Below are 112,748 nucleotides of genomic sequence, written 5' to 3'. Positions count from 1 at the left end.
TCGTCCTGGAGGTCGGCGAGCACCTCGGGCGCGCACTCCTTCAGGAAGATCTCTCTGCATCTGCCCTGCCAGCGCAGGTAGTTGACGTAGTAGACGTTGCCCACGAGGTTGGTCTCCTCGAAACCCACCGTGTGGCGATATTCGAAGTACTTCTCCATCGTCATGACCGCCCTTCGGTGAGAACGGCGACCACGACGGGGTCGTTCAGGCCCCGTACGGTGGTCGCCAGGGTCGCGATGCGTGCGCCCGCCGTGACCAGCACGACCCAGCCGTCGCCGGCGTCCGCGTGCAGCTCCGGCAGCTCGCCGGCGGGGAGCTCGGCGGTGCGAAGGCAGGCCAGCGCGGCGCGGACGCGGGCGGCGGCGACGTCGCCGCTCTCCCCCGCCTGCGCTGCGATCCGCTCGGCCAGCGACGCGTGTGCGGCTGCCTGCTCCTCCGGCTCCGCGTGCCCGGGCGCCTGCGCTCCGCCGCCGACCGGCGTGATAGCGCAGGCCACGGGCTGCGCGGCGGCGACGCAGAGCGTCAGGCCCGGCACGTGGGCGAGCGCGCTGTTGCCATGCGGCGTCCCGGCGGACGCGGTGGCGCCGTTCGGGGTGCCGGCGAGCGTGGTGGCGCCGTTCAGCGTGCCGGTGGGCGCGGCGCCGTTCGGGGTGGCGGTGGGGGCGGGTGGGGTGGTGTGCAGGCGGTCGTGGGCGAGGTCGGTGAGGTCGTCGCCGGGTTCGGCGACGACCGCGACATCGGCGCCGACCAGGTCGGCGAGGCGCCGTTCCACGTACGGGCCGAGCAGCGGTGCCGCCCACGGACCGCGGCCGTCCTGCTTGCGGACGGCCTGCAGACGCAGGCCCTCCCAGCGCTCGACGAGCTCGCCGGTCTTGGTGCGTACCGCGATGTCGTAGACGTAGGTGTCGCCGTCCCTGCTCCGCTCGGCGGCGCAGTAGCGCACCTCGTCCAGGTCGTCCAGGGTGCGGCCGCCGGGGCGCACCCGGTCGATGCCGGTCGGCAGCAGCGTGGCGTCGGGGACGCAGACCTGGTTGCCGTGCATCAGCGCGTCCCGCATGCCGGGGTCGCCGAGCAGCAGCTCGCCCGGCAGGTATCCGGCGAACCACGAGCCGTCCTGCTCCACCGCGAGGTCGGCGTCCACGTGGCGGGCCGCCGCCCGGTGGTAGCGGCGCAGGCGCTGGAAGCGGCTGCCCTGGAAGAGCACCTGGCCGTACAGGTCGGTGTCGGGCTCGAGTGCCACCGGGGGCAGGCCGTCCGGGATCTGGCCGGGCGGGCCCTCGGGGCAGGGTCCGGCGTCGAAGCGGAGTTCGGCGCTGAAGTGGTCGACCTCGAAGCCGGTCTCCGCGCTGCGGATCGTGACGGCGACCGTGTCGTCGCCGGTGGCTGCGGCGGCGATCCTGAGCGTGGTGCTCCCCTCCGGTGGCACGATGATCGGCCGGGAGAAGGCGGCCCGTTCGATGACGGGCGTCTCCTGGCGGCCGGTGGCGGCGCACGCCACCTGGCTCATGGCCTCCATGCCGATCACGGCGGGGAACAGGAGGTTGCCGTCGAGCAGGTGGTCAGCCAGGTAGAGGTCGGTGCCGGCGTTCAACTCGACCTCGCTGACCAGCTCCACCCCGTGGTAGCGGACGAGAGGGGTGCCGACGAAGCGCAGCAGCGGCAGCTCGGGTTCGTCGCGCCTGACGGTGGCGACGCCCTCGGTGCGCCCGCTGATCACCACGACACCCTCGGTGGCGGGGTCGGTGACGAGCCTGCGCATGATCTGCACGCCCTGCTCGACGGGGATGGGCGTGATGCCCTGCTCGGTGAGCCGGTCCACCACCGACAGCCGCTCGCCCATGCCGACGTCGGACCACACCGACCATTCCAGGCACAGGCTCCTGCAGCCGGGGTTGGCCGCGCCGGTCTCGGCGGTGAGGTCGGCCAGCCACTCGTTGGCGGTGGCGTAGTGCGCCTCGCCCTGCAGGCCCGCCCTGCCGATGATGCTGCCGAGGGTGACCAGCAGGCGCAGCCGGGCCGGGTCCACCGCGGCGAGGACGTTGCGCAGGCCGTCCACCTTGGGGGCGAACGTGCGGGCGAAGTCGTCCGGGCCGAGGCCGGCGATGCCGGCGGGGGCGTTGTAGCCGGCGCCGTGCAGGATCGCCGTCACCGGGCCGAGCACCCGCTCGGCCTCCTCGACGGCCTGCCGCACCTGGGCGGGGTCGGCGGCGTCGGCCCTGACGTAGTGGACGGTCAGGCCGGACTCGGTCATGCGGCGCAGGTTCGCGGCCAGCTCCTCGTCCTGGGCCGGGTCGGAACGGCCGAGCAGCGCCAGCTTGGCACCGCCCGGAGCACCGCCCGAGTCACCGCCTGCAGCGCTGCCCGCCGCGCCGCCCGGAGGAGAGCCGGCCATGGCGATCGCGCACTCGGCCGTGATCCCCTTGCCGCCGCCGGTCACCAGCAGCACGTCGTCCGGTGTGAGCGGGTGCTCCTCGCGTTCCTGGGCGGCGGGCATCGCCCGAAGGGTCGGGACGCGCCGGACGCCGCCGGCGTCGTAGTGCACCTCGGAGAAGTCCGAGGTGGCGGCCACCTCGGCAACGACCTTCCCGATCACCTCAGGCCCGATCACCTCGGGCGCCTGCGGTACCTGCACGACGGTAGTGCGCAGCCCGACGGCCTCCAGGTGGAGCGTCTTGGCCAGCCCGGCGGCGCCCCTGCCGTGCTGGACCAGGACGAACCGGGTGCCGGGCCCCGCCGAGAGCGCGGCCTTGGCGCCGAGCAGCGCCTGCTCCAGGTCCTCCATCGCGCAGTGCGGCGGTAGGCACACCAGCACACCTGAACCAACCTTCTCCTGTTCGAGCGCCTCCCGCAGCGGCTGCCCGAGGCCGGATCCCGCGGGCGCGAACAGCTCCCACCGGCCCTGCTGCTCCTTGGCCACCCGCCGGGGCACCGGCAGCTCGTCCAGGTCGACGGTGAACGGCCGCACCCACGTGGCCGCGGCGGCGACGCCGCGGGCCCGCTGGTCGCGCGGCTCGGCCGCGAGCCTGTCCAGCGCCTCGCCGAGCTCGCCCAGGGTGGCGGTGGCCACGTTGGGCAGCTGCACGGCGGGCATGCCGAGGTGCTGGGTGGCCTGGTCGAGGATGTGCATGACGGTGACGGAGCTGAGGTGCAGGCCGTCCAGCGGCTTGCTGTCGGCGGTGACCAGCTCCAGCGGGAGCTCCACGCGTTCGGCGGCCAGGCGGCGCAGCAGGTCCGTGGTGGACTCGCCGGTCCGCTCCGCGCTCTGCCGCGCCGGCTCGTCCTTGGCAACGGGCCGGGCGACGGGCGCCGCCTTGACGACGGGTTTCGGCGCGGACTCCGCGGGGCTGGCGAAGAACGAGAACTCCGTCCCGAGCTCCAGGGGGTGGACGAGGCGGCCGTGGAACAGCTCCTCGTGCTCGACGGCCACGCCGCTCACGTGGGCGGCGGCGACCACGCCGAGCAGCCCCGTCAGCGACTCGGAGTCGGTGTCCAGCGCGACCGCCGGCACGTCGGTGAGCTCTCCGGCCAGGCCGCTGAGCACCCGTCCCGGCCCCACCTCGACGAGCAGGTCGAGCCCGTCGGCGGCGACCCGTACGGCCTGGGAGAACAGCACGGGCGCGGTGATCTGGCGCAGCAGCAGCGCGGTGACGTCGGTGCCGCCGTTCAGCTCGGTGCCGGTGACCGTGGAGACCACGCGGCGGGCCGGCGGCGTGAACCGTTCGCCGTCCAGGGCCTCCTCCAGCGCCTGCGCGGCGGGGGCCACCAGCGGCGAGTGGAAGGCGTGCGAGACGTTGAGCCTGGTCCAGGTCAGGCCCTCGCGCGTGGCGGCCTGCCCGACCTGGTCGATCGCGTCCACGGGGCCTGCCACGACGGTCTGGCCGGGCGAGTTGTATCCGGCGATCACCACGGGCAGGTCGCCGATCAGCCGGCGCGCGATCTCGGGCCCGGCCCGCAGCCCGGCCATCGTGCCGGAGTCGCTGTGCCGTTCCATGGCCTTGCCGCGCTTGCCCGCCACGCGCAGCAGCGCGTGCTCGTCCATCGCGCCGGCCCAGCACAGGGCGGACAGCTCGCCCAGGCTGTGCCCGACGCCGACCTCGGCCTCGATGCCGAGCGCGGACAGGGCGCGGACGCCGGCGATGGAGCCGGTGGCGATGCGCGGCTGGGCGACCGAGGTGGCCACCATGTCGCCGGTGGCGGGCAGGGCGGCCGTCCGGTAGAGCTCGTCCACGCACGGCAGGCGCCTGCGCAGCGCGCCGCCGCCCGTCCCGCGTCCCGAGCCCTGGCCGGGGAAGAGGAAGCCCACGCGGGGCCTGGCCGCGGCGCGGCGCAGCCACGCCTTGCCGTCCGGCGTGAACAGCTCGCTCTCGCCCGAGTCGAGCGCCGTCAGCACCCGCCCGAGCTGCCGCTCGGCGTCCTCGGGCGAGGCGACGACCGCCGCCGCCCGGTACGGCAGGCCGCGCAGCCTGCCACGCAGCGTCCCGGCCAGGTCGCCGAGCTGGGCGTAGGAGACGGCGGGCACGAACGCGGCCGCCTCGGCCACCTGGCCGCGCAGCTCCTCCCAGGAGGCCGCGTCGAACAGGAACAGCTCCGCGTCCTGCTGGGCGGTGGCCAGCGCCCTGGTCCTGCTGGACATCCGCCGCCTGGGAGCCTCGGCCTCCAGGACGACGTGGGTGTTGATGCCGCCGAACCCCATGGCGGTGACGCCGGCGCGCAGCGGGCGGCCGTCGGGCCACGGCTCGGCCTGGCGCAGCACCCGCAGCGCGGCGGGCTCCTCGGACAGTACGGGGTGCGGGTCGACGCAGCCGATGGTCGGCGGCAGCACCTGCTCGTGCACGGCCATGGCGGCCTTGATGAGGCCGGCCACCCCCGCCGCCGCCTTGGCGTGGCCGATCATGCCCTTGATGGAGCCGACGGCCGCCGGCGGCGCCGCCGGGTCCGCGGCGGCCCTGGACTGCGACAGCGCGGTCAGCTCGGTCGCGTCGCCGATGGCCGTCCCCGTGCCGTGCCCCTCGAACAGGGACACGGTCTCGATGCCGAACCCGGCCCGCTCGTACGCGCGCTCCAGCGCCAGCCGGTACCCCTTGACCTCGGGCCGCGTCATGCCGCCCTTTCCGTCGGAGGAGATGCCCCACCCGGCGACCGTGGCGTAGACCCGGTGCCCGGCCGCCAGCGCGTCGGCCTCGCGCATCAGCACCACGATGCCGCAGCCCTCGCCGGGCCAGAACCCGTTGGAGTGCCGGTCGTAGAGCCGGAACTCGCCCTTGGCCAGCGCGCCGGTCTTGGCGAACCCGATCACCTCGAACGGGTCGATGGACAGATCGACGCCGCCGGCGACGGCCACGTCCAGCTCGCCGTCGCTGAGCGCCTTGGCCGAGGTGACGACCGACAGCAGCGAGGAGGAGCAGGCGCCGTCCACGATGTAGCCGCCGCCGTGCAGGTCGTAGTGGTTGCAGATGCGCCCGGCGATGGTGTTGGCCAGCCCGCCGGCGAGCGTGTCCTCGTCCACGGGCGGGAACGGGTCCTTGTAGACCTGCTCGTACCCGGCCAGGAACGTGGCCAGCCGGTCGTCGTCCCAGCCCTGCTCCTTGAGCGCGGCGGCGAGCGTGCGCCTGACGTACGGCCAGCGCAGCCGCATGACGTTGGCGCGGGTGAACTCGCCGGTCAGCGTGTTGCCGATGACGACGCCCGTGCGGGCCCGCGGCAGCCCGCCGCCCTCGGGGAAGCCGGCGTCGGCCAGGGCGCGGCCGGCCATGTCCAGCGCGAGCCAGTGGGTGAGGTCGGTGGAACGGTACGTGCTGCCGGCGATCCGGTGCCCCAGCCTGTCGAAGGTGTAGCCCTCGATGACCGCGGCCGTCCTGGCGTAGAAGGTGTCGGGCGCGGCCGGATCGGGGTTCCAGTAGTCCTCCAGCCGCATGCGGCTGTCGGGCAGCCGGCGGAAGGCCCTGCGCCCGGCGACGGCGTTCTCCCACAGCTCGCGCGGGGAGGCGGCGTCGGGGTAGCGGCAGGCCATGCCGACTATCGCGATCTTCGTCATGCCTTCGCGACCTCTCTCCCCGTGGCGGCGACCGCCTGCTCGGCGGCCGCGGTCACCCTGGCGGCGTCCAGCGCCCTGGCCTGCTCCACGATGTGCAGCGCCCAGAGGAAGCCGCCGCGGATCAGGCAGACGGCCGCGGTGGCGAAGAAGATCCCGTAGGGGATGTTCATGCCCATGAGCAGGCCGTACACGAGGGCGACGCCGCCGCCGAAGGCCACCTGGGACAGCGGCCTGGACGGCGTGGTGCCGGGGTCGGTGATCATGTAGTTGGTGAAGAGGATGAACGCGACCCCGGTCATCATGGACAGGCCGCCCAGGATCGAGATGTCGTCGATGAGGAGCCCGCGCACGATCGCCTGCAGCGCGTAGCCGCCCACCCAGGCGCCGATCAGCCACATGCGGTTGGTCAGCTTGCCGTTGAGCATGGTGCCGCCGACGATGATGACCGCCGGGATGATCCAGTCGATCGGGTTGTAGACGTTCTCGGTGAAGTGGTACGGCGGCGCGATGCTGGCCCACGGGAAGATGAGCAGGATCACCGCGATGCCGAGGTTGGAGGGGTTCATGAAGTGCCGCAGCCGGCCGCGGACGGGCGCCCTGAGCACCCACTTGGCCCCGACGGCCACGGTGACGCCGAACATCATGACCAGCACCTGGTCGTTGACGTAGGTCAGCATGTTGAGCGCGATCGAGGTGATGTGCGCGGGCAGGAGGAACTCCATGAGGCCGCGCGGGCCGTTGCCGAGGAACCTCGGCGCCCTGCCCTCGGCCCGGGCGCCGATGACCTCCAGCACGATCTCCACGGTGTAGCCCGTGGCCAGCGCCACGAAGGGCCAGGTCCACGGCTGCTCGAAGCCGAACCAGGTGTAGCCGAGGATGTTGAACACCGTGATGGAGATGGCGAACCTGCGCAGCGCGGTGATGACCTTCGGATCGTGACCCGGCTTCTTGGTGACCGCCTTGTCTGCCATGTCGTCACTTCTCCTTCGCGGACGTGCCGAGCTGGACGGCGTGCCAGCCGGGGGTGAGCTGGAGGTCCTGGCTGCGGGGCTGGCCGGTACGGTCGCGCCAGGTGAGGCGCACCTGCAGCGGCCCTGTCACGTTCTGGCCCAGGCCGAGGTGGATGGCGTGCGAGCGCTTGCCGGAGTGGCCGCTGCCGCCGTCCACGCGGCCGACGTGGGTGCGCCCGTCCGGGGTCGTGACGGTGGCCTGCGCGCCGATCGCCGGGGAGCCGGCCCCGGACGTGACGGACGGGTCCTCGTGGGTGAGCCGCAGCCCGAGGAAGGCGCCCTTGGAGGTGCTGGTGTTCTGGTAGAAGATCGGCGCGTCGAACTGCCGCGCCACGGCGAAGTCGAGCAGGCCGTCGCCGTTGGCGTCACCGGTCGCGATGCCGCGCGTGGGCACCGGCACGGCCAGCCCCAGCTCCTGCGACAGGTTGGCGTAGCGGCCGTTGCCGTCGGGGGCGAAGAACGCCAGGGTCTGGCTGCCGGCGATGTCGCCGCCCTCGGTGACGTTCGGCCACGACTTCGGGGTACGGGTCACCTGGTCGTTGGCGGCGGCCAGCTCCTGCAGCGGCGGCCAGCGGTTGACGTCGCCCTTGACGAAGCCGGTCGCCTGGACGATCTCCAGCTCGCCGTCGTTGTCGAAGTCCTCGATCTTGGGGTCCCAGCCCCAGCCGGACCAGGCGGTACGCAGCTCGGCGCTGAGGTCCTTCCAGGGGGCGGCGCCGCTCTTGAGCTGGGCCCGCAGGTCGTCCTTGCTCTTGGCCGTGGAGATGAACTGGAAGTTGCTCTCCTGGATGCCGTACGGGGTGGTGATGTTGCTGACGAAGAAGTCGAAGATGCCGTCGTGGTTGAAGTCGCCGGCGTCGGAGCCCATGCCCTTGAAGGAGTCGTCGCCGAGGACCTTGGACTTGGGCACGCCGGGGCCGCGCACGGCCTCGACCCGGGAGAAGGAGATCGTGCCGGGCTTGGAGGTGTTGTAGAGCAGGTGGTCGTGGCCGAAGTCGTTGTTCAGCATCAGCTCGGGCAGCGTGTCGCCGTCGAGGTCGACCGAGGTCGCGCCGAGCTCCCAGCCGGTGGACAGGTCCTTGGGCAGCACGTCGCCGAGCGTGGTGAAGCTCGCGGTGGGCCGGTCGCCCGAGGTGCCCGCCGTCCAGCGGAAGAAGTAGTTCCTGCCGCCGTTGACGGCGTTGGACAGCGAGTCGTTCATCTCGACGCCGCCGTCCTTGCCGCTGTCGAGCACGGGGCTGCCGTCGGGGAAGTAGTTGCCGACGAAGATGTCGGGCCTGCCGTCGCCGTCGAAGTCGGCCACCGTGGCCACGTTGCTGTTCCACAGCTGGCCGCGGTAGGCGCCGCCGCCGGAGGACGCGGGCACCAGCTCGGTGGCGTGGAAGGCGTCCGCGCCGAGCGTGGTCGCGGTCGAGCGCTGCAGGTACAGCGTCGGCGTGCGGCCCCACCAGTACACCAGCAGGTCCGTCCTGCCGTCCTGGTTGTAGTCGGCGGGGACCGCACCCATGGGGGCCATGGTGTCGTCCACCGGCAGGGAGCCGTGGCTCAGCTCGAACGGCTGGTACCTGGCGGTGCCCTGGCCGGGGGCCGGGGTGACGACCACCTGGTCGGTACGGGTGTCGACGATGACGAGGTCGTCGTCGCGGCCGTTGCCGTCGAGGTCGTTCATCGCGATCGCCGCGCCGACCGAGGAGATCCACGCGTCGATGTGCTTGTAGGCCTTGTTCACCTTGCGGATCGTCTGCTGGGGAGCCCCGCCCGGCATCGCGATGCTCATGGGCGCGAAGCCGTACGCGCCGGCCAGGTTCTCCCTGTCCGCCTGCGACGCGAAGGTCGGGCGGCCCACCAGGAACATGGCGATCATCAGGACCAGGGCGATGACGCCCGCGAGCTGCTTGCGCAGCCATGCGGCCACCACTGTCACGGGGTAACACCTCCATAGGAGTGAAGACTGTCGGCGATGCGGGCGCGCCACGTCTCGTACGCGGGCACGGCGCCTGGCACCGGGGAGGCGGGCACAGGGGAAGCGGGCACAGGGGAGGCAGGCGCAGGGGGGGCGGGCCGGGTCTCGCGGCAGAGCGTGGCCGCCCGCTGCGCGCTCGTCCCGCACAGCACGTGCGCGGCCAGCTCGTTGTGCGGGTTCAGCAGGCCGGCGCGGATCCTGGCCTCGGCGGCGAACGCGCTGCCCTGGGCGAGCTGGGGCGCGTGCTCGCCCGCCCGCCGGCGCAGCTCGCGCAGCTCGGGCTCGCCGGCGCCGCCGGCGTAGGTGGCCGCCAGGCCCGTTCCCGCGTACAGGTCGGGCCTGCGGGCCGCGGGGAAGCCGTCGATCAGGGAGGTGACCCTGTCCACGTCCGTGCCGCCGACGAACCACAGCGCACGTCCGATGCCCTGGTCGATCGCGCGGGCGGCGTAGCTCTCGTACCCGGGGGGCCAGGTGAAGCGCGGCTCCCGGTACTGCTCGTGCACGTACCGCCGGGTGTGGAAGTAGGCCTGGTGGAAGCCGTAGCCGTCGTGCACCAGCCACAGCAGCAGCGGGTCGAGCCGCCGGCTCGACGGCCACAGGAGGCGGGGCAGCCGCGCCATGGCCCACCCGATCCCGACGTAGATCATGTAGTTGTGCCTGTCGCCCGCGCCGCTCAGGAACTGCCGGGTCCTGCGCAGGTCGGAGAAGGCCAGGCAGTCCAGGACGGCCAGGCCCATGCCCGCGCCCTCGTAGGCGAAGCCCTTGAACCTCGCCGGCACCTGCTCTAGTCGCTGCTCGGCCTCGGAGAGGCTGCCCGCCTCCACGGCGTGGGCGTAGCCGGTGAGAAAGCTCTCCCCGACGGTCTCCAGCAATTCTTTGGCCGCCGCGTTCTTCACCGGGAAACCGCGCCTTTCGAGCGTGGTCTCCCGGATGTTCGGCGTCAGAATTTTCTGCCTCAATGACCGCAACACACTGGCCAAAATCGCCCTCCAACCTTGTGGTCAGATAAACTCCTACTAATTAGCCCATCCGGTCCGACAGTCGGACAACTCCGGATTTGCTCAGCTCAGAGGGTGTTTCAGCGCAGCATCGAGCCACGCGTCTGGCCAGGTGGAAATAATGCGGGTCAGCGGCCGGCTTTTTCCGTGGAGAAATGCGCGCGGATCCGGCCGCGCCAGATTTCGTAGTCGGCGTCCGCCGTGTCGTCCGCGAGCGCGACCGTGTCCGGCACGGAAAGGCCGGTGAGCACCGCGCCCGCCGCCTCGCTGTGCGCCGGCAGGAATCCCGCGTAATGGCGCGCCTTCACCGCGAACACCGACCCCTGGGCCAGGTGCGCCCGGTGCTCGCCCGCCTCCTCGCCCAGCGCGTCCAGCGCCTCGCCGTCGCAGCCGCCTGCGAACGTCGCGGCCAGGCCGACACCGCTCCACAGGTCGGGCTGCCGGTGCGAGGCGAAGGCCCGCACCGCGGCCGACACGTCACCGGTCCGCGCCCCGTGGATGAACCACAGCGCGCGCCCGATCCCCTGGTCTGCCGCGCGCGTGAAGTAGCCGGAATCGCCCAGCCACGGGTACGCCTCCGGCACCCGCTGCCCGTCCACCCACGTGCGGGTGTGGAAGTAGGCCAGGTCGAAGCCGTACCCGTCGACCGCCAGCCAGCTCATCGTCGGGTGGTACGGCGTGCCGGACAGGTCGGGCAGCACCTTCTTCCACAACGGCCTGGGCAGCCGCGCCATGGCGAAGCCGATGCCGATGTAGGCCAGGAAGATGTGCGGCTGCCCGGGGCCGAGCAGCAGGTCGCGGGTACGGCGGGCGCCGCCGCCCGGCATGACGTCGCGCACGGTGAACGCCATGGTCGCGCCCTCGTAGGCGAAGCCGCGCAGCTCGGCGTCCACCATGGCCAGCCTGCGCTCCACCTCCCACTGGTCGCGGGCGTCGATGCCCCATTCGAAGCCGCACACCACGGCCTGCGGGATGGCCTCCAGCCGGGCCGTCGCCGCCGAGGCCGCGCCCGGGAAGCCGCGCCGGGCGAACGTCACCTCTTCCAGGGCGGGGGCCAGGACGAGCCTGCGCAGCGAGCCGAGCAACGTGGGCATGGTGCCTCCTTCAGGACCACGGGGCTACGGGATACCAGGGGATGATCTCCCTGCGGGCCAGCAGCCGCAGGTCCCAGTACAGGAAGGTGAACACGCCGGCCACGATCAGGGTGGCCGCGGTCACCGCGGCGACGCGGCCCGGCCTGGCCTGCAGCCAGCGCCGCAGGCCGCCGCCGTACCTCGCCACGATCAGGAACAGCACCGCCATGAGCACGACGTTGCCCAGGGACTGCAGGGTGAAGGCGGCCGCGCCGTACAGGGGGTTGCCGCTCTCGGCGGCGTGCCTGAACAGGTGGCGGAACAGCGGGAAGGGACGGCCGATGAGGAAGCCGCCGATCAGCGCGCCCAGGAACACCAGGCGGGCGCGCGGCGCGCGGGCGAACGGGTCGGGCACCAGGCCGATCGCGGCCAGGCCCAGGTAGAGCATGGCCAGGCCGATGGCGCCGAAGACCACCATCGACTGGATGCTGCGCGGCGACAGGGCGCCGGCGACGTTCTGGGCGGTGGAGAACTGCGGCATCGCGACGCCGGCGGCGCCCACGACCGCGCCGTACAGCGCCGACACGGCGGTCATGCCCGCGCCCAGCCAGCCCAGCGGCGCCAGCAGCCGCCTGGTCTGCCCGCCCTCCGACACCATCGGCGCCACCGCGCCGAAGACCGCGATGTTGCAGGCGGTGAACGTGCCGGCCAGGCCGCTGACGAAGGCGAAGACGACACCGGCCGCGACGCCCGCCAGGGGCCGCTCCCCCGCGCCCTCGCCGAGCAGGGTGTCGGTCACGGTGCCGCCGATGGTGGTGTCGACGAAGCTCGCCGACCACACGACGGTGAGCAGGAACCCCGCCAGGCAGCTCACCGTCACCAGCAGCCATCTCCTGCGCGGCGCCTGCGCGCCCGCCTGCTGTGCCTCGGCCCTCGCCGTCTCACTCGCCGTCTCGCTCGCCGTCTCGCTCGCCGTCTCGCTCGCCGTCTCGCTCATCCGGACCTCCGCGGTCGCCGATCGTCGCCCTCAGGATGAGCCGGAAGATGATCGCGGGCAACGGCCCGGCGCTCGCCGATCACCACCGGTCGCGCCCGGCTGACCAGCCGCTCAGCCGCCATCCGTCGCTCCCGCCCGCGGGCAGCGGCCCGCGCGCCGGTCGTGCGGACGCGGCCCAGCGAGTGTCCCGGCCGTCGCCGTCCCGCGCCGCGTTCAGCGTCACGCACCGGGCGATGGCGGCGGCGATCGCCTCCAGCTCCTCGGGGGTCGCCCTGCCCCGCACCACGGTCAGCTCCATACCATCGACGATCACCCGCGCGGGCGGGCGGCGGCAACTTCCCGCATGCCCTGCCGTCAGAACGCTGCCGTCAGAACGCTGCCGTCAGGTGCGGGGCTGGTTGCCGAACTCCTGGATCAGGGGGAGGTCGGCGCGGCCGGTGATGTTGAGCTTGCGGTAGGTCCTCGTCAGGTGCTGCTCGACCGTGCTGACGGTGATGTACAGCTTGTCGGCGATCTCGTGGTTGGCGTATCCGGCGGCGGCCAGGGCCGCCACGCGCCGCTCGGCCCCGCTCAGCGTGCCGATCACGGCGCCGGACAGCGGCGCCGGCACGTCGTCCGACTCGGTCGCCCGGCTCAGCGCGCTGATCATCGGGGTGGCGTGGCACTCCTCCGCCGCCGCCAGGGCCCGGCCGGCGATGGTGCGGGAGCGCCTGCCGTCGCCCAGCGCGTCGTAGGCCTCCGCCAGGTCGGACAGGGCCCTGGCCAGCTCGTACTTGTCGCCTGCCAGTTGCAGGTACTCCGTGGCCTGCCTGAGCAGGGCGGGGCGGCGCTGCGGCTCGGCGCCCGCGGCCCGCAGCCGCAGGCCGATGCCCCTGGCGCGGTGCGCGGCGTGGTCGCAGGCGGCCAGGTGCCCCTCGATGAGGTGCATGGCCTCCTCCGCCTGGCCCACGCGCAGGCACGCCTCCCCCGCGTCCGCCCGCCACGGGATCATGGACGGGTTGTCCAGCCCCCAGGCCGTCATCAGGTCGCCGCAGCGCAGGAAGTCGTGGATGGCCAGCGTGAAGCTCTCGGCGGCCAGGTTGTAGCGGCCTCGGGCGTGCAGGTAGTGCAGGCCGTACCTGGTCTCGAACATCGCCTTCGGCACCGGGCGGTCCAGGTACTCGCGCACGGCGTCCTGGCGGCCCATCGCCGTGAGCGCGTTGATCATGCTGGCCAGCGGGCCACCGATGGCCACGCCCCAGCTGCTCATCGGGATCGTCTCCAGCGCGGTGCGGGCGTGCCGCTCGGCGGCGGGCAGGTCGCCCTGCCGGATCGAGATCTCGGCCCGGATCGCGGCCAGCCTGGCCTGCCTGCTGGGCGCCTGCCTGGCCGAGGCCTCCGCGCTGAACTGGTCGCACAGCGGGGCCGCGCGCCCGCAGCGGCCCGCGTAGGTGAGGGCGAGCAGCGAGTTCTCCACCACGTCCATGGACATCTCGTCCAGGTGGGTGTTCTCCAGGATGCGCTCGACGGTGCGCAGGCTCGCCTCGCGCGGGCCGCGGGTGACCACCTCGGCCAGGGCCAGCGTCGACTCCATCCGCCTGCTGACGGCTCCCGACACCATGCCGGCCAGCACGTCCGCCTTGCGCGGGTAGCGGGTGTGCGCGACGAGCGGCGGGTGGGTGGCGCGCAGCCAGAGCTGGGTGACCAGCAGCTCGGCGCGGGTCTCGTGGTCCGCCGCGTCCATCTCGGCGGTCAGCCGTTCCAGCACCTCGCGGGCGTCGTCGAAGCGGCCGTGCCACAGCAGGGCGCGGGCCAGCACGATCGCGTCGCTGCCGCGCAGGCTGCCCTTGGTCAGGGCCTCGGTGAGCAGGTCGAGGTGGCCCGCGGGGGCGGCGGGGTTGAGCCGCCACTGCGCGCGGACGAGCATCGTCATGATCTTGGCGCGGCGGGACTCGTCCGCGCACTCGCGCCAGGCCAGCTTCAGGTAGGAGATGGCCTCCTCGACCCGGCCCTCGCGCAGGGCGATCATGGCGGCCTCCTCCAGCGTGGGCACCACCCAGGAGGCGTTGATCGTGGTGGCGTGCAGCAGCAGGTCGGCGACCACGCACGGCGGCAGGCCCCTGGTGTAGGCGAGCTCGGCCGCGCCGCGATACAGCTCGCGCCGCCGGGCCAGCTCGGTGCCCGCCAGGACGGCCGACCTGACGGCCTCGTGGCGGAACGTGCCGGAGTCCAGCAGGCCGATCGCCGCCATCGCGTCCAGCTCCCTGCTGACGTCGAAGCCGGGCAGCCCGAGCAGCTCCTCCAGGCCCTCGCGCGCGCCGAGGATCGCCAGGCCCTGCGCCACCTGCGCCGTACGCGGGTGGCCGCGCCGCAGGCACTCGCGTACGGCCTGGTCGAACTGCTCGCCGACGACCAGCTCGGCGGGCGGCGTGTCGGCGGTGCGCAGGAACCTCCTGTAGTCCTCGGCCAGCGCGCCGGCCAGCAGGGGGTTGCCGCCGCTGAGCGCGTACCAGTCGTCGATGAAGCGGTCCACGGCGCCCAGGCCCACCCGGCCCGCCATCAGCGCGGCCACGCCGCGGCGCGACAGCGGCGGCAGGCGCAGCCGGCGGCAGTGCGGCAGGCGCAGCACGTCGGTGCCGAACATGTCGTCGTGCGGGAAGCCGTCGTTGCGCGCGAACACCGCCACGGCCTTCGCGCCCCTGACCCTGCGCGCCATGTAGGCCAGGCAGATGAGCGAGGCCCGGTCGGCGTGGTGCACGTCGTCGACGAGGATGACCAGCGGGTAGCGCTCCGACTGCTCCAGCAGCACCGTGATCAGCGCGTGCACGACCTGCTCCTCCAGCAGCAGCTCGCTGCCGGCGCGCTCGGTGGCGCTCCTGCGGCCCTCCTCGATCAGGCGGGCGGCGCGCTCGCGCTCGCCGCGCACGAGCGGCGCGTCCTGGATGAGCTGGCGCAGCACGCCGAGTTGCAGGCCCTGCTCCATCCGGGACGCGGTCGCCGTGATCGCCAGGGCGCCCACGTCGATCGCCCGCTCGGCCAGGGCGTCCAGCAGCGCGCTCTTGCCCATCGCCGGCGGGCCGCTGACGAGGGCGATCCTGCCCTCGCCCAGCGCCGCGCCGGCGATGAGCGTCTCGAGGCATGACAGCTCTTCCTGCCGCTCGATCAGTGCCATGACGGGATCCCGATCTCTATCGTTTCGCCATCACGCGTCTGAGCCTGGGCCGCCCGAGACGCCGGCGGTGTCCATCCCCGGCCCCATCCTCACCACCTGTGGGCGACCCTTCTCGCCGCGCCCTGACCACCGCGGAGCCGACGGCGGCCAGCGCGGCCGCGCACACGTCCGGCTCGATGCCCACTCCCCAGACCGGGTCGCCGTCCAGCTCGCACTCGGCGTACACGGTGATCTCCTCACCCCGCCGCACCGACGCCCCGTCCATGAGCCGCACCACCCGCGCCACCAGGCCGCGCCGTTCGAGCGCCGACCGCAGCGACGCGACCGTCCCCGCCCAGTCGGCGCCGTCGGGCTCGCCGTCGAGGTACAGGGTGGCCACCGCGCCCGGCGCCTCGAACGAGGGGACGCGGGGCACGACGTACTCGTCGGCGAACGCCTCCATGATCCGCTCCGGCGCCACCTCGCCGCCCGTGTCGTCGGCCAGCGCCTGGACGAGCCGGGCGAACTCGGCCTGCAGCCCTCTGGGCAGGTTCATCCCGTAGCGGGAGCTCATCACGTACGCGGCGCCGCCCTTGCCGGACTGGCTGTTCACCCGCACCACCGCCTCGTAGGTCCTGCCCACGTCCTGCGGGTCCACCAGCAGGTACGGCACCGCCCACGGCAGCTCGGACCGGTCACGCCCGGCGACCGCCGCCTGCGTGGCCATGGCGTCGAAGCCCTTCTTGATCGCGTCCTGGTGGCCGCCGGAGAAGGCCGTGTAGACCAGGTCGCCGCCGTAGGGGTGGCGCGGCGAGATGGCGAGGCCGGTGCACTCCTCGACGATGCGGCGCACGCCGTCCAGGTCGCCGAAGTCGATGCCGGGGTCGACGCCCTGGGCCGCCAGGTTCAGCCCCAGGGTGACCAGGCAGACGTTGCCTGCGCGCTCGCCGTTGCCGAACAGGCAGCCCTCGACGCGTTCCGCGCCCGCCAGCATGGCCAGCTCCGCCGCCGCCACGCCCGTGCCCCTGTCGTTGTGCGGGTGCACCGACAGGCAGCGGAAGGCGGGGTGGCTCAGATGGCGGTCCATCCACTCGATCTGGTCGGCGAACAGGTTCGGCGTCCAGCGTTCGACGGTGGTGGGGAAGTTGAGGGTGATCGGCCGGTCGGGGCCGGGCTGCCAGGCGTCCATGACGGCCTCGCAGACCTCGGCGGAGAAGTCCAGCTCGGTGTCGTTGAAGTGCTCGGGCGAGTACTGGAAGCGCACGTCGCACCCGTCGAGCAGGGAGTCGGCATATTTCATGACCAGGTGGGTGCCGTGGACGGCCAGGTCCTTGCACTCCTGGCGGTTCACGCCGAGCACCAGCCGCCTGACGGCCGGCGAGGTGGCGTTGTAGAGGTGCAGCGTGGCCCTGGAGGCGCCGCGCAGGCTCGCCATCGTGGCCTCGATGAGGTCCTCCCGCGCCGGCGTCAGCACCGAGATCACCACGTCGTCGGGGATCAGGTCGCGCTCGATGAGCAGGCGTACGAAGTCGTGCTCGTCCCGGCTCGCCGCGGGGAAGCCGATCTCGATCTCCTTGTAGCCCATGCCGACGAGCAGGTCGAACATGACCAGCTTGCGCTCGGGCGACATGGGCCTGGACAGCGCCTGGTTGCCGTCACGCAGGTCGGTCGAGAGCCATCGGGGCGGCGCGCTGAGGGTGGCGTCCGGCCAGGAGCGGCCGTCGAGCGGGATCCGCGGTGGCGAGCTGTACCTGGAGGCCTTCATGTCGATCAGATCCTCGAGCCGAAGTTGGTCGAATAGGAATAAGGCGAGAGCCAGACTTGAATCTTGTACACGCTCGCGTCCTGCTCTCCCAGGAGGCGAAAGACCACGCTTATCTCCGGATAAGCGGAGCTGAGCCCGAGCGCCCCGAAATAGCGCTCGCCGCTGAACACGACGCGGTAAAGGCCGCGGCTCAGATCGAGCGTCAGCCATTCCCGGACATGGCCCTCGTGGCCGATCTCGGATTTCCCGTCGAGTACCCAGCGGGTGTCGGCCATGCGTTCGAGGCGCACCTCCATGCCGGCGGCGGGGCGGCCGTACACCGCGTCCTGCGCCTCCACCGAGATTCCCATGTCACCACACCCATCAGGGCTAGAAACCAGCTCCCGCGGGCCGGTGGCCCGCGTGTACTCGTTCACCATGCAGAGCGCGGCTATCACGGTCCCTTTCGCGTTCTATCGAATCGCTATCGCCCGGCGATAGCGGCGCGAAGGGCGGCCGATGGCGCGCCATCGCAAAGCGATGGCGCACCGCGCTGACCAGTGCCGATACCACCCCGAAAGCCGCGCGATGCGAAGTGAATTGCGCCCTCCGTGAGCGTCATCGGCAACGCACCAACCGATGCGGATCACAACTCGGAGGTAGGTCGAAATGGCTACTCGCATCAGCAGGATCGCGGCCCTGGCTCTCGTCTCGATCATCGCGATCTTCGGCTCCATCGCCGGGCTGGCGTCCCCCGCCTCCGCCGACTCGCCCTGGGAGACCCCGTCCGCCGGCGACTCGCCCTGGGAGACCCCGTCCGCCGGCGACTCGCCGTGGGAACTGACCGGCGACTCGCCGTGGGAGCTGACCGGCGACTCCCCCTGGGAGTGAAGGTCAGGCCGTCAAGTAGGTGGTAACGCATCGCCCAGCGATGTACGATCCTCCACAAACCAAACCAGGGTCCGCCCAAGGCATACAGGTGTCACGCTGCGAGCAGTTGCTGCCGGATCGCCTCGGCCGCCCCGTTAGCGGGCGGCCGTACGGGGGGTGTGGGATCACTGGTCTTACATCTAGTGTGAGCTTTTCGGACCACGCACGTCAGAACGGCAACCGTTGCGGACAATCTCTTCGAGGAGATATGCGTGGAATTTCGTGTACTGGGGGCCCTCGAAGTATCCGCGAACGGCCGGCAACTCGGACCTGGCGGAGCCCGACAACAGATCGTGCTCGCAGTCCTGCTGCTCAACGCCAACCGCTCGGTCACCCTTGATCGCCTGGTAGAGGCGATCTACGACGACGAGCCGCCCGCGACCGCGCGCGCACAGGTGCAGATCTGCATTTCAGCGCTGCGCCGGCTGATCAACAAGGACGGTCACGCCGAGATGATCGTCACGACGCGGCAGGGGTACACCCTGCGCGCCCCGACGGAATCCATCGACGCGCACCGCTTCGACAATCTTGTCGGCAGGGCGCGCAAGGCGCGCGAGCAGAAGCACCTCGAAGAGGCGATCAGCCACTACCGCAGCGCGCTCGCGCTGTGGCGCGGGCCCGCCCTCGACGGCATCGAGAGCAGGTACGTGCAGGCACTGGCGAGCTGGCTCACCGAGCAGCGGATCACCGCCAACGAGGAGTGCGTGCAGCTGGAGCTGGACCTGGGCCGCCACCAGGAGCTGGTCGGCGAGCTCAGCCGGCTCGTCAAGGAGAACCCGCTGCGCGAAGGGCTGATCGCCCAGCTCATGACCGCGCTGTACCGCTCGGGCCGGCAGGCCGAGTCGCTCCAGGTCTACCGCGACGCCAGGCGCAGCATGGTCGACGAGCTGGGCATCGAGCCGAACGAGCGGCTCCAGCAGCTCGAAGCGGCCATCCTCGGCGCCGACGACAGCCTCGCCGCGCCCAGCCCGCCGCCGGTGACGGCCGCCGAGCCGGTCGCGGCCACGCCCATCCCCGCGGTGCCGCGCATGCTGCCCGCGGACATCGCCGACTTCGTCGGCAGGCACGACCAGATCGAGGACATCAGCAGGCGGCTGACCATGCCCCTGGACGGCGACGCGCGCTTCGCCGTGCCCATCGTCGCCATCGCGGGACGTCCGGGCATCGGCAAGACCACCATCGCGATCCACGCGGCGCACACCATCGCCGAGCACTTCCCCGACGGCCAGCTCTTCGCGAACCTGCACGGCGCGCTGGCCAGGCCGGTCAGCCCCATGCAGGTGCTCGACCGCTTCCTGCGCGCGTTCGGCGTGCGCGGCTCCGAGCTGCCCGAGACGCTGGTGGAGCGCGCGGAGATGTTCCGCATGCTGCTGGCCGACCGCAAGGTGCTGATCGTGCTCGACGACGCCGAGTCGGAGAGCCAGGTGCTGCCGCTGATGCCGGGCAACCCGCCGTCGGCGGTCATCGTGACCAGCCGGCACCGGCTCGGCGGCCTGGCCGGCACGACCCAGGTGAGCGTGGCCGAGTTCGACGTCTCGCACGCCGTCGAGCTGCTGTCGCACATCGCGGGCGCGGACCGGGTGCTGTCCGAGCCGGAGTCCGCCGCCGCGCTGGCCGAGCTGTGCTGCTGCCTGCCGCTGGCGCTGCGCATCGCGGGCGCGCGGCTGGCCGTCAGGATGCACTGGGGCCTGGACCATCTCGTGGACCGCCTGCGGGACGAGGCCCGCAGGCTCGACGAGCTCAGCCACGGCGACATGGGCATCAGGGCCAGCCTGTCGCTGACGTACGAGAACATCAGCGACCCGGCCCGCTGCCTGTTCAGGCGGCTGGCGCTGCTCGACTCGCCCGTCTTCTCCGCGTGGGCGGGCGCCGCGGTGCTCGCCGAGCCGCTGACCACCGCGCAGGACCTGTTCGACGACCTGGCCGACGCCCACCTCGTGGAGGTCATCGGCACCGGCGGCGCCTCCAGGGTGCAGTACCGCTTCCACGACCTCATCAGGGTGTACGCCCGCGAGCGGCTGGCAGCGGAGGAGGACCCGGCGGAGCGCAGCGCGGCGCTGACCCGGGTGCTGCACGCGCTGCACGCCCTGCTGATGGCGGCCCACGACCGCGAGTACGGCTCGTCCGACCAGACGCGCAAGCAGCGGACCCGGATCGACTCCTGGCTGCCCGACGCGCTGGTCGACAGGCTGGTGTCCAACCCGATCGCCTGGTTCGAGCGCGAGCGCCACCTGCTCGTCTCCGGCATCCGGCAGGCCGCCCAGGCCGGCCTGGTCGAGCTGTGCTGGCGCATGGCCAGGAACGCGGAGCCGTTCTTCGAGCTGCGCGGCTACCTCGACGACTGGCGCGAGACCCACGAGATCGCGCTGGACGCCGCCCGCCAGGGCCACGACGAGCGCGGCCAAGCGGAGATGCTGATCGTGCGCGCCTCGCTGGCCCAGACCGAGCAGCGCTTCGACGACGCCAGGCGCGACTTCGAGGCCGCCCTGGCCATCTTCGAGCGCATCGGCGACGTGCCCCTGGTCGCCAGGTCCACCCGCAACCTGGCCTTCCTCAAGCGGATCGACGGCCAGCTGCACGAGGCGATGCACCATCTGGAGCAGGCGCTGGCCATCTTCAACGACATCGGCGACCAGCTGGAGGCGGCGATCACGCTGCAGAACCTGGCGGCGATCAGGGCCGAGTGCGGCGACATCGACGAGGCCAAGATCCTGCTGGCCGAGGCGCTCGTCCGCGGGCGCGACGGCGGCAGCAGGCGCATCGTCTCGCAGGTGCTGCACCGGATGGGGCGCATCCACCTGCAGGCCAACGAGTTCGGCCTGGCGGCGGGCGCCTTCGAGGAGTCGCTGACCATCGTGCAGGAGATCGGCGACACCACGGGCGAGGCGTACGCCCTGCACGGGCTCGGCGTCGCCAACGTGCGGCGGGGCCGCCTGGCGGACGCCGACACCCTGCTGGACAAGGCGCTGACGCTGGCCAGGCGGTCGCGTCACAAGCTCGCCGAGGCGCACGCGCTGGCGGGGCTGGGCGAGCTGGCCCTGGCCACCGAGCGGCCCCGCGACGGCGTCGAGCACCTGCGCAAGGCCGCCCTGCTGTACCGCCAGACGCGGATCCCGCTGCTGGAGGCGCGCACGCTGATCAGGCTGAGCGACGCGCTCTGGTCGGTCGGCGACACGACCGCGTCCGACCGGGCCGTGACCCGCGTGATGGAGCTGGTCGAGCACGTGGACGACAGGACGGGCAAGCTGGTGCTGGAGCACCTGTCCTCGGTCAACAACCGGGCGGGGCCGGTGATGCTGCCGTCCACCGAGCCCACGCCCTGACCGTCACGCGACGAGGCGCCGCCCCGCGCGCGCGACCGAGTCCCTGATGATCCGGCAGACGGCCGCCACGTCGTCCGGCTCCACGGTGGGCCCGGTGGGCAGCGAGAGCACCCTGCTCGCCAGCGCCTCGGCGCGCGGCAGCGGCAGCGGGATGTGCCGTTCGGGCGCGGACCGGTACGGCTCGACCTGGTGGCAGATCGGCGAGAAGTAGCGCCGGGCGTGCACGTCGTACGTGAGCAGCTCCTCCAGCACGCTCTCGCGGGAGATCCCGGCCCGTGCCTCGTCCACCTCGATCACGAGGTACTGGTGGTTGGCGCGTTCGCCGGGCGCCTGCCCGCGCACCGTCACCCCCGGCACGCCGGCCAGGTGCTCCTCGTAGGCGGCGTGGTTGCGGCGGTTGGCCGCGACGATCGTGTCGATGGCGTCGAGCGAGGTCAGGCCCATGGCGGCGCAGAACTCGTTCATCCTGGCGACCGTGCCGGGCCCGGCGATCCGGCCGGCCGGGTCGATGCCCTGGTTGCGCAGGGCCCTGACCCGGGCCGCGTACGCGTCGTCGTCGGTGACGATCACGCCGCCCTCGACGCTGTTGACGAACTTGGTGGCGTGGAAGCTGAAGATCTCCGCCGTGCCGAACCCGCCGACCGGCTTGCCCCGGTAGGTGCAGCCGAGCGCGTGCGCGGCGTCGAAGAGCAGGACCAGGCCGTGCTCGTCCGCGAGCCGCGTCAGCGCGTCCACCTCGCACGGGCGGCCGAAGACGTGCACGGCCAGGATGCCGCGGGTCCTGGGCCCGATCAGCCGGGCGACGTGCTCGGGGTCGGCGTTGGCGGTGGCCTCGTCCACGTCGCAGAAGACCGGGACGATGCCGATCCACTCCAGCGCGTGGGCTGTGGCGACCCAGGTGAAGGAGGGGACGATGACCTCGTCGCCGGGCCTGATGCCGGCGGCCCTGGCGGCGATCTGGATGCCCGTGGTGGCGTTGCAGGTGGCCACGGCGTGCCGCGTGCCGGCCACGCGGGCGATGCGTTCCTCGAACTCGCGCACCAGCGGGCCGTTGTTGGTCAGCCAGAGCCGGTCGAGCACGCCGTCGAGCCGCCGCATCAGCCGCTCGCGCTCGCCCACGTTGGGCCGACCGACGACCAGGGTCTCCCAGGACGCCATCACGCCACCCCGTCGAGCATGCCGACGAAGAGCCCGGGGCTGTTGGGACGGCCGTTGGCGAGCCGGAAGCCCGGCAGGAACTCGGTGCGGCAGCCGGCCGCCTCGAAGGCCGCCGTGTACTGCTCGCGGGTGAACAGGCTGGAGTGCAGCACCTCGGAGAAGTCCTTGAAGCCGGAGGAGTCGGCGACCCTGAAGCGCACCTCCAGCCGGCTCTTGCCGCCCTCGCGGCGCGAGTGCGTCATCCGGGAGACGACGCGGTCCTCCTCCACCAGCAGGTGGCCGCCGACGTGGCCGTCGAGGAAGTTGTCGGGGAAGTACCACGGCTCGACGACCAGCACGCCGCCCGGCGCCAGGTGCGCGGCCATCGTGCCGATCGCCGCCCGCAGCTCCCCGGGCGAGCCCAGCTCGCCGACGGCGTTGCCCATGCAGGTGATGGCGTCGAAGACGCGGCCGAGGTCGAAGTCGCGCATGTCGCCGGGGTGCACGGGGACGCCGGGCAGCCGCCCCGCGGCCACCGCCCGCATGTCCGGGGACAGCTCCAGGCCCTCGACGCGGTCGAAGAGCTTGACGAACGTCTCCATGTGCGCGCCCGTGCCGCAGGCCACGTCCAGCAGGGACAGCGCGCGGGGCGTACGGGAGCGGATGATCTTGGCGAGGTCCTGGGCCTCGCTCTCGAAGTCCTTGCCGCGGCTGCGGAAGATGAGATCGTAGTACTCGGCGTGATCGGATCCGTACTCCATCGAGGCTCCTTCAGGCCACGGCGGCGGCGGGCTCTGCCGCGACGACTCTCGGCTGCGGGATGGGGATGATGAACCGCCCGCCCCGCCGCAGGAAGTCCTCCTCCTTCGACAGGATCTCCGCGGCGTAGTTCCACGCCAGCAGGAGGTAGTAGTCGGGCTCCTCGGCGCGCGCCTGCTCGGGGGAGCGCACCGGGATGTGGGTGCCCGGCAGCAGCTTGCCGTGCTTGAGGCTGGTCGTGTCGCTGCAGAACAGCAGCTCGGCGGGCCCGAGGCCGCAGAACTGCAGCAGCGTGGTGCCCTTGGACGGCGCGCCGTACCCGGCGACGACCTTGCCGTCGGCGGCCAGGCCGCGTACCAGGTCGCGTACCTGGGCGATCACGTCGTGGGCACGGGCGCCGAAGTCCAGGTAGACCTCGTCGTCCAGCAGGCCGAGCTGCCGCTCCAGCGAGTGGAGCTGCGCCACGGCCGGTGCTGGCTCGCGCCCGGCCTCGGCCCTGGCCGCGAAGACCACGACGGAGCCGCCGTGCACGGCGGCGCGCTCGACGTCGACCAGCCGCAGGCCGTGCGACTCGAACAGGCGGCCCAGCGTGTGGACCGAGTAGTACGACAGGTGCTCGTGGTAGATGGTGTCGAACTGGTTCTCCTGCAGCAGGTCCACCAGGTAGGGCACTTCGATGGCCAGCACGCCGTCCGGCGCCAGCACCGCGGTCGCCCCGTCGAGCACGTTGTGCACGTCGTCGATGTGCGCGAAGCACTGGCGGCCCAGGACCAGCTTGGCCTGGCCGAGCTCGGCCGCCACGCGCCTGCCCTGGTCGCCGCCGAAGAACTCGGGCAGCGTCCTGACGCCGCGGGCGTTGGCGATCTTGGCCAGGTTCTCGGCCGGGTCCACGCCCACCACCCGCTGCCCGCGCTCCTGGAACAGGGCGAGCTGGAGGCCGACGTTGCTGCCGAGCTCCACCACCAGGTCGCCGGGGGCGAGGCCGGCGCGGCGGTCGCACCACCCGACGATGCGGCGCATGTGGCCGGTCATCTGGTCGGACTCGGAGGTGACGTACACGTAGTGGCGGAACAGCACGTCGGGGCGGATCACATGTCTGATGGCCATGAGCCTGCAGCCGCGGCACACGATCACGTCCACCGGGTAGGCGGGCTCGTGGGCGGGCACGTCGGCGGGGTCGAGGAAGCCGTTGGCGAGCGGCACCGAGCCGAAGGAGGTGACCTCCAGCCAGTCGTCCCCGCCGCAGACCCGGCAGGTGTCGAGCCGTCGGACGATGTCCTGCATGACTACTCCTAGTGATCTTCAGCGGATGGCGGCCGCGAGCTCGCGGTGCTTCAGCGGCTCCCACCAGGACCGGTTGTTCCTGTACCACTCGACGGTCGCGGCCAGCCCGTCGGCGAACGCGACCGCGGGCGCGTAGCCCAGCTCCCGCTGGATCTTGGAGATGTCCAGGGAGTAGCGCAGGTCGTGGCCGGGGCGGTCGGGCACGTGCTGGACCAGGTCCCAGTCCGCGCCGCACGCGTCGAGCAGCAGGGCGGTCAGCTCCAGGTTGGTCAGCTCGCAGCCGCCGCCGATGTGGTAGACCTCGCCGGCGCGCCCGCGTTCGAGCACCAGGCGGATGGCGCGGCAGTGGTCGGAGACGTGCAGCCAGTCGCGCCGGTTGTCGCCGTCGCCGTACAGCGGCACCGGGCGGCCTTCCAGGAGGTTGGTGACGAACAGCGGGATCACTTTCTCCGGGAACTGGTACTGGCCGTAGTTGTTGGTGCACCTGGTGACCACCACGTCCAGGCCGAGCGTCCGGTGGAAGGCCAGCGCCAGCAGGTCGGAGCCCGCCTTGGAGGCCGCGTAGGGCACGTTGGGCGCCAGCGGCGACTCCTCGGTCCACGAGCCGCGCTCGATGGAGCCGTACACCTCGTCGGTCGAGACGTGCACGAACCGGCCGACGCCGTGCCGCAGCGCCGCCTCCAGCAGCGTCTGGGTGCCGAGCACGTTGGTGCGCACGAAGTCGGTGGCGCTGATGATCGACCTGTCGACGTGCGTCTCGGCGGCGAAGTGCACGATCGCGTCCTGCCCCGCCGTCACCTCGTCGACCACGAGCGGGTCGGCGGTGTCGCCGTGCACGAAGCGCAGGCCGGGGTGGCCGGCGACGGGGTCGAGGTTGGCCAGGTTGCCGGAGTAGGTGAGCTTGTCCAGGACGGTGACCCGGGTGCCCGGCGCGTCGCGCAGCGTCGCTCTGACGAACTCCGAGCCGATGAAACCGGCACCACCGGTGACCAGGATCCGCACTGTTGGTCTCCTCTGGGAAGGGGAAGTCGCGCTCACCTGGCGGCGGCGGTCAGCCGCTCCAGGCCGGCGACGATGTCGGTGGGGCTGGGCGTGGCCAGCCAGTCCTCGTGGATGCCCTGCGCGCCCTTCTGGAAGGAGGGGTCGCCGAGCACGCGCCGCAGCTCCTCGCGGATGTCCGAGGCGGACTGCGTCTGGTGGTTCAGTCGGACGCCCGCGCCGCGCTCGGTCACGTACCGGGACGTGCGGCCCGCCGTGAGCTGCTTCTGGCACTTCAGGTCCCAGTCGATCCCGCCCTCGACGGGCGTGCCGGTGATGCGGCTCGGCTCGTCGGTGTCGCAGATGAGCTGGGGCACCCCGGCGGCGGACGCCGCCACGAACGTGCCGATGGAGCCGTGATGGATGATCGCCGAGCAGGTCGGCAGGAGCTGGTCGAGCGGCACGTACTCCAGCACGCGCACGTTGTCCGGCGGCGGTTCGCGCAGGTCGAGGAGCTGGTTGGCGTCGAGCGTGGCGATCACCTCGATGTCCAGGCCGCCCACGGCCTCCATCAGCTTGGCCAGGCGGCCCCAGTCGCCCTTGAAGAACGAGCGCATGGACACGCCGAGCGACAGCGCGACCCGGGGCCTGGACGGTGGCCTGCGCAGCCAGTCCTCCATGAGGCCGCCGCCGGTGTAGGGCACGTACCTGACGGGGAGCCGTTCGACGCCGGTGGGCAGGCGCATGCCGGCCGGGAACGGGTCCACGGTCCAGTGGCCGAGCAGCAGTTCCTCGTCGACCTGCTGGCCGTACTGCCGCGCCAGCGGCTCGATGACCCCCACGAGAGGGTTGCGCTCGCCCGTTCCGGCGAACTTCGCGGTGGCCCAGGCGGTGTAGTCGGGCGAGTGCAGGACGCGGGCGTGCGCGGCGCCGCAGGCGCGGGCCGCCACCGCGCCGCAGGGGAACCACGGGTCCCACAGCACCAGGTCGGGCTGCCACTCGCGGGCGAACTCGACGACGGCCGTGATGTCCTGCCGCGGCACGGGCGGGTGGTAGTTGCGCATGGTGAGCAGCGCGAAGTGGTGGAAGACATCCCAGGGCGCGCGTTCCGCCTCGCTGATCCCGAGCGCGGCCACCAGCCGCTCGCTCTCCTCGATCGTGGGGATGAGGCCGGCGAAGCCCGGGTACCCGCGGTCGTGCACCGACAGCCGCTCGGGCTCGCCGCACGACACCGCCGTCAGCCCGGCGGCGGTGACCGCCCGGTGGAAGTCCGGCACGGCCACCCCCGTCGCGATGCCCGGCGGCGCGGCCACGCAGACCTGGTGCCCGGCCGCCTGCAGCGCCCACGCGTACGGCACGACGGGCAGGAAGTGGGCCGGCGCGGGGAAGACGGTGAACATCACGCGCATCGCGATCACTCCATCGGCGAGTCGGGCGCGGCGACGCCGTACCGGAGGATGCCGGACAGTTCCGCCACCATCGACATGATCGAGCTCTCGGTGAACAGGTTGCTGTTGTAGGCGAAGTTGCCGTAGATCTCGCCCGACGGGTCGATGTCGAACGTGAGCAGCGCGCCGTCGGGGATGTCGGTGCCGTTGGGCTGGGAGAACAGCCGCCCGCGCACCTCCTCGACCGCCAGGTCGCCGATCCGCTCGCCCTCCATGACGGTGGCGAACTGCCAGACCTGCAGTGCGCACAGCGCCCTGTCGTCCAGCGCCGCCTCGGCCATCAGCTCCGGCGACTCGGCGGCGATCTGCAGGAACGGGATCTCCCGCGCGTACGCCTCGACGCAGGTGCCCCTGGTCCTGTCGACCACCTGGCGGAAGGTCTCGCAGCCGGTGAGGTCGGTGCGCAGCGGCAGGAAGTTGAAGAACGGCCCGACGGTCTCGTGGAACTCCGGCTGCCCCCGGCCGGAGGTGATGGCCGGGACGACCAGGTCGGTGGCGCCGGTGAGGCGCTGCAGCAGCACGTTGTAGGCGGCCAGCAGCACCATGAAGGGGGAGCTGCGGTTGCGCTTGGCGAACGCCAGCGCCTCCTCCGACAGCTCCTTGGTCAGCGTGAACCGGTATACCGGGCAGACCTTGCCCAGCCCCTCCGACCTGGCGTGGTCGGTCCTGACCGACAGCATGCGCGCCCCGCGCAGCTTCTCGCGCCAGTAGCCGCGGGCGGCCACGGCGGCCTTGGAGCCGGCGTTCTCCTGCTGCCAGGCGGCGTACTCGTGGTACGGCCGCGCGACCGGCTGTTCGGGCACGTCGTGGCCGCGCAGGCGGGCGTAGCAGGTGACGATGTCGCGGATGAGCAGCTGCATGGACCAGCCGTCGCCCGCGGTGTGGTGCACGATCAGCGCGAGCACCGCGTCCTCGTCGTCGAAGCGGCCCAGGACCGCGCGCAGGTGCGGCAGCTCCTGGAGGCTGTAGGAGCCGGACTCGATCTCGGTCAGCAGCTCCTCGGCCTTGCGCCCCCGGTACTCCTGCGCCGCCCGCGGCAGGTCGACGACCAGCAGCCGGGCGGGCGAGGGCGGCTGGATCGTCTGGTGGGCCACGCCGTCGCCCCGGGTGATCGTGGCGTTGAGCGAGTCGTGCTTGGCGGCGACCTCGTTGATCGCCCGGTGCAGCGTCTCCACGTCGAGCCGGCCGCGGACCCGCCAGCCCACGACGATGTTGTAGCGGGCGCTGAAGGGCCCCTGGCCGTCACCCTGGTCGAACAGGCGCAGGAACTGCTGCGTGAACGACAGCGGGTGGTGGGTCGTGGGAGGTGCCGAGGTGGACAGGGAAGTGGTCATGCTGCCGCCTCCGTACGGGCGTCGCGGTGGTTGGCGCGCTGGAGCTCCACGGCCTGGTAGAGCGCGGCGATGTTGCCGCTGCCGAAGGAGCGGGCTCCCAGCCGCTCGATGAGCTCGAAGAAGAAGGTGCCGCGCGGGTGCGCGGAGCGGGCGAAGATCTGGTAGAGCTGGCCGTCGTGGTCCTCGTCCACGAGGATGCTGCGCCGCCGCAGCTCCCGCAGCGGGTACTTGACCCGCCCCACCCGGTCGGGGAGCAGGTCGTAGTAGGTGGCGGGGGTGGGCAGGAACTCCACTCCCCCGGCGCCGGTCGTGTCCACGGCGGCGGTGATGTCGACGGTGCTCATCGCCAGGTGCTGCACGCCCGCGCCGCCGTGGGCGGCGAGGAACTCGTCGATGTGGCCGGGCTCCTTGGAGGCGTCCGGCTCGATGAGCGTGAGCGTCACCGACCCGCTCTTGACGACCTCGGTCGTCATGGCCTGGTCGCCGACGGTGATGCGCTCGGAGAAGATGAGCTGGAAGTCCAGGACGTGCCGGTAGAAGTCCACGGTGGCGCCCAGCTCGCCGGACGGCACGCACACGGCCAGGTGGTCCACCTCGGCCAGGCCCGCGTCGAGCCCGCCCGCCGTCGCGGGTGTGGGTGTGAAGCCGGGCAGCGCCCGCTCGTCCAGGCCCTCGGGGCGCTGCACGAACGTGTGCGCCAGGTCGCCGACGCCCTGGACGGTGGCGGTGACGAAGCCGTCGCGGGCGCACGGCGGGGACACCGGGCGGGCGCCCCGGTTGACCGCGGCTCTGAAGGCGGCGGTCGCGTCCGCGACGCCGAGCGCGACGTCGGCCACGCCGTCGCCGTGAGTGCCGAGGTAGGCGGCGCCCGGGTGGTCCCCGGTAGTGGGCTGGGTGAGCACGAACCTGACCAGGCCGGCGCCCACGGCCACGGAGCGGCAGCCCCAGGCGGTGGACTCGGCGTAGGGTTCGAGGCCGTAGCCGCGGCGCAGCCGGTCCGCCTCCGCCGCCAGGTCGGTGACGTAGAAGGTGATGTGGTCCAGGCGCAGGTCGTCGCCGGTCATGGCCTAGCTCGCCTCCATCCGGGCGACGAGGCTGCGCGGGCGCAGGTCGGTCCAGTGCGCCGTGACGTACTCGACGCAGGTCTGGCGGCCCGCCGGGCCGTACGCGCTCTCCCAGCCGTCGGGCACGTCGGCGAACGCCGGCCACAGGCAGTGCTGGCCCTCGTGGTTGACCAGCACGCGGAAGGTCGTGTCCTGGTCGTCGAAAGGATTGTCCATCTCAGCTCTCTCACTGGCCGGTCACGGCGGACTCGAGCCATTCGTCCAGGCTGGCCACGGTGGGGGCGTCGAACAGGTCCCCGATGGTGAGCTCGACGTCCAGCGTCGTGGTGATGCGGTTGACCAGCCGCATCGCCAGCAGCGACTGCACGTCGAGGTCGAAGATGCTGTCGTCGATGCCGATCCGCTCGACGCCGAACACGTCGGCGAACACCGAGCACAGGACCTCCTGGCGGGCGTTGAGCGGCGGCCGGTAGGCGGTCTCGGTGTCCGGCTCGGGGTCGGGCAGCGACGCGCGGTCCACCTTGCCGTTGGCGGTCAGCGGCAGCGCGTCCAGCAGCACGAACGCCGCGGGCACCATGTAGTCGGGCAGCATCGTCTTGACGTGCGCGCGCAGCGTGCCCACGGCGGGCGGCTCGCCGGCCGGCACGACGTAGGCGACCAGGCGTTTCTCGCCCTCGCGCAGCTCGCGCGCGACCACGGCGGCGTGGGCGAGGCCGGGGAAGCTCGCGACCGCGGCCTCGACCTCGGCCAGCTCCACGCGGAAGCCCAGGATCTTCACCTGGTCGCCGGCCCGCCCGATGAACTCGAGCTGCCCGTCGCCGTTCCGCCTGACCAGGTCGCCGGTCCGGTACATGCGCCCGCCGGAGCCGGCGAACGGGTCGGCGACGAAGCGCTCCGCGGTCAGGTCGGCCCGGCCGAAGTAGCCGCGGGCCACGCCCCTGCCGCCGATGTAGAGCTCGCCCTCCAGGTCGCCGGGGACGGGGCTCAGGCGGTCGTCGAGGACGTACAGCCTGACCTCCTCCATCGGCCCGCCGACCGGCACGCTCGTGTCGAGCGGGGCGCCCGCGCGCAGCTCGGCGGTCGTGGAGAACAGGGTGGCCTCCGTGGCGCCGTACATGGCGCGGACCACCGTGTCCGGGCAGGCGGCGTGCACCTGCCTGACCGCCGACGGGACGATCACGTCGCCGCCGGTGAGCACCTCGCGCACGCCGGCCAGCCAGCCGGGGCCCTCCTCCGCCACGACGCGGAAGAGCCCGGCGGTCAGGTGCAGGGCGGTGATCTCCTCGCGGGTCACCAGCTCCTTCAGCCCGGCCAGCTCCAGCTCGCCGGGCGGCGCCACGACGATCCGGCCGCCGTGCAGCAGCGGCACCCACAGCTCGTACGTCGAGACGTTGAACGCGTACGGGGCGACCATGAGCACGCGCTCGTGGTTGCCGGTGTCCCAGCACGGGTCGAGCGCCAGGCCGAGCACGTCCCCGTGGGTGACGGCCACGCCCTTGGGGCGCCCGGTCGAGCCGGAGGTGTAGATGACGTAGGCCAGGTTGTCCGGCTCGGTGGTGCCGGCAGGCACCGAGGACGGCCGCGCGTCCGTCTCCGCCCGCTCGGCGGGCTCGTCCAGGACGAGCGTCCGGGGCGCGGACGGCAGGCCGGCGCCGGCCTTGGCGCGGTCGGCGAGCAGCACGGGCGTGCCCGACGAGTCGATGATCCACTGCTGCCGGTCGGGCGGGTAGGCGCTGTGCACGGGCAGGTAGCAGCCGCCCGCCTTGAGGATCCCGAGCAGCGCCACGACGAGCTCGGCCGAGCGCTCCATCAGGACCGCGACCGGCGTCTCCGGCCCCACGCCGAGGCCGCGCAGGCGGTGGGCCAGGCGGTTGGCCCGCTCGTCGAGCTCCCGGTAGGTCAGGGTGGCGGTGCCGTCGGACACGGCGATCGTGTCCGGCGTGCGGGCCGCCTGCTCGGCGAGGTGTCCATGAACAGATGTCGGCACCATCAGGCACTCCGTCAGTCGGTGTGGAAGATGTCGTGGACGCCCGAGACGCCGGAGAGCATCGTCGCGAAGTCGATCTTCCGCGGGCGCAGCCTGCGCGGGTCGAGCAGCTCCTGAGCCTTCTCCCAGTACTCCTCCTTGTGGCGGGTGCGGTCGTAGAAGAAGCGCACGAAGGCCAGCAGGGAGTTCAGGAAGGTGCGGTAGTCCTTCTCGTAGCGCGCCAGCACCTGCTCCTCGCAGGACGGGTCGCGCAGGGCGGCGTCCAGCGCGTTGGCCAGCCCGAGCGAGCCGCGCAGCGCCAGGCCGACGCCCGTGGACAGCAGCGGGTCGATGAAGGCCGCCGCGTCGCCCACCAGGGCCCAGCCGGGGCCGTGGAAGCTCTTGCAGGTGTAGGACCAGTCGCGGATGCTGCGGAAGGCGCTGGCCCGGGTGGCGCCCTCGGTCAGCGCCCTGACCTCCTCGGAGGCGGCCAGCTCCGAGGCGAACAGCTCCTCCAGGCTCTTGCCCGACTTCTTGTACTCGTCGATCGGGGTGACGTAGCCGACGCTCACCGTGCCGTCGTGCAGCGGGATGAACCAGAACCAGCCGTTCGGCCTGTTCTCGGTGACCGTGTCGCCGGCCCGGGTGCCGCCGTAGCGCTTGCAGCCCTGGAAGTAGGACCAGACGGCGATGTTGCGCAGGTCGTCGTGCCACTCGACCAGGTCGAAGTGGCGGGCCAGCACGTGCTGCTGCCCCGAGGCGTCCACCAGCACGCGGCAGCGTGCCGTACGCGGCTCCTGGTCGCCCTTGACCGTGTACGTGACGCCGCAGATGCGGTCGCCCTCGAACAGGAAGTGCTTGACGGTGGCCTCTTCCAGCACCGTCGCGCCCAGCTCCCTGGCCCTGGCCAGCAGGACGGCGTCGAAGTCGGCCCGCCGCACCTGGTAGGTGTGCTCATAGTTGGCCGCCTCGGCGAAACGGAAGTCCCAGGTGCCCTGGTTCTTGCCCCACAGCAGCGTGCCGCCGTACTTCTTGACGAAGCCCATCTGGTCGAGCCGCGAGCGCAGGCCCAGCTCCTCCAGCGTGGGCATGGACCCCGTGATCAGCGACTCGCCGATGTGGTAGCGGGGGAACTTCTCGCGTTCGAGCACCAGCACGCGATGGTTACGTTTGGCCAGCAGTCCGGCCGTGCTCGATCCGCCGGGGCCGCCACCGATCACGACAACATCGAACTCGTCATGGGTACTGATCACCGTGCTCCTCCATTCGCCGCCATGCGACTCGGAGCCAGGGTCACATCTCGCTGTTGGATCACTCATCCTCTGAATTGCTGTGTGGCCTCGCGAAACAGCGCACGTCACGAGATGTGCGGGCGCGGGCGCGTGTTCATGATGAGGCGATGACAACGGTCGTCAACGTCTGGCTCGCGGAGCATCCGCTGCCGGGCTACCTGGATCCGATCAAGAAGCTGGCCGCCGGTTTCGAGGCCGCCCACCCGGGCTACCGGATCGAGGTCACCGGGTACGGCTTCCGCGAGCTGCCCGCCGAGGTGGCCAGGGCCGCCGGGCAGGGCCGGCCCCCGGACCTCGCCGAGTACTACGCCACCGCGACCCGGCTCGCCCTGGACACGCGGGGGCCGTCGGGCGAGCCGCTGTTCGTGCCGATCGAGCGGGCCGTCGCCGGCCGCGGCGAGATCCTCGGCGAGCGCGTCGTCCTCGGCGACCTGGAGCCCGCCGTACGCGGCTACTACACCTACGCGGGCGAGCTGGCCGCCGCGCCGATGACCGCCACCACGGCGGTGCTGCTGGGCAACACCGCCATGCTGGAGGCCGCGGGCGTCACCGCGATGCCGCGGACCTGGGGCGAGCTGGAGTCGGCCTGCGCCGCCACCGGCTCGCCCGCCACCTGGGCCAACCACGGCTGGCTGATCCAGCAGGCCGTGGCCGGCCAGGGCGGGCTGCTGACCGACCACGACAACGGCAGGTCGGGGCGCGCGGAGAAGGTGACGCTCGACTCCGCGGAGCTGCTGGCCTACGCCACCTGGTGGCAGGGCCTGCACGAGCGGGGCCACTACCTGGACACGGGTACGCCGGAGGACTGGGGCGGCACGCTGCGGGCCTTCACCGAGCAGCGGGCGGCCTTCACCATCGCCTCCTCCGTCGTCGCCGGGATGGTCGCGCGGGCCTGTTCCGAGGCGGGCTTCGAGGCGGTGGCCTGCCCGCTGCCGTACAACGAGGCGGCGCCGCGCGCCGGGCACCTGGTCTCGGGCCAGGCGTTCTGGCTCACCGCCGGGCTGCCCCGCGACAGGGCGGACGGCGCGCTGGCGTTCCTGCAGTACCTGCTCGACGCCCGCAACGTGGCCGGATGGCACCGCGCCGCCGGGTTCCTGCCGGTCACCGGCGCCTCGGTCGAGCTGCTGGAGCGGGAGGGCTGGTACGACCGGCACCCGATCCACCGGGCGGCCACCGACCAGCTCCGCGCGGCCGACGGCTCGCCCGCCGCGCTCGGCGCGATCGCCGGCGACCTCGCCGGGATCCAGGACCGGCTGACGGACGCCATGGCCGGCGTCCTGCGCGGCGCCGACCCGGGCACGCGGCTGGCCGCGGCGACGGTCTCGGCGCAGCGCCTGCTCGACGCCCACAACGACGACTGCGCCCGCGGGCTGACGCCGCGCCGGCTGGCCGTCAAGTGAGCACTACGCGTCAAGTGAGCAATACGGAAGATGACCGCTCCGGGGTGCGATGCCACCCTCGGAGCTGGCGATAGGAGTTCAGCCATGTTGAGCCGACGGCGCTTACTCGTTCTCGGCGGGCTGACGGGAGGCGTCGCGCTGGCCCCGTTCGTCCAGTCCGGGGACACGCGGCGAACGCCGCAGCACCTCCACGTGCACGACCACGCGGGCCGGGTGCCCGCGGTCAGGTCGGGCCCGGCCGTCACCCCCTTCTCCGTCAAGATGCCGGTGCCCGCCACCCGCATCCCGTCGGTGCGCACCTCCGACACCGACATCTACCGGCTGGCCGTGCAGCCGGCGACGGCCCAGATCCTGCCGGGACTGAGCACGCCCGTGCTCACCTACGGCGGCTCCTTCTGCGGGCCCACCATCCGCGCCAGGCGCGGCCGCAGGACGCTGATCACCTTCGACAACAAGCTCGGCCACGAGACCAACGTGCACCTGCACGGCGGGCGCGTGGCCGCCGCGTACGACGGCTACCCGACGGACGTGATCACGCCGGGCTCGGGCAGGGCGTATCTGTACCCGAACGCCCAGCCGGGCGCGACCCTCTGGTACCACGACCACGCGCACCATCTGGAGGCCGAGAACGTCTACCGCGGCCTGCACGGGTTCTACCTCATCGACGACGAGGACGAGCGGCGGCTCGGCCTGCCGTCGGGCTCCTACGACGTGCCGATCATGCTGCGGGACGCGCTGTTCGACGACGCCGGGAACCTGGTCTTCGACCCCGCCGACCCCTACAACCGCCCGACGCTGCTGGCCAACGGCAAGCCGCAGCCCTACTTCGAGGTGGCCGCGCGCAAGTACCGCCTACGCCTGCTCAACGGCTCCACCCACCGCGTCTTCGAGCTGACGCTCGACGGCGCGCGGATGACGCAGATCGCCACCGACGCCGGTCTGCTGCCCGCGCCGGTCCCGGTGGACAGGCTGGTGCTGTCGTCGGGCGAGCGCGCCGACATCGTCGTCGACTTCGCCGGGGTCCCGCTGGGCGGCCACGTGACGCTCAACGACGTGGCGGGCGCGGTGCTGCGCTTCGACGTCGTACGCGCGGCGGCCGACCGCAGCCGGGTGCCCGCGCAGCTCCGCCCACTGGCCCCGATGCCGACGGCCGTCCAGGACCGCAAGCTCGTGCTCAGCCTGGACCCGGTCAACATCAGGGCGCTGATCAACGATCGGGTGTTCGACCCGGCCAGGGTGGACATGCAGGTCAAGCGGGGGACCACCGAGATCTGGGAGGTCACCAACAGCGACACGAACGTCGGCGGGTCCGGGTTCGGCGTCCCGCACAACTTCCACACCCACCTCTCGCACTTCCTGCTCCTGTCCCGGGACGGCAAGCCGCCGCTTCCGGGTGAGGGCGGCTGGAAGGACACCGTACTCATCCAGCCGGGCGAGACCGTTCGCCTACAGGTCGACATCGGCTCTCACCTGGGCCGATACGTGTATCACTGCCACATGCTGGAGCACTCCGCCCTCGGAATGATGGGCCAGATGGAGATCGTCAATTAGTTCTCAAGGAGGACTGGATGAGCACCACAGAAAGCATCACCGCGACGCCCAAGAAGACGGGCCGCGGCAAGAACATCGCCCTCTGGGTCGCCCAGGTTCTCCTGGCGTACCAGATCGGGCTGGGCGGCGTACTGAAGCTGATCGGCGAGCCCACGATGGTCGGCATGTTCGAGGCCATCGGCGCCGGTCAGTGGTTCAGGTACGTGGTCGCCGTCATCGAGATCGCCGGCGCGATCGGCCTGCTGATCCCGCGCCTGACCGGCGTCGCCGCCCTCGGCCTCGTCGGGCTGCTGGTGTGCGCGGCCGGCACCAACGCGTTCGTCCTCGGCGGCCCGCCGATCATCGAGGCCGTCCTGCTCGTCGTCGCCGGCCTGGTCGTCTGGGGCCGCTGGTCCCGCGTCAAGGCGTTCTTCGGCGCCAAGTGAGCTCGTGACGCCCGGTACGCGACGCGGCGTACCGGGCGTCGGCCTGTCCGACCCGAGATGTCTCTGGAGGAGACATGACCGAGACCGTCACCGAGAACCCGCAGAACCAGATCCCCACTCCCGACCCCGCGCTCAAGACCCTGGAGCCGCTCGTCGGCACCTGGGAGATGACCGGCAAGGACCTCAACTCCGGCGACCCCCTGGGCGGGCGGCTGGCCTTCGAGTGGATGGAGGGCGGCTTCTTCCTCGTCCAGCACCACGAGATGGACCACGGGCACGGCACGATGAAGGGCGTGGAGTACATCGGCTACGAGGCCGAGACCCAGGCGCTGCGCTCGCGGTACTTCGACAGCACGGGCAACGCCTTCACCTACACCTGGAAGCTCCAGGACGGCGACCTCAGCATCTGGTTCGGCGACGAGGGCTCCCCCGCCGGCTTCACCGGCGCGTTCAGCGCGGACGGCACCACCATCTCGGGCCGCTGGGCCTGGCCGGGCGGCGGCTACGAGGCCACGATGACCAAGGTGGGCTGATCGCACACGCGAGAAGTGGCGGCGGGCCGGGCCCGCCGCCACTTCCGTGTGCCACGCCCCCTAGGCGGGGACCTTCGGCCTGTCCTCCTGCACGGCCTGCCGGCGGCCGGAGGAGACCAGCCGCTCGCGCAGCCGCATCGCGGGCAGCTCGACCAGGTAGTAGCTGATCGTGGCGATGATCACGGTGCCCACCAGCACCACGGCGAGCAGCTCCCAGAAGCCGGCCTTGCCCATCACCGCCGGCATCGGCAGCGGCGCGGCGCCGAAGATGCTGCCGTTCTGCAGCCACAGGTACTGCAGGACGAAGTGCCACAGGTAGACGCCGTAGGAGATGCGCCCGAAGAAGCGCATCGGCCGGTTGGTGAGCACGGCGTCGATGAACGCCGAGCGCACGCCGGGGATGACGACCGGAGCGATGATCAGCAGCGCGAAGACGAGGAACAGCACCATCTCCGCCAGCGCCTCCGGCACCGTCGCGTAGTCGGCCATGCCGGGCTTGCCGAACGGCCTGATGCAGTTGATCACGTACACCACCAGCGCGCCGGCCCAGAACAGCAGCGGGCGGCGCTGAGCCGCGCGCCAGAGGCGCGGCGTGGTGCCGGTGGCCTCCGCGTACGCGGCCAGGATCGCCAGCCCCATGCCGATGGCCAGGAAGCCGGTGAAGCCGATCACCCAGAAGTACTCGTACGGGAACGGGCCCATGAACTCCAGGTGGGTGTAGACGGTCCAGGCCAGGCCCACGAGCACGAAGACGGCGAGCGGCACGATCAGGCGGCGGGCCTTGCCGCCGGGGGTCTCAGCCTTCCTGGCGTACCTGTCGAAGATCCAGGCCAGGATCGGCAGCGCCAGGTAGAAGGTGACCTCGGCGGGGACGGTCCAGGTGGGTTCGAGGCCCGCGTAGCCCAGCTCGGGGCCCGGCACGTAGTTGTGCATGAGCAGCAGCGGGCTCAGGACGTACCAGAGGCCGTCCACGCTCTTGGCGTTGAGCAGCAGCAGGGCGGCCACGGCCACCAGCCAGTAGGCCGGCAGGATGCGCAGCATGCGCTTGATGAGGTAGCTCCTGATGGCCGGGCGGGGCGTGCCGACGATGGTCGCTCTGGCGAACGGCCGGTACAGCAGCAGTCCGGACATCACGAAGAAGGGCGGCAGCAGCACGTTGAAGCCCTGGACCAGGACGGCCCAGATGGTGTCGGCGGGCTTGTCGTAGAAGCCGATGACGCCGGCGGCGAAGGCGACGTGCACGATGATCACGCCGAGCGCCAGATATCCGCGCAAGCCGTCGAGCCGTGGCGCGCGTTTTCCGCCGCCACCGCCATTGCTGATGATTTCCGGTGATGTCATGGCATGCTTCCTCGCAGTCCGTTCGTTGATGGGACCTGGCGCCATCGTCACGCCGCGCTCTTCACGGGCGCATCTCGTGGCGTGCTGAATTCGGGTGAATGGCAGGAAGCGGCCGATTCCGCGCAGGTAGCTGCTGCGCAGCGGCATGGTGCCGGAATTATCCGGGGCGCACCGTTATGCACATGACGGAAAAAACTGTTCTCACGTATTCCTCGTACTTGGCGCTCGACGAGATTCTCGGGGCGCAGCGGCCGGTTTCCGACAGCCACGACGAGACGTTGTTCATCGTCATCCACCAGGTGTACGAGCTGTGGTTCAAGCAGACGTTGCACGAGATGGCGGAGCTGCAGCTGGAGCTGGCGGGCGGGTTCACCGCGCACGCGATGCGGACCCTGCACCGGCTGCTGCGGATACTGAAGCTGGCGGCGGCCCAGATGGACGTGCTGGAGACGATGACGCCCGGCCAGTTCTCCACGTTCCGCGGCAAGCTCGGCACCAGCAGCGGCTTCCAGTCGGCGCAGTTCAGGGAGATCGAGGCGGTGCTCGGGCGGCGCGACGAGCGGGTCCTGGCCGGCCAGCCGGAGGGCAGCCCGGCGCACGGCAGGATCGCGGCCGCGATGGCCAGGCCCTCCCTGTACGACTCCCTGCTCACCTACCTCTACCTGCGCGGCTACGAGGTGCCGAAGGACAAGCTGCACAGGGACGTGACCGAGCAGCTGGAGCCGTCGCAGGACCTTCAGGAGCTGCTGCTGCGCGTCTACCAGGACGACACGGGCGCCGCGCAGCTCTGCGAGCGCATGGTGGACCTGGACGAGACCATCCAGGAGTGGCGTTACCGGCACCTGAAAATGGTGGAGCGGACGATCGGCGCCCGTCCCGGCACCGGCGGCTCCAGCGGCGGCCACTACCTCATGAGCTCGCTGGCCCCCTGCTTCCCCGACCTGTGGGCGATCAGGAGCGCGATGTGATGGACCAGTCCGCGCGGCTGGCGCCGCACTACTCCCGCTTCCGCGTCTCCGAGCGGCTGCTGCTCACCGGCCACTCCCACCAGGCCTGGCCGGACGTGGCGCTGGCCGGGCAGATCGACGCGTTCATGGACGCCGCCAGGGACGCCGACGGCAAGTGGCCGCTGGCGTTCAAGCAGGCCGACAGGGTCAGGGACGGGCTGCGCCGCTTCCTCGGCGACCCGCACGCGGAGCTGGCACTCGGCGCCAGCACGCACGACCTGGTGCTGCGCTTCCTGTCCGCGCTCGACCTGCGCCGCCGCCCCAGGCTGGTCACCACCGACGGGGAATTCCACACGCTGCGCAGGCAGCTCGCCCGGCTGGCCGAGGAGGGGGTGGAGGTGAGGGTGGTGCCCGCCCGGCCGGCCGACACGCTCGCCGGGCGGCTGGCCGGCGCGGTGGACGGCGGCACCGCGGCGGTGCTGGTGTCCGCGGTGCTGTTCGAGGACGCCCGGATCGTGCCCGGGCTGGACGTGCTGGCCGGGGCGTGCCTGCGCTCCGGTACGGAGCTGCTGGTGGACGCCTACCACGCGCTCGGCGTGGTGCCGTTCGGCACGGCGGGGATCGAGCAGGCCTGGGTGGTCGGCGGCGGGTACAAGTACCTGCAGCTCGGCGAGGGCAACTGTTTCCTGCGGCTGCCCGGCCACGCCGACCGGCTGCGGCCGGTGATCACCGGGTGGTTCTCGGAGTTCGGCGAGCTGGCGGGCGAGCAGCCTCCCGGCGTCACCTACCCCGCGGGCGCGCCCCGGTTCGCGGGCGCCACCTACGATCCGACCAGTCACTACCGGGCCGCGCGCGTCTTCGACTTCTTCGCCGGGCAGGGGCTGACGCCGGCGTTCCTGCGGGCGGTCTCGCTGCGCCAGGTGGGGCTGCTGGCCGCCCGGTTCGACGCGCTGGACGTGCCCGAGCACCTCGTGACCAGGGACAGGACGGGGCGGGCCGAGGACTTCGGCGGGTTCCTGGCGTTGCGGTCGCCGTACGCCGGGCGGCTGCGTGCCGGTCTCGCGGCGCGCGGCGTGCAGGCGGACAGCCGGGGCGGCTACCTGCGGCTCGGGCCCGCGCCCTACCTGTCGGACGAGCAGCTGGAGCGGGCCGCGGAGCTGCTGGCCGAGGAGATCCGCGACCTGATGCGCACTGTCCCGCGAGCGTGCGTCACGGGCGGAACCCACGCGGACCGAACCTACGCGGGCGGAACCCTCACGGGCGGAACCCTCACGGGCGGAACAGGGCGGCGTCCATGAGCGTGACGTCGCGGGCCCGCCTGACGGGGAAGCCGACGTGGGCGAGCACGTCGCGCTCGACGTCCACGCCCGGGGCGACCTCGGCCAGCACGAGCCCGTCCGCGGTGACGTCGAAGACCGCCCGCTCGGTGACCACCAGGGCCGACTGTCCCGCGGCGACCCCCTCGCGCAGCCGGTACGTCACGTGGTCCACCCGGGGCACGAACTTGGCCACCCGCCCCTCCTCCAGGATCCGCAGGCGGCCGCCCGTGCAGTCCGCCCGGAGCCCGCCGGTGGTCATGGTGCCGGCGAAGACCAGGCGGGCGGCGCCGTGCGCGATGTCGACGAAGCCGCCGGCGCCGGGGTTGGCCGCGCCGAAGCGGCTGACGTTCACCCGGCCGAGCGCGTCGAGCTGCGCGAAGGCCAGCGCGGCGAACGGGCAGCCGCCCCCGTCGATGAAGTCGAACTGGGCGGGCCCGTCGAGCAGCGCGCGCGGCGCGTAGTTCGCGGAGAACTGCCAGCCGCTCATCACGATGCCGCCGAACGAGCCGTGCTCGGTGGTGAACAGGTAGTCGTCGAGGCCGTCGCCGTCCAGCACGCCGTCCTCCGCCATGACGAGCACGGCGTCCGACGAGGCGCCGAACCCGAAGATGGAGGTCTCCCCCTTGCGCACCTCCCTGGCCACCCGGCGGGCGATGACCTTGTCGGGCCCGGCCGGCAGCCGGGGCACGCGCGCGGCCGCGCCGGGCACGTGGCCCAGGTAGCCGGGGTCGTCACGGACGCCGGTGCCGGTGGGCGCGCCGGGCACCACGACGACCCGGTCGACGAGCGCGCCGGGCACGCGGACCTCGCGCGCCGGCCGCTCCCCCGGCTCCACCAGCCGCGACACCTGCGCGATCACGGTGCCGCCGCCGGCCTTGACCGCCAGGGCGATCGCCAGCGCGCTGGACAGCAGCGGCTGGTCCTCGAACGACAGGTTGCCGTCCCGGTCGGCGCTGCCCGCGCGGATCAGGCCCACGTCCAGCGGCCAGGTCGGGTACCACAGGTACTCCTGGCCGCCCAGCTCGACCAGCTCGACCAGGTCGTCGGTGGCCAGGCGGGTGAACCTGCCGCCGCCGTGCCGCGGGTCGGCGTACGTGCCGAGGCCGACCCGCGTCAGGTAGCCGGGGCCGCGCCTGGCCACCTCGCGCAGCCAGTGCATGGTGGCGCCCATCGGCCAGGTGTAGGCCTCGACGAGATCGTTCTGGATCAGCTCCGTCAGCGCGGGCCGCTCGCCCGTCTCCGGGTGGCGCGGGTTGATGAACGAGCCCGACACGATGCGGCGCATCAGGCCCTTCACCGCCACGTGGTCCATGCCGCGGATGCCCACGCCGTCGCCGGTCGCGCAGGGGAAGTAGAACGTCAGGTCCCGCGGCTCGCCGCCGGCCCGGTAACGCTCGCCGAGCGCGGCGAGCAGGGCGTCGGGCGTGAGCCAGCCGATGACTCCCGTGCTCGCGACGGTCTGGCGGTCGCCGATGAGCGCCACCGCCTGCGCCGCGTCGCACACCTTTCCGATCATGGGGTGCCTCACACTGGTGTACGGAATCGTGCCAGGCTCCGCCGGGCGGCCTCGGAGCCGCAATCCGCGCCGAACATCCAGGCGGTACGCGCGTCCAGGGTCTCCGCGTGCTCGCCGGCGGCGTCGGCCAGGGCACGCTTGGCCGAGGTGACCGCGTGCGCGGGCAGCCGGGCCAGCCCGGCGGCCACCTCCAGGGCTCGGGCCAGGGCGTCCCCGGGGACGGTCAGCTCGTCGGCGGCGCCCAGCGCGTACAGCTCGCCGCCGGTGAGCGGGCGCTCGCCCCACACCAGGCGCCTGGCGGTCACGGGGCCCACCCTGGAGACCAGGCTCTGGACGCCCCACGGCGGCACCCAGCCGAGGCCGACCTCGGGCAGGTGCCAGCGCGCGTCCCCGGCCGTGACGACGAGGTCGCAGCTGGTGGCCAGCAGGAAGCCGCCGCCCATGGCGAAGCCCTCGACCGCGGCGATCACCGGGATGCCCAGGTGCCGGATGTCCCTGGCGAGCCGGCCGGTGGCGGCCTCGTGCCGCACCATGGCGTCGCCGTCCATGCGGGACAGCTCCTTCAGGTCGGAGCCCGCGCAGAACCCCGGCGGCGTGCCCGTCAGCACGGCCACGCGCACGCCGGGGTCGTCGTCCAGCTCGGCGAGCGCGGCGCCGAGCGAGTCCACCAGCTCGGCGCCGAGCGCGTTGCGCACGTGCGGCCGGTCCAGCCGCAACACGGCCACCCCGTCGGCGTGCTCCCGCCGCAGGCTCATGCGGCCGCCGGCTCCGGTGCCAGCCAGGCCACGTCCACGACGCCGGGGCGCTCGTGCGCCCAGGAGGCCACCGGGCGCCAGCCGTGCCCGGTCATGTGGGCGGCGATGCTGTCCAGCGTCGAGCCGCCGCTGTAGCGGGCCGACACGCTGCCCTCGATCACGGCCAGCCGCAGCCTGCTCAGGTCGGTGCCCGCCAGGACGTCCAGCTCGGCGCCCTGGGCGTCCACCACCAGCACGTTGCAGCCGTGCTGCACCTCGCTGACGGGGACGACCGGCACGCTCACCTGGCGCACGACGGCCATCGGCTGCAACGGCGGCAGCATGCTGGACTGCTTGTCATAGGGGGTGATGTTCAGCGTGGCCCTGCCGCGCGTGCGGCCCGCCGCGGCGGCCACCACCACGCGGGGCAGGTGGCCGTCCGCGGGCTCAGGCAGCCCCGCGGCCAGATGGTGCACGCGCAACTGCTCGCGCAGCGCCGACAGGTGGTCGAGGTTCGGCTCCATCATGACCAGGCGGCGGAACCTGCACGCCGTGAACGCCGCCACCTCCTGCCCCCGGTGCGCACCCACCTGCACCACGCCCTGGGCCGGCACCCCCACCTGTCCGAGCAGTCCGGGCAGGTGGTCCTCCCACCGGGCGGTCACCTGCTCCCGCACGATCACCTGGTTGCGCATCTGGTCGTCTCCTCCCGGTGAATGGCTCAGGCCAGTGTCATCGTCGATCACGCCCGGATCCCGCCGCATCTTGCGTATTGCGCGGTACGGGCAGCATTCCGCGAGATGCGGCCGGGCTCCTCACCCGCGCACGATGGAAGCACTCGACCGAGGGAGGAGCCATGCGGCGACCCCATGACCGTGACCTGAACACGTACCTGGACCGGCTGGAGATCCGCGACCCCGGCGAGCCGTCGCTCGACGCGCTGCGCGCGCTGCATCGGGCGCACGTCGAGCGGGTGCCGTACGAGACGCTGGAAGTGCAGCTCGGCCGCAGGATCACGCTGGATCCGCGCGAGTCGATCGACCGGATCCTGCGCGGGCGCGGCGGCTACTGCGTCCAGCTCAACGGCGCGTTCGCCACGCTGCTGACCGCCCTGGGGTACGACGTCACCTGGCATCGCGCCGGCGTCCAGGCAAGCAGGCGGGCCCCGGCGAGCGGCGTCTCCTTCGCGCCGCACCTGGCGCTGAGCGTCACCCTGGACGGGCAGTCGTGGCTCGTCGACATCGGGCTCGGTGACGGGCTGCTGGAGCCGCTGCCGCTGCGCGAGGGCGCCTACCGGCAGGGGCCGTTCGAGTTCCGGCTGTCGGCGTCGGTCGTGGAGCCCGGCGGGTGGCGGTTCGACCACGATCCGCGCGGGTCCATCGCCGGGCTCGACATGGAGACCGAGCCGGCCACGGCGGTGGACTTCGTGGAGTGGCATCCGTACCTGTGCACCTCGCCCGAGTCGCGGCTGGTGCGTGCCGCCGTCGTGCTGCGGCGCGACGCCACCGGAGCGGACGCGCTGGTCGGCTGCATGTTGCGGCGGGTGAGCGGTGAGGGGACGAGCGAGGTGGAGCTCGCCACCCGGGCCGACTGGTACGACGCGCTCGCCTCGGTGTTCGGGCTGCACCTGGGGGATGTCAACGCCAAGGACCGGGCCGCGCTGTGGGCGAAGGTGCGCGGGGCGCACGAGGCCTGGCAGGAGCGCAAGGCGGCGGTGGCGATGGCCTCCTGAGCGGAGTTCTCCCGAGCCCGCCCCCTTGTAAGGGGCGGGCTCGTTGCTGACGGCGGGATCAGGAGACGGTGATCAGGAAGCGGCGCAGGCCGCGGCCGACCCAGCGGTCCCGGTGGTCGGGCGGCTCGGCGGCGGCCAGCGCGGGGAACCTGCGCAGCAGCAGCGGCAGCGCGATCCTGGCCTCCATGCGCGACAGCGGCGCCCCCAGGCAGAAGTGCGGCCCGGCGCCGAAGCTGAGCGGCTGGATGTCCGGCCGGTCGGGGTCGAAGCGGGTGGGGTCAGGGAAGCGGCGCGGGTCCCGGTTGCCGGCGCCCAGCATGAGCACCACCTTCGTCCCGCCCTCCAGCGGCGTGCCCAGGAGCTCCATGCCCGTCTCCGCCCACCTGCTGGTGGCCTGGACGGGCGTCTCGAAGCGCAGGACCTCCTCGACGTACGCGGTGGCGCGGCCGGGGTCGTCGCGCAGGAGCGCGGCCTGGCTCGGGTGCTCGAAGGCCAGCCTGAGGCCGTGCCCGAGCAGGAAGCTGGTGGTCTCGAAGCCGGCGGTCAGCAGCAGCATCAGGTTGCCGACCAGCTCGTCGTGGGTGAGCCCGGCGCCGCCGTCGTCGTGCGCGCGTACCAGGGCGGTCAGCATGTCGCCGGCGGGGTGGCGGCGGCGGTGCTCGATGAGGTCGCCGAAGTAGCCGGCCAGCTCGTCCATCGCCTGGTCGGCCGTGCCGAGCCTGCCGAGGTTGGTGATCCCTTCCAGGGCGATCGTCAGGTCGGAGGCCATCCCGCGGAACCACTGCTGGTCGTCCTCGGCGACGCCGATCAGGGCGCTGATGACCGCGATCGGCAGCCTGGAGGCGAACTCGGCGACGTAGTCCACCGGGGCGCCGCCCGCGCCGAGGTCCGCCAGCCTGTCCAGCAGCCGGTGCACCATCCGCTCGACCGACTCGCGCATGGCCGACACGCGCGCGGGCGTGAATCCGCTGCTGACCAGCCGGCGCATGCGGGCGTGGTCGGGCGGGTTGCGGTAGAGCATGGAGTCGGTGTAGCCGCGCAGCGACGAGTGCGAGCGCCAGCGCGGGTAGATGACGTCGTAGCTGGCGGCGTCCTGGACGCGGAGCCGGTTGTCCCGCAGGGCGCGGGAGATCTCGGCGTACCCGACGACGACGGTGAGGCCCGGTCGTACCGGGATCACGGAGCCGTGGGCGCGCAGCGCCTCGTACAGCGGGTACGGATCGCGGCGGCCCGCACGCGACACCAGCGCCGCCACCGCCTCCGCCGGCGCCACTCCTGTGCTCGTGGTCGTCTGCTCGATCGTGCTCATGGGCGGGCCACCAGCCGCACGATCTTCAGCGTGTCCGCGGGATGCACCGAGGCGACCTCCAGGCCGGCGTCGTGGGCCAGCGGGCGCAGGTCGGCGATGCCGCGTTCCCTGCCGCCGTAGTACACGAGCATGCGCAGGTCCATCCCGGTACGCGGTGACTCCCCGTCGGGGCCGAAGTCCTCGACCACGAACACCGAGCCGCCCGGCCGCACCGCCTGGGCGCAACGCCGCAGGATGGCGCGGGCGTCGTCGTCGTTCCAGTCGTGCAGGATCCACGACAGCAGGTAGCCGTCGGCGCCCGGCGGCAGCGGGTCGAAGAAGCTGCCTCCCACGGCCCGGCCGCGCTCCGCCAGGCCGGCCGACTCCAGCGCCGCCCGCGCGGCGGCGGCGGTCTCCGGCTGGTCGAGCACGGTGCCGCGAAGGGCGGGGAACGCGGTGAGCAGGGCGATGAGCAGCGACCCGTCGCCGCCGCCGACGTCGACGAGGTGGCCGAGCGTGCCCCAGTCGTAGCCGGCCACGATGGCCGGCGCCCTGGCGGGCATCTCGGCGGCCATGCGCGCGTCGAAGGCGGCCGAGCGGGCCGGGTCGGCGGCCAGGTCGTCCCAGAAGGAGCGGCCGAACTGGCGGGGGTAGGCCGCCTCACCCGTGCGTACGCTGTGCAGCAGGTGCGCGAACGACAGCTCGGCCCGCCCCTCCCAGCCTTCGAGGTCGAGCATGGCCCGCATGCCGGCCGGATGGTCCTCGCGCAGCTCCTCGCCCAGGGGGGTCAGCGTGTACGTCCCTGAGGGGTCCCTGCGGAACACGCCCCTGGCGGCCAGGTACCGCATGAGCCGTTCCAGCGCGCCGGGGTCCGCGCCCACCGCGCCGGCCAGTTCCTTGCCGGTGCCCGGCGCCTTGGCCAGCCGGTCGGCGATCCTCAGCGTCGCGGCCACCCGGAGGGCCATCGGAGTTCCCAGATGGGCCAGCGCCCACAGCCGTTGCTCGCTCACGCGGCCATCGTCACACCGGCGCGTGCGGGGCGGCACCTCCCAGAGTGCCGGAACAGCGCACGCCGTGAGACGCCCGGGCAGGGCCCGGATGCCAGGCTGGAGGGGCGAAAACGCCGCCTGGAGCAGGGAGATGCCGATGCCCGCGACGCGCCCGATGACCGGCAGCGAGTACGTCGAGAGCCTGCGTGACGCCCGCGAGATCTACCTCTACGGCGACCGGGTCAAGGACGTCACCGAGCACCCGGCGTTCCACAACCCGGTGCGGATGACGGCCAGGCTCTACGACGCCCTGCACGACCCGGCGACCAGGGACGAGCTCACCTGCCCCACCGACAGCGGCGGCGAAGGCTACACGCATCGCTTCTTCACCACGCCTCGCAGCGTGGAGGACCTGGTGGCCGACCAGCGCGCGATCGCGGCCTGGGCCAGGATGAGCTACGGCTGGATGGGCCGCAGCCCCGACTACAAGGCCTCCTTCCTGGGCACGCTGGGCGCCAACGCCGACTTCTACGCGCCGTTCGCGGACAACGCGCGCCGCTGGTACCGCGAGTCGCAGGAGAAGGTCCTGTACTGGAACCACGCGATCGTGCACCCGCCGGTGGACCGCAACCTGCCGCCCGACCAGGTCGGCGACGTGTACGTGCACGTCGAGCGCGAGACGGACGCCGGGCTGGTGGTCAGCGGCGCCAAGGTGGTCGCCACGGGCTCCGCGCTGACCCACTACAACTTCCTGGCCCACTACGGCCTGCCGGTCAAGAAGCGCGAGTTCGCCCTGGTGGCCACGGTCCCGATGGACGCTCCCGGCCTCAAGCTGATCTGCCGCCCCTCCTACACGGCGGCGGCCGCGCTGACGGGCAGCCCGTTCGACTACCCGCTCTCCTCCCGGCTGGACGAGAACGACAGCATCCTCGTGCTGGACCAGGTGCTCATCCCCTGGGAGAACGTCTTCATCTACGGCGACCTGGGCAAGGTCCAGCTGTTCACCGGCCGCTCCGGTTTCATCGAGCGGTTCACCTTCCAGGGCTGCACGCGGCTGGCGGTCAAGCTGGAGTTCCTCGCGGGCCTGCTGCTGCGCGCCCTGGAGATCACCGGCACCAAGGACTTCCGCGGCGTGCAGACCCGGGTGGGCGAGGTGCTGGCCTGGCGCAACCTGTTCTGGGCGCTGTCGGACGCCGCCGCCCGCAACCCCGTGCCGTGGAAGAACGGCGCGCTGCTGCCCAACCCGCAGTACGGCATGGCCTACCGCTGGTTCACGCAGATCGGCTACCCGCGAATCAGGGAGATCATCCTCCAGGACGTCGCCAGCGGCCTCATCTACGTCAACTCGGGCGCGGCCGACTTCAAGAACCCCGACATCCGCCCCTACCTGGACAAGTACCTGCGGGGCTCGGACGGTTCGGGGGCCGAGGAGCGGGTCAAGGTGATGAAGCTGCTGTGGGACGCGGTCGGCTCGGAGTTCGGCGGCCGGCACGAGCTGTACGAGCGCAACTACGCGGGCAACCACGAGAACACCAGGATCGAGCTGCTGTTCGGGCAGATGGCCTCCGGCCAGCTCGAACAGTACGCCGCCCTCGCCGAGCAGTGCCTCAGCGAGTACGACCTGGACGGCTGGACGGTGCCCGACCTGTCCTCGTTCGCCGGGTTACGACAGACAGAGTCCCTCTGAGAAAGGGCGGAAGCATGAGGCCGTTCCGTATCGAGATCCCCGACGGCGACCTGCGTGACCTGCATCGCAGGATCGACGACACCCGCTGGCCCGACGAGCTGCCCGGCACCGGCTGGGAGCGCGGCGTGCCGCTGACCTACCTCAAGGAGCTGGCCACCTACTGGCGGCACGACTTCGACTGGCGCGCCGCGGAGGCGGAGCTCAACGGCCATCCCCAGTTCGTCGACGAGATCGACGGCGCCACCGTGCACTTCCTGCACGTCAGGTCGCCGCGGCCGGACGCCGTCCCGCTGCTGCTCACCCACGGCTGGCCGGGCTCGGTGGCGGAGTTCCTGGACGTCATCGGGCCGCTGACCGAGCCCGGCGGCCAGGAGCCCGCCTTCCACCTGGTGATCCCGTCCATTCCCGGCTTCGGCTTCTCCGGTCACACCCGGGAGGCCGGGTGGCACCCGTACCGGGTGGCGCTGGCCTGGGCGGAGCTGATGCGGCGGCTGGGCTACGAGCGCTACCTGGTGCAGGGCGGCGACGCCGGCGCGGTGATCTCCCTGGAGCTGGCCAGGCTGGCCCCGGAGGCCGTCATCGGTGCGCACGTCAACATGCTCATGGCCTTCCCCTCCGGCGACCCCGCCGAGCTGGCGGGCCTGTCGCCGTCGGACCAGGGGCGGCTGGCCGGGCTCGCCCGCTTCGACCAGGAGCTGTCCGGCTACATGAAGCTGCAGTCCACCCGCCCGCAGACGCTGGCCTACGCGCTGACGGACTCGCCGGTCGGGCAGCTCGCCTGGATCGTGGAGAAGTTCCGCGACTGGACGGACTCCGGCCAGGTGCCGGAGGACGCCGTCGCCAGGGACCGCATGCTGACGAACGTGTCGATCTACTGGCTGACCGCGACCGCCGGCTCGTCGGCCCGGTTCTACTACGAGGGCGCGGCGGGGCTGCGGCAGGCCGCCGAGGGGCACCGGCCGCCGCCGATCACCGTGCCCGTCGGGGTGGCGGTCTTCCCCCGGGACATCTTCGTCCCCGTCCGCAGGCTCGCCGACCGGGACCTCCCGACGATCACGCACTGGACCGAGTTCGACCGCGGCGGGCACTTCGCCGCGCTGGAGCAGCCGGACCTGCTGGTCGGCGACGTCAGGGCCTTCGCACGCTCGCTCGCGTGACACGCGTAAGGCGCCGGCGGTTCTCACCGCCGGCGCCTTTCGTGTGTCCCCGTCAGCCCCGCAGCACCGGGAGGGGCTGGACGGTCTCCTCGCCGGTCGCGGGCTTGCCGTTGGCCAGGACGCGCAGCATCAGCCCGGGACGCATGAGCGCCTGCGGCGGATCGACGAGCCCGGCCACCCGCATGAACGCGGCGGTGACCGCGCCGTCGCGGGCCGCCGCGGCGTGCAGCCGGCCCATGTAGGCGTTGGCGAGCCGGACCTTCAGCGTGCGCGGCCCCTGCACGCCGGGGAAGGCCAGGTCGGCGCCCGCGGAGATCTCCCAGGGCACGTCGATGACGCGGGAGATGTCCTTGAAGAACGGGCGCCACCGGGGCTCCGTGCCCTGGCGCAGGTGCTGCCGCAGGATGATCGACTCCATGGCGGCCACGGTCATGCCCTGGCCGTACACGGGGTTGAAGCTGCACGCGCCGTCGCCGAGCACCAGCAGGCCGTCGGGGAAGCCGGCCAGCCGCTCGTAGCGGCGCCGCACGCTGGCGGGGAAGGTGAAGGTGACACCGTCGTCCAGCGGCTCGGCGTCCCTGATCGCCTCGTAGACGTCCGGGACGGGCAGCGACTTGGCGAACGCCAGGAAGCCGTCGAGCTCGGCGGGCGGGTGGTCGCCGAGGATGCCGGTGAGCGAGAGCATGCTCATGTCGCCGGGCAGCTTGGGGAAGAACGCGCCGCGCGGGTTGGCAGGGGAGGCCACCGGGTTGATCGACAGGTCGTCGCCGTACGGGTCGGAGCGCAGCCGGAAGTGGCGGGTGGTGTAGGCCAGGCCGACCTTCACCCGGTCCTCCTCCGGCCGCTCGTAGCCGAGCGCCTGCAGCCACGCGGGCGTGCGCGAGCCCCGGCCGGTCGCGTCGATCAGCAGGTCGGAGGCCAGGTGCTGCTCCTCGCCCGCGCTGTTCCGCACCCGCACGCCGGTGACGCGGGCGCCCGAGGTGGTGGGGCCGAGGATGTCGGTACGCTCCAGGAAGCGCACGTTGTCCAGGGCCGCCACCCTGATCCTGACCTGCTCCTCCAGGACGGGTCTCGTGGCCGACACGCTGACCAGCCCGCTGGGCGCCTGCCGCAGCCTGCGGCCGTTGAAGTACCAGCGCAGCCGGGTGGCCATGTCGCCCGCGGGCACGCCGGCCTCGATGAGCTGCCCGGTCAGGCCCGGGAACAGCTCGTCGAGAATCTGCTGGCCGCGGGCCAGCAGGGCGTGCGCGTGGCAGCCGTGGGGGACTCCCTTGCGCGGGCCGCTCGCCCCCGTCAGGGTGTCCCTGTCGATCACCAGGACCTCGGTGTAGAACTCGGACAGCACGCGGGCCGACAGCAGGCCTGCCATGCCGCCGCCGAGCACCACCGCGCGGTCCCCGACGTGGCCGGCCATCTCAGTCACGCGGGCTGTTCTGGTAGGCGGCCAGCCGCCACTGACCGTCCTGACGGACGACGAGCCAGGACGCGCGGATGGCCCGCTCGGCCGGGACCTCGGTCTCGCCGGGGGCGAGCACGCCGCCCTGGGTGATCAGGACGCCGCAGTCGTCGTTGAAGAAGCGCACGTCGATGGGCGTCCCGGTGACCCTGGTGCCCTGGTAGGGGCCGGCGAAGGCGGCGGTCATGAACGCGCGGATCTCCTCGCGTCCCTTGCGGTACTGGCCCGGGAGGATCATCGTCCCGTCCTCGGTGAAGACGGCGGCGAAGGCATCGGCGTCGTGCGCGGCCCAGGCCTCGATCACGCGCTGCGGCAGCGCGGCCACTGCTGCCTGGTCGGGGGCGTGTGCGGGTGCGGTGGTCATGGTGTCTCCTCCAGGCGGGTTCAGATGTACAGCGTGTCGGGCTCGAGGCCGCACAGGATGCGCCCGTACAGCTCGGTGTTGGTGTTCGGGTGCATGAGCGCGTGCTGGTTGACCGCGTGCACGTCGCGCGCGATCCGCTGGATCGGGACGTCGCTGTAGATGGACGAGCCGCCGCTGGCGGTGGCCAGGATGTCCACGGCCTCCTTGCCGAGCCTGCACACGGCGCCCAGGTCGGCGCGGGCGCGTACCCGCTCCTCGACGCTCCACGCGGCGCCCTGCTCGCCCTTGTCGTCGACGGTCGTGGCCAGGCGGCCGGCGTGGAAACCGGCCTGGTCGATCTTGAAGGTGGACTCGGCGACCTGAAGGTGGGTCAGTGGCGCGGCGCTCTGGCTCTCGTACCCGGTGTAGGTGATCTTCCGCTGGGGCAGCCGCTCGAAGAAGGCCTCCCTGGCGGCCTCGGCCAGGCCGAGCACGGTGCCGACCGAGGAGGCGGAGGCCACGGGGAGCAGCGGCTGCCGGTAGATCGGCGAGCCGGCGTTGGCCCCGTCGGCGTGCACGCCCTCCACGATCGCGCCGAGCGGCATGACGCGCTCGGCGGGGACGAACAGGTCCTGCGCCACGGTGCTGACGCTGCCCGTACCGCGCAGGCCGGAGGTGTGCCAGTCGTCGACGACGATCAGGTCCGACATCGGGACCAGCGCCATGATCGGCTCCGGTGGCGCGTCCTCGCTGACGATGACGGCCACGATCTCCTGCCAGTGGCTGTGGTGCGCGCCGCTGACGAACCCCCACTTGCCGTTGACGACGATGCCGCCGTCCGTACGGGCGGCCATGGCGGTCGGGCTGAGCGTGCCGCAGATGCGCACGTCCGGCGTGGCGAACACCTCGTCCTGGACCGCCTCGGGGAAGTGGCAGGCCATCCAGGTCGGGATCCAGTAGACGGAGGCGACCCAGGCGGTGGAGCCGTCCGCCCTGCCCAGCGCGGTGGCCACGTCGACCAGCGTCCGGGTGTCGGCCTCGTGGCCGCCGTAGCGGCGGGGCGTCCTCAGCCTGAACACGCCCGCGTCGGCCATTGCTGCTATCGACTCCTCGTGGAGCCTGCGGTTCTCCTCCGCCCATGCCGCGTGCCCGCGCAGGACGGGCACGATCTCCGAGGCGCGGTGAACCAGGTCTTCCCGCGCCGGAGCATCGGTCACCAACACGATGTCCTCCCAGACGTCAGTCGAGGAACTGCCCACCTGAACGTCCCATTTGGACGTTGACGTGCGCATCTCCTGACGTGCGTGATTGCGTGGCACGCCAGGAGATGCGGGACCGGCGGAACGGGGGCGACGCTGGGGAAAAACCCGAGACGAAGGGTTCGCGCAGCATGACAGCCGTCACTCATGCCCCCGGAGCTCCGCCCGAGCCCGCTCTCACCCCCGACCTGGTCGTCGCGCGCGCGCAGGCCATGGTGCCCGCCCTGGCCGAGCGCCAGGCCGAGACCGAACAGCGCACCTTCTACGCGCCCGACACCCACGAGGCCTTCGCGGAGGCCGGCTTCTACCGCATCCTGGTGCCGCGCCGCTTCGGCGGCTACGAGTTCGGCGTGGAGACGTTCCTGCGGGTGTCGATGACGCTGGCGCGGGGCTGCCCCTCGACCGGATGGATGTACTCGCTCGGAACGGCGCACGCGCTGGCGGTCGCCACCCTGTTCGGCGAGCGGGCGCAGGCCGAGCTGTTCGCCACCGGCGACTTCGTCTGCCCCGCCACCGTGGCGCCCAGCGGCACCGCGACGCGCGGCCAGGACGGCCAGTGGATCCTCGACGGGACCTGGAACTACTGCTCGGGCGCCCCCTACGCCACCCACTTCATGGGGCACGTGGTGGTGGACGGCGCGCCCATGCTGTTCGTGGCGCCGCGCGACCGGTGGCGCCGCCTGGACGACTGGGGCAACCAGCTCGGCCTCAAGGGCAGCGGCTCGCACAGCGTCGTCTTCGAGCAGGCCTCGATCCCCGGGCACTACACGCTGCCCCTGCACCTGAGCCAGACGTCGGTGGCCGGCGGCACTCCCGGCCTGTCCCTGCACGGCAACCCCGAGTACGGCGGCGGCCCGCTCAGCTTCATGCTGCTGGACAGCGCCACCGTCATGCTGGGCATGGCCCAGGGCGCGCTGGACGCCTACGAGGACCTGATGCGGGTCAGGACGACCGTGTTCCCGCCGTTCTCGCTGCGGGCCGAGGACCCGGACTACCAGTTCTGGTACGGCGAGGCCGCCGGCCTCCTCGCCACCGCGGAGGCCGCCTGGTCGGACGCCGTCAGGCAATGGCAGCGGGCCTGCGCCGAGGGCTCGTTCACCAGGGAGCGCGACCTGCGGATCGCCACGATCAGCAGGGAGATCGCCCGGCTGTCGTGGCGCGCGGTGGAGCGCTGCCTCTTCCCCACCGCCGGGTCCAGCGCGGTGCGGAACGGGGAGCGGATCGAGCGGATCTGGCGGGACATGTCCACGTTGCACAGCCACGCCGGGTTCGCCGTCTTCCTGTCCACGGTCGCCAACCGGGAGCTGGCCCGCGCCCACTTCGGCCTCGGCTGACGGCACGACCCGCGGAATGGACCCGCGGAAAGAGGGGGTCCGCCCTGCGGGGCGGGCCCCCTTCTCCTGCTCCGGTCACTCGCCTCGGCCGGTCACTTGGCGAGCGCGGCCTCCTGGCCCTGCTCCGGCTGAGGCTCCGGCTCCGGGTGGTGGTGGCCCGCGAAGGGCGCCAGGTGGCGGAGCTGGGTCAGGGCCAGCAGCGCGAGCCCGGCGAACAGGACGGCGTTGACCGCGCCGACCACGTTCAGACCCGTGGTGAAGGCCGCGCGGGCGGCGTCCAGCAGCTCCGTGGCCTGGGCGGCGGGCAGCCCGGAGGCCGCGCCGACGGCGCCGTTGATGCTGTCACCGGCCACCGCCGGCGCACCGGCCGGCAGGACCAGCTCGCTGCGGTAGACGGCGGTGCCGAGCGTGCCCAGCGTCGCGATGCCCAGCGCCACGCCGAACTCGCCGCCCGTGGCCACCATGGACGCGGCCGAGCCCGCCTTCTCCGGCGGGCTGCTGGCCATGGCGACCTGGTTGACGAGCCCGCCCACGGGGCCGACGCCGAAGTAGCACACGGACAGGAAGACGATCAGCAGCACCACGGCGCCGACCGCGACCTGGGTGATCAGGAGCTGGCCGAGCACGGCGATGAGCATGCCGCCGCCCAGCACGTACGCCGGCCGTACCTTGGCGGCCACCCGCGGCGTGAGGTTGATGGAGACGATCAGCACGAGCGAGGGGATCAGCAGCCACAGCCCGGCGACCAGCGGCGACAGCCCCTCCACGGTCTGCAGGAACAGCGCGACCTCCATCCCCGTACCGGTCTGCAGCGAGCCGCACAACATCCCGATCAGGACCGCGGCGGTGAAGGCGCGATGGCGGAACAGGCGCAGGTCGAACAGCGGATGCTCAAGCGCCCGCTGCCTGCGCACGAACACCACGCCCACGACCAGCCCGGCGGCGATCGCCACGAGCGGTCCCGCCGCCCAGCCGTCCCGCGCCACGGCCTTGAGCCCGTAGATCAGCGGCAGGATCGCTCCCAGCGACAGCACGACGCTGAGCAGGTCCAGCCGCCCGCCGTCCGGATCGCGGAACTCCGGCAGCAGCGGCAGCGCCGCGATCAGCAGCAACATCACCGGCACGCCCATCACGAAGACCGAGCCCCACCAGAAGCGTTCGAGCAGCGCGCCGCCGACGGCGGGGCCGAGCGCGATGCCGACCATGAACGCGGTCCCCCACACGGCCATGGCCTGACCGAACTGCTTGGGGTCGCGGAACATGACGCCGATCAGCGACAGCGTCGACGGCAGCAGCGTCGCCCCGGCGATGCCGAGCAGCGCCCTGCACACGATCAGCATCTCGGGGCTGGTGGACATGGCCGCCACCAGGGAGACGAGGCCGAAGGCCGCCCCGCCGACCAGCAGCAGCCTGCGCCTGCCGATCCTGTCGCCCAGCGAGCCCATGGTGACCAGGAAGCCCGCGGTCATGAAGCCGTAGATGTCGGTGATCCAGAGCTGCTGCGTGGCGTTCGCGCCCAGGTCGACGCTCAGGTGCGGCAACGCCAGGAACAGCACGCTGATGTCCAGCGACACGAGCATGGTGGGCAGGGCCAGCGCGGCCAGCCCCATCCATTCCTTCCGCCCCGCGCGCGGGGCGCCGTCGTCGGTCACGTCCTCACTCCTCATCTCTTGCCGGTCAGGTGGTCAGCTCGATCCGGGTGTGGTCGCCCACCACCAGCCGGTGGTGCGCCTGTCCAGGCGCCACGGTGGTGAAGCGTCCGATGAGCGAGCCGCGCAGGCTGGCCTCCTCGATCGAGGCGCCGTGGAGCACGATGGAGTCGGCGATGCGGGTGGCGCGTACCACGCAGCCCGTGCCGATGGAGGTGTTGGGGCCGACGTGGCTGTCCACGATGAGGGTGTCCGCGCCGATGATCGCCGGCCCCTCGATCGTGGAGGCGACGATGCGCGCGCCGGGCTCGATGACCACCTCGCCGCGCACGTCGCTGATCCCGTCGAGCTGGCCGGCGATGCCGCGGGCCTGCGTGGCCAGCATCCTGCGGTTGCAGTCGAGGACGTCGTCCACCCGGCCGGCGTCGGTCCAGTACCCGTCGTACACGCTCGCCCGCACCTCGAGTTGGTGGTCGACCATCCACTGGACGGCGTCGGTGATCTCCAGCTCGCCGCGCCGTCCCGGCGTGATGTGCTCGACGGCCTCGTGGACGGCGGCGGTGAAGAAGTAGACGCCGACCATCACCAGGTCGCTGGCGGGCCGTTCGGGCTTCTCCGTCACGCGCAGGACGGCGCCCGCCGCGTCGAGCTCCGCCACGCCGAACGCCCGGGGGTCGGCCACCCGGCGCACCACGAGCTGCGCGGCGGGGCGCAGGGCGCGGAACTCCTCGGCGATCGGCCCGATCCCGCCGGCCAGCACGCAGTCCCCGAGGTACATGACGAAGTCGTCGTCGCCGAGGAAGCGGCGGGCCAGCTTGACGCAGTGGGCCAGCCCCAGCGGCCTGGGCTGGCTGATGTAGGTGACGTGCGCCCCGAACCTCGAGCCGTCGCCGACGACCTCGGCGATCTGCGCCCGCCTGTCGCCGACGACGAGACCGATCTCGGTCACGCCCAGCTCGCGCAGGCTCTCCAGCACATGCTCAAGGACCGGCTTGTTCGCGATCGGGATGAGCTGCTTGGGCATGGAGTGGCTCAGGGGGCGCATGCGGGTGCCTGACCCGCCGGACAGCACCAGAGCCTTCATGCTGGCCAGAATCCCAACGGCGGGGTCCCGGCAGCATCTCTGACCGTGCTGGATGACAGGCGGTGGCGTCCTTCACCAGGTCAGACCGTCATCCGGCGGCTCGCCCCTGTCCTCGCCCGGTCAGCCAGCCGCGCCGGCGTTCCGGCCGGCCAGTTCGGCGGCGAGGACGGGGCCGATGACGCTGAGGGGGCCGGGCCGCATCATGTCCACGTGCCGGCAGTCGACGCGGCGCACGTCGAGCCGGCCGTCGATGTGGCGGGCCCAGGCGTGCGGCGTCAGGGTGCCCCTGCTCTCCCTGGCCGCCTCCAGGTGGAGCACGTCGCCGCGGAAGGTGCCGGGCAGTGCCCGCCGTACGGCGGCGCGGGTGGCGAGCGCGGTCTCCACGAGCTCCGACAGCAGCCGCTCGCTCAGGCCCCTGTCACGGGCCAGGCGCCGCAGCACGGGCGCGGCCTCGTCCTCCGGGCCGCCGGGGTGGTGGCGGGCGCCGAGGTCGCTCGCGATCGTACGGGCGAGGTCGAGCCTGTCACGCGCGGGATCCGCCGGGGGCGGGTGCTCCCCCGTGCTCGGGAAGGAGTCGAGCAGCGCGAGGAAGCCGACGTCCGCCCCCTCCCGCTGCAGCCCGCACGCCACCGCGTGCGCGATGCTGCCGCCCGCCGACCAGCCCATGAGCTGGTACGGCCCGTCCGGCTGCACCTCGCGGATCGAGGCGAGGTGGCCGGCCACCATCGCGGGCAGGTCGCACGCGGGTGGCCGCCGCGCCTGAAGGCAGTACACGGGGCGCCGGCCCAGGTAGGGCAGCAGGCCCGCGTAGCACCAGCCGAGCCCCGACAGCGGATGAACGCAGAACAGCGGCACGCCGGCGCCGGTCGTCCGCAGCGGCAGCAGCACCTCCGTGTCCGGGAGCACCGCAGCCTGTCCGCCGGTCATGCGTCCTCATGCGTACGCCGCCGCTCCCCCGCCGCCCCGGGCACGGTGGTGGCGCCGTCCGCGATCCTGGCCAGCAGGTCCGCCAGCGGGCCCGGCGTGGAGATCATCGGCCAGTGCCCGGTGTGCAGGGTCTCGAAGTCCCAGCCGGGCGCCATGCGCATGGCGTCCACGTCAGGAGAGAGCCGGCCGCGCACGTGCTCCATGGAGCAGACGACGTACGTGGCACGCTGGTCGGCGAGCGGCCGGTTCAGCTTGGCGGGGTCGGACAGGGTGCGCCCGGGGTGGCCCACGAAACGCCGCGCCAGCGAGTGCGCCTGCCGCGCGGTCAGCCCCTGCCCGTCCCCCACCACGGAGGCGTCCGGCGCCGGCCACCGCCCGGAGTTGCCGGCGATCTGCCGCAACTCGCTGCCACGCACCCGCTCGGGAAAGACGTGCAACATCGACCTGCCGTCATGCGGCAGGAACCCCTCGATGAACACCGTGTGCGCCACCCGGTCCGGCACCCGGTCGGCGACCTGGCCGACCACGAGGCCCGCATAACTGTGCCCGGCCAGCACCACGTCACGCAGGTCCCGCTCCTCCAGCAACGCCATGACGGCCTCCACGTGGGTCTCCAGGCCCACGTGCGAGACGTCCTCCCTGGCGCTGGCCAGCCCGGGCAAGGTGATGGCCTGCGCGTCGTGGCCGTGCCCGCGCAGGCGCTCCTGCACCGCCTCCCAGCACCAGGCTCCCATCCACGGGCCGGGCACGAGGACGATCTGTCTCTTCATGGCGCTCTCCATTCACCAACCGCGTTCAGGTCACGTCAATGCCTGTCCTCTCACTGTCGGGCCGGCCGGGGCGGCGCTCCATGGAGGCGCGTGGCAGGAAGGTGCAACGCGCCTGCAGCTTGCTGACTCCGTTTTATCTGGTTTGCCGGCCGCCGGGATCGCAAAGTTGGAAGTGCAAGCGAGAACGGCCCGAAAAACAAATGACTGAGAAAGAGGCAGTGAAATGACGAACTCGATTCTTTCCCCGCGGGTTTCCGGCAGGATTGTCAAGCTCGCGGCGGCGGTTGCGACCTTCGGTGCGGCTTTCGGATTGGGCGCCGGCGCGCTGGACCTGGTTGCGGACCGGGCGGCCGACTCGGTGCTGGCCGACCCGAACACCTGGCCGGTCCCCGCCGTTGACCCCGCCAACACCTGGCCCAAGACGCTCGCGGCTCCCGACCCCAACACCTGGCCGATCCCGGCTTCCGACCCCGACAACACCTGGCCGTCCGCCTAGAAGGGAGAGCCCGGACAATTGTGCCGCCCTTGACGATGAAGGGAGCGATATAAAACGAACACCACGAAAAGACCCCCGCGGAGGCCGCGGGGGTCTTCGTTTTGTTGTGCGCGGGCTGCCGCCCGGGGCGATTCTTCGTTTTCCCGCACACCGCTGAGCGGCCGCCGTGATCGGCGACCGCTCCGCGTCTCGTGGCGTCACCCCTCCTGGCCGGTCACGCCGACGGCTGCTTCTCCCACGCCCGGTAGGCCGTCTCGCGAAGCTCCTCGTCGGCGGTCCGCTCGACCTTGGCCATGGCCAGCCGCAGGATGGGCGGCGCCATGACCGAGGTCACGACGGCCACCAGGATGATCATGGTGTAGACCTCGACGCTCAGGATGCCGAGCCGCAGCCCCACCATCGCCACCACGACCTCGATGACCCCGCGCGCGTTGAGCCCGGCCCCGAGGGCGAGCGCCTCCCACCGGTTGAGCCTGCTCAGCTTGGCGCCCGCGTACACGCCGAGGAACTTGCCCACGACGGCGACGGCCAGGATCGCCAGCCCGGCCAGCAGCACCGGCGGCTCGCCCAGCGCGGTCAGGTCCATGCGCAGGCCCGCCGTGGCGAAGAAGACGGGGGCGAGCGCGCCCAGCACCACCGTGCGCAGCGGCGCGAGCTTGGCGGCGTCGACCTTGCCGGCGCTGCCGATGAGGATGCCCATCACGAACGCGCCGAAGACGGCCTCCAGCCCCAGCGCGTGCGTGGCCGCGCCGGCGAGCACGATGAGCACGACCGTGGTGGCCACCGTGGGCCCGGCCCCCTCCGACCTGGCGGCGAGCCTGAGCGAGCCGCGCACCAGCGGCCTGCCGACGGTGAGCGCGAACACGACGATCGCCACGAGGCAGGCCAGGGACGTCAGCACGGTGCCCGCCGACACCGCGTGCACGGCCATGGCGCTGACGATCGACAGCATGAACCAGCCGAACGCGTCGTCGATCATGCCCGCGGTGAGCGAGAGCTGGCCGACGTTGCGGTGGATGAGTTTCATGTCCATCAGCGTCTTGGCCAGCACGGGGATGGCGCTGACGCACATGGCCACCCCGAGGAACAGCGCGAACACCGTGGTGTCGGCCCCGTCGGGGATCAGGGCTCCGGGAACGAGGAACCCGGCCGCCACGCCGAACCCGAGCGGCACCACGAGCCCGCCCACGCTGACTCCCGCCGCCGTCCCCGCGCGCCTCCGGACCAGCCCCATGTCCAGGTGCATGCCGGTCAGCCCGACGAGCAGCATGACACCGAGCTGCCCGACCGCGTCCAGCAGGTGGAACTGGCCGGCCTGCGCGGGGAACAGCCACTGCTGGAGGTCCGGCGCGAGATGCGCCAGCAGCGACGGCCCCACCAGCACGCCGGCGAGCAGCTCGCCGACCACGGAGGGCAGTTTCAACCGGGTCGCGAGCGAGCCCAGCGCGAGCGCCAGGAGCAGCAGCAGGCCGACCTGGAGCAGGAAGATCATTAACTGGTGGGCGCCGATGGGGGCAACGGGAGCCATGTCTTCTCCTCAGCAATACAGGTGGGGAAAGGCGGCGCCGCGGGTGCGCGGCGCCCGAGGGAACGGTCAGGCGGCGATGCGCTTGCGGTCGACCTTGCCGGTGGACGTGCGCGGGAACGGGTGCTCGACCAGCCGGATGGCCGACGGGATGGCCGCCCGCGGCAGCCGGGTCGCGCAGTGCGCGCGCAGGCGCAGGCCGGACAGCCCGCTGGTGTGCGCCCTGCGGACGAACGCGGTGAGCCGGACCTCGTCCCCGTCGCGGGCCGGGACGACGACGGCCTCGACGACGTCGTCGTGCTCCAGCAGGACGCGCTCGATCTGCTCGGGATTGACCCGGACGCCGCGCACCTTGAGCTGGAAGTCGTCCCGGCCGACGAGGAACAGCCGGCCGTCGGGGTCGCGGCGGACCAGGTCGCCGGTGCGGAAGTAGGTGCGCCCGTCGGCGCCGGTGACGAACCGGGCGGCCGCCGTACCTGGATCGGAGGTCAGGTAACCGCTGGTCTGGAACGGCGTCCGGACCAGCAGCTCGGCGGCTCCCGCCCGCTGCGGGTCGGCCGAGTGCTCGTACACGGCGACGACCCCGGGCAGCGGCTCGCCGATCGGCAGGGGGCCGGGCGCGGCGGCCTCGGCCGCGTCGAACTCGTGCCAGAAGCTGTCGTTGGTCTCGGTACAGCCGTAGACGTTGTAGTAGCGGGCGTTCGGGAACCGCTTCGGCAGGGTGGCGCGGAGCGACGCCGGCGCGTGGTCGCCGGTGACGATGACGTGCCGTACGCGCGGGAACGCCCCCTCGTCCAGCAGCTGGTACAGCATGGGCACGCCCTGGACCACGGTCACCTGGGAGGCGGCGAAGAAGTCGCGCACGTGCCGCGGGTTGGCGGCCACCCCGGGGTCGACCAGGGCGGCGCAGCCGCCGTGCCGCAGCGTGGCCCAGATGTCGAGCAGGCACAGGTCGAAGTTGAGCGGCGCGTAGTTGAGCACCACCTCGCCCGGCCCCAGGCCGAAGGCGTCGCCCGCCCAGCCGGTGAAGCGGGTCACCGCGCCGGAGGAGAGCGGGACCAGTTTCGGGGTCCCGGTCGAGCCGGAGGTGGTGAGGACGAAGGCGGTGTGCGCGGCGGTGACGGGTGCGGGCTGGGGCAGCGGCGGGCCGTCAGTGCCGCCGGTGATGACCCGGGTGACCAGGTCCGGGTGCTCTTCGGCCTGCTCGGCGTCGGTGGCCAGGATCTGCGCGCAGCCGGCCCGTTCGCACAGCTCGCGGAGCGCGACCGGGCCCAGGTCGATCGGCGGGAGCAGCACCGGGCGGCCGGCGGCGAGGCAGGCCAGCACGAGCGCGATCGCCTGCGGTGACTTCTGGGCGAGCACCGCGACGGGGCCGGGGGGCAGGGTGGTCAGCTCGGCCTGGGCGTGCCCGGCCAGCGCGGCCAGCTCGCCGTAGGCGACCGTCCCGGTACGGGTCAGCAGGGCGGGCGCGGCGGGATCGTTCTTCGTCCGAGCGATGAATCCGGAAAGCAGGTCAGATGTCATGAAGGTCGCCCATCGGTAGTGGTGGATACCACGAGCCTCTTCGATGGGCGACCTCGGAACCAGGATGATCGGCGTCAGCTACGTGCCGGTGACCGGCAGGTTCCTGCCGTCAGGACCGTACGTCCTCCAGCTCCCTGGCCGGGGTGACCTCGCCCTCGGCGCGGGTGGCCAGAACGGACCCGGCCAGGATCAGCACGAAGGAGACGACGATCAGCGCGGTCAGCGGCTCCTGGAGGACGAGCACCCCGGCGGCGATCGCCACGGCCGGGTTGACGTACGTGGACACCAGCGCGCGCGACGGGCCGGCCTCCTTGATCAGCTCGACGTACACCACGAACGCCAGCCCCGTGCAGAGCACCCCCAGCCCGGCGAGCGCGACCAGCACCGAGCCGCTGGGCATGGCGGTGGGCCAGGTCCAGGCGGCGGCGGGGGCGTAGACGAGCGCGGCGAAGGCGAGGCAGGCCGCGGTCAGCGGGATGGTGGGCACGTCCCGCAGGTAGCGGTCGGCGATCAGCGGGGCGAGCGCGTAGGCGAGCACGGTCAGCAGCACCTCGGTGATCGACCAGGCGCTCCCGCCCTCCAGGTGCGGCCCGGCCAGGACGGCGGCGCCGACGAGGCCGAGCGCCATCCCGGCCCAGCGGGTCCTGCCGAGCCGTTCCTCGCCGCCGGTCATCCGGGCCAGCAGCACGCCGAGTATCGGCGCGGCGGCGATCAGCAGCCCGGCGGTGGAGCTGGACAGCGTCCGTTCGGCGTCGGACAGCAGCCACCAGGGCGCGAGGATCTCCAGGAAGGCGAACGCGATGACCGGCCGCCAGTGCCGCCGGAGCATCCCCAGCTGCCCGCCGCGCAGCGCCAGGGGCAGGAGCAGCGCGGCCCCGATGGCGGTGCGGGCGAAGACCAGCACGGGCACCGACACCTCGCTCACCGCGACCTTGATCAGCAGGTAGGGAATTCCCCACATGACAGAAATCAGGGCGAACAGCACCCAGCCACGGCGGCTCATATCGCGACTCCTTCCGGGAATTCACCCCGGCGGCGAATTCCTGCGTGCAGGCACTTCTTTCGAGTACTAGCACGCCCGCCCGTCGCGGGTCTTCTTCCAGCGTGCTCACTTTTCTCCGGACAACACCCTTGACTTTATTTGCCGAGAACGGTCAGGATCGGCATTGCGCATGTATTGGCGGCCATCCGGTGGCAGTGTACGATCTGGCCCGTGGCCCCTGCCACACCACGTCGTCAAAAACGGAGGAATGCGCAATGGCCGACAAAACCCCGAATCCCGCGATGCGGCAGCTCGACGTTCTCATCGGCACCTGGAAGGTGACGAATCTCGAGGACGGCAAGGAGACCGACCAGGGCACCGTCAGGTTCGAGTGGCTGGACGGCGGGTTCTACCTCGTCCAGCACGTCGACCTGGGCGTCAGCAAGTCGATCGAGTACATCGGCTACGACCCCGAGACCGGCACGCTCAAGTCGCACCTGTTCGGCCAGTCCCACGAGATCCTCAAGTACACCTGGGAGGTCGACGGCGACACCCTGACCATCTGGTACGGCGACCCGGGCTCGCCCGCCCGTTTCGTCGGCAAGTTCAACGAGGACCGCACGGCCAACACCGGGGCCTGGGAATGGCCCGGGGGCGGTTATCAGTCGACCATGGTCAGGGCCTAGTTCATTTTTCGTCCGTGGCCGGCGCGCGGTGCCGGGTGACCGTCCGGCACCGCGCACTCTGAAAGATGCGTCCGCCTGCGCGCAGAGGTGATGCTGCGATTCGTGGACATCACACAGGTGATTAGAGAATTCGTGGTGACCGAGTATCTTCCGGATACTCCGCCCGACGAGCTCGAGGTCGACTACGACCTTTTCCGCAACGGGGTGATCAACAGCCTCGATCTGCTGAGGCTCATTTCCTGGCTGAAGGATCATTTCGGTATCCCCGTCGACGAGCTCGACATCGTCCCGGAGAACTTCCGCACCGTGGCGGCCATCCGCGATTTCGTCGACTCAGCCCTGCCGGCACCAGCAGAACGGACACTCAAATGATCATTCGCAAGCTTTCCGAGGTGGAGCCGGTCGCGTGGGGGAACGGGCTCAGCCACCGGTTCCTGGTCGAGGACGACGGCATGGGGTACACGCTCACCGACACGACCGTCTGGGCCGGGACCAGCTCCCCCCTGGAGTACCGCAAGCACCTCGAGGCCTGCTACTGCATCAGCGGCACGGGCGCGGTGGTCGACTCCGACGGCCGTACGCACGACCTGGAGCCGGGCACCATGTACGCCCTCGACCAGAACGACCCGCACCACCTGATCGCGGCGCCCGGCGAGGACCTGCGCCTGATCTGCGTCTTCTCGCCCGCGCTGCGCGGCGACGAGCGCCACGCGCTCGACGAGGCCGCGTTCTCCTGCTACTGACGGATCTGATCTCGCATGTACGAGTGGAGCGAAGAGCATCGCGAGCTCAGAGCCGAGTTCGCGCACTGGTACGAGACGCTGGGCGAGGGCCACCTCGAAGCCGACAGGGACTCCGGGCTGCCGCCGCGCGCGTGGGAGCGGGTGCGCGCCTCGGGGCTGCTGCGGCTGCCGTTCCACGCCGAATGGGGCGGCCGCGGCCTCGACCTGCTCAGCACCATGTACGTTCTGGAGGGGCTGGGCGAGGGCTGCCGGGACGGCGGCCTGTGCTTCTCGATCTGCACGCAGATCGTCAGCGCCGGGATCCCGCTGCAGCGCTTCGGCAGCGCCGAGCTCAAGGCCCGCCACCTGCCGGGCATCTGCGACGGGGGCACGATCACCGCGCACGCGATCACCGACCCGAACGGCGGCTCCGACGTGCTGGGCATGGGCATGACGGCCAAGCCCGACGGCGACGACTGGATCCTCGACGGGGACAAGGTGTTCGTGACGAACGGCCCGGTGGCCGATCTGATCGTGGTGTACGCGCTGACCGACGCGAGCCTGGGCCCGTTCGGCCTGACCGCGTTCCTGGTGGAGCGCGGCACCGAGGGGGTGCTGGCCGGCGCTGACGTGCCGAAGATGGGCCTGCGCACCTCGCCGCTCGGCGAGCTGTCGCTGCGCGGCTGCCGCGTCCCGGCGGCGAACGTGCTGGGCCGGCCCGGCATGGGCTTCGCGGTGCTGGACCACGTGATGCGCTGGGAGATCCTGTGCTCGTTCATCGTCCAGGTCGGGGCGATGCAGCACCGGCTGGACCGGTGCGTCGAGCACGCCACGCGGCGCCGCCAGTTCGGCCGCCCGATCGGCTCGTTCCAGATGATCGCCGACCAGATCGTGGACATGAAGATCGGGGTGGAGACCTCGCGGCGCTGGCTGTACGACGCGGCGGAGGGGTTCGTCCGCGGCCGGGACGTCACCACGGACATCGCGATCGCGAAGGTGCTGGCCAGCGAGGCGAACGTCAAGTCGGCGCTGTCGGCCGTGCAGATCTTCGGCGGGCGCGGCTACCTGACCGAGACCGGCCTGGAGAAGGACCTGCGGGACGCGGTCGGCGGCACCATCTACTCCGGCACCTCGGAGATGCAACGGATCCGCATCGCGCGGATGCTCGGCCTCAAGGAGTCACAGACATGACCGCTGACCTGGCCGCCACCGCGTTCCTGGACGCCGGCCATCCCGTGGTGCGGGACTTCGCCACCCGCGCGACCGCCGGCGCCGCGACCCCCGCCGACCGGGCGGTACGGCTCTACTACGCGGTCCGGGACGACATCCTCTACGACGTCTACGACATCGACATGTCCCGCGACGGGCTGCGGGCCAGCACGGTCATCTCCCGCGGCAGCGGCTTCTGCCTGCACAAGTCGATCGTCTACGCCGCCGCCGCCCGGTCGCTGGGCATCCCGGCCAGGCTGGTCTTCGCCGACGTCCGCAACCACCTGGCCTCCGGGCGGCTCAAGGAGCTCGTCGGCGGCGACGTGTTCCGCTTCCACGGCCTGGTCTCGATCCGGCTGGACGGCCGCTGGGTGAAGGCGACCCCGGTGTTCAACAAGACCCTCTGCCGCCTGTACCGGCTCAAGCCGCTGGAGTTCGACGGCACCGCCGACAGCGTCTACCACCCGTTCGACGAGTCCGGGCGGCGGCACATGGAGTTCCTGCGATGGCACGGGGAGTTCGACGACTTCCCGTACGAGCTGGTCCTGGACGCGTTCAGGACGGAGCACCCCCGGCTGCTGGACGGCCACGACCAAACCGTGAAGGGCTCGCTGACAGCCGAGGCGAGTGCCCAGATCTCGATCGTGTGAGGTTCCCCTTGAACGAGCGCGTCAAATACACCCTGTCCGAGGACGACATCCCCCACTCCTGGCTCAACATCGCCGCGGACTTCGGGGCCGCGGCGCCCATCCTGGACCCCGCGACGGGCGAGCCGGTCAGCCTCGCGGAGCTCGCCAAGTCGATGGCGGAGCCGCTGATCGAGCAGGAGCTCAGCACCGAGCCGGAGTTCGAGATCCCCGGGCCCGTCCGCGACATCTACCGGCAGTGGCGGCCGACCCCGATGTACCGGGCCCGCAGGCTGGAGCGCGTGCTGGACACCCCGGCACGCATCTACTACAAGTACGAGGGCGTCGCGCCGAGCGGCAGCCTCAAGCCGAACTCGGCGGTCCCGCAGGCGTACTACAACAAGCAGGCCGGCCGGACCGGCCTGGTCACGGAGACCGGCGCGGGCCAGTGGGGCACCGCGATCGCGTCGGCCGCCGCGATGTTCGGGATGACCGCGAAGGTGTTCATGGTCGGGGTCAGCTTCCGGCAGAAGCCGTACCGGCGGGCGCTGATGGAGTCGTACGGCGCCGTCTGCTCCGCCAGCCCCAGCCCGGAGACGGCGGCCGGGCGGGCCATCCTGGCGGAGGACCCGGACCACCCGGGCAGCCTGGGCATCGCCAAGTCCGAGGCGATGGAGGTGGCGTGGAGCAACCCCGAGCTGGGCTACACCCGGGGCAGCTCGCTGAACCACGTGTGCGCGCACCAGACCGTCATCGGCCAGGAGGCGATCGCCCAGATGGCGCTCGCCGAGGACTACCCCGACATCGTGGTCGGCCCGTGCGGCGGCGGCAGCACGCTGGCCGGGATGTGCTTCCCGTTCCTGCGGGACAAGCTGCGCAACGGCCGCGACATCCGGCTCATCGCCGCGGAGCCGGTCGCCTGCCCCACCCTGACCAGGGGCAGGATCGCCTACGACCACTCCGACGCGGCGCGGCTCACCCCGCTGTCGCGGATGCACACGCTGGGCCACCGGTTCGTGCCGCCGCCGGTGCACGCCGGCGGCCTGCGGGCGCACGACAGCTCGCCGCTGATCAGCCAGGCCGTCGAGAACGGGCTGATGGAGGCGGTCGCGCTGCGGCAGGTGGCGGTCTTCGAGGCGGGGATCACGTTCGCCCGCGCCGAGGGCATCCTGCCGGCGCCCGAGTCCAGCCACGCGGTGAGGGCCGCCATCGACGAGGCGCTGCGGTGCCGCGAGGAGGGGCGTTCCAAGGCGATCCTCATCGCGCTGTCGGGGCACGGGCACTTCGACCTGGCGGCGTACGAGAAGTACCTGAACGGCACGCTGCCTGACGACGAGCCCAGCGAGGAGGTGTTCCAGCAGGGGCTGGACAGCATCCCGCAGCTCGCCACGTTGTAGACCACCACCCGATGGGGGGCTCCGGCCGGAGCCCCCCATCGGCATGCGGTCGCGGCGTCCGCCTGACCGGCGGCCTGGTCGGCGGCCCTGGTCGGCGGCCCTGGTCGGCGGCCCTGGTCGGCGGCCCTGGTCGGCGGCCCTGGTCGGCGGCCCTGGTCGGCGGCGCTGATCGTCTGCGGGGCGTGAGAGCCGGTGTGGGCGGCTCCCCCGCCCACACCATTGTCCGCCCGTGGCCGGCGGCGGCCGGACTCTGGCCGATCAAGTCTTGCTCAAGTATCTTTACGAACGGATTGACCGTGTCCCGCCAGACGGCTTCGAGGAGACCGTTCCATGCGCGTGGTCATCGCCGGCGCCGGCATCGCCGGGTTGACCGCCGCCCTGAGCCTGCACGCCGCCGGCATCTCCGACGTGACCGTCCACGAGGCGGTGGCGGAGCTCCACCCGCTCGGCGTCGGCATCAACATCCTCCCGCACGCCATCCGCGAGCTCATCGAGCTCGGCCTGGCCGACCGGCTGGCCGCGATCGGCGTCGCGACCGCGGACCTGACCTTCCTCACCTCGCGCGGGCAGCACATCTGGTCCGAGCCGCGCGGGCAGGCCGCGGGCTACCGGTGGCCGCAGTACTCGATCCACCGGGGCCGGCTGCAGATGATGCTGCTGGAGGCCGTACGCGAGCGCCTCGGCCCCGGCGCGGTGGTGCTGGGCTCCCCCGTCACCGGCCTCGACCACGACGCCGACCTGCTCGTGGGCGCCGACGGCATCCGCTCCACCGTCAGGCAGGCGCTCTTCCCCGGCGAGGGCGAGCCGCTGCCGGGCGGCGACGTGTTGTGGCGCGGCACCACGTACGCCAAGCCGTTCATGACCGGCAGGTCCATGCTCATGGTCGGCGACAGCACTCAGAAGCTCGTCATCTACCCCATCGCGCCGCCCGGTGACGACGGCACCCAGCTCATCAACTGGGCCATCCAGCGCGCCGCGCACGTCGAGGGCGTGCCCCGCGGCGACTGGAACCAGCGGGTCGGCGTGGAGAAGGTCCTGCCGCACGTGGAGGGCTGGCACTGCGACGAGCTGGACGTGCGCGCGCTGATCGCCGACGCGCACCAGGTCCTGGAGTACCCGCTCGTCGACCGCGACCCGCTGCCGTACTGGTCCACGGATCGGGTGACGCTGATGGGCGACGCCGCGCACCCGATGTACCCGACCGGCTCCAACGGCGGCACCCAGGCCGTGATCGACGCGCGGGTGCTGGCGTACGCGCTGGCGAACGGCCTGGGCCTGAAGTTCTACGAGGAGCAGCGCCGGCCGGTCACCGGCAACGTCGTGCTCGCCAACCGCGGTGACGGGCCCGAGGTCATCCTGCGGCTGACGCACGAGCGGGCGCCGCACGGGTTCGGCGACATCGAGGACGTCATGCCGCTGGCCGAGCGCGAGGAGATCGCGCTGCGCTACAAGAAGCTGGCCGGCTTCGAACCGGCCACGCTGAACGCCCGCCGCAGCTGGTCGGTCTCGAGCCGCCCGCACTGAACGCGGGCCGCGGCGGCCCCGGGCCGGCGGCCCGCGAGGTCCCGCGCCGCGCGGGCCGGGGAGAATGGACCGCATGGACGACCAGGTCATCGTGTTCTCGTACGGCACGCTGCGCCAGCGCGACGTGCAGCTCTCCGTGTTCGGGAGGGAGATCGCCGGCACGCCCGACCGGCTGCGCGGCTACCGGCTGGCCATGCTGGAGATCACCGACCCGCATGTGATCGCGATCAGCGGCGCCGCGCACCACCCGATCCTGACCGCCACGGGCGACCCCGGCGACCTGGTCGAGGGCACCGCGCTCCGCCTCACCCCCGCCGAGCTCGCCGCGGCCGACGCCTACGAGGTCGGCGACTACCGGCGCGCCCTGGTGCCGCTGGCGTCCGGGCTGAAGGCGTGGGTGTACGCGGCGGACCACGGCGCACGGGAGGATGACTCCTCGGCAGGATGAGAGCCGGCCGGCCTTTCCCCGGTGTTCATGCGGGGTAGGCGTGGGTCTCGGTGGCCTTGACGGACGCCCAGATCCGCTGGCCGGGGGTCAGGTCGAGGTCGGCCAGGGCGGCGGGGGTGATGTCGGCGAAGACGGTGACGGGCCCGTCGAGGTGGACGCGTACGTTGTCGCCGTGCCGTTCGATGCCGTCGACGCGGGCCTCCCACAGGTTGCGGGGGCTGCCGTCGGGGCGGGTGCGGTAGAGGGCGACGGCGGCGGGCGGGAACGCCACGAACGCGGCCCCTTCTAGGTGTTCCGAGGTGTGCAGCAGCAGCTCGCCGACCTTGACCCGGGCCCCGCCGGCCACGCCGCGATACAGGTTGAGTCCGACCAGGCGGGCGACGTAATCCGTGCGGGGGCGGCGGGCGACCTCGGCCGGCGGGCCCTCCTGCACGACGGCGCCCCGCTCGATGACGACCAGCCGGTCGGCCAGCACCATCGCGTCCAGCGGGTCGTGGGTGACCAGGACGGTGACGCCGTCGAAGTCGGCGAGGTGGCGGCGGAGCCGGGAGCGGATCTCCAGCCGGGTGTGCGCGTCGAGTGCGGCCAGCGGCTCGTCCAGCAGGAGCAGCTCGGGCCCGACGGCCAGCGCCCGCGCGAGCGCGACCCGCTGCGCCTGGCCGCCGGACAGCTGGCGTGGCCTGGCGGCGGCGCGGTCGGCGAGGCCGACGCGCTCCAGCAGCTCGGCGGCGGCGCGGCGGGACTCGGCCTTGGACACGCCCTGGCAGCGCGGCCCGAACGCGACGTTGTCCAGCACGCTCAGGTGCGGGAAGAGCAGGTAGTCCTGGAAGACCATGCCGATGGGGCGGCTCTCGGCGGGCAGCGTGTGCAGCGGCCTGCCGCGCAGCGTGATCTGCCCGCCGGACATGGCGGTCAGCCCGGCCAGGGCGCGCAGCGCGGTGGTCTTGCCCGCGCCGTTCGGGCCGAGCAGCGCCACCACCTCACCGGGGGCGACCTTCAGGGCGAGGTCGAGGGTGAAGGCGGGCCTGGTGACCACGAGCCTGGCGTCCAGCGTCATGGCGCGCTCACCCACCGGTCGCGCAGGCTGGCCAGGATGACCACCGACACGGCGAGCAGCACCAGGCTGAGCACGATCGCCGCCTCCGGGTCGGTCTCCAGGGCCAGGTAGACGGCCAGCGGCATCGTCCGCGTGGTGCCGGGGAAGTTGCCGGCGAACGTGATCGTCGCCCCGAACTCGCCAAGCGCCCGCGCCCAGCACAACACCGCCCCCGCCACCACACCCGGCATCACCATCGGCAGCGTCACCCGCCGGAACACCGTCCACCGCGAGGCCCCCAGCGTGGCGGCCGCCTCCTCGAACCGCTGGTCGGCGCCGCGCAACGCGCCCTCCACGCTGATCACCAGGAACGGCATCGCGACGAACGCCTCCGCGATGATCACACCCGCGGTCGTGAACGGCAGCGTGATCCCGAAACTCGACTCCAGCCACTGCCCGGCCAGCCCGCGCCGGCCCAGCACGAGCAGCAGCGCCACGCCGCCGACCACGGGCGGCAGCACCAGCGGCACCGTGACCAGGGCCCGCACCACCCGCCGCCCCGGGAACTCGACCCTGGCCAGCAGCCAGGCCAGCGGCACGCCGAGCAGCAGGCACGCGGCGGTCGCGACGGTGGCGGTCACCAGCGACAGCCGCAGCGCCTCCAGCACGTGCGGCTCGGCCAGCCGCTGCGGCAGCGTGGACCACGGCGCCCGTACCAGCAGCCCCGCCAGCGGCAGCACCAGGAACGCCAGCCCCGCCAGCGCGGGCACGACCAGGATCCACGGCAGCCGCGAGGACACCTCGCGGCGCGGCCGGGCCTGGCCCGGCTGTTCCTGCACGGGAGCGCTCATCCTGATCAGGGCACCTCGAAGCCGGCCTTGGTCAGCACGTCCCTGCCCTGCTGCGACAGCACCAGGTCCACGAACTGCCGGGCCGCCTCACCGGCCGGGGCCTCGGCCAGGGTGGCGATCGGGTAGTCGTTCACCGCCTGGTCGGCCTCCGGGAACGCGATGCCCCGCACCTTCCCGCCCGAGGCGATCACGTCGGTCCGGTAGACCAGCGCCGCGTCCACCTCGCCCAGCTCCACCTTCGTCAGCGTGGCCTTCACGTCCTGCTCCAGGGTGACAGGCGTGACCTTCAGCCCGGCCGCGCCCAGTGCCTTGGCCGCCGCCGCCCCGCACGGCACCTGCTCGGCGCAGAGCGCCACCTTCACCCCGGGTCCGGCCAGGTCCTTCAGCTCGTCCACCTTGGCAGGGTTGTCCGCGGGCACGGCGATCTGCAGCTTGTTGCGGGCAAACGAGGCCGGCGAGCCCGCCGGCGACGCGTCGGTGACCGTCTTCATCGTGGCCGGGCTCGCCGCCGCGAACACGTCCGCCGGCGCGCCCTGGACGATCTGCTGGGCCAGCGTGGCGCTGGAGCCGAAGTTGAACCGCACCGTCGTGCCCGGATGCGCGCTCTCGAAGACCTTGCCGAGCTCGGTGAACGTACCGGTCAGCGAGGCCGCCGCGAACACCGTCACCTCCTTCGCCCCCGCGCCGGCGGCCGACGTGGCCGTCGCACCCGAGCCGGTGCCGGAGCCGCAACCGGCCAGGCCCGCCACCATGAGTGCGACGGGCAGGGTGAGCACCCATCGGGAAAGACGCCTGAACACCAAGGGACGGCTCCTCACACCTGACCGGCCACGCGCTCGTGACCGGGGATCTCCACGACGACGTTGGTCGACTTGATCACGGCGACCGCCACCACCCCCGCCTCCAGGCCCAGCTCGTCGGCGGCCTGGCGGCTCATCAGCGACACCACCCTGAACGGCCCGGCGGCGATCTCCACCTGCGCCATCACCGCGTCGCGGACCACCTCGGTCACGATCCCCCTGAAGCGGTTGCGGGCCGAGGAGCGGCCGCCGTCGTCGTTCTCCTCGATCTGCGCGCGGGCGAACGCGGCCAGGTCGGCGCCGTCCACCCGCCGGTGGCCGTGCTCGTCGCGCTCGGCGGCCAGCCTGCCGGCGTCCACCCAGCGGCGGACGGTGTCGGAGCTGACGCCGAGCAGCGCCGCGGCCTCACTGATCCGAAACGTCGTCACAAGCCCACACTCTACCCGCCGCACTTTCCAGCCAGAAGGCCCCTGTGCCGCCGCAACCGCGTGTCGTTGCCCGGCTTAGGCCTGGCATCCACGAGAGGGCGAGCGGTCGGGCCACGTCCCGGCGGGTCATCCGGCCGGGTCGATGCCCTTGCGGATGGCGGCGGCGAGTCGCGCGGCGAGGCGGTCGCGCTCGGCGAGGCGGGCCGCGGCGCGCCAGGCGAGCCGGGAGATCCAGCGCAGGTTCTCCCCGACCGGCCCGGCCAGGAGCCCGCCCGCGTGCTCCACTGCGGCCCGGTAGTGGGCGGCGGCCTCGCGGTGGGCTCCCTGCCGGGCCGCGCCCGCCCCGGCGAGTTGCCCGTAGTGCAGGACGGCGGCCGAGTCCCCCGCGTTCAGCGCGTGGTGGACCAGCCGTCCGGGGTCGATGCCGGGCGCGTCCGCCAGAAGGGCGGGAACGCGGCGGTGCAGCGCGACCCGCCGGGCGGGCGACAGCGACTCCTCCACCGCGCCGCGCAACAGCTCGTGCCGGAACGCGACCCCGTCCCAGGCCGGCACCAGCACCCCGGCGTCGACACACGTCTCGACCAGCTCCGGCACTCCCGCCACGACGGCCGCGTCCGCGCGGGTCGGCATCGCGGACACCAGCCTGGCCAGATCCCTGGCGGGCTCGGGCAGTGACCGCAGCCGGTCGAGGATGAGGTCCTGTACGGTGCTCGGCACCGCCGCGCCGTCGCTGCCGAGCAGCTCGGTGACCAGCAACGGGTTCCCGCCGGTCAGCCGGTGGACCGTCGCCGGGTCCCGCCCGGCCCGGCGTACCAGCTCGGTCACGCAGGCGCCCGCGCGCCGCACCGCCGCGCGAACTCCCCGACCAGCACGGACTTGCCGATCCCTGCCTCGCCGGCCACCACCGCCACCCGCCCGCCCCGCGCGCTCTCGCTCAGCAGGCCGTCCAGGAGTTCCAGGGTCGCGGAACGCTCCCACAGCTCCACGACCCCGATCGTAGCCCGCGGCGGGCGAGCCGATCGGGGGATCAGGCGGCCTGCCCGGCCAGGTAGTCGCCGTGCTCCAGGTCGCGCGGCTCCAGGTGGGAGAACAGCTCCACGTCCCGGTCCACGTCCGGCTCCCGCGCGATCCGCCCGTCGATGCTCGCGATCGCCCCGGCCCGCGCCACGTGCGCTCCCCTGCCGGACGCCACTAGCCTGGCCTGCCATGACGCACGGCCCTCAGCAGCCCTTCCGCAACTCCCCCCATCCACCGCAGCAGCAGCCGTTCACGCCGCCGCCCGTGGTGATCGACGTCGGCGCGGACGCCAAGGTCAGGGCGCTGGCCGGTGGCTCGGTGGCGGGCGTGATCGGGTTGATCGCGATCGGTTCGGCGCTGACGGGGCAGACCACGGGCGGCGGGGGCACCGCGGTCGCCGTCGGGCTGGTGGGGCTGGTGTTCCTGGGCATCGGGCTGCTGCCCGTCGTCGCGTGGAAGAAGGTCGGCCGGCCGCGGCGGCTCGTGTTCGACTCCTTCGGCGTGCGCTGGGACGATCCGCAGGGCAGGCCGTGGGCAGTGGCCTGGGCGGAGCTGTCGGGGGTGGGCATCTCGCGCACGAGGCAGCGCCGGGTCAAGCCGGCCGACTACCTCATGCGCAAGACGATGGTCAGGCTCGACCTGTTCCCGGCCGACCAGGGGTTCCGGTCGCGGCACCAGGAGATGGAGCACCTGTGGGAGTTCCACACCGTCAAGAACGGCTACCGGCTGCCGCTCGGGTCCAGCCCCAAGTACATCCCGGTCATCGAGGGGGCGATGCGGCAGTACCGTCCGGGGGCGTACCTGGGGATCAAGGACGAGGGTTTCGTGGTCGGCCTGGTCTGAGCGGTCAGTCGCCGCCGGGCGTGACGAGGCCCGTCTCGTAGGCGACGACGACCGCCTGGGCGCGGTCGCGCAGCGCGAGCTTGGTGAAGATGCGGGCGACGTGCGTCTTCACCGTCGCCTCGCTGAGCGTCAGCGCGTACGCCAGCTCGGCGTTCGACAGGCCCTTGCCCATGAGCGTCAGCACCTCCAGCTCGCGCGGTGTCAGCGTGGCGAGGTCCGCGTGCGCGCCGGCGGGCGGCGGGCCGGGGACACGGTCGGCGGCGGCGAAGCGCTCGACGAGGCGGCGGGTGATCGAGGGGGCCAGGAGCGCGTCGCCGGTGCCGACCAGGCGGACGGAGGCGGCCAGGTGCTCGGGGGTGACGTCCTTGAGCAGGAAGCCGCTGGCGCCGATCGTCAGGGCGGCGTAGACGTACCGGTCGAGGTCGAACGTGGTCAGCATGATCACCCGGCAGTGCGGATCGTGGGCGAGCAGGCGGCGGGTCGCCTCCAGGCCGTCCATGACGGGCATGCGGATGTCCATCAGGACCACGTCGGGGCGCAGCCTGAGCGCCTCCGCCACCGCCTGCTCGCCGTCGGCGGCCTCGCCGGCCACGTCGATGCCGCGGGCGGTCAGTATGAGCCGGAACCCCACGCGGACCAGCTCCTGGTCGTCGGCGATGAGCACCCGGGGAGCCGCGTTCACGGGCGCTCCAGCGGGATCCTGGCCCGTACCCGGTAGCCGCCGCCGAGCCGGCGACGCGCGTCGAGGTCCCCGCCGTACACGGCGACCCGCTCACGCAACCCGATCAGCCCGCGCCCTGACCCACCCGCCGTCCGCTCACCGTCAGGACGGGGACGGCGGGTGGCGCCGGTGAGGACGCTGGGGCCGCTGTTCAGGACCTCCACCCGCAGGTACTGGTCGGTGTAGCGGACGCTCACCTCGGCCCTGGCCGCCTCCCCGTGCTTGAGCGCGTTCGTCAGCGCCTCCTGCACGATCCGGTACGCGGTCACGTCGATCCCGGCAGGAACCGGGCGCGGCTCGCCGGAGATCCGCACCTCCACCGGCAGCCCGGCGAACGCGATCCGGTCGGCCAGCGCACCGAGCTGCCCCAGCCCCGGCTGCGGCGCCAGCCCGGCCCCGTGACCGTCGTCGTCACCGTCGGGCGAGGGCGCCAGCAGCCCCAGCAGGTGACGCAGCTCGGTCATCGCGTCCCGCCCGGCCGCCTCGACGGCCCGCAGCGCGGTCTCCGCCTCGCCCGGCATCGTGGGCAGCACCTCCCTGGCGGCCCCGGCCTGCACCACCATGAGGCTCACGTTGTGGCTGACGATGTCGTGCAGCTCCGCCGCGATCCTGGCCCGCTCGGCGTCCACGGCCGCGCGGGCGGCGCCGTCCCGCTCGCGTTCCAGCAGCCGCCCCTGCTCGGCCAGCACGGCCCGGTAGCGCCGCCGCGTACGCACCAGGGCCGCCGCCAGCCACACCACCGCGCCGCAGGCGAGCGTCAGCGCGGCGACCAGCCATTCCCACACCCGATCATCTTCGCGCGGCACGCCGCGATCGGCATCCTCCTCCGGCCCTACATCCACGGGATGACGGCCGCCGCGGTTACATCCCCGGTGGGATGCGCCCCCGCCGCACCGCGATCTAGCTTCGTGCCATGAACACTCAGCGGCTCGTCGTGCGGCTCGGCGACGTCCACAAGAAGTACGGCCCGGCCACGGCCCTGAACGGCGTCTCGCTGGACGTCCACGCGGGGGACGCGGTCGCCGTGATGGGTCCGTCGGGCTGCGGCAAGTCCACGCTGCTCAACCTGATCGCGGGCCTGGACCGTCCGACGCGGGGCACGGTCGAGGTCGGCGGCCAGGACCTGGGGGCGATGAACGAGACGGAGCTGGCGCTGTTCCGCCGCCGCCAGATCGGCATGATCTTCCAGTTCTTCAACCTCATCGAGGACCTGCCCGCCCTGGACAACGCGGCGCTGGCCGCCCAGCTCACCGGCACCCCCGCCCGGCAGGCCAGGGACAGGGCGATGGAGCTGTTCGAGGAGCTGGGCATCGCCGGGCGCCGGGACGCCTACCCGGCGGCGCTGAGCGGCGGCGAACGCCAGCGGGTCGCCGTGGCCAGGGCGCTGATGAACCGCCCGGCCCTGCTGCTGGCCGACGAGCCGACGGGGGCGCTGGACAGCCGCTCGGGCGAGCAGGTGATGGACCTGCTCATCGACCTCAACCAGATCGGGCAGACGCTGGTGATCGTCACGCACGACCCCGGCCTGGCCGCCCGCTGCGCCAGCCGCACGGTCGAGCTCGCCGACGGCCGGGTGGTGGCCGACCACAGCCTGGAACGCACGCCGTGAGCCCGGACCTCGGCGCGCCGCCGTCGCGCGGATCCGCGGGGCAGGGGACCGGCGCCGTGCGGCGGGCGCACGGATCCGCGGGGCAGGGGGCCGGTGCCGTGTGGCGGGCGTCGCGGGCGGCGGTGCGGCGGCGCCGGGTGCAGACGTTCGTGCTCGGGATCGTCGTGTTCTGCTCGACGGTGGCGATCGTGGTGGCGCTCGGCCTGCTGGAGAGCCTGTCGGCGCCGTTCGAGCGGGCCTTCGAGGGGCAGCGCGGCGCGCACGTCGTGGCCTCGTACGATCCCGGCGAGGTCACGCCGGCGAGGCTCGCGGCCCTGCCACGCGGGGTGGAGGCGGCGGCGGGCCCGTTCGCGCAGGCCGTGATCACGATCCCGGAGACGTTCGAGCACCTGCCGCCGGGCCCGCTCACGGTCGTCGGCCGCCCCTCCCCCGGCGGCGCGGTGGACCGGCTGGACCTGTGGGCGGGCCGCTGGCCCGCCCGCCCCGGCGAGATCGTGCTGGACCGCCCCGCGAACGGGTTCTTCTCCTTCCTGCTGGGGGTGAAGTTCACGGTGCGCGAGGGGCAGGCGTTCACCGTCGTCGGCCTGGCCTCCAGCGTGAGCAGGAGCTCCGAGGCGTGGGTCACCCCGGGCCAGGCCGCCGCGCTGCGCCCGGCCGTGACGCAGATGCTCTACCGCCTGACCGCCGCCGGCACCGACGCGGAGGTCCGCGCGGGCACGGCCGCGATCGCGGCGGGCCTGCCGGCCGGGGCGCTGCTGGGCTCGCAGTCGTACCTGGTGGTCCAGCGCGACGCGGGCCGTGCGGCGGCGGCCTTCCTCCCGTTCCTGACCGTCTTCGGGGTGCTCGGCCTGGTGGTGGCGGTCCTCATCGTGGTGAACGTGGTCAGCGGCGCGGTCGTGGCGGGCTACCGGCACATCGGCCTGCTCAAGGCGCTCGGCTTCACCCCGAACCAGGTCGTGGCCGTCTACCTCACGATGGTCCTGGTCCCTGCGCTGGCGGGCGCCGCGCTCGGCACCGTGGCGGGCGCCGTGGCCGCCCGCCCGCTGCTGGACGACGTGGGGGCGGGCGTCTTCACCGTCTCGACGAGCCCCTGGGTGTACGCGGCCACGCTCGCCGGCATGCCGGCCGTGGCCGTGCTCGCCGCGCTGGCACCCGCGCTGCGCGCGCACCGGCTGACCGCCGCCCGGGCGATCAGCGCGGGCGCGCCTCCCGGGCGGGGGCGCGGGCTGCGGGTCCAGCGGCTGCTCGCGGGCGCGCCGCTGCCCCGCCCGGTCAGCCTCGGGCTGGGGCTGCCGTTCGGGCGGCCGGGGCGCGCCGCGCTCACGCTGGCGGCCGTGGTGCTCGGCGCGGCCACGGTGACGCTGGCCGCCGGCCTGTCCATGACGATGACCGCGTACGGCGCCGCCGCCCAGCGCGTCGGCCACGTGCACACGGTGGTCCACGCCGGCCAGGCCCGCAACCACCAGACGCCGCCCCGGCACGGCGACGCCGGGATCGAGGCGCTGCTGCGCGCCCTGCCCGGCACCCGGTACGTCACCGCCGACGCCTGGGTCAACCTCCACCTCGCGGGGCATCCGCAGCCGATCCAGGGCAGGTTCCTGCGCGGGGACTCGGGCACGCTGGGCGAGACGCTCGTCGAGGGCCGCTGGCTGCGCGGCGAGGGAGAGGTGGTGGCGCCCTCGGCGTTCCTGGACAAGCGCGGCCTCGCGGTCGGCGACCGGCTCACCCTCTCCCTGGGCGGCGGGCGGGCGGAGGCGACGGTCGTCGGCGCGACCATGGACGGCTCCGCGGACCTGATCCAGGCCGACTGGCGCACGCTGGCCGCGCTCGCGCCCGGCCAGCGGGCCACCCAGTACGAGGTCCGCCTCTCACCCGGCACCGACGTGGAGTCCTACCACGCGGCGGTCAGGGCGGCGGATCCCGGCCTGTACCCGGTCGCCAAGTCCGCGACCGACCCGACGACCGTGGCCGTCATCGGCTTCGCGTCCGTGCTGACGGTGCTGCTGGGCACGGTGTCCGCGCTGGGCGTGTTCAACACGGTCGTGCTCGACGCCAGGGAGCGGCGGCGCGACATCGGCGTGCTGAAGTCCATCGGGATGACGCCGCGCCAGGTCACGGCGATGATGGTGACGTCGATGGCGGCGCTCGGCGCGGCCGGCGGGCTGGCGGGCATCCCGATCGGGGTGGCCGCGCACCATCTGGTCGTCCCGGCCATGGCCGACGCGGCCGGGGTGGCGCTGCCGCCGTTCATGGTGGAGGTGTGGCGGGCTCCGCTGCTCGCGCTGCTCACGCTGGCGGGGGTGGTGATCGCGGTGCTGGGCGCGCTCGTCCCGGCCCGGTCGGCGGCGCGGCTGACCATCGCGACCGTGCTGCACAACGAGTGAACGGGGCTGGACGGCGGCCGCGGGGCGGTGGACGCTGATCGTACGTCCGGCGCGGGACGCCCTTCGATCCGCGCCCCCATCGCACATCGAGGAGGAAGCATGCCCGCGACACCCCATGCCGAGCACGTTGGCAGCCTCCTGCGCCCGCCCGGGCTGCTGCGAGCCCGGCAGGCGCGCGAGCGCGGCGAGCTGAGCGCCGAGGAGCTGGCCGAGCGGGAGGACGCCGCCGTGCTGGCCGCGATCGAGCTGCAGCGCCAGGCGGGGATCGAGGTGTTCACCGACGGGGAGATGCGGCGCCAGACCTGGCTCGCGGGGCTGCTGGAGTCGCTGGGCGGCGTGTCGCCCACCCCGCTGCCCTCCACCGAGTGGTGGCGCGGCGACGGCGAGCCGGTGCCGCCGGAGGAGACGTCCTGGGACCTGGTGGTGGCGACCGGCAAGCTCACCCAGAAGCGGAACCTGACGGCGACCGAGGCCGGCTTCCTGGCCCGGCACGCCCCCGGCCCCTACAAGATCACCATGGTGAGCTCGTCGATGGGGAGCCTCCTGTGGCGGCCCGACCTCAGCGCCGCCGCCTACCCCACCCCCGCCGACCTGTTCCGCGACCTCGTCGCGCTGCGGACCGAGGAGATCAGGGGCCTGCTGGCGCAGGGCGTGCGGTGGATCCAGCTCGACTCGCTGGCCTACGACTTCGTGATCGACGACGGCTTCCGCTCCCGCGTGCTCGGGCCGGCGGCGCCGGAACCGGAGGTGCTGCTCGACGCGGCGGTCGCCATCGACGCCCAGCAGGTGCGCGCGGCCAAGGAGCTGGACCCCGAGGTCACGGTCGCCCTGCACCTGTGCAGGGGCAACAACCGCAGCGCCTGGTCGGCCAAGGGGGGTTACGACCCGGTCGCGGAGCGGCTGTTCGGCGAGGTGCCGGTGGACCGGTTCCTGCTGGAGTACGACACGGAGCGGGCGGGCGGGTTCGAGCCGCTGCGGTTCGTCCCCGAGGGCACGACCGTGGTGCTCGGGCTCGTGTCGTCCAAGGTGCCGGCGCTGGAGTCGCAGGACGAGCTGCGCCGCCGCATCGACGAGGCGGCCAAGTACGTGCCGATGGAGAACCTCGCGATCAGCCCGCAGTGCGGCTTCGCCTCCACCGTCAGGGGCAACCTGCTCACCGTGGACGAGGAGCGGCGCAAGCTGGAGCTGGTGGTGGAGACGGCGCGGATGGTCTGGGGCTGAGCCCGCCACTCTCAGCTCTGGACACGCGACCACGAATGACGGGGCCGGCCGTCAGTCCGCCTGCCTGGCGGCGCGGCGGGCCGCGTCGATGGCCTCGGCGGGCGCCGAGCGGGCGGGCCTGGTCAGGATGCGGCGCACGACCTCGACCGGCAGCTTGGGCTCGCGCCCGGCGGTCAGCAGGCCGTTGGTCTCCTGCTCGGTGTCGGTGAGCTGGGTCCAGCAGAAGCCGGCCAGCTCGGGGCTGTCCAGCACGGCGTCCACGAACTGCCCGAACTGCTCGGCCAGCTCGCCGGTGGTGGTGACGGCGGCGTACCCGTGCCACGGCTCACCGGCCCCTGGCCGCAGGCTGAGGCCGCCGATCTCCGACAGCACCACCGGCTGGCCCCGCCTGACCGGGTCGCCCAGCAGGGCGACGCGCCGGGCGGGCGGGCGGTCGGTGAGGACGCGCTCGACCGCGTCCCGGTCGGCGTACCGTTCGCGGATGGACGCGCCGGTCGGCGCGTAGTCGTGCAGGCCCCAGATGTCGCTCTCGGTGTGCTCCCACCCGTCGTTGGAGATCACCGGGCGGGTGCCGTCGAGCGCCTTGGTGAGGTGGTAGAGCGCGGCGGTGGCGTGCCGCTGCTCCGACACGTCCGCGGCGTGCCAGACGCCCCAGCTCTCGTTGAACGGCACCCACGTCACCACGCACGGGTGGCTGCGGTCGCGGGCCACGACCTCCAGCCATTCGCGGGTCAGCCGCTCGACGGTCCTGGGCGCGTACTCGTAGGCGCTGGGCAGCTCGCTCCACACCATCAGGCCGAGCCGGTCGCACCAGGCCAGGAAGCGCGGGTCCTCGACCTTCTGGTGGACGCGCACGCCGTTGAACCCCAGCTCCCTGGCCAGCTCCACCTCCCTGCGCAGCGCGTCGGCGGGGGCGGCGAGGTGCGAGCCCGGCCAGTAGTTCTGGGCCAGGACCAGGCGGAGGAAGCGAGGCCGGCCGTTGAGGAGGAAGCGGCCGTCGCGGATGCCGGTGCTGCGCAGCCCGACGTACGAGGTGACCGCGTCGATCGGCTGCCCGCCCGCCGACAGCTCGACGCGGGCGTCCAGCAGGGTGGGGCTCTCCGGCGTCCACAGCAGCCTGGCCTGTTCGAGCTGGTGCCTGGCGGCCGGGATGGCGATCACCCACCGGCCGTCCCTCTGCCGGGTGCGGCAGGTCTGGTCGGCGAGCACCTCCTCCCCCAGGGTGAGGACGACGCGCACGTCCACGTCCCGCTCGGGCTTGCGGGACAGCTCGACCTCCACGGTGACGGCGGCGCCGGGCACGTCGGGCGTCCAGTGCAGCGTCCGGAGGTGCAGCGCGGGCACGACCTCGGCCCAGACGGGCTGCCAGATGCCGGTGGTGCGGTGGTACCAGATCTCGTGCGGCTCGGCCCGCCAGTCCTGCTTGCCGCGCGGCTGGGTGGCGTCGTCGCACTCGTCCTCGGCGCGGACCACGACGACCTGCTCCGCGCCGGGCACGAGCGCGTCGGTGACGTCGAACGTGAACGGGGTGTGCCCGCCCTCGTGCCCGCCGACGTGCACGCCGTTGACCCAGACCCGCGCGCGGTAGTCCACGGCGCCGAAGTGCAGCAGCAGCCGCTCCCCCGGGCCGGGCGCCCGGTCGGGGCGCAGCGTGCGGCGGTACCACACCACAGGGTGGGGGGCGGTGTCGCGCAGGCCGGACAGCTCGCTCTCCGGCGGGTACGGCACGGTGATCGTCCTTGTGTACGGGGCCGCGTCCTCGTGCCAGCCGAGCGCCAGGCCGCGGTCCTCGTCGTCGGTGGCGAAGCCCCAGGGGCCCGACAGGTCCTGCCAGTGCGGGCGTACCAGCAGGGGGCGGGGATGGTCGGTCACGTCGCTCCAGGTCGTCAGAGGGGCAGCGTCATCAGAGGGACAGCACGGTCACGGAGTGCGGCCCGACGGTCCACGTGCCGCCGCTCGACTCGACGTCGCCCAGGTCGCGTACGGCGATCGTGTCGGGCGCGCCGAGCGTGTTGACCGCGTCCAGGGCCGCCACGTCGGCGCCCAGGGTGCGGATCCTGGCCGTGGCGGGCGTGTTGGCCTGCGCGCCGTCGAGCACGATCCGCAGGCGCGCGGGAGCGTCGCGGTGCCGGTTGACGACGGCGATCCGCAGCGAGCCGTCGTCGGCGCGGGTGGCCGACACGTCCACGTCGGGGACGGTCATGGGAGCGGTGAGCAGCCGGCCGTCGGGGCCGCGGTTGTCGCCGAGGGTGACCGAGGTGGTGCGCGCCGGCCCGGTCACCTCGCAGGGCAGCACGGTGCGGCCGGTGTGGTGCCGGTACAGGTGCCAGACGTGGTAGATGGCCGAGCGGATCGCGCCGCCGGGGCGGGCGACGACCAGGCCGTTGGCGTTGACCAGGTTGACGGGGTTGGCCATGGAGACGGGTGCGGGCAGGCCGGCGGTGCGGTGGATGGCGTGGAAGACACCGGCGCAGAAGATCGCGTCGGCGACCGTCCTGGGGCTCCACCGGTTGACGCGCACCTTGAGCGGGTCGTCCACGGGCGTGAGGTCTCGCGGGGCGATGCCGCCGTCGTCGCCGGCCAGCGGCTGCGGCCACTCCTCGGGCTCCAGGTGGCGCATGGTCCACTCGTCCAGGGCGAGCGCGGGCGGGCGGTCCAGGCCGGCGTCGGCGGCCAGGGCGGTGACGAGCTGGGAGTAGGTGTGCATCTCCCGCTCGAAGTAGAGGGCCTGGGCGACGACGGCGTCGTAGTCGTCGCCGGTCCACAGGTGGGTGCCGGCGCCGTACAGGTGCAGGGACAGGTAGTCGAGCAGCGAGCCGGCCCGCTTGAGCAGCGGCCTGGTCCACTCCTCCTGCCGCCACGGGATGCCGACGCCGATCAGCTTGACGCCGGGATCGACCAGGCGCATGAACAGGGCATGCTCGCGGGCCGCGGCGGCGTACTCGCCGGCTGTGCGGTGCCCCATCTGCCAGGGGCCGTAGACCTCGTTGCCGACGCCCCAGTACCGCACGTTCCACGGCTCGGCCCTGCCGTTCTTGGCGCGGCGGGCGGTGAGGGTGGTGTCGCGGGCGGAGTTGGTGTACTCGATCCAGCGCACCGCCTCGTCCACGTCGCGGGCGGAGTGCACGAGGTACGGCTGCGCCCCGGCCGCCTCGCACCAGGCGAGGAACTCGTCGGTGCCGAACCGGTTGCTCTCCCGGCCGCCCCAGGCCAGCTCCAGCCTGCTGGGGCGGCCGTCGCGCGGGCCGATGCCGTCCTCCCAGTGGTAGGCGGAGGTGAAGTTGCCGCCCGGCCAGCGGATCGGCCCGGGGCCGAGCTCCCTGACGAGCTCCAGCACGTCGGCGCGCACGCCGCGCAGCAGGCCGGGCTCGTCGATCGACAGGGGCGAGCCCTCGTCGAACACGCCGCCGTCGATGTTGCCGAAGAACGCCGACTCCAGGAAGTGCCCGTAGACGTCGTCGTCGATGCGGCCGGCCGGCCGGCGGGTGTCGATGGTGACGAGCGCTTCCCGCATTCCGGTGGACTCCGTTTCCCTCATTGCTTCACCGCTCCCGCGATGCTGTCGACGAACTTGCGCTGGAGCGCCACGAACACGGCGATCACCGGGATCAGCGAGATCACGGCGGCGGCCGCCATGCCCGACCAGTCGGTGCCCCGCTCGCCCACGAAGACGGTCATGCCCACGGCCAGCGTCCGCAGATCGGGCTCGCTGAGCGTGAACACCAGGGGCAGCAGGTAGACGTTCCAGGCGAACAGGTAGGTGAGGATCACCACGGTGGCGGTGATCGGCCAGGCGAGCGGCAGCATCACCCGGAAGAAGACGGTGAGGGGCCCGGCGCCGTCGAGGCGCGCGGTCTCCTCCAGCTCCTTCGGCAGCCGCCGGAAGTAGCCGGCGTAGAGCAGGGTCGAGGCGATCTGCCCGCCGGCGCCCAGGCCGAGTATCACGCCGGTGTGCGTGTTGAGCAGCCTGAGCTGGTCGGTGAGCTGCGTGATCGGGATGATCGTGTAGCCCTCGGGGAGGAAGAACGTGACCAGGAACAGGCCGATGAGGAACTTCTTGCCGATGAAGTCGTAGCGGCCGAGCACGTACCCGGCCAGCGCGCTGCGCACCACCACGAGCAGCACCGTGCCGACCGTGATGACCAGCGTGTTGACGAAGTACGTGGCGAAGCCGACCTCGCTCCAGGCGCGGGCGTAGTTCTCCCAGACCGGCTCCTCGGGCAGCAGGCCGAGGCCGCTGCCGAAGATCTCCGAGGAGGTCTTCAGCGACGCCGACACCAGCCAGACGAACGGGTACACCCACAGCCCGCCCAGCACCAGCAGCAGGACCACCGTCACCACCTGCCGCACGCTCGGGCGGCGCAGCCGGAGTGTCACGACTCGCCCCTCCTGCCGCGCGCCCACCGCATGCCCAGCGCCTGGGCGACGGCGAGCACCATCGTCAGCAGCCCGAACAGCACGGCGGCCGCGGAGGCGTAGCCGAGCTGCGGGACGTTGGCCTGGAAGGCCGTGCGGAAGATGAAGATCTCGATCACCTCGGATGAGAAGGACGGTCCCCCGCCGGTCAGGGTCTGCATCAGGTCGAAGACGTTGAACGCGGCCACGGTGTCGATCAGCGTGATGATCACCAGGAACGGCACCAGCAGCGGCATCGTCACGTGCCGGAACTCCGCCCAGGCGCCCGCGCCGTCGATCATCGCGGCCTCGTGCACGCCCTGCGGGATCGTCTGCAGCGCGGCGAGCCAGTAGATCAGGGTGATGCCCAGCCACTTCCACACCCACACCGCGATCCCCGCGTACAGGGAGGTGCCGGCGTTGGCGGCGAAGTTCTCCGGCGAGTCGATCAGCCCGGACCAGACCAGCGACAGGCTGACCGGGCCGCTCGCGTCGAGCAGCAGCGTGAACACCACGCCCACGATCGCGCCCGTGGTGACGACGGGCAGGAAGAACAGGGTGCGGAAGAAGCCCTTGAACGGCGTCTTCCTCGCGTTGAGCACCAGCGCCAGCGCGAGGGCCAGGCCGACCCGCAGCGGCACCGCGATCACGAGGAACACCAGCGAGTTCCAGAACGCGTTCCAGAACAGGTCGTCGCCGATCAGCCGCTCGAAGTTCTCCAGCCCGATGAACGTGCCCGCGCCGGCGAAGCCCGGCCAGTCGAGGAAGGCGTACCACCAGGAGGCCAGCAGCGGATAGACGGTGTAGGCCCCGTACCCGAGCACGGTGGGGAGCAGGAACAGGTAGATCCACCAGTCCTGCCGCAGCCGCCGTGCCCGGCCCTTCGGCGGGGCTGCGGGAGCGGCGACGCTCTCGCGCCGTGAAGTCGTCGTCGTCATCTCAGCGCCCGGCGTAGTCCTGCTGGCCGTAGTCCTTCTTGCGGTCCCAGTTGCCGAACACCCAGGCCTTGAGGTCCACCTCGACGCCCTTCTCCTCGCGCACGACCTTCAGCGCGCGCTCCCGCTCGGCGCTGATCTGGTCGTTGAAGCGGCGGAGCTGGCCGCCGACGTCGGTGGAGGCGCCGGTCAGCACGGACTGGACGATGTCGCCGAGGTTGGGGTGGATGTCGCGCATCTCGGCCAGCACCTGCCAGACGCCGGGGTTGCCGACCTCGGGCACCGGGCCGATGCGCACGTCCTCCTGGAAGTTGGCCACGCACGTGCGGTACGCGTCGTGCACCTGGGCCTGGCCGATGACTTCGGCGGCCAGCGCGGGCGGCTGGTCCATGGCCTCGGCCAGGCTGGTCTGGAACTCCTTGGTGGTCATCTGCAGCATGAGCTCGGCGGCGGTCCCGGCCTGCTTGGACTGGTCGGACACCCAGAACGTGCCGGACGAGGGCGGGCTGTAGACGAAGTTCCTGGTGGTCTCGGGGCAGGGGATGTGCCAGGTGCCGACGCCGCGCTCGACCGCCTCGGGCTCGTCCACCCGCAGGCCGCCGATGAACCAGGCGCCCCACAGGTAGATGCCGGCCTGCCCGGCGGCCCAGCGGGCGCGGGCGTCGCGCGCGCCCATCGACGCCGAGGCCGGGTGCACGACCTTGTCCTTCTGCAGGCTGACCAGGAACTCGATGGCGTCGATGTACGGCTGGCTGTCGTAGACGTAGTCGCCGGTCGCCCAGTCGACGTTGCCGGGCCCCGGCGCGCCGGCGGCCATCGCCAGCCGTTCCACCAGCGCGCGCAGGTACTCCGTCTCCTTGCTCGGCACCACGATGCCGTAGGCGCCGCTGTCGTTGCCGGTCGTGACCTTGCGGGCGATCTCGCGGAGCTTGTCCCAGGTGCCCGGCTCCTCCTCGGGATCGACGCCCGCCTGCTTGAGCATCGCGGTGTTGACCCAGGGCACCGCCTCGTGCCAGCGGCCGGAGAACGGCGGGAAGGAGTAGACCTCGCCGTTGAAGCGGTGCAGGCCGTCGTACAGGAGCTCGCCGACCGGGCTGCCGGCGAAGTCGGCGAGCTTGCCGATCGGCTGGAACCAGCCCTCGCTCACCAGGGCCGCCGGGGAGACGCCGCCCAGGCCCGCCAGGGAGTGCACGTCGGGCATCTGGTTGCTGCGCCGGCCGACCTGCAGCGCCTGGCCGAGGTCGGGCGCGTCCATCTGGCGCCGTTCGACGGTGACGCCCGGGTGCGCCTTCATGAACGGGGCGAACAGGTCGTCCTGCAACATCTTGGTCAGCGGGCGGAACTGGTCCCACCACTGCAGGCCGCCACCGCCGCTGCCCGCGCTCGCGCTCTTCTCGGCGAGCTGGCCGCCGCCGGTGCAGCCGGCCAGCGCCGCGGCCAGGACGGCGGCGCCCGCGCCGCCGAAGAGGCGGCGCCGCGTGAGATCGCTCGGATTCGTTCGGCTCGGCCCGGCGCCTGTGGCGCCCGGGGTGGTGGTTCCAGAGATCCGGTGGTGATGCCGCCCCATGGCGACTCCTCAATGTCTATGTCTTCGACTGCCGTGTCTTCGACTCGGTCACCGACCTGGTCCGCTCACCCTGGCGAACCAGGACCCCCCGGAGCGGATCTATGTTTGCGCTAACTTAGGGCTGGCGCCTATCAGCGTCAAGAACGTGTTGGTGAGATCCACCCGCCGACGGGCCGATTCCGCGCCGGAATCGCACCGGGGTAGCCTGTCGGCGTTCCACCTCGCGGCAGCCCGCGTAACGTGCTGCCCTGACGAAGGGAGACAGCCGGGCGTGGTGCGATCACCGGGGACGAGGGCGTCCGGAGGGCCGTCCATGGCGGACGTCGCCAAGCTCGCCGGAGTGTCGGGCCAGACCGTGTCACGGGTCGTCAACGGCAACGACCGCGTGACCGCCGCGACGCGGCTCAGGGTCGAGGCGGCCATGCAGCAGCTCGGCTACCGCGCCAACATCGCCGCCAGGGCGCTGGCCACGGGCCGGTTCGGCACGATCGGCGTGGTCATGTTCAACCTCAGCGCCGTGCTCAACGTGCGCATCGTCGAGGCGGTCGTGACGGGCGCCCAGGCGCGCGGCTACTCCGTCAGCGTGGCCGTGGTGGACGGGCCCACCGAGAAGGACGTGCGCGCCGCCGTACGCGGGCTCACCGACCGGGCGGTGGACGGCGTGATCGTGATCGAGGCGCGCGTGCTCGACACCCCGCACCTGCGGCTGCCGGAGGAGGTGCCGCTCGTCATCGCCGACAGCAGGGCGGCGCACAAGCACCCGACGTTCGGCATGGACGAGGCCGCTGGGGCCCGCGCGGCCGTCGACCACCTGCTCGGGCTCGGCCACGCCACCGTGCACCACGTCGCCGGCCCGGCCGGCTCCAACCCGGCGCAGCGGCGGCGGGCGGCCTGGCAGCGGCAGCTCAAGCGCTCGGGGCGCGCGGTCCCGCCGCCCGTCGCCGGGGACTGGTCGCCGCGCTCCGGGTACGACGCCGCGCTGCGCCTGCTGGCCGATGACGACGTGACCGCCGTGTTCGCGGCCAACGACCAGATGGCCGTGGGCGTGCTGCGGGCGGCGGCGGAGCTGGGGCGGCGGGTGCCCGGCGACCTGAGCGTCGTGGGCTTCGACGACCTGGACTTCGCGCCGTTCCTGACGCCGCCGCTGACCACGGTCCGGCAGGATCTGGAGACGGTGGGGCGGCGCTGCGTGGAGCACCTGATCGCGCGGATCGAGGAGCCGCGCGGGACCGGCGCGCCCCAGCCGGCCAGCCGGTTCGTCCGCCCGGAGCTGATCGTCCGCGCCTCCACCGCCCCGCCACCCACCGCCCGCCACTGAACGCGCGGCCGCCTGCTCGCGGCCGCCGGCCACGCCCCCTCGCGTCCGCAGCCTCCAGGACCCCGCTGGACGTGCCCCGGCCCTCACAACCGACGATCGGCCGTTGACAGGCCGGTGAAGTTAGCGCAAACATGAAACCGCGTCGATGACGATCTCCCCCAACCCGTCAGAGAGCAGGCACCTTGCTTCGTCGACTGTCGATCGTCGCGATGACCGTGGCCCTTGTCACGGTCTCGCCCCTCACTCCCGCCGCCACCGCTCAGGGAGGCACCCCCGTGACCGAACAGCTCCCCGCCGCCCACGGCGCCCTCGGCGCGAACTTCAACCAGAACCTCGACGCCCTCGACTACCGCGAGCTGCGCGAGTCCGGCACCCGCTGGGTACGCGGCTTCTACCCGATGCCCGCCACCGACCAGGGCGACCCGGCCGGGCACTTCGCGATCAGCACGATCACCGAAGCGGGAAGCCGCGGCTACGACACCATCCTGAGCCTCAAGTGGCCCTACAACGCCGCCTCCTTCCCGCAGCCCGGCAGCGCCGCGATGGCCGCGGAGCTGGCGCGGCTCGACCGGGTGCTGCCCACGGTGCTGAACAAGGTGGACATCCTGGCTATCGGTAACGAGCCGTTCATCGAGAGCCTGCCCGCCGAGCGCGACGAGCGGCTCAACGTCTTCTACGAGACCGTCGCCCGGCACGTCATCGACCACCGCCGCGAGCACTGCGGCACGAACTGCCGCACCACCCTCTACATGGGCGCCCTCAACCGCCTCGACCTGGCCGACCGCCGCACCCCGGCCGCCGAGCGCTGGATGGCCTTCGTCCGCGAGACGCCCGAGATCCAGGGCGTCGACATCCACCCGCACATCCCGGCGCCGGAGAACGCGCAGGCGTTCCTCGACTTCATCCTGCCGAGGATGCGGCCCGACCAGACGTACCTCGTGACCGAGTTCTCGCTCGTGTGGTACTGGAAGCGGCACCTCCAGGACCCGGTGTCCGGGGAGTTCGCCGAGCGGTACGGGTTCGCCCCCGGCACCAAGGTCTGGGAGGTGATCAAGGCCGCCATCGACGAGCCGTTCAGCCGCAAGCAGTGGAACGACTTCCTGACCGGCAGCCCGTGGTTCATGGAGCAGGCCGGCTTCCTGCGCTCGCAACTGGCGCTGTACCGGGGGACGGGACGGCTGGCGGTGGCCACGTACGGGTTCAAGCAGGACGACCTGATGGTCGGGAACTTCGGGCCCAACAAGGATCCGTGGCTGCTGAACAGCGTGTTCGTGCCGTACACCGCCAAGAGCCCCGGCAACGGGACGTCGGCGCCCAACTACTGGCTGAAGGACTTCAAGGCCCTGCAGCGCTCATGACGGCACCTCGGTGGTGCCGAAGCGGGTCAGCTCCTGCCGCCCGTCCGTCACCACGATGGTGGAGTCGTCCCCTGTGATGAGCACGAGCTCGTCGTCACCGTCGCCGTCGTAGTCGCCCGCCGCCAGCGGCGCGGCCTCGGCCAGGCCGGCGACTCCGCCGCCCGGTGCGAGGCCGCCGGCGCCCCCCCAGAAGACCTTCGGCGCGGTGGCGCTCACGTCCCGGGTGGGAGCCGCACCGCCGAAGGCGAGGTCGTCGTCGCCGTCGCCGTCGAAGTCGCCCGCGACCGCGGCGCCGGCGGAGCCCTGGAAGGCCGCCTGCCGGCCGTTGCCGTAGTAGACGGTCAGCGTGCGGTGCACGGAGGGCGGCTCGGTCTCGTAGCCGGGCTCGTTGTTGCGGCTGCCGTCGTCGCCGACCGCGACGTCCCTGGCGCCGTCGCCGTCGAAGTCCCCGAACGCGGCCGCCATGCCCTGGTTGAGCTTCCTGCCGGACTTCGCCAGGCCGCCGGGGCCGGCGGCGAGCAGCCAGCCGCTGGTCTGCTCGCCGTCGTCGCCCTCGTGGACGAGCAGCGCGGTGGCCCGGCCGCGGCCGATCTCGTCCGCCGTCAGCCGCCAGAAGTCCCCGCCGGTCGGCGAGTCGCGGACGTCGCTCCTAGCGGGGACGCCCTTCCGGGTGAACGGCCCGTACAGGATGGTCAGGTCCTCGGCGAGGCCGCCCGACCTGGGCGGGGTGGCCATCGCCAGGTCCGCGGCGCCGTCGCCGTCGAAGTCGCCCGCGACCGCCCGGGAGTGGATCTGCCCTCCCGGCCCCGGGGGTCTGACGGGTGTGGGGCCCGTCCTCGCGGCGATGCCGTCCGGGCCGCCCCAGAAGACGTGCGGACCCTGCGGGCCGTCGTCCGGCCCTCCGTAGGCGAGCACGTCGCCGAAGCCGTCGCCGTCGAGATCGGCCCCGGCGCCCCCGGCGGCCGGCCACGAGGTGAACGTCTCGCGCGGCACGGCCACCGCCTCGGACGGGACGAGCCCTTCCGGCGAGCCGTGGACGACGCCCAGCCGCCTGCCGTCCGCCGGGCCGAACTCCGCCACCAGGTCCGCGTACCCGTCGCCGTTGACATCGCCGGCCTTCCCCCGCCCTCGCGAGGCCGTGACGGAGCGGGGGCCCGGCGACCCGGCGGAGGCGTCGGCGGAGGTGGGCGGCACCGGCGTGGTGGCCGGCGGCACGGCGGGCTCGGGGCGGGGCGTGGAGCCGGAGCCGGAGCCGCCGGGGCCCGGCCCGGCGCCGCAGCCCGCGAGCGCCACGGCTGCCATCAACACGATCATCGCCTTTCGCGGCACAGTCCCACAGCCTAGGCCAGCGCGCCGCCTTTCCTCATGCGGCGTTAAGAATGTCTGTTTAGCCTGTGCGGCTGTGCTGGTGCGAGAGGCTGTGGAGACGGAGCGGCGGGCAAGGCCCCGCCGGGTGTGGCGCAGGCGGGTGGCCGTCGGGGTGGCCGTGCTGTTCGCGGCGGGGACGGCCGTGCGGCTCGGCGGGCTGGAGGCGGGCGTCTTCCTGGTGCCGATGGTCTCCTTCACGCCCTACTTCGCCCTCGCCGCGCTGCTCGTGCTGGGGGTCGTGGCGCTGCTGCGCAGCCGGGCCGCGATCGCGATCATGCTGGCGGTGTGCGCCTGCCTGGCCTGGTGCGTGCTGCCGCGGGCGCTGGGCGGCGGCGACGCCTCCGCCGGCGGCCGGGCGCTGCGGGTGCTGACGGCCAACCTCAACGGCGGGCGCGGCGACGCGACGGTGATCGTCGATCTGGCCCGCAGGCTGAACGTGGACGTGCTGAGCATCCAGGAGCTGACGTACTCGGCCAGGGACCGGCTGGCGGCGGCCGGGCTGGCGGAGCTGCTGCCGTACCACGTGGGCAGGGCCGACTTCCGCGGCCCGGAGGGCAGCGGCGTCTACTCCCGCCATCCGATGACCGAGCGCACGGGGCTGTTCCGGCCGGTCGGGCACCACATGCCGGTGGTCGAGGTGTCGCTGCCCGGCGGTTCGGCCGTGGAGGTGGTGGTCGTGCACCCGGTCGCGCCCGTGCCCTCGACGGTGCCGGAGTGGGAGGCGGGGCTCTCCGCCCTGCCGCCGGCGCCGGCCTCCGGGCCGCCCAGGATCCTGGCGGGCGACTTCAACGCCACGCTCGACCACGCGGTCTTCCGCCGGCTGCTCGACACCGGCTACACGGACGCGGCGGCCTCCACCGGGCAGGGGCTGACCCCGACCTGGCCGCACGGGCGCTCGCTGCCGCCGCTGGTGGCCATCGACCACGTGCTGACGGACGGGCGGGGGTCGGCGGCGGGGGTTCAGGTGTTCGACGTGCCGGGTTCCGATCACCGCGCGCTCTTCGCGGACCTGCGGATCAAGGGCTGAGCGTACGAGAGAAATCCAATCCGGCCATGTCCCGTTTGTTCCGGTCATGACGCGAATATGAGACACCTGCAAAAAGTTGTTTAAGCAGGACCGGGAATTTATCGTCTACGTGCCGGCCGGCACTTTCACACCGAGGCCGGGGGTGGGCGGGAATTGTCGGTTTTGTTTCGTATGGGGGCTGCGCGAAAAATCGCGGCCGGCGTGGTCGTCGCATGGGTGGCCATCGCCGTCGCCGCCGTGCTCGCGAGCGGCCCGCTGGACGACGTCCGCGTCACCAGCGGCAGCTCCATGCTCGCCCGCGGCGCCGAGTCCGCCCGCGTCCTCGACCTGCTGGCCAAGCAGTCCGGCCGGGTGGTGCCCGCCCTCGTGGTCTACGAACGCCCCGGGCCGCTCCAGCGGGCCGATCTCCGGGCGGCCCGGCAGGACCTGCGGCAGTTCGCGAGCGTCCCCGGGGTGGTCGGCATGGCGTCCGACCCCCTGCCCAGCGCCGACGGGCACGCGCTCCAGGTCACCGTGCTGCTGTCCGGCAAGCCCGGCGTGCTCGTCAGCCCGCTGGTCGAGCGGCTGCGCCAGATCACCGCCGAGGGCAGCCCGCCGGGGCTGATCAGCCACGTGAGCGGCGCGGGCGGCGCCGCGGCCGACTACGTCGACTCCTTCCGCCGGGTCGACGGCACGCTGCTGGCGCTCAGCCTGGCCGTGGTGCTCCTGGTGCTGCTCGCCGTCTACCGCAGCCCCGTCCTGTGGGTGATCCCCATGCTGGCCGTGGTGGTGGCCTACCTGTGCTCCGCCGCCGCGATCTACGCGCTGGCCCGCTCGGGGCTGATGACGCTGCGGGCCGCCACCCCCGAGGTCTTCACCGTGCTGGTGTTCGGCGTCGCCACCGACTACGCGCTGCTGCTCGTCGCCCGCTACCGCGAACGGCTGCGCACCACCGCCGACGAGGCCGCGGCGCTCAAGGACGCGCTGTCGGGCGGCATCCGCACGGTCGTCGCCTCGGCCCTGACGGTGGCGGGCGGCGTCGGCTGCCTCGTGGTGGCCGACACGCACGCGCTGCGCTCCATCGGCGCGGCGGCCGCCGTCGGCATCCTGATCACGACGGCCGTGATGGTGACGCTGCTGCCCGCGCTGATGCTCCTGGGCGGGCGGCGCGCGTTCTGGCCGAGCACGCCGCGCCCCGGGGAGACGGCGCGCGACGGGCTGTGGCGGGGCGTGGCGGGCTTCGTCGGCCAGCGCCCCCGCCTCGCCTGGGCGGGCTCCGCCCTGCTGCTGACCATGCTCTGCCTGGGCCTGACCACGCTCGACGCCTCGGGCATCCCGCCGTCGTCCCTGTTCACGATGCGTACGGACTCCGTCGCCGGCTACGACGCCCTGCGCCGGCACTACCCCGCCAGCGCCCCCGTCGTGGTCCTGGCCAGGCAGGACAGGAGCGCCGCCGTGGAGCAGGCGGTGCACACGGCGGAGGGCGTGGTGGCGATGCGGCCGGGGCCGCCCGCCCCGTGGCGCACGTTCGACGTCGTGCTCGCCGCGGAGCCGAACACGCCGGAGGCCCAACGCCTGGTGGAAGACCTGCGCGGCGCCGTGCGGGCGGCGGCGGGAGGCGCGGCCCTGGTGGGCGGGTTCACCACCGAGCTGCTCGACGTGCAGGCCGCGCTCGTCGACGACGCGTTCCTCATCGTGCCGCTGATCCTGCTGGTCGTCGGGCTGATCCTGGTCGTCCTGCTGCGCTCGCTGGTCGCGCCGTTGCTGCTGATGGGCACGGTGGTGCTGTCGTTCGCGGCCACGCTGGGATTGTGCTCGGCGCTGTTCACCCAGTTCCTCGGCTATCCGGTCGTCGACGCGTCGTTCGCCCTGTACGCGTTCGTCTTCCTCATGGCCTTCGGCATCGACTACAACATCTTCCTGATGGCCCGCGTCCGTGAGGAGGCCGTCCGGCTCGACACCCGCGAGGCGACCCTGCACGCCCTGCGCGCGACCGGCGGCGTCATCACCGCGGCCGGGGTGGTGCTGGCGGCGGCGTTCTTCGTGCTGACCGTGCTGCCGCTGGTGCCGGTCGTACAGCTCGGGCTGCTGGTGGCGATCGGGGTCGTCATCGACACGGTGATCGTGCGGTCGTTCCTCGTGCCGGCGCTGGCCCACCACATGGGGCGGCGGATCTGGTGGCCGGCGCGTGCCGCTTCGTGACCTCCCGCCCGGCGCGGCCCGGGCCCGCCCGCCGCTGACGGCGAATCCGGAAATTCCGGCAGCCGAGATTTTCGGGCGGACATTCGGCCGGAGGGTGAAATTCCGCCCGGCTGAATGGCTCATGCTCGGCTATTTCGCCGTCATGGCGCTCATCGTGGCCGTATTCCGGAATCGCCTCGCGGACGGGGCGGAGCTGCTCGCCGGATATGCGCTCGCGGCTCTGTTCCTGCTCGTGCTGGCGGAGGCCGAGCGCCGCTTTCCCGGCCGCAAGGCGGTGCGGTTCGCCCGGTTCTCCGGGCCGTTCCTCCTGCTCCCCTTCGCGTACGGCGCCGCCGCCCGCACCTCCCGCGTCCTGCACGGGCGCTACCTCGACGTCGATTTGTACACCTGGGAGACGGCGCTGCTCGGCTTCGCGCCCAACACCGCCGTCACGGCGGCCATCGGCTCACCGCTGGTGACCGAGGTGCTGACCTTCTGCTACTTCTCGTTCTACGGCTGCTTCCTGATCCCGGCGATCCTGTACGCCCGGGGCCGCGTGCCGCTGGCGGAGCGTTACGTGTTCGCCGCGCTGGCCGTGTTCCTGCCCAGTTACCTGGGGTTCATCGCGATCCCGCTGACGGGCCCCGCACTGGCGCTGCCGGAGCTGCTCGCCGTGCACGGCCCCTCCGGGTACGCGGTCACCGCCGTGCAGGGCGAGATCATGGCCGCCTTCGACCCGCCCGGCGCGTGCTTCCCCTCGACGCACGTGGCCGGCGCCTGGATCACCCTGCTCTGCCTGCGCCGGCACGTCTCCAGGAACGTCCGCCTCGTGTTGTGCACGCTGACGGCGGGGCTGACGGTCGCCGTCGTGTACGCCTGGTACCACTACCTCTCCGACGCCGTCGCCGGGCTGGCGGTGGCGCTGGTCGTGCACGCCGTCACGGAGCGGTGCGCAGCGCGGCCTCGAACCCCTGGGTGAGCGTGGTGGCGGGGGCGAACCCCAGCTCGCGTACGGCGGCGTCCGGCACGCACGTCCAGTCGGCGTGGCCCATCTCCCTGGCCTTGTCCCGGTTCAGGGCCGGAACGGCACCCCGTGCGGCCAGCTCGGCCAGCGCGGCCACCGCGTGCACGGCCGGCATCGGCACCGGCAGCACGAGCGGGTCCCGGCAACCGGCCGCCCGGGCCAGGGCGCGGCAGATGTCGGAGAAGTCGTAGGCGTTGCCGTCGCTGATCGGGTAGAGACCGGGACCGGTGTCGGAGCGGGTGCCGCCGGATCGCGGGCCGGAGCCGCGTCCGGCCGGCTCCAGGACCGGGCCGCGTTCGGTAGCGGCGAGCAGGGCCGTGCACAGGTCGTCCACGTAGACCAGGCCGTACCGGCGAGGGCCGTAGCCCGCCTTGACGACGACGCCGAGCCGGATCATGGGCAGGAGCGCGGGCAGCAGCGCCTCCTCGCCTGGCCCGTACACGATGCCGGGGCGCACGATGACCACGGGCACCTGGCCCGCGTACTCCCTGGCGACCTGCTCCCCGGCCCGCTTGCTGGCGCCGTACAGGGAGATGGCCGGGCCCGCGGCGAGCGAGGAGCACAGCACGAGGCGCGCCGGGCGGCGCTGGGCGGCCAGCGCGCGCACCAGCCGGGCGACGCCGTCACGGTTGACCGTCCAGAACCCGGCGGGGCCGCGGGCCCGCAGGGCGGCGGCCAGGTGGATCACCCGGTCGGCTCCCCGCAACGCCTCCGTGAGCCCCCGGCCGGTGGTCAGGTCGCCGGTCACGACCTGAACGCCCAGCTCGCGCAGCGCCCTGGCGCGCGCGGAGGGCCGGGCCAGGGCCGTGACGGCGCCACCGCGCGCCAGGATCATGCGGGTCAGCCGCCTGCCGATGAACCCGGTGGCCCCGGTGACCAGGTAACGCGCTGCCGTCACAACTCCCGCCGGTAGATCCGGTACGCCTTGGTGCGGGTGCCGCCGAGCAGGGACAGGTAGCGGTTGATGGCCTGGTTGTCCTCCAGGGTCCAGCCGAGCTCCATGCCGCCGTGGTAGCCGCCGGACGTGATGGCCTCGTACGTGCGGGCGAGCAGGGCGGCCTCGACGCCGTGCCTGCGCAGCCGCGGGACGACGCCGAAGAGCATGCCGCGGACGCGGTCGATGCGCCGGGCCGCCAGGGACAGCCGTACCTGCCCGATCGGCAGCCCGAAGCGGCTGAGGCGGCCGCCCGCCGCGGCCAGCGCCTGGTTGAAGTCGGGCAGCACCAGCGCCACCGCGACCGGCTCGCCCGCCAGCTCGGCGAGCTGGACGAGCCTCGGGTCCATGACCTTGCGCAGCCGCTGCTTGGCCGCGGCGAACTCCGCGTCCGTCATCGGCGTGAAGCCCCAGTTGCCCTCCCAGGCCTGGTCGAAGACGGACTTCACCCGGTCGAGGTCGGCGTCGTAACGCGCCGGATCGAGCGGCCGCACGGTGAGCCGGTGGCGCCGCTCGGCCCGCTGGGCGATGCGCAGCAGCCGCTCGTGCGGCGCCCATCCCGTGCCGTCCCATGCCCACAGGTCCTTGGCCTTGACCATCCCGCAGGACTCCAGCAGCGCCGGGTAGTAGGCCGGGTTGTACGGCATCATCACGCTCGGCGGCGCGTCGATCCCTTCGACCAGCACCCCGCACTCGTCGTTCGTGGTGAAGTTGACCGGCCCCAGCATGGTCTCCAGCCCGCGCCCGCGCAGCCAGCGCGCCGCGGCGTCGAGCAGTTCCCGCGCGGCCGCCGGATCGTCGGCGCAGGCGAACTGCCCGAAGAACCCGTCGCGGGCCCGGTGGACCTCGTTGTGCCGGGGATTGTGCACGGCGGCGATCCGGCCGATGACCCGCCCGCCCCTGCGTACGGTGAACAGCTCGGCCTCGCCGTAGCGGAAGAACGGGTTGCGCCGCCGGTCGAGCAGGCGCCGGCAGTCGCCGCGCAGCGGCGGCACGAAGTGCCGGTCGCTGCCGTGCAGCACGTACGGCAGCTCGATGAACTCCGCGAGCCCGCGGCGCCCCCTGACGGGCTCGGCGGGATGCGGTGACAAGGACGGTGACGAGGACAAGACCGGCAAAGCGACCCCCTGCGCTGGAACGGCCGGCGTCAGCCGGCCCGGACCCCGGCGCGGACGAGGGTGGTCACGTCGGCGAGGGTGCGTACGTGCTGGGCGAGATCGAAGTCCACCAGGAGGTCGAACCGGTCGCCGCTGGCCACGGCCAGCTCGGCCATGTCGAGGCTGTCGGCCTCCAGCTCCTCGCGCAGGTCCGTCTCGGGGGTGATGAGCGCCGGATCCACCGCGAGGATCTCGGCGCACAGGCCGCGCAGCTGGTGGAAGATCTCGTCCTCTGTCATGCATCCGTCCTTGTCGGCTGTCGCCTGTCGGGGCCTGCGGGCTACCGGCTCGCTCCGCACCGGCAGCGATTACTCTACTATCACGATCAACCACTGTCAGCTACGATCGCCAGATGCGGAGTGAGTCGCCGGAATGCCTCGTACTCAGCCGGAAAGTGAGTGCCGCGCCGTGACGGACCCCTTCAGCAAGTGCCGGCTCCCGGAGGCCGAGGCGCTGGCCGCGTCCGGCCTCTACCCCTACTACCTGCCGGTGGAGGAGCGCCCGGGCGGCGGCGAGGTGGTGGTGGGCGGCCGGCGGGTGCTGATGGCCGGCTCCAACGACTACCTGGCGCTGGCGGACGATCCCCGGCTGAAGGAGGCGGGGGCCGAGGCGCTGCGCAGGCTGGGCGCGGGCAACTCGGGGTCGCGGGTGCTCAACGGCACGCTCGCCCTGCACGAGACGCTGGAGCGGGAGCTGGCCGCGTTCCTCGGGCACGAGGCGGCGATGGTGGTCTCCACCGGCTACCAGGCCAACCTCGCGCTGAGCGCGCTGTTCGGGCCGCGCGACGTGCTGTACGCCGACCGGCGCATCCACGCCTCGCTCATCGACGCCGCCCGGCTCGGCCAGGCCGCGCTGCGGCGCTTCCGGCACAACGACATGACGCAGCTCGCCGGCATGCTGGAGGCCGCCGATCCCGCCGCGGGCGCGATCGTGCTGACGGAGGGCATGTTCTCGGTGGGCGGTGATCTGTGCGACCTGCCCGGCATCACCAAGCTGGCGGCGCGGCACGGGGCGCGGGTCGTGCTCGACAGCGCGCACGACGCCGGGCTGCTGGGCGCCGGGGGGCGCGGGGCGGCCGAGCACCATGGGCTGCAGTCGGCCGTGGACGTGCAGACGGTGACGTTCTCCAAGTGTTTCGGCACGCTCGGCGGGGCCGTCGCCGGGCCGTACCACGTGGTGCACTACCTGCGGCACAGCGCGCGGTCCGCGCTGTTCTCGGCCTCGCTGCCGCCTGCCTGCACGGCGGCGGCGCTGGCCGCGCTCGGCATCGTCCGCACGGAGCCGGAGCGCCGCCGGGCCGTCATGTGCAACGCCGAACGGCTGCGCTCCGGGCTGGTGGCGCTCGGGTTCGGGATCGCGCCGGGCGGCACGCCCACGGTCTCGCTGCGGGTCGGCGACCGGCTGACCTGCTGCCGGTTCTGGGCCGGGCTGCTGGAGGAGGGGGTCCTGGCGAACGTCATGCTGCCGCCGGCCGTTCCCGAGGGCGAGGCGCTGATCCGGCTGAGCGTCACGGCTGCGCACACGGGCGGGCAGGTGGACCGGATCCTGGGCGCGGTGGCCTCCGTGGCCGGGCGTCTGGGCCTGCTCGCCGGCGCCTGATCCGTCGGGCCCGCACCTCCGGAGGTCAGCCGGGCATGGCGCCAGCCGTTGACGAGAAGGTTGTCCTGCAATTATTTTCTACCCGTTAGTTATTAAGGAGCGCCGACATGCCCACACCGGTGCAGGACGTCCGCAGACTGCACAGACGCCTCGTACTGCGCACCCTGCGCGACCACGGCCCGCAGCCCCGCGCGGACCTCGCCAGGCGGCTGGCCCTGTCCCCCACGACCATGACGAAGGTGGTGGCCCAACTCCTGGACGAGGGCCTGGTCCGCGAGGGTGCCACGGACGGCGCCGGCACCCGCGTCGGCCGCCCTTCGACGGAGGTCGGGCTGCACGCCGGCGCCCGGCACGTCATCGGCGTCCAGGTCGGCGCGGGACGGGTGCGGCTCGGGCTGTGCGACCTCAGGGCCCGCGCCGCGAACGTGCGCTCGTTCGGGTTCGACCTGGCGGGCGAGCCGCCCGCGCGGGTCGTGGCGCGGATCGCCGGGGCCGCCGCCGCGCTGGCGGAGGAGGCGGGCGACCGGCTGCTGGGCATCGGGGTCGCGGCCCCCGGCCCGGTGGATCCCGGGCAGCGCCGCAACGTGCTGTCCGTCAACCTGGGCTGGCGCGACGTGGATTTCGCCGATCCCCTGGAGCGGGCGCTGGGCGTGCCGGCGGTGGTCGATCACAACGTACGGGCGATGGCGCTGGCCGAGGCCCGCTACGGCGACACGGGCGGGGCCGATCCCCTCCTGTACGTGTACGTCCGCACCGGCGTGGGCGCGGGCCTGGTGATCGGCGGGCAGCCGTTCAGGTCCGGCACCCACGGGGTCACGGAGCTGGGGCACCTGAGGGTGGTGGAGCGGGGCAGGCCGTGCGCGTGCGGTGCGACCGGCTGCCTGGAGACCGTGGTGGCCGAGCCGTACCTGGCCGAGCGGGCCCGCGCCCTGCTGGGCCGCGACAGCGCGGACCCGCTCGCCGACCTGGCGTCGGCCGCAGCCGGCGGCGACGGGCGGGCCGGCGCCGCGCTGGACGAGGTGGTGGACCGGCTCGCCACCGGCCTGGCCAGCGCCGTGAACCTGCTCAATCCCGCGCTGATCCTGCTCGGCGGCGCCTTCCGCACGGCTCCCGAGCCGGTGCTCGACCAGGTCAGGGCGGCGTTGCGGGCCAGGGCGTTCCCCGTGCTGCGCGAGGCGGTGCAGGTGCGGCGGGCCACGCTCGGCCCGGACGCCGGCGTGGTGGGCAGCGCCGCCGTCGCTCTGGACCGGCTCTTCTACGACGTTTGAGAGGTAAGGACAACATGATGGAATTCGGCCCGCTTCCCGCGTTCGACCCGCTGGCGGGCACGGTGGTGCTCGCTCCGGAGAAGAACGAGGAGGGGTACTGGGTGGGCTGCCCCGGCGTGCTGCACGACGGGGAGCGGTTCTGGCTGACCTACCGGCGGCGGCGTCCCCGCGGCGCCGGGGCCGAGCGCGGCTGGCGTTGCGCGGTGGCTGTCAGCGACGACGGCGTGCGCTTCACCGACGTGTGGTCGGTGCACAAGGACGAGCTGGGCACGCCGTCCATGGAACGGTTCTGCCTGGCTCCCGCGGACGGGGGCGGGTTCGTGCTCTACCTGTCGTACGTGGACCCGGCCGACAACCGGTGGCGGATCGACGCGCTGGGCCCGGCGGCGCATCCGTCGGAGTTCGACGTGGCCTCGGCGCGGCCGGTGCTGACGGCGGCCTCGACCGGGACCGAGGGGGTCAAGGATCCGTACGTGCTGCGGGCCGGGCCGGTGACGTACCTGTTCGCCAGCTACGCCGAGGCGCTGGACGGCCTGGGCGGCGAGGCGCACGCCAGCGCCGACATCTACAACGTCGGCGCCACCACGCACCCCACGGGGCTGGCGACCAGCCTGGACGGCGGGGCGTCGTTCACCTGGCACGGGCAGGCCCTGGGGGTGGGCCAGGGATGGGACCGGTACCAGGCACGGCTGAACAGCGTGGTGCCCGTGCCCGGCGGGTACGTGGGGTTCTACGACGGGTCGGCCTCGCACGAGGAGAACTACGAGGAGCGCTGCGGGGTCGCGGTCTCCGGCGACCTGTTCGGCTGGCGGCGGCTGTCGGGCGAGCGGCCCTGGGTGACCTCGCCGCACCGCGGCGGCTCGGTCCGGTACCTGGACGCGCTGCTGCTGGAGGGGCGGTGGTGGCTGTACTACGAGCTGACCCGCGCGGACGGCGCGCACGAGCTGCGCATGATCCGGATCCCGTCCGAGTGACGCACACCCGGGGGTAGCCCGGGATCACGCGCGGTGGCGGGCGCGGTGGCGGGCGCGGTGGCGGGCGCGGTGGCGGGCGCGGTGGCGGGCGCGGTGGCGGGCGCGGTGGCGGGCGCGGGACGCGGGGTCAGGTGCGGCGGCGGGCGCGGTAGGCGCTGGCCTTGGCGCGGTTCTGGCACGGGAGGCCGCAGAACCGGCGGGAGGCGTTCCGGGTGACGTCGAAGAACACCAGGTCGCATCCCTCCGCCTCGCAGGACCGCAGCCGCCGCCCCTGCCCCACCCCGATCACCATGGCCAGGGCCGTGGCGGCGTCGGCGGCCCAGGCGTCCGCCAGGTCGGCGCCGGGGGCGTGGAAGGCGAGGACCGGCGGATCGCCGTGCAGGTTCGGGACGGCGGCGTGGCGTACCAGGGCCTGGTTGAGCGCGGTGAGGTCGCCGGAGAAGGCGGGGTGCAGCTCGGCGGCCACCTCCGCCAGGCGGTCGGCGTCCGCGTCCGTCAGCCGGGCGGCGTCCGCGTCCCTCAAGCGGTCGGCGTCCGCGTCCGTCAGGGCGGGCGTCAGGGCGGGCGGGCCGCCTGGAGCCCAGCTTTCGCGGGCGAACGCCTCCAGCAGGGCGGCGCGGCGGTCGGCCGGCGGTGTGACGGGCCGGCCGCGGGCCCGGGTGACGTGCAGTTCGTTCACCAGCAGGACGGCGAGCTCCGCCCACCTCCCAACATAACTGTCTATCTGTGATTGACCAGTGATGCGCCAAGCCTCTATCGTCACTGGCATATCTTATCTAGACAGTGAGAGGTTCGTCATGAGCGCACCGTCCAGGCTTGCCCGCCGCATGTGGCACCAGTTGGAGCCGATCCATGCCGTGCTGTACTTCTCGCCGCAGGGCTTCGGGCGGGCGGCGGCACTCGGGTACGACGTGGAGTCCCGCTGGCCGAGCTATTTCGCCTACCGCTCGGCGCCGCTGGGGCGGGCCGGGACGCGCCTGGCCACGGCCGTCTACTACAGCTTCAGCCCTCGGATGATCGCCGAGCAGGTTCCGGCCGTGTGGGAGGTGGCCTCGCCCGGGCAGGTGCTGCGGGCACGGCTGGAAGCGGTGGACGAGACCTATCGCCACCTGCTCGGCGACGGCCGGCTGGCGGGGCAGGACGTGGCCGAGGCGGCGGAGCTGGCCAGGCGGGCGGCCGAGAGCGTACGGGTGGAGGGGCGGCCGTTCGCGGCGGCCAACCTGGACCTGCCGTGGCCGGACGAGCCGCACCTGGTGTTGTGGCAGGCGGCCACCGTGCTGCGCGAGCACCGCGGCGACGGCCATCTCGCGGCGCTGGCCGCGGCCGGGCTGGACGGGTGCGAGGCGCTGGTGTCGTTCGCCGCGGTCGGGGCCGCGCCGGTCGAGAACTTCGCCGGGCGCGGGTGGAGCGAGCAGGAGTGGGCCGCCGCGCGGGAACGGCTGGCCGCCCGGGGCCTGGTGGAGGCCGGCGGGCAGGCCACCGAGCGCGGCAGGGCGCTGCGCGACCAGGTCGAGCGGATGACCGACGACCTGGCCTTCGAGCCCTGGCGGCTGCTCGGGGAGGAACGCGCCGGGCGGCTGGCCCAGCTCGCCGCGCCGTTCCTCGGGGCGGTCTTCGAGGCCGGGCTGCTGCCGATGACGAGCACGCTCGGCATCGCCACCATCCAAGTGGCCGACTGACCAGGAACGACCCCGCACCCGCCCCGGGTCACCGGCCGAACAGGCAGCAGCCTCGCGACCGGCCGGCGGGAGCAGCCGGGCGGCCGGACGAGTGCTCCGGGTGTGTCAGGCGAAGCCGGGGGCGGGCTGCCAGAGGCTGATCTCGGTGCCCTGGTCGTCGGTGCACGAGCAGCCGCGCCCCGACTTGCTCTCGTAGATCTCGCCGGTGCCCCCGCCGAGCTCGCGCACCCGCTCGACCGCCTTGTCGATGTCGTCCACGTGGTAATACAGGTTCGGCTGGGACGACGCGCCGCCCGCGACGAACCCCATCGCCACGGCGGTGCTGGTGACGTGCAGGTACGTCTCGTGCTCGCGCCTGAACTCCCAGCCGAACAACCCCCCGTAGAAGGCCGCCGCCCGATCCAGGTCCCGGACGGACAGGGTGTAGTAGCCGAGCTCGACAGCCATGCGCATGCCTCCGCGATAATAGTTGCCTACAGCGTTAACAGCCTAACGGAAGTAGGCAACAATTAACACCAACGTTAACGAAATTGACGCCACGCTGGCGGCACTGGCCGACCCGACCAGGCGCAAGGTGATCGACCTGCTGCGCGAGGGCCCGCGCCCGGCCGGTGAGCTGGCGCAGGCGGTCCAGATGAGCGCGCCGGCGCTCAGCAGGCACCTGCGCGTGCTGCGTGCGAGCGGGATCGTGCAAGCCGAGGCGGGCGGGGCCGACGCCCGGCTGCGCCTCTACACGCTGCGGCAGCAGCCCTTCACGGCGCTGCAGTCCTGGCTGGACCAGGTGCAGGCGTTCTGGGCAGAGCAGCTCGGCTCGTTCAAGGACCACGTGGAGCGCACCCGGTGAACTCGGTACGAGCCAGCGTCACGGTGCCGGTCGACCCGGACACCGCGTTCCGCGTCTTCACCGACGAGATCGACGCCTGGTACGTGCGGGGCCGCCACAGCTGGGTCGATCCGGCGCGCGCGGTCGGCATCCGGTTCGAGGACGGCTACCTGCGCGAGCTTTGGTCCGACGGCGGCCACGTCGACACCGGCAGGATCCTGGCCTGGGAGCCGCCGCGCCGCCTGGTCTGGGCCGACCTGCTCAACGACGGGGCGATGGAGATCGAGGTCGCCTTCAGCCCCGTCGAGGGCGGCACCGAGGTGCTCCTGGAGCACCGCGGCCTGGACACGCTGCCGCCGGACGTGGCGGGGCGCATCCGGCGCGGCTACTCGTGGAACATCGCGCTGGGCTGGTTCGCCGACAGGTGGAAGGGCTAGCGGCGGCCGTACTTCTTGTGCACCGCCTGCTTGCTCACGCCGATGGCGTCGGCGATCTGAGCCCAGGCCAGCCCGGCCACCCGGGCCCGCCGCACCTGGACCGCCTCCAGCCGCTCGATCTCGTGGCGCAGCGCGGTGGTGGCGTGCAGCGCCAGCAGCGGATCGTCGTCCTGCGCCTGCCTCATGAGGGTCGCCAGGTCGTTCGTCATGCCTTAAAGGTAATCCAGCAGCAACGCGTTGATCTCCTCCGGGCGTTCGAGCGCCGGCAGGTGCCCGGCCCAGGGCAGCTCGACCAGCCGCGCCTGCGGCAGCTCGCCGACCAGGTGGCGGGCGCTTTCGAGGAAGTACGGCAGGTCGTGCGCACCGGCGACGACCAGCGCCGGCACGTCGATCTCGGCCGGCCGCACCTCGCCCTCGAACTGCTCGGGCTCGGGATCGGCGGCGAGCTGCACCTCGAACGCGTGCCGCTGCATCGCCACCAGTCGCTGCCACGCCTCCTCGCCCGCCTCGGGCCCGAGCAGCGTGCGCGCGTTCAGCTCGGCGGCGCCCTGCACGTCGCCCGCCTCCAGCAGGCGGTTCTCCTCCGCCCAGTACGCCCGCAGGTCGGGCGTGGGCTCCAGCGTGGACAGGGGGTTGAGCAGCACCAGCCGCCCGGCCAGCCCGGCCGTGGCCAGCTCCAGCGCCACCCGGCCCGCACCCGAGGAGGCGACCACGGCGGGCCGGCTCACGCCCAGCGCCGCCAGCACCTCGGCGACGTCGCCGGCGTCGCTGTACGGCTCGTCGGCCTGGTACGGCGTCCGCCCGTACCCGCGGAAGTCCACCTTGATCACCCGGAACCGCTCGGCGAGAGCCGCCTCCTGGGCGTCCCACATGCCCGAGTCGGTCGCCGTCGAGTGCAGCAGCACCACCGGCTCGCCAGTGCCCCGTTCACCGTGCCAGATGGTCAACGCGACTCCACCACCATCCGTACACCCAGTCCGACGAGCACCACGCCGGAGATCTGCTCCAGCCGCCGCTTGACGGCCGGTCGCCCCAGCCATGCCTTGGCCCGGTCGACGGCCCAGATTAGCAGCCCGTACCAGAGCAGATCGACGAGCACCCAGACGACGGCCAGGGTCACGAGCGTCAGCGGCACGTCCTGCCCGGCGGGCACGAACTGCGGCAGGAACGACATGGCGAACACGGCCGCCTTCGGGTTGGCCAGGCAGGTGCCCACGCCGGCCAGGTACGGCCCGCGCCAGCCGGGCACGACCTGGCCGTCGGGCGCGGGCGGCGCGCCCCTGCGTGACTGCCACAGCGCCTGCGCGCCCATCACGACCAGCAGCACCGCGCCGGTCACGCGCATGATGTCGTAGGCCACCTGGGAGGCGATCAGCAGGGCCGACAGGCCGAACGCGGCGGCCAGCCCCCACAGCAGGATGCCGGTCTCGTTGCCGAGCGTGGCGGCCAGCCCGGAGCCCCGGCCGGCTCGGAGGGTCTGGCGCAGGATGATCGCGGTGCTGACCCCGGGCACCATGGCGACCAGGACGCACGCCCCGATGAATGCGATGAGATACATGCGGGGATGCTGACAGAAAGGCGGCGAGATCTCCCCTGGTTTTCAGCCGTAGAGCTTGGCCAGCTCGGCGACGGCCTCGGCCATCATGGTGCGCAGCTCGGGCGGCTCCAGCACCTCGACGTCGGCGCCCATGCGCAGCAGCAGCCAGCGCGCGTGCGCGATCGACTCGACCGGCAGGGTCAGCGTGAGCCAGCCCTCGGGGTCGGGCTCGGCGGCGGCCATCGCGGCCTCGACGACGTCGCGTCCCATCGTGTACGCCAGCAGGTCGCCGCGCCCGGGTGCGAGCTTGATGACGGCCTCGGCGGTGTACATGCGCTCGCGGAACTCCTGGGCGTACCGGTGCCAGAACTCGCTCAGGTCGAAGCCGTCCGGCCGGGCGAACCGCCCGGGCAGCGTCTCCAGCGTCAGGATCCGCGCCACCCGGTACGTGCGCGGCGTGCCGTCCGGCGGCGCGGCGACGAGGTACCAGGAGCCGCCCTTGAGCACCAGCCCGAGCGGGTGGATCACGCGGTCCACCTCCTGCTGCCCCCAGCGCCGGTAGGTCATGTGCAGGGGCCGCTGGTCCCACACCGCCTCGGCCACCTCGCTCAGGTGCGGCACGTCGTCGCCCGAGCGGTACCAGCCCGGCACGTCCAGCACGAACCGCTCCCGCATCCGGGAGGCGTGCGAGCGCGGCTCGGGCGGCAGCGCGGCCAGCAGCTTCAGCTCGGCGTTGGCCGCGACCTCCGCCAGCCCCAGCTCGGCGGCGGGCCCCGGCAGCCCGGCCAGGAACAGCGAGGACGCCTCCTCTGCCGTCAGCCCGTTGAGCCGGGTGCGGTAGCCGTCGAGGAGCTGGTAGCCGCCCGCCGGTCCGCGATCGGCGTAGACGGGCACGCCGGCCGCCGACAGGGCCTCCACATCGCGGTACACGGTGCGTACCGAGACCTCCAGCTCGGCCGCCAGCTCGGGCGCGGTCATGCGGCCGCGGGTCTGGAGGAGCAGGAGCAGGGAGAGCAGGCGGCTTGCGCGCATATTTCCATTGTATTGCGCACATCTGTCGTGTTTGTATGAACACATGGAACGTGTGCGAGCCATCATGAACACCTTGCGTACCCACGACAGCGTCTCCGTGGCCGAGCTGGCCGCCGAGCACGGCGTGTCCGAGATGACGATCAGGCGCGATCTGGACGAGCTGGCCCAGCAGGGGGTGGTGCGGCGGGTCAGGGGCGGCGCGCTGTCGCTGCTGCTGCGCGGCGAGGAGCCGCCATTCGGGGTGCGCGAGCGGGAGGCGGTGGAGGTCAAGCGGCGCATCGGCGAGGAGACCGCCGCGCTGATCGCCGACGGCGAGGCGGTGGTGCTGGACGGCGGCACGACCGCCCTGGAGGTGGCCCGCGCGCTGGCCGACCGGCGGCTGACGGTGCTGCCGCTGGCGCTGCAGCCGGTGATGCTGCTGGCCGCCGCGCCGCGCGTGCGCCTGGTGCTGCCCGGCGGCGAGGTACGCAAGGGCGAGCTGAACGTGATGGGCCCGCTCACCGAGAGCTCGATCGGGGCGCTGCGCTTCGACACGGCGGTGATCGGCTGCTGCGGCCTGTCCGCCGAGCACGGCCTGACCGCGCACGACCTGCCCGAGGTGGCGGTCAAGCAGGCGGCCATCGCCGCCGCGCGGCGGGTGATCGTGGTGTGCGACTCGGGCAAGTTCGCGCGGACGGCGTTCGGCGCGGTGTGCCCGATCGGCCGGCTCGACGTGGTGGTCACCGACCCCGGCATCCCGCCGGAGGAGCGCGACGCGCTGGCCGCGGCAGGAGTGATGGTCAGGGAGGCCGCGTGACGCGCGAGCGGGTGGCGGTCTACCTGCTGTTCTTCCTGTCGGGCACGGCCATCGGCACGTGGACGGCCCGCATCCCCGCCATCAAGGAGCGGCTGGGCCTGGGCGACGGCCAGCTCAGCCTCGCGCTGCTGGCCGTGGCGGCCGGGGCGGTCGTCGGCATGACGGCCGTGGGCCGCCTGGTCGACCGGTACGGCAGCAGCCGGGCCGTGGTCCCCGCGGCCCTGGCGCAGGGCGTGGTGCTGGTGCCGCCCGCGTACGCGCCGGACCTGCTCACGCTGTCGGCGACGCTGCTGGTGTTCGGGGTGGTGCACGGGATACTCGACGTGGCCATGAACGCCAACGCCGTCGAGGTGGAGCGGGCGCACGGGCGGCCGATCATGTCGTCGTTCCACGCCGTCTACAGCGTGGGCGGGTTCGCCGGGGCGACGGCGGGCGGGCTGTTCGCGCACCACGACCTGTCGGCGGCGGTCACGTTCTGGGCGGTGGGAGCGGGGATCGCGGCGCTGGCGGCGTGGGCGGCGCGCTGGGCGCTGCGCTCGGCGCCCGCCGGTGAGAGCGCCGCGCGGGGGGTTGCCGGGCGGCCGCGGGGCATCGTGTTCCTGGGCGTGCTGGCGTTCTGCTGCCTGGTGGGCGAGGGGGCCGCGGCCGACTGGAGCTCGGTCTACCTGCGCGAGGACCTGGCGGCCTCGCCGGGGATCGCCGCGGCCGGGTACGCGGCCTTCTCCCTGATGATGACGGCGGGCCGGCTGGCCGGGGACCGGCTGGCCGCCCGGTTCGGGCCCGTCGCGCTGGTGCGCTGCTGCGGGGTGCTGGCGGCGGTGGGGCTGGGGGTGGCGCTGCTGGGCGGGCACCAGGCGGCCGGGGTGGTCGGGTTCGGGTGCTTCGGGGCGGGGTTGTCGTGCATCGTGCCGCAGGTGTTCTCGGCCGCCGGGCACCGGGATCCCGCCTTCTCGGGGCGGGCGCTGGCGCGGGTCGCCTCGATCGGCTACCTGGGGATGTTGTCGGGGCCGGTGTTCATCGGGGCCGTCGCCGAGCTGACGGGGCTGCCCCGGGCGCTGGCCATCCCGGCCCTGCTCGCCGCCTTCGTCGCCCTCGCCGCGACGGCGCTGCGCGTACGGGCAGAGGAGCCGGCCGCGTAGCCGCGCCGTGCCTGCCGCGGCGGCGCGTGCGGGCCGGGGAGGCGGCCGGTTAGCCGAAGTGTTGCCAGCCGAGCCTGATCACCATCGCCACCACCACGACCAGCAGCACGATCCGGACGAAGGCGGCGCCCCGCTTGAGCGCCATCCGGGCGCCGAGCTGGGCACCCGCCACGTTGAACGCCGCCATGCCGAGGCCGAGCGCCCAGTTCACGTGCCCCTGCAGGCCGAAGACGAGGAGCGCCCCGACGTTCGTCCCGATGTTGATGATCTTCGCGGAGGCGGAGGCGGAGACGAAGTCGAGCCCGAGGATGGTGGTGAAGGCGATGATGAGGAACGTCCCGGTGCCCGGCCCCATGATGCCGTCGTAAAAGGCGATCACCACGCCCGCCGCCGCCACCGCCGCGAACACGCGGGGGCCGGTGCGCAGGTGCGGCACGGGCACCGCGCCCATCGACGGCCGCAGCGTCACGAACGCGGCCACGGCCAGCAGCACGACCATGACGGCCGGCCGCAGCACCTCGGCCGAGATCGACGCCGCCGCCCACGCGCCCAGCCCGGCGCAGAGCACGGCCAGCGCCGCGCCGGGGATCGCCACCTGCCGGTCCACCTTGGTGGAGCGGGCGTACGCGACGGCGGCGGACGTGGTGCCGAACACCGACGAGAACTTGTTGGTGGCCATCGCCTCGACCGTCGGGATTCCGGTCACGAGGAGGGCGGGCAGTTGCAGCAGCCCGCCGCCGCCCACGACGGCGTCCACCCACCCCGCTCCGGCCGCTGCGACCAGCAACACCAGGATCTGATCCAGCGGCACGCGCCACTCCCCCGACTTCCCCCGATAAAAACCGTCATGAGTGTATAAGTCAGGCATTGGTTGCTTTGTCGCGCCCTGTCCTCGGCTGCACAAATTCGTTTTCGCAGGACACAGGGGCTTCGGTAGGGTCGGGGCCATGTCGATCTTCGGCCCGCTCGTGGATGTCCGCCCCCTGTTCCCGCTCGAACGGCAGGCCATGCTCGGCCTGCTGCGCGGCCTGGAGCCGGCCGACTGGGCCAGGGCGACGGTCTGCCCGGGCTGGGACGTGCACGACGTCGTCGCGCACGTGCTCAACGACTACATGCGGCGCCTGTCCGGAGCCCGTGACGGGTACTCCGGCGCCGTCTTCGCCGACGACGAGACGCTGCCCGCCTTCCTCGCCCGTACCAACGAGGAGTTCGTCAGGGCGGCCCGCCAGCTCAGCCCGCGGCTGATGATCGAGCTGCTGGAGCAGCTCGGGCCGCAGCTCGACGCGGTCTGGGCGGCGCGCGACCTGGAGGCTCCCGCCGGGCTGAACGTGTCGTGGGCGGCCACCGACGTCGACAGCCCCTGCTGGCTCGACGTCGGCCGCGAGTACACCGAGTTCTGGGTGCACCAGCAGCAGGTACGCGACGCGGTCTCCCGGCCGGGGGCGACGGAGCCCGGGCTCATGGCGCCGGTGCTGGGCGTCTTCGCGCAGGCCCTGCCGTTCACGCTGCGCGCCCACGACCGGCCGGAGGGCACGGTCGCGGTCCTGGAGGTGCTGGGGCCGTCCGGCGGGCGGTGGAGCGCGGTCTGGCGTGCGGGACGGTGGCGGATGGCCTCTCAGGTGACGGGCGCCGGCGAGCCCGCCGCGCGGGTGTCGATGGATCAGGACACGTTCTGGCGGCTCGCGACCAGGGGCATCGGCGTCGAACAGGCCCGGGAGCGGGCCGAGGCGAGCGGCGACCCGGAGCTCACCGCCGCCATGACGACCCTGCTGGCCGTCGTCGCCTGAACCCCGGCGCGATGATTCACTTCCCGGCCATCCGCACGCCATCGCCGTTGCGCGAGAATTCCGAGCGCGGCAGCGGAGCGGACCCGGGGAGCAGCACTGTGACCACCGACCAGCGGCACCACGCCCCCGGAGGCGGCGGCCGGTTCCTGTGGGAGTTCATCAGGTCGCCCCTGCGCACGGCCGCCGTGCTGCCGAGCTCGCCGCGGCTGGCGGCGCAGATGGTGGTGGGCGTCCCCGAGCGCGGCGAGCCGGTGGTGGTCGAGCTCGGCGCGGGGACGGGCGCGTTCACCTCGGCCATCCAGCGGCGGCTGCGCGGCCGGGGCAGGCACGTCGTGATCGAGCTCAACGAGAGGTTCGCCGAAGAGATCGCCCGCACGTTCCCCTCGGTGGAGGTGGTGTGCGACGACGCCGTGCACCTGCCGCGGCTGCTCGGCGGGCTCGCCGCCGGGCCGGTGGACGTCGTGGTCAGCGGCCTGCCGTGGATCGCGTACGCCGGGCGGCCGCCGCTGATCGAGTCGGTGGCCCAGGTCCTGTCGCCGGCCGGGGTCTACACGCAGTTCGCCTACACCTGGACGCGCTGGGCCGCACCGGCCAGGCGGCTGTCCGGTGGCCTGCGGGCGGCGTTCGAGGAGGTCGTGACGAGTACGACGGTGTGGCGCAACCTGCCGCCGGCGGTCGTCTACGTGGCCCGCCGCCCCCGGGTGCCGGAGCCGGACCTCACCGGGTCACGGCCCGCCGTTCCGTGAAGCGCTGCTGCCCCACCACCGCGAGCAGCCGCAGCTTCTCGGCCCCCTCCGTGCGGGGCGGGGCGGTGAGCACGAGCAGCGCCTGCGACTGGTCCTCGGTGAACAGCACCTGGCAGTCCAGCTCGATCTCGCCGAGCTCGGGGTGGACGAGGATCTTGTGGTCCTCGAAGCGTTTGGCCACCTCGTGCCGGTCCCACAGCCCGGCGAACTCCGCGCTCGCCGCGCGCAGCGCCCGTACGAGCTCGCCCGCCCGCGACTGCGGGCCTCGCATCCCGTGGGCGGCGCGCAGGTTCGCGACCAGGGCGCGGCTCTGCCGGTCGCGGTCGGCCTCCGGGTAGCGCAGCCGCTCGGCGGGGTCGGTGAACCAGCGGTAGATCTCGGTGCGGGCGTGCCCGGTGTGGCCGGACCTGTCGCCGAACAGGGCCTCGGCCATGCGGTTCTGCACGAGCGTCTCGCCCAGGTCGGACAGGATGAGCGCCGGGGTGTCGTCGAGCCGGTCCAGCACGCGCAGCAGGGCGGGGGCGACGTGCGTGGCGTCCGTGACCGAGGCCGGGGCGTTGTGCCCGGCGACCTGGAACAGGTAGTCGCGCTCGTCGCTCGTCAGCCGCAGCGCCCGGGCGAGCGAGGCCAGCATCTGCACGCTCGGCTGCGGGCCGCGCTGCTGCTCCAGGCGGGTGTAGTAGTCGGCCGACATCACGGCGAGCGAGGCCACCTCCTCGCGCCGCAGGCCCGTCGCCCGGCGGCGCGCGCCCGCGGGCAGCCCGACGTCCTCGGGCTGCAGCGCCTCACGGCGGCGGCGCAGGAAGTCCGCCAGGGCTGCACGATCCATACGCCCATTATGTTCGTCCCCGGCCGGTGCTCCGAGGGCTGAGCCAGGGATCGCCGATCCCCCCATGGCGGCGAACACTGCGCGGCGGCGGGAACTCAGCTCTGGGGCGGCTGGCGGAAGCTCATCCACTGCCGGCCGTTGTAGGCGTAGGAAGGAGCCGTGTTGCCGCTCACCAGGATGTCGCCGATGGGGGCGTCCTGGGTGTAGGCCGCGAGCCCGACGCCCCACCTGACCTTGCCCGCGGAGTTCGGGCGCAGCGGGCCGACGGTGTTGCCGGTGATCTCCACGGTGGTCAGCGGGTTGACGCCCGAGTTGGCGGCCCGGACGTACACGCCGCCGTGGCAGCCGGTGATCTGGTTGGACCGGATGGACAGGGCCTCGGTGTTGAACGGCGTGATCGCGTCCCAGATGGTGTTGGTGACCACGTTCTCCTCGATCCGCACCCGCGCGTGCCGGACGCCCGGCACCGCCGTGTGCGAGCCGGCGAGGGTGCCCCAGGCGTCCTGCGAGCCGGACTTGTCGCAGGTGTTGCCGAGGATGCGGATGTCGGCGCAGGGCGTGTTGTCCCTCGCCCCCGCCCAGGTGTTGGTGCTGCCCGCCAGGTCGAGCTGGATGGCCTCGCCGTGCCAGAGCTTGTCGGCGTACTCCGGGGGCACGATCCAGCCGTACAGGCCGCACCCCCGGACGGTGGCGTCACGCACGGCGTTGAGCTCGATGGCGTGCCACCACTTCACGTTGTAGATCGTCAGGCCGGCCAGCTCGACCCTGGAGGTGTGCTGCATCGTGATGACGTTCATCGCGGGCGCGGTGGCGCCGTTCTGGACGTACTGCCAGATCGGGTCCCAGGAGCCGCCGGTGATCCTGATGTTGCCCGGCGCCCCGTAGCCGCCGGTCGTCGCGCTGGG

The 112,748-nt window shown here is 72.8% G+C and carries 104 protein-coding genes (2 of these 104 only partly in view); 40 read left to right on the top strand and 64 right to left on the bottom strand.

The features are described from left to right. The 11 genes from HD593_RS23065 to HD593_RS23015 form a co-directional block, all read right to left on the bottom strand. Positions 1 to 164: the beginning of an acyl-CoA thioesterase gene (locus HD593_RS23065; protein ID WP_246546690.1), read on the bottom strand. 271 nt of this gene lie to the left of the window's left edge; the window shows 164 of its 435 coding nt (coding positions 1-164); it begins with the start codon at positions 162 to 164; the stop codon falls past the left edge of the window. Then, the gene (locus HD593_RS23060; RefSeq protein WP_185104200.1) at positions 161 to 6,034 is read right to left on the bottom strand and encodes a type I polyketide synthase; all 5,874 of its coding nucleotides are present in this window, start codon (positions 6,032 to 6,034) and stop codon (positions 161 to 163) included. Before HD593_RS23060 ends, HD593_RS23065 begins: the two co-directional genes overlap by 4 nt. Then, a complete protein-coding gene (locus HD593_RS23055; protein ID WP_185104199.1) occupies positions 6,031 to 7,005 on the bottom strand; it encodes an enediyne biosynthesis protein in 975 nt (324 codons plus the stop codon). Before HD593_RS23055 ends, HD593_RS23060 begins: the two co-directional genes overlap by 4 nt. Before the next feature lie 4 nt (positions 7,006 to 7,009). After that, on the bottom strand, positions 7,010 to 8,968 hold the full coding sequence (locus HD593_RS23050; RefSeq protein WP_312903636.1) for a CRTAC1 family protein: 1,959 nt from the start codon (positions 8,966 to 8,968) through the stop codon (positions 7,010 to 7,012). After that, positions 8,965 to 9,966, bottom strand: coding sequence for a DUF1702 family protein (locus tag HD593_RS23045; protein WP_246546689.1), 1,002 nt, complete (start codon positions 9,964 to 9,966; stop codon positions 8,965 to 8,967). The genes HD593_RS23050 and HD593_RS23045 overlap by 4 nt, the downstream gene beginning before the upstream one ends. Before the next feature lie 167 nt (positions 9,967 to 10,133). Next, positions 10,134 to 11,099 carry a DUF1702 family protein gene (locus HD593_RS23040; RefSeq protein WP_185104197.1) on the bottom strand — a complete coding sequence of 322 codons (966 nt, stop codon included), beginning with the start codon at positions 11,097 to 11,099 and terminating at the stop codon, positions 10,134 to 10,136. A 10-nt stretch (positions 11,100 to 11,109) separates the two neighbouring features. Next, positions 11,110 to 12,075, bottom strand: a complete 966-nt coding sequence (locus tag HD593_RS23035) for a hypothetical protein (RefSeq protein ID WP_221524906.1) — start codon at positions 12,073 to 12,075, stop codon at positions 11,110 to 11,112. 79 nt (positions 12,076 to 12,154) lie between these two features. After that, positions 12,155 to 12,373 carry an acyl-CoA carboxylase epsilon subunit gene (locus HD593_RS23030; RefSeq protein WP_185104196.1) on the bottom strand — a complete coding sequence of 73 codons (219 nt, stop codon included), beginning with the start codon at positions 12,371 to 12,373 and terminating at the stop codon, positions 12,155 to 12,157. A gap of 84 nt (positions 12,374 to 12,457) precedes the next feature. After that, positions 12,458 to 15,226 (bottom strand): helix-turn-helix transcriptional regulator, encoded by a 2,769-nt coding sequence (locus HD593_RS23025; protein ID WP_185104195.1) that lies wholly within the window; start codon positions 15,224 to 15,226, stop codon positions 12,458 to 12,460. Positions 15,227 to 15,242: 16 nt separating this feature from the next. Then, complete coding sequence (locus HD593_RS23020; protein ID WP_185104194.1) at positions 15,243 to 16,970, bottom strand: 2-isopropylmalate synthase; 1,728 nt, start codon at positions 16,968 to 16,970, stop codon at positions 15,243 to 15,245. 5 nt (positions 16,971 to 16,975) lie between these two features. Next, the gene (locus HD593_RS23015) at positions 16,976 to 17,320 is read right to left on the bottom strand and encodes a hydroxyisourate hydrolase (RefSeq protein ID WP_221524905.1); all 345 of its coding nucleotides are present in this window, start codon (positions 17,318 to 17,320) and stop codon (positions 16,976 to 16,978) included. Between the two features lie 298 nt (positions 17,321 to 17,618). Between HD593_RS23015 and HD593_RS23010 the strand changes: the two genes are divergently transcribed. After that, positions 17,619 to 17,840 carry a hypothetical protein gene (locus HD593_RS23010; RefSeq protein ID WP_185104192.1) on the top strand — a complete coding sequence of 74 codons (222 nt, stop codon included), beginning with the start codon at positions 17,619 to 17,621 and terminating at the stop codon, positions 17,838 to 17,840. A gap of 251 nt (positions 17,841 to 18,091) precedes the next feature. Further along, positions 18,092 to 21,202, top strand: a complete 3,111-nt coding sequence (locus HD593_RS23005) for an AfsR/SARP family transcriptional regulator (RefSeq protein ID WP_185104191.1) — start codon at positions 18,092 to 18,094, stop codon at positions 21,200 to 21,202. Between the two features lie 3 nt (positions 21,203 to 21,205). On the opposite strand, the gene HD593_RS23000 is transcribed toward HD593_RS23005, so the two are convergent. Genes HD593_RS23000 through HD593_RS22955 form a run of 10 tightly spaced genes read right to left on the bottom strand, consistent with a single transcriptional unit; the run spans position 21,206 to position 32,425 of the window. After that, positions 21,206 to 22,360, bottom strand: a complete 1,155-nt coding sequence (locus tag HD593_RS23000; RefSeq protein ID WP_185104190.1) for an aminotransferase class I/II-fold pyridoxal phosphate-dependent enzyme — start codon at positions 22,358 to 22,360, stop codon at positions 21,206 to 21,208. Further along, a complete protein-coding gene (locus HD593_RS22995) occupies positions 22,360 to 23,100 on the bottom strand; it encodes a class I SAM-dependent methyltransferase (RefSeq protein WP_185104189.1) in 741 nt (246 codons plus the stop codon). Before HD593_RS22995 ends, HD593_RS23000 begins: the two co-directional genes overlap by 1 nt. Positions 23,101 to 23,110: 10 nt before the next feature. Continuing rightward, positions 23,111 to 24,382, bottom strand: coding sequence for a class I SAM-dependent methyltransferase (locus HD593_RS22990; protein WP_185104188.1), 1,272 nt, complete (start codon positions 24,380 to 24,382; stop codon positions 23,111 to 23,113). Positions 24,383 to 24,400: 18 nt separating this feature from the next. Further along, on the bottom strand, positions 24,401 to 25,384 hold the full coding sequence (gene rfbB / locus HD593_RS22985; RefSeq protein WP_185104187.1) for a dTDP-glucose 4,6-dehydratase: 984 nt from the start codon (positions 25,382 to 25,384) through the stop codon (positions 24,401 to 24,403). Between the two features lie 32 nt (positions 25,385 to 25,416). Continuing rightward, on the bottom strand, positions 25,417 to 26,769 hold the full coding sequence (locus tag HD593_RS22980) for a nucleotide disphospho-sugar-binding domain-containing protein (RefSeq protein ID WP_185104186.1): 1,353 nt from the start codon (positions 26,767 to 26,769) through the stop codon (positions 25,417 to 25,419). Positions 26,770 to 26,774: 5 nt separating this feature from the next. Continuing rightward, positions 26,775 to 28,142, bottom strand: a complete 1,368-nt coding sequence (locus HD593_RS22975) for a condensation domain-containing protein (RefSeq protein WP_185104185.1) — start codon at positions 28,140 to 28,142, stop codon at positions 26,775 to 26,777. Further along, the gene (hppD, locus tag HD593_RS22970; RefSeq protein ID WP_185104184.1) at positions 28,139 to 29,206 is read right to left on the bottom strand and encodes a 4-hydroxyphenylpyruvate dioxygenase; all 1,068 of its coding nucleotides are present in this window, start codon (positions 29,204 to 29,206) and stop codon (positions 28,139 to 28,141) included. Before hppD ends, HD593_RS22975 begins: the two co-directional genes overlap by 4 nt. Positions 29,207 to 29,209: 3 nt before the next feature. After that, on the bottom strand, positions 29,210 to 29,422 hold the full coding sequence (locus tag HD593_RS22965) for an MbtH family protein (protein ID WP_185104183.1): 213 nt from the start codon (positions 29,420 to 29,422) through the stop codon (positions 29,210 to 29,212). A gap of 10 nt (positions 29,423 to 29,432) precedes the next feature. After that, entirely contained in the window at positions 29,433 to 31,196 is a 1,764-nt protein-coding gene (locus HD593_RS22960; RefSeq protein ID WP_185104182.1) for a non-ribosomal peptide synthetase, read from the bottom strand. Positions 31,197 to 31,207: 11 nt separating this feature from the next. Then, the gene (locus HD593_RS22955) at positions 31,208 to 32,425 is read right to left on the bottom strand and encodes an NAD(P)/FAD-dependent oxidoreductase (RefSeq protein ID WP_221524904.1); all 1,218 of its coding nucleotides are present in this window, start codon (positions 32,423 to 32,425) and stop codon (positions 31,208 to 31,210) included. Positions 32,426 to 32,571: 146 nt separating this feature from the next. Here HD593_RS22955 and HD593_RS22950 point away from each other — a divergent pair, with 146 nt between their 5' ends. From HD593_RS22950 to HD593_RS22935, 4 genes are all read left to right on the top strand, one after another. Beyond that, complete coding sequence (locus HD593_RS22950; RefSeq protein ID WP_185104180.1) at positions 32,572 to 33,864, top strand: extracellular solute-binding protein; 1,293 nt, start codon at positions 32,572 to 32,574, stop codon at positions 33,862 to 33,864. Between the two features lie 84 nt (positions 33,865 to 33,948). Then, the gene (locus HD593_RS22945; protein WP_185104179.1) at positions 33,949 to 35,415 is read left to right on the top strand and encodes a multicopper oxidase family protein; all 1,467 of its coding nucleotides are present in this window, start codon (positions 33,949 to 33,951) and stop codon (positions 35,413 to 35,415) included. Between the two features lie 17 nt (positions 35,416 to 35,432). Then, positions 35,433 to 35,840, top strand: a complete 408-nt coding sequence (locus HD593_RS22940; RefSeq protein WP_185104178.1) for a DoxX family protein — start codon at positions 35,433 to 35,435, stop codon at positions 35,838 to 35,840. 74 nt (positions 35,841 to 35,914) lie between these two features. Beyond that, on the top strand, positions 35,915 to 36,373 hold the full coding sequence (locus HD593_RS22935) for a DUF1579 family protein (protein WP_185104177.1): 459 nt from the start codon (positions 35,915 to 35,917) through the stop codon (positions 36,371 to 36,373). A gap of 60 nt (positions 36,374 to 36,433) precedes the next feature. Here HD593_RS22935 and HD593_RS22930 read toward each other — a convergent pair whose 3' ends face one another. After that, entirely contained in the window at positions 36,434 to 37,714 is a 1,281-nt protein-coding gene (locus HD593_RS22930) for an acyltransferase family protein (RefSeq protein WP_185104176.1), read from the bottom strand. A 176-nt stretch (positions 37,715 to 37,890) separates the two neighbouring features. Between HD593_RS22930 and HD593_RS22925 the strand changes: the two genes are divergently transcribed. After that, entirely contained in the window at positions 37,891 to 38,682 is a 792-nt protein-coding gene (locus tag HD593_RS22925) for a tryptophan 2,3-dioxygenase (RefSeq protein WP_185104175.1), read from the top strand. Beyond that, positions 38,682 to 39,959 carry a kynureninase gene (locus tag HD593_RS22920; protein WP_246548375.1) on the top strand — a complete coding sequence of 426 codons (1,278 nt, stop codon included), beginning with the start codon at positions 38,682 to 38,684 and terminating at the stop codon, positions 39,957 to 39,959. Before HD593_RS22925 ends, HD593_RS22920 begins: the two co-directional genes overlap by 1 nt. On the opposite strand, the gene HD593_RS22915 is transcribed toward HD593_RS22920, so the two are convergent. From HD593_RS22915 to HD593_RS22905, 3 genes are read right to left on the bottom strand one after another with little or no spacing between them, the layout of a single operon-like run. Beyond that, entirely contained in the window at positions 39,931 to 41,496 is a 1,566-nt protein-coding gene (locus HD593_RS22915; RefSeq protein ID WP_221524902.1) for a CoA-transferase, read from the bottom strand. The two genes, HD593_RS22920 and HD593_RS22915, sit on opposite strands and share 29 nt — an antisense overlap. A gap of 8 nt (positions 41,497 to 41,504) precedes the next feature. After that, complete coding sequence (locus tag HD593_RS22910) at positions 41,505 to 42,251, bottom strand: enoyl-CoA hydratase/isomerase family protein (protein ID WP_185104174.1); 747 nt, start codon at positions 42,249 to 42,251, stop codon at positions 41,505 to 41,507. After that, entirely contained in the window at positions 42,248 to 42,925 is a 678-nt protein-coding gene (locus tag HD593_RS22905; RefSeq protein WP_185104173.1) for an FkbM family methyltransferase, read from the bottom strand. Before HD593_RS22905 ends, HD593_RS22910 begins: the two co-directional genes overlap by 4 nt. Positions 42,926 to 43,086: 161 nt before the next feature. Between HD593_RS22905 and HD593_RS22900 the strand changes: the two genes are divergently transcribed. Next, on the top strand, positions 43,087 to 43,962 hold the full coding sequence (locus HD593_RS22900; protein WP_185104172.1) for an arylamine N-acetyltransferase family protein: 876 nt from the start codon (positions 43,087 to 43,089) through the stop codon (positions 43,960 to 43,962). A 58-nt stretch (positions 43,963 to 44,020) separates the two neighbouring features. Here HD593_RS22900 and HD593_RS22895 read toward each other — a convergent pair whose 3' ends face one another. Together HD593_RS22895 and HD593_RS22890 are read right to left on the bottom strand one after the other, a co-directional pair. Next, positions 44,021 to 45,271 (bottom strand): cytochrome P450, encoded by a 1,251-nt coding sequence (locus HD593_RS22895; RefSeq protein ID WP_185104171.1) that lies wholly within the window; start codon positions 45,269 to 45,271, stop codon positions 44,021 to 44,023. Beyond that, entirely contained in the window at positions 45,268 to 46,260 is a 993-nt protein-coding gene (locus HD593_RS22890) for a methyltransferase (RefSeq protein ID WP_312903631.1), read from the bottom strand. Before HD593_RS22890 ends, HD593_RS22895 begins: the two co-directional genes overlap by 4 nt. 136 nt (positions 46,261 to 46,396) lie before the next feature. Here HD593_RS22890 and HD593_RS22885 point away from each other — a divergent pair, with 136 nt between their 5' ends. After that, positions 46,397 to 47,926 (top strand): 4-hydroxyphenylacetate 3-hydroxylase family protein, encoded by a 1,530-nt coding sequence (locus HD593_RS22885; protein ID WP_246546685.1) that lies wholly within the window; start codon positions 46,397 to 46,399, stop codon positions 47,924 to 47,926. A gap of 14 nt (positions 47,927 to 47,940) precedes the next feature. Then, entirely contained in the window at positions 47,941 to 49,083 is a 1,143-nt protein-coding gene (locus tag HD593_RS22880; RefSeq protein ID WP_185104169.1) for an epoxide hydrolase family protein, read from the top strand. Between the two features lie 52 nt (positions 49,084 to 49,135). Here HD593_RS22880 and HD593_RS22875 read toward each other — a convergent pair whose 3' ends face one another. Genes HD593_RS22875 through HD593_RS22865 form a run of 3 tightly spaced genes read right to left on the bottom strand, consistent with a single transcriptional unit; the run spans position 49,136 to position 52,105 of the window. Then, positions 49,136 to 50,497: an FAD-dependent oxidoreductase gene (locus HD593_RS22875; protein WP_185112051.1), complete on the bottom strand. Its 1,362-nt coding sequence runs from the start codon at positions 50,495 to 50,497 to the stop codon at positions 49,136 to 49,138. Between the two features lies 1 nt (position 50,498). Further along, positions 50,499 to 50,903, bottom strand: coding sequence for an SgcJ/EcaC family oxidoreductase (locus HD593_RS22870; protein WP_185104168.1), 405 nt, complete (start codon positions 50,901 to 50,903; stop codon positions 50,499 to 50,501). 20 nt (positions 50,904 to 50,923) lie between these two features. After that, positions 50,924 to 52,105, bottom strand: a complete 1,182-nt coding sequence (locus HD593_RS22865) for an acyl-CoA dehydrogenase family protein (protein ID WP_312903629.1) — start codon at positions 52,103 to 52,105, stop codon at positions 50,924 to 50,926. A gap of 167 nt (positions 52,106 to 52,272) precedes the next feature. Between HD593_RS22865 and HD593_RS22860 the strand changes: the two genes are divergently transcribed. Next, a complete protein-coding gene (locus HD593_RS22860) occupies positions 52,273 to 53,475 on the top strand; it encodes an acyl-CoA dehydrogenase family protein (protein ID WP_185104167.1) in 1,203 nt (400 codons plus the stop codon). A gap of 92 nt (positions 53,476 to 53,567) precedes the next feature. Here the strand turns inward: HD593_RS22860 and HD593_RS22855 are convergent, their stop codons facing one another. From HD593_RS22855 to HD593_RS22840, 4 genes are all read right to left on the bottom strand, one after another. Beyond that, positions 53,568 to 55,127 carry an MFS transporter gene (locus tag HD593_RS22855; RefSeq protein ID WP_185104166.1) on the bottom strand — a complete coding sequence of 520 codons (1,560 nt, stop codon included), beginning with the start codon at positions 55,125 to 55,127 and terminating at the stop codon, positions 53,568 to 53,570. Positions 55,128 to 55,152: 25 nt separating this feature from the next. Then, positions 55,153 to 56,208: a glucose-1-phosphate thymidylyltransferase gene (locus tag HD593_RS22850; protein ID WP_185104165.1), complete on the bottom strand. Its 1,056-nt coding sequence runs from the start codon at positions 56,206 to 56,208 to the stop codon at positions 55,153 to 55,155. Positions 56,209 to 56,328: 120 nt separating this feature from the next. Continuing rightward, a complete protein-coding gene (locus HD593_RS22845; protein ID WP_185104164.1) occupies positions 56,329 to 57,135 on the bottom strand; it encodes a thioesterase domain-containing protein in 807 nt (268 codons plus the stop codon). Further along, the gene (locus tag HD593_RS22840; RefSeq protein ID WP_185104163.1) at positions 57,132 to 57,905 is read right to left on the bottom strand and encodes an alpha/beta fold hydrolase; all 774 of its coding nucleotides are present in this window, start codon (positions 57,903 to 57,905) and stop codon (positions 57,132 to 57,134) included. Before HD593_RS22840 ends, HD593_RS22845 begins: the two co-directional genes overlap by 4 nt. Before the next feature lie 223 nt (positions 57,906 to 58,128). On the opposite strand from HD593_RS22840, the gene HD593_RS22835 reads away from it, so the two are divergent. After that, on the top strand, positions 58,129 to 58,401 hold the full coding sequence (locus tag HD593_RS22835) for a hypothetical protein (RefSeq protein WP_185104162.1): 273 nt from the start codon (positions 58,129 to 58,131) through the stop codon (positions 58,399 to 58,401). A 214-nt stretch (positions 58,402 to 58,615) separates the two neighbouring features. On the opposite strand, the gene HD593_RS22830 is transcribed toward HD593_RS22835, so the two are convergent. The 3 genes from HD593_RS22830 to HD593_RS22820 all read right to left on the bottom strand — a co-directional run bounded on the left by HD593_RS22830 (position 58,616) and on the right by HD593_RS22820 (position 62,453). Continuing rightward, positions 58,616 to 59,929: a cation:proton antiporter gene (locus HD593_RS22830; RefSeq protein ID WP_185104161.1), complete on the bottom strand. Its 1,314-nt coding sequence runs from the start codon at positions 59,927 to 59,929 to the stop codon at positions 58,616 to 58,618. Positions 59,930 to 59,995: 66 nt separating this feature from the next. Next, the gene (locus HD593_RS22825; RefSeq protein ID WP_185104160.1) at positions 59,996 to 61,450 is read right to left on the bottom strand and encodes an AMP-binding protein; all 1,455 of its coding nucleotides are present in this window, start codon (positions 61,448 to 61,450) and stop codon (positions 59,996 to 59,998) included. Between the two features lie 109 nt (positions 61,451 to 61,559). Beyond that, positions 61,560 to 62,453 (bottom strand): DMT family transporter, encoded by an 894-nt coding sequence (locus tag HD593_RS22820; protein WP_185104159.1) that lies wholly within the window; start codon positions 62,451 to 62,453, stop codon positions 61,560 to 61,562. A 254-nt stretch (positions 62,454 to 62,707) separates the two neighbouring features. On the opposite strand from HD593_RS22820, the gene HD593_RS22815 reads away from it, so the two are divergent. From HD593_RS22815 to HD593_RS22780, 8 genes are all read left to right on the top strand, one after another. Further along, positions 62,708 to 63,118 (top strand): hypothetical protein, encoded by a 411-nt coding sequence (locus HD593_RS22815; protein ID WP_185104158.1) that lies wholly within the window; start codon positions 62,708 to 62,710, stop codon positions 63,116 to 63,118. Between the two features lie 102 nt (positions 63,119 to 63,220). Further along, entirely contained in the window at positions 63,221 to 63,490 is a 270-nt protein-coding gene (locus tag HD593_RS22810) for an acyl carrier protein (RefSeq protein WP_221524899.1), read from the top strand. Further along, positions 63,487 to 63,861 carry an ectoine synthase gene (locus tag HD593_RS22805; RefSeq protein ID WP_185104156.1) on the top strand — a complete coding sequence of 125 codons (375 nt, stop codon included), beginning with the start codon at positions 63,487 to 63,489 and terminating at the stop codon, positions 63,859 to 63,861. The genes HD593_RS22810 and HD593_RS22805 overlap by 4 nt, the downstream gene beginning before the upstream one ends. Before the next feature lie 15 nt (positions 63,862 to 63,876). Further along, on the top strand, positions 63,877 to 65,031 hold the full coding sequence (locus HD593_RS22800) for an acyl-CoA dehydrogenase family protein (RefSeq protein ID WP_185104155.1): 1,155 nt from the start codon (positions 63,877 to 63,879) through the stop codon (positions 65,029 to 65,031). Next, on the top strand, positions 65,028 to 65,699 hold the full coding sequence (locus HD593_RS22795) for a transglutaminase-like domain-containing protein (RefSeq protein ID WP_185104154.1): 672 nt from the start codon (positions 65,028 to 65,030) through the stop codon (positions 65,697 to 65,699). The genes HD593_RS22800 and HD593_RS22795 overlap by 4 nt, the downstream gene beginning before the upstream one ends. Before the next feature lie 8 nt (positions 65,700 to 65,707). Beyond that, entirely contained in the window at positions 65,708 to 67,072 is a 1,365-nt protein-coding gene (locus tag HD593_RS22790; RefSeq protein ID WP_185104153.1) for a TrpB-like pyridoxal phosphate-dependent enzyme, read from the top strand. A gap of 330 nt (positions 67,073 to 67,402) precedes the next feature. Further along, positions 67,403 to 68,596 (top strand): flavin-dependent oxidoreductase, encoded by a 1,194-nt coding sequence (locus tag HD593_RS22785; RefSeq protein ID WP_185104152.1) that lies wholly within the window; start codon positions 67,403 to 67,405, stop codon positions 68,594 to 68,596. Between the two features lie 73 nt (positions 68,597 to 68,669). Next, positions 68,670 to 69,044 (top strand): gamma-glutamylcyclotransferase family protein, encoded by a 375-nt coding sequence (locus HD593_RS22780; RefSeq protein ID WP_221524898.1) that lies wholly within the window; start codon positions 68,670 to 68,672, stop codon positions 69,042 to 69,044. Positions 69,045 to 69,069: 25 nt separating this feature from the next. Here the strand turns inward: HD593_RS22780 and HD593_RS22775 are convergent, their stop codons facing one another. From HD593_RS22775 to HD593_RS22745, 7 genes are all read right to left on the bottom strand, one after another. Further along, the gene (locus HD593_RS22775) at positions 69,070 to 70,101 is read right to left on the bottom strand and encodes an ABC transporter ATP-binding protein (RefSeq protein WP_185104150.1); all 1,032 of its coding nucleotides are present in this window, start codon (positions 70,099 to 70,101) and stop codon (positions 69,070 to 69,072) included. Then, entirely contained in the window at positions 70,098 to 70,931 is an 834-nt protein-coding gene (locus HD593_RS22770; RefSeq protein ID WP_185104149.1) for an ABC transporter permease, read from the bottom strand. Before HD593_RS22770 ends, HD593_RS22775 begins: the two co-directional genes overlap by 4 nt. 5 nt (positions 70,932 to 70,936) lie before the next feature. Then, complete coding sequence (gene modA / locus HD593_RS22765; RefSeq protein WP_379478807.1) at positions 70,937 to 71,731, bottom strand: molybdate ABC transporter substrate-binding protein; 795 nt, start codon at positions 71,729 to 71,731, stop codon at positions 70,937 to 70,939. 14 nt (positions 71,732 to 71,745) lie between these two features. Next, complete coding sequence (locus tag HD593_RS22760) at positions 71,746 to 72,159, bottom strand: TOBE domain-containing protein (RefSeq protein WP_185104148.1); 414 nt, start codon at positions 72,157 to 72,159, stop codon at positions 71,746 to 71,748. Between the two features lie 126 nt (positions 72,160 to 72,285). Continuing rightward, positions 72,286 to 72,984, bottom strand: a complete 699-nt coding sequence (locus tag HD593_RS22755; RefSeq protein WP_185104147.1) for a hypothetical protein — start codon at positions 72,982 to 72,984, stop codon at positions 72,286 to 72,288. After that, entirely contained in the window at positions 72,981 to 73,145 is a 165-nt protein-coding gene (locus HD593_RS22750; RefSeq protein WP_185104146.1) for an AAA family ATPase, read from the bottom strand. Before HD593_RS22750 ends, HD593_RS22755 begins: the two co-directional genes overlap by 4 nt. 41 nt (positions 73,146 to 73,186) lie before the next feature. Continuing rightward, entirely contained in the window at positions 73,187 to 73,327 is a 141-nt protein-coding gene (locus HD593_RS22745; protein WP_185104145.1) for a hypothetical protein, read from the bottom strand. A 38-nt stretch (positions 73,328 to 73,365) separates the two neighbouring features. Between HD593_RS22745 and HD593_RS22740 the strand changes: the two genes are divergently transcribed. Then, positions 73,366 to 74,019 carry a hypothetical protein gene (locus tag HD593_RS22740; protein WP_221524897.1) on the top strand — a complete coding sequence of 218 codons (654 nt, stop codon included), beginning with the start codon at positions 73,366 to 73,368 and terminating at the stop codon, positions 74,017 to 74,019. A gap of 4 nt (positions 74,020 to 74,023) precedes the next feature. Here HD593_RS22740 and HD593_RS22735 read toward each other — a convergent pair whose 3' ends face one another. Both HD593_RS22735 and HD593_RS22730 read right to left on the bottom strand, forming a co-directional pair. After that, positions 74,024 to 74,701, bottom strand: coding sequence for a response regulator (locus HD593_RS22735; RefSeq protein WP_185104144.1), 678 nt, complete (start codon positions 74,699 to 74,701; stop codon positions 74,024 to 74,026). Beyond that, the gene (locus tag HD593_RS22730) at positions 74,698 to 75,546 is read right to left on the bottom strand and encodes a sensor histidine kinase (RefSeq protein ID WP_221524896.1); all 849 of its coding nucleotides are present in this window, start codon (positions 75,544 to 75,546) and stop codon (positions 74,698 to 74,700) included. The genes HD593_RS22735 and HD593_RS22730 overlap by 4 nt, the downstream gene beginning before the upstream one ends. A gap of 107 nt (positions 75,547 to 75,653) precedes the next feature. Here HD593_RS22730 and HD593_RS22725 point away from each other — a divergent pair, with 107 nt between their 5' ends. The 3 genes from HD593_RS22725 to HD593_RS22715 all read left to right on the top strand — a co-directional run bounded on the left by HD593_RS22725 (position 75,654) and on the right by HD593_RS22715 (position 79,954). Next, a complete protein-coding gene (locus HD593_RS22725) occupies positions 75,654 to 76,349 on the top strand; it encodes an ABC transporter ATP-binding protein (RefSeq protein WP_185104143.1) in 696 nt (231 codons plus the stop codon). Further along, positions 76,346 to 78,733: an ABC transporter permease gene (locus tag HD593_RS22720; protein ID WP_221524895.1), complete on the top strand. Its 2,388-nt coding sequence runs from the start codon at positions 76,346 to 76,348 to the stop codon at positions 78,731 to 78,733. The genes HD593_RS22725 and HD593_RS22720 overlap by 4 nt, the downstream gene beginning before the upstream one ends. A 99-nt stretch (positions 78,734 to 78,832) precedes the next feature. Then, the gene (locus HD593_RS22715; RefSeq protein WP_185104142.1) at positions 78,833 to 79,954 is read left to right on the top strand and encodes a cobalamin-independent methionine synthase II family protein; all 1,122 of its coding nucleotides are present in this window, start codon (positions 78,833 to 78,835) and stop codon (positions 79,952 to 79,954) included. A 51-nt stretch (positions 79,955 to 80,005) separates the two neighbouring features. On the opposite strand, the gene HD593_RS22710 is transcribed toward HD593_RS22715, so the two are convergent. From HD593_RS22710 to HD593_RS22690, 5 genes are read right to left on the bottom strand one after another with little or no spacing between them, the layout of a single operon-like run. After that, positions 80,006 to 81,826, bottom strand: a complete 1,821-nt coding sequence (locus HD593_RS22710; protein WP_221524894.1) for a glycoside hydrolase family 2 protein — start codon at positions 81,824 to 81,826, stop codon at positions 80,006 to 80,008. 31 nt (positions 81,827 to 81,857) lie between these two features. Further along, complete coding sequence (locus tag HD593_RS22705) at positions 81,858 to 83,468, bottom strand: alpha-L-arabinofuranosidase C-terminal domain-containing protein (RefSeq protein ID WP_185104141.1); 1,611 nt, start codon at positions 83,466 to 83,468, stop codon at positions 81,858 to 81,860. A gap of 20 nt (positions 83,469 to 83,488) precedes the next feature. Continuing rightward, a complete protein-coding gene (locus tag HD593_RS61605; RefSeq protein WP_221524893.1) occupies positions 83,489 to 84,331 on the bottom strand; it encodes a carbohydrate ABC transporter permease in 843 nt (280 codons plus the stop codon). Beyond that, positions 84,328 to 85,287 (bottom strand): carbohydrate ABC transporter permease, encoded by a 960-nt coding sequence (locus HD593_RS22695; protein WP_185104140.1) that lies wholly within the window; start codon positions 85,285 to 85,287, stop codon positions 84,328 to 84,330. The genes HD593_RS61605 and HD593_RS22695 overlap by 4 nt, the downstream gene beginning before the upstream one ends. A 1-nt stretch (position 85,288) precedes the next feature. Then, positions 85,289 to 86,851, bottom strand: a complete 1,563-nt coding sequence (locus tag HD593_RS22690) for an ABC transporter substrate-binding protein (RefSeq protein WP_185104139.1) — start codon at positions 86,849 to 86,851, stop codon at positions 85,289 to 85,291. A 313-nt stretch (positions 86,852 to 87,164) separates the two neighbouring features. Here HD593_RS22690 and HD593_RS22685 point away from each other — a divergent pair, with 313 nt between their 5' ends. Then, positions 87,165 to 88,169, top strand: coding sequence for a LacI family DNA-binding transcriptional regulator (locus HD593_RS22685; RefSeq protein ID WP_185104138.1), 1,005 nt, complete (start codon positions 87,165 to 87,167; stop codon positions 88,167 to 88,169). Between the two features lie 275 nt (positions 88,170 to 88,444). Further along, entirely contained in the window at positions 88,445 to 89,527 is a 1,083-nt protein-coding gene (locus HD593_RS22680) for a hypothetical protein (RefSeq protein ID WP_221524892.1), read from the top strand. On the opposite strand, the gene HD593_RS22675 is transcribed toward HD593_RS22680, so the two are convergent. Continuing rightward, positions 89,522 to 90,829 carry an FG-GAP repeat domain-containing protein gene (locus HD593_RS22675; RefSeq protein WP_185104137.1) on the bottom strand — a complete coding sequence of 436 codons (1,308 nt, stop codon included), beginning with the start codon at positions 90,827 to 90,829 and terminating at the stop codon, positions 89,522 to 89,524. The genes HD593_RS22680 and HD593_RS22675 overlap by 6 nt on opposite strands. A 100-nt stretch (positions 90,830 to 90,929) precedes the next feature. Between HD593_RS22675 and HD593_RS22670 the strand changes: the two genes are divergently transcribed. The 3 genes from HD593_RS22670 (at position 90,930) to HD593_RS22660 (ending at position 95,061) form a co-directional block, all read left to right on the top strand. Next, entirely contained in the window at positions 90,930 to 91,922 is a 993-nt protein-coding gene (locus HD593_RS22670) for an endonuclease/exonuclease/phosphatase family protein (protein WP_185104136.1), read from the top strand. A gap of 201 nt (positions 91,923 to 92,123) precedes the next feature. Further along, positions 92,124 to 94,103, top strand: coding sequence for an MMPL family transporter (locus HD593_RS22665; RefSeq protein WP_185104135.1), 1,980 nt, complete (start codon positions 92,124 to 92,126; stop codon positions 94,101 to 94,103). 94 nt (positions 94,104 to 94,197) lie between these two features. Continuing rightward, positions 94,198 to 95,061, top strand: coding sequence for a phosphatase PAP2 family protein (locus tag HD593_RS22660; RefSeq protein ID WP_185104134.1), 864 nt, complete (start codon positions 94,198 to 94,200; stop codon positions 95,059 to 95,061). On the opposite strand, the gene HD593_RS22655 is transcribed toward HD593_RS22660, so the two are convergent. The 3 genes from HD593_RS22655 to HD593_RS22645 are packed head-to-tail and all read right to left on the bottom strand — an operon-like array spanning position 95,021 to position 97,436. Next, positions 95,021 to 96,004, bottom strand: coding sequence for an NAD-dependent epimerase/dehydratase family protein (locus HD593_RS22655; RefSeq protein ID WP_185104133.1), 984 nt, complete (start codon positions 96,002 to 96,004; stop codon positions 95,021 to 95,023). The genes HD593_RS22660 and HD593_RS22655 overlap by 41 nt on opposite strands. Continuing rightward, on the bottom strand, positions 96,001 to 97,131 hold the full coding sequence (locus tag HD593_RS22650) for an N-acetyltransferase (protein ID WP_185104132.1): 1,131 nt from the start codon (positions 97,129 to 97,131) through the stop codon (positions 96,001 to 96,003). Before HD593_RS22650 ends, HD593_RS22655 begins: the two co-directional genes overlap by 4 nt. Positions 97,132 to 97,187: 56 nt before the next feature. Beyond that, positions 97,188 to 97,436: an acyl carrier protein gene (locus HD593_RS22645; RefSeq protein ID WP_185104131.1), complete on the bottom strand. Its 249-nt coding sequence runs from the start codon at positions 97,434 to 97,436 to the stop codon at positions 97,188 to 97,190. A 169-nt stretch (positions 97,437 to 97,605) separates the two neighbouring features. Between HD593_RS22645 and HD593_RS22640 the strand changes: the two genes are divergently transcribed. The 3 genes from HD593_RS22640 to HD593_RS22630 all read left to right on the top strand — a co-directional run bounded on the left by HD593_RS22640 (position 97,606) and on the right by HD593_RS22630 (position 101,038). Continuing rightward, the gene (locus tag HD593_RS22640; RefSeq protein ID WP_185104130.1) at positions 97,606 to 98,796 is read left to right on the top strand and encodes an aminotransferase class I/II-fold pyridoxal phosphate-dependent enzyme; all 1,191 of its coding nucleotides are present in this window, start codon (positions 97,606 to 97,608) and stop codon (positions 98,794 to 98,796) included. A gap of 107 nt (positions 98,797 to 98,903) precedes the next feature. After that, entirely contained in the window at positions 98,904 to 100,064 is a 1,161-nt protein-coding gene (locus HD593_RS22635; protein WP_185104129.1) for an ROK family transcriptional regulator, read from the top strand. A gap of 14 nt (positions 100,065 to 100,078) precedes the next feature. Beyond that, a complete protein-coding gene (locus tag HD593_RS22630; RefSeq protein ID WP_185104128.1) occupies positions 100,079 to 101,038 on the top strand; it encodes a hypothetical protein in 960 nt (319 codons plus the stop codon). A gap of 127 nt (positions 101,039 to 101,165) precedes the next feature. Here HD593_RS22630 and HD593_RS22625 read toward each other — a convergent pair whose 3' ends face one another. Then, entirely contained in the window at positions 101,166 to 101,717 is a 552-nt protein-coding gene (locus HD593_RS22625) for a CGNR zinc finger domain-containing protein (RefSeq protein ID WP_185104127.1), read from the bottom strand. Between the two features lie 118 nt (positions 101,718 to 101,835). Here HD593_RS22625 and HD593_RS22620 point away from each other — a divergent pair, with 118 nt between their 5' ends. After that, positions 101,836 to 102,717, top strand: coding sequence for an SCO6745 family protein (locus HD593_RS22620; RefSeq protein WP_185104126.1), 882 nt, complete (start codon positions 101,836 to 101,838; stop codon positions 102,715 to 102,717). Between the two features lie 105 nt (positions 102,718 to 102,822). On the opposite strand, the gene HD593_RS22615 is transcribed toward HD593_RS22620, so the two are convergent. Then, on the bottom strand, positions 102,823 to 103,170 hold the full coding sequence (locus HD593_RS22615) for a VOC family protein (protein WP_221524890.1): 348 nt from the start codon (positions 103,168 to 103,170) through the stop codon (positions 102,823 to 102,825). 55 nt (positions 103,171 to 103,225) lie between these two features. Here HD593_RS22615 and HD593_RS22610 point away from each other — a divergent pair, with 55 nt between their 5' ends. Beyond that, a complete protein-coding gene (locus HD593_RS22610; RefSeq protein WP_185112042.1) occupies positions 103,226 to 103,561 on the top strand; it encodes an ArsR/SmtB family transcription factor in 336 nt (111 codons plus the stop codon). Further along, complete coding sequence (locus HD593_RS22605; protein WP_185104124.1) at positions 103,558 to 103,977, top strand: SRPBCC domain-containing protein; 420 nt, start codon at positions 103,558 to 103,560, stop codon at positions 103,975 to 103,977. Before HD593_RS22610 ends, HD593_RS22605 begins: the two co-directional genes overlap by 4 nt. Here HD593_RS22605 and HD593_RS22600 read toward each other — a convergent pair. From HD593_RS22600 to HD593_RS22585, 4 genes are read right to left on the bottom strand one after another with little or no spacing between them, the layout of a single operon-like run. Next, positions 103,974 to 104,186 carry a hypothetical protein gene (locus HD593_RS22600; RefSeq protein ID WP_185104123.1) on the bottom strand — a complete coding sequence of 71 codons (213 nt, stop codon included), beginning with the start codon at positions 104,184 to 104,186 and terminating at the stop codon, positions 103,974 to 103,976. The two genes, HD593_RS22605 and HD593_RS22600, sit on opposite strands and share 4 nt — an antisense overlap. A gap of 3 nt (positions 104,187 to 104,189) precedes the next feature. Then, a complete protein-coding gene (locus HD593_RS22595) occupies positions 104,190 to 104,924 on the bottom strand; it encodes an alpha/beta fold hydrolase (RefSeq protein WP_221524889.1) in 735 nt (244 codons plus the stop codon). Then, on the bottom strand, positions 104,921 to 105,535 hold the full coding sequence (locus HD593_RS22590) for a LysE family translocator (protein ID WP_185104121.1): 615 nt from the start codon (positions 105,533 to 105,535) through the stop codon (positions 104,921 to 104,923). The genes HD593_RS22595 and HD593_RS22590 overlap by 4 nt, the downstream gene beginning before the upstream one ends. 42 nt (positions 105,536 to 105,577) lie before the next feature. Beyond that, complete coding sequence (locus tag HD593_RS22585) at positions 105,578 to 106,546, bottom strand: helix-turn-helix transcriptional regulator (protein WP_185104120.1); 969 nt, start codon at positions 106,544 to 106,546, stop codon at positions 105,578 to 105,580. A 43-nt stretch (positions 106,547 to 106,589) separates the two neighbouring features. Between HD593_RS22585 and HD593_RS22580 the strand changes: the two genes are divergently transcribed. Together HD593_RS22580 and HD593_RS22575 are read left to right on the top strand one after the other, a co-directional pair. Further along, on the top strand, positions 106,590 to 107,342 hold the full coding sequence (locus HD593_RS22580; RefSeq protein WP_246546680.1) for a DeoR/GlpR family DNA-binding transcription regulator: 753 nt from the start codon (positions 106,590 to 106,592) through the stop codon (positions 107,340 to 107,342). Beyond that, positions 107,339 to 108,481 carry an MFS transporter gene (locus HD593_RS22575; protein ID WP_185104119.1) on the top strand — a complete coding sequence of 381 codons (1,143 nt, stop codon included), beginning with the start codon at positions 107,339 to 107,341 and terminating at the stop codon, positions 108,479 to 108,481. Before HD593_RS22580 ends, HD593_RS22575 begins: the two co-directional genes overlap by 4 nt. Before the next feature lie 49 nt (positions 108,482 to 108,530). On the opposite strand, the gene HD593_RS22570 is transcribed toward HD593_RS22575, so the two are convergent. Next, positions 108,531 to 109,292: a TSUP family transporter gene (locus tag HD593_RS22570; RefSeq protein ID WP_379478809.1), complete on the bottom strand. Its 762-nt coding sequence runs from the start codon at positions 109,290 to 109,292 to the stop codon at positions 108,531 to 108,533. Between the two features lie 136 nt (positions 109,293 to 109,428). Between HD593_RS22570 and HD593_RS22565 the strand changes: the two genes are divergently transcribed. Continuing rightward, positions 109,429 to 110,268, top strand: coding sequence for a maleylpyruvate isomerase family mycothiol-dependent enzyme (locus HD593_RS22565; protein WP_185104118.1), 840 nt, complete (start codon positions 109,429 to 109,431; stop codon positions 110,266 to 110,268). Between the two features lie 98 nt (positions 110,269 to 110,366). Further along, positions 110,367 to 111,014, top strand: coding sequence for a class I SAM-dependent methyltransferase (locus HD593_RS22560; protein ID WP_312903627.1), 648 nt, complete (start codon positions 110,367 to 110,369; stop codon positions 111,012 to 111,014). Here the strand turns inward: HD593_RS22560 and HD593_RS22555 are convergent. Beyond that, positions 110,986 to 111,843, bottom strand: a complete 858-nt coding sequence (locus tag HD593_RS22555; protein WP_185104116.1) for a helix-turn-helix transcriptional regulator — start codon at positions 111,841 to 111,843, stop codon at positions 110,986 to 110,988. The genes HD593_RS22560 and HD593_RS22555 overlap by 29 nt on opposite strands. Before the next feature lie 95 nt (positions 111,844 to 111,938). Next, positions 111,939 to 112,748, bottom strand: the 3' portion of a protein-coding gene (locus HD593_RS64450) for a right-handed parallel beta-helix repeat-containing protein (protein ID WP_185104115.1). 465 nt of this gene lie beyond the right edge of the window; only the last 810 of its 1,275 coding nucleotides appear in the window; its start codon lies beyond the right edge, outside the window — the gene reads right to left on this strand; the stop codon is at positions 111,939 to 111,941.

It is taken from the genome of Nonomuraea rubra (assembly GCF_014207985.1).
Classification (GTDB): domain Bacteria; phylum Actinomycetota; class Actinomycetes; order Streptosporangiales; family Streptosporangiaceae; genus Nonomuraea; species Nonomuraea rubra.
Note: the sequence above shows the minus strand (reverse complement) of the source record. Positions and strands in the feature narration are given on the sequence as shown.

What these genes read in the sequence shown, in the direction of transcription:
- HD593_RS23060 (WP_185104200.1), bottom strand. Translation starts at nt 6,034, where the DNA reads ATGACGAAGATCGCGATAGTCGGCATGGCCTGCCGCTACCCCGACGCC.
- HD593_RS23055 (WP_185104199.1), bottom strand. Translation starts at nt 7,005, where the DNA reads ATGGCAGACAAGGCGGTCACCAAGAAGCCGGGTCACGATCCGAAGGTC.
- HD593_RS23040 (WP_185104197.1), bottom strand. Translation starts at nt 11,099, where the DNA reads ATGCCCACGTTGCTCGGCTCGCTGCGCAGGCTCGTCCTGGCCCCCGCC.
- HD593_RS23035 (WP_221524906.1), bottom strand. Translation starts at nt 12,075, where the DNA reads ATGAGCGAGACGGCGAGCGAGACGGCGAGCGAGACGGCGAGCGAGACG.
- HD593_RS23030 (WP_185104196.1), bottom strand. Translation starts at nt 12,373, where the DNA reads ATGGAGCTGACCGTGGTGCGGGGCAGGGCGACCCCCGAGGAGCTGGAG.
- HD593_RS23025 (WP_185104195.1), bottom strand. Translation starts at nt 15,226, where the DNA reads ATGGCACTGATCGAGCGGCAGGAAGAGCTGTCATGCCTCGAGACGCTC.
- HD593_RS23020 (WP_185104194.1), bottom strand. Translation starts at nt 16,970, where the DNA reads ATGAAGGCCTCCAGGTACAGCTCGCCACCGCGGATCCCGCTCGACGGC.
- HD593_RS23015 (WP_221524905.1), bottom strand. Translation starts at nt 17,320, where the DNA reads ATGGGAATCTCGGTGGAGGCGCAGGACGCGGTGTACGGCCGCCCCGCC.
- HD593_RS23010 (WP_185104192.1), top strand. Translation starts at nt 17,619, where the DNA reads ATGGCTACTCGCATCAGCAGGATCGCGGCCCTGGCTCTCGTCTCGATC.
- HD593_RS23000 (WP_185104190.1), bottom strand. Translation starts at nt 22,360, where the DNA reads ATGGCGTCCTGGGAGACCCTGGTCGTCGGTCGGCCCAACGTGGGCGAG.
- HD593_RS22995 (WP_185104189.1), bottom strand. Translation starts at nt 23,100, where the DNA reads ATGGAGTACGGATCCGATCACGCCGAGTACTACGATCTCATCTTCCGC.
- HD593_RS22990 (WP_185104188.1), bottom strand. Translation starts at nt 24,382, where the DNA reads ATGCAGGACATCGTCCGACGGCTCGACACCTGCCGGGTCTGCGGCGGG.
- HD593_RS22980 (WP_185104186.1), bottom strand. Translation starts at nt 26,769, where the DNA reads ATGCGCGTGATGTTCACCGTCTTCCCCGCGCCGGCCCACTTCCTGCCC.
- HD593_RS22975 (WP_185104185.1), bottom strand. Translation starts at nt 28,142, where the DNA reads ATGACCACTTCCCTGTCCACCTCGGCACCTCCCACGACCCACCACCCG.
- hppD (WP_185104184.1), bottom strand. Translation starts at nt 29,206, where the DNA reads ATGACCGGCGACGACCTGCGCCTGGACCACATCACCTTCTACGTCACC.
- HD593_RS22965 (WP_185104183.1), bottom strand. Translation starts at nt 29,422, where the DNA reads ATGGACAATCCTTTCGACGACCAGGACACGACCTTCCGCGTGCTGGTC.
- HD593_RS22960 (WP_185104182.1), bottom strand. Translation starts at nt 31,196, where the DNA reads ATGGTGCCGACATCTGTTCATGGACACCTCGCCGAGCAGGCGGCCCGC.
- HD593_RS22950 (WP_185104180.1), top strand. Translation starts at nt 32,572, where the DNA reads ATGACAACGGTCGTCAACGTCTGGCTCGCGGAGCATCCGCTGCCGGGC.
- HD593_RS22945 (WP_185104179.1), top strand. Translation starts at nt 33,949, where the DNA reads ATGTTGAGCCGACGGCGCTTACTCGTTCTCGGCGGGCTGACGGGAGGC.
- HD593_RS22940 (WP_185104178.1), top strand. Translation starts at nt 35,433, where the DNA reads ATGAGCACCACAGAAAGCATCACCGCGACGCCCAAGAAGACGGGCCGC.
- HD593_RS22935 (WP_185104177.1), top strand. Translation starts at nt 35,915, where the DNA reads ATGACCGAGACCGTCACCGAGAACCCGCAGAACCAGATCCCCACTCCC.
- HD593_RS22930 (WP_185104176.1), bottom strand. Translation starts at nt 37,714, where the DNA reads ATGACATCACCGGAAATCATCAGCAATGGCGGTGGCGGCGGAAAACGC.
- HD593_RS22925 (WP_185104175.1), top strand. Translation starts at nt 37,891, where the DNA reads ATGCACATGACGGAAAAAACTGTTCTCACGTATTCCTCGTACTTGGCG.
- HD593_RS22920 (WP_246548375.1), top strand. Translation starts at nt 38,682, where the DNA reads ATGGACCAGTCCGCGCGGCTGGCGCCGCACTACTCCCGCTTCCGCGTC.
- HD593_RS22915 (WP_221524902.1), bottom strand. Translation starts at nt 41,496, where the DNA reads ATGATCGGAAAGGTGTGCGACGCGGCGCAGGCGGTGGCGCTCATCGGC.
- HD593_RS22910 (WP_185104174.1), bottom strand. Translation starts at nt 42,251, where the DNA reads ATGAGCCTGCGGCGGGAGCACGCCGACGGGGTGGCCGTGTTGCGGCTG.
- HD593_RS22905 (WP_185104173.1), bottom strand. Translation starts at nt 42,925, where the DNA reads ATGCGCAACCAGGTGATCGTGCGGGAGCAGGTGACCGCCCGGTGGGAG.
- HD593_RS22900 (WP_185104172.1), top strand. Translation starts at nt 43,087, where the DNA reads ATGCGGCGACCCCATGACCGTGACCTGAACACGTACCTGGACCGGCTG.
- HD593_RS22895 (WP_185104171.1), bottom strand. Translation starts at nt 45,271, where the DNA reads ATGAGCACGATCGAGCAGACGACCACGAGCACAGGAGTGGCGCCGGCG.
- HD593_RS22885 (WP_246546685.1), top strand. Translation starts at nt 46,397, where the DNA reads ATGCCCGCGACGCGCCCGATGACCGGCAGCGAGTACGTCGAGAGCCTG.
- HD593_RS22880 (WP_185104169.1), top strand. Translation starts at nt 47,941, where the DNA reads ATGAGGCCGTTCCGTATCGAGATCCCCGACGGCGACCTGCGTGACCTG.
- HD593_RS22875 (WP_185112051.1), bottom strand. Translation starts at nt 50,497, where the DNA reads ATGGCCGGCCACGTCGGGGACCGCGCGGTGGTGCTCGGCGGCGGCATG.
- HD593_RS22870 (WP_185104168.1), bottom strand. Translation starts at nt 50,903, where the DNA reads ATGACCACCGCACCCGCACACGCCCCCGACCAGGCAGCAGTGGCCGCG.
- HD593_RS22860 (WP_185104167.1), top strand. Translation starts at nt 52,273, where the DNA reads ATGACAGCCGTCACTCATGCCCCCGGAGCTCCGCCCGAGCCCGCTCTC.
- HD593_RS22850 (WP_185104165.1), bottom strand. Translation starts at nt 56,208, where the DNA reads ATGAAGGCTCTGGTGCTGTCCGGCGGGTCAGGCACCCGCATGCGCCCC.
- HD593_RS22845 (WP_185104164.1), bottom strand. Translation starts at nt 57,135, where the DNA reads ATGACCGGCGGACAGGCTGCGGTGCTCCCGGACACGGAGGTGCTGCTG.
- HD593_RS22840 (WP_185104163.1), bottom strand. Translation starts at nt 57,905, where the DNA reads ATGAAGAGACAGATCGTCCTCGTGCCCGGCCCGTGGATGGGAGCCTGG.
- HD593_RS22835 (WP_185104162.1), top strand. Translation starts at nt 58,129, where the DNA reads ATGACGAACTCGATTCTTTCCCCGCGGGTTTCCGGCAGGATTGTCAAG.
- HD593_RS22830 (WP_185104161.1), bottom strand. Translation starts at nt 59,929, where the DNA reads ATGGCTCCCGTTGCCCCCATCGGCGCCCACCAGTTAATGATCTTCCTG.
- HD593_RS22825 (WP_185104160.1), bottom strand. Translation starts at nt 61,450, where the DNA reads ATGACATCTGACCTGCTTTCCGGATTCATCGCTCGGACGAAGAACGAT.
- HD593_RS22820 (WP_185104159.1), bottom strand. Translation starts at nt 62,453, where the DNA reads ATGAGCCGCCGTGGCTGGGTGCTGTTCGCCCTGATTTCTGTCATGTGG.
- HD593_RS22815 (WP_185104158.1), top strand. Translation starts at nt 62,708, where the DNA reads ATGGCCGACAAAACCCCGAATCCCGCGATGCGGCAGCTCGACGTTCTC.
- HD593_RS22805 (WP_185104156.1), top strand. Translation starts at nt 63,487, where the DNA reads ATGATCATTCGCAAGCTTTCCGAGGTGGAGCCGGTCGCGTGGGGGAAC.
- HD593_RS22800 (WP_185104155.1), top strand. Translation starts at nt 63,877, where the DNA reads ATGTACGAGTGGAGCGAAGAGCATCGCGAGCTCAGAGCCGAGTTCGCG.
- HD593_RS22795 (WP_185104154.1), top strand. Translation starts at nt 65,028, where the DNA reads ATGACCGCTGACCTGGCCGCCACCGCGTTCCTGGACGCCGGCCATCCC.
- HD593_RS22785 (WP_185104152.1), top strand. Translation starts at nt 67,403, where the DNA reads ATGCGCGTGGTCATCGCCGGCGCCGGCATCGCCGGGTTGACCGCCGCC.
- HD593_RS22780 (WP_221524898.1), top strand. Translation starts at nt 68,670, where the DNA reads ATGGACGACCAGGTCATCGTGTTCTCGTACGGCACGCTGCGCCAGCGC.
- HD593_RS22775 (WP_185104150.1), bottom strand. Translation starts at nt 70,101, where the DNA reads ATGACGCTGGACGCCAGGCTCGTGGTCACCAGGCCCGCCTTCACCCTC.
- HD593_RS22770 (WP_185104149.1), bottom strand. Translation starts at nt 70,931, where the DNA reads ATGAGCGCTCCCGTGCAGGAACAGCCGGGCCAGGCCCGGCCGCGCCGC.
- HD593_RS22740 (WP_221524897.1), top strand. Translation starts at nt 73,366, where the DNA reads ATGACGCACGGCCCTCAGCAGCCCTTCCGCAACTCCCCCCATCCACCG.
- HD593_RS22725 (WP_185104143.1), top strand. Translation starts at nt 75,654, where the DNA reads ATGAACACTCAGCGGCTCGTCGTGCGGCTCGGCGACGTCCACAAGAAG.
- HD593_RS22715 (WP_185104142.1), top strand. Translation starts at nt 78,833, where the DNA reads ATGCCCGCGACACCCCATGCCGAGCACGTTGGCAGCCTCCTGCGCCCG.
- HD593_RS22705 (WP_185104141.1), bottom strand. Translation starts at nt 83,468, where the DNA reads ATGCGGGAAGCGCTCGTCACCATCGACACCCGCCGGCCGGCCGGCCGC.
- HD593_RS22695 (WP_185104140.1), bottom strand. Translation starts at nt 85,287, where the DNA reads ATGACGACGACGACTTCACGGCGCGAGAGCGTCGCCGCTCCCGCAGCC.
- HD593_RS22690 (WP_185104139.1), bottom strand. Translation starts at nt 86,851, where the DNA reads ATGGGGCGGCATCACCACCGGATCTCTGGAACCACCACCCCGGGCGCC.
- HD593_RS22685 (WP_185104138.1), top strand. Translation starts at nt 87,165, where the DNA reads ATGGCGGACGTCGCCAAGCTCGCCGGAGTGTCGGGCCAGACCGTGTCA.
- HD593_RS22675 (WP_185104137.1), bottom strand. Translation starts at nt 90,829, where the DNA reads ATGGCAGCCGTGGCGCTCGCGGGCTGCGGCGCCGGGCCGGGCCCCGGC.
- HD593_RS22645 (WP_185104131.1), bottom strand. Translation starts at nt 97,436, where the DNA reads ATGACAGAGGACGAGATCTTCCACCAGCTGCGCGGCCTGTGCGCCGAG.
- HD593_RS22635 (WP_185104129.1), top strand. Translation starts at nt 98,904, where the DNA reads ATGCCCACACCGGTGCAGGACGTCCGCAGACTGCACAGACGCCTCGTA.
- HD593_RS22630 (WP_185104128.1), top strand. Translation starts at nt 100,079, where the DNA reads ATGATGGAATTCGGCCCGCTTCCCGCGTTCGACCCGCTGGCGGGCACG.
- HD593_RS22620 (WP_185104126.1), top strand. Translation starts at nt 101,836, where the DNA reads ATGAGCGCACCGTCCAGGCTTGCCCGCCGCATGTGGCACCAGTTGGAG.
- HD593_RS22615 (WP_221524890.1), bottom strand. Translation starts at nt 103,170, where the DNA reads ATGCGCATGGCTGTCGAGCTCGGCTACTACACCCTGTCCGTCCGGGAC.
- HD593_RS22600 (WP_185104123.1), bottom strand. Translation starts at nt 104,186, where the DNA reads ATGACGAACGACCTGGCGACCCTCATGAGGCAGGCGCAGGACGACGAT.
- HD593_RS22590 (WP_185104121.1), bottom strand. Translation starts at nt 105,535, where the DNA reads ATGTATCTCATCGCATTCATCGGGGCGTGCGTCCTGGTCGCCATGGTG.
- HD593_RS22585 (WP_185104120.1), bottom strand. Translation starts at nt 106,546, where the DNA reads ATGCGCGCAAGCCGCCTGCTCTCCCTGCTCCTGCTCCTCCAGACCCGC.
- HD593_RS22580 (WP_246546680.1), top strand. Translation starts at nt 106,590, where the DNA reads ATGGAACGTGTGCGAGCCATCATGAACACCTTGCGTACCCACGACAGC.
- HD593_RS22565 (WP_185104118.1), top strand. Translation starts at nt 109,429, where the DNA reads ATGTCGATCTTCGGCCCGCTCGTGGATGTCCGCCCCCTGTTCCCGCTC.
- HD593_RS22555 (WP_185104116.1), bottom strand. Translation starts at nt 111,843, where the DNA reads ATGGATCGTGCAGCCCTGGCGGACTTCCTGCGCCGCCGCCGTGAGGCG.